At 55.3% G+C, this 105,065-nt stretch carries 90 protein-coding genes, 1 tRNA gene, 1 other RNA gene and 2 pseudogenes; 72 read left to right on the top strand and 22 right to left on the bottom strand.

The features are described from left to right. Nucleotides 1-140: 140 nt before the first annotated feature. Entirely contained in the window at nucleotides 141-1,493 is a 1,353-nt protein-coding gene (locus tag FEAC_RS05375; RefSeq protein ID WP_052565705.1) for a transposase, read from the top strand. 129 nt (nucleotides 1,494-1,622) lie between these two features. Here the strand turns inward: FEAC_RS05375 and FEAC_RS05380 are convergent, their stop codons facing one another. Then, nucleotides 1,623-2,993 carry an ISL3 family transposase gene (locus tag FEAC_RS05380; RefSeq protein WP_082055614.1) on the bottom strand — a complete coding sequence of 457 codons (1,371 nt, stop codon included), beginning with the start codon at nucleotides 2,991-2,993 and terminating at the stop codon, nucleotides 1,623-1,625. Nucleotides 2,994-3,522: 529 nt separating this feature from the next. Between FEAC_RS05380 and FEAC_RS16340 the strand changes: the two are divergent. The 18 genes and pseudogenes from FEAC_RS16340 to FEAC_RS05465 all read left to right on the top strand — a co-directional run. Further along, nucleotides 3,523-3,741, top strand: a pseudogene (locus tag FEAC_RS16340) (transposase); the annotation flags it as partial. 924 nt (nucleotides 3,742-4,665) lie between these two features. Next, nucleotides 4,666-6,129: a purine-cytosine permease family protein gene (locus tag FEAC_RS05385; protein WP_236684608.1), complete on the top strand. Its 1,464-nt coding sequence runs from the start codon at nucleotides 4,666-4,668 to the stop codon at nucleotides 6,127-6,129. Between the two features lie 15 nt (nucleotides 6,130-6,144). After that, on the top strand, nucleotides 6,145-6,744 hold the full coding sequence (locus tag FEAC_RS05390; protein ID WP_052565707.1) for a helix-turn-helix domain-containing protein: 600 nt from the start codon (nucleotides 6,145-6,147) through the stop codon (nucleotides 6,742-6,744). A 379-nt stretch (nucleotides 6,745-7,123) separates the two neighbouring features. After that, nucleotides 7,124-7,360, top strand: coding sequence for a sulfurtransferase TusA family protein (locus FEAC_RS05395; RefSeq protein WP_035388935.1), 237 nt, complete (start codon nucleotides 7,124-7,126; stop codon nucleotides 7,358-7,360). 79 nt (nucleotides 7,361-7,439) lie between these two features. Further along, nucleotides 7,440-7,823 carry a DsrE family protein gene (locus FEAC_RS05400; RefSeq protein ID WP_035388936.1) on the top strand — a complete coding sequence of 128 codons (384 nt, stop codon included), beginning with the start codon at nucleotides 7,440-7,442 and terminating at the stop codon, nucleotides 7,821-7,823. Continuing rightward, nucleotides 7,823-8,542, top strand: coding sequence for a 4Fe-4S dicluster domain-containing protein (locus tag FEAC_RS16345; RefSeq protein ID WP_052565709.1), 720 nt, complete (start codon nucleotides 7,823-7,825; stop codon nucleotides 8,540-8,542). The genes FEAC_RS05400 and FEAC_RS16345 overlap by 1 nt, the downstream gene beginning before the upstream one ends. Continuing rightward, nucleotides 8,539-9,729 (top strand): heterodisulfide reductase-related iron-sulfur binding cluster, encoded by a 1,191-nt coding sequence (locus FEAC_RS05410; protein WP_035388937.1) that lies wholly within the window; start codon nucleotides 8,539-8,541, stop codon nucleotides 9,727-9,729. Before FEAC_RS16345 ends, FEAC_RS05410 begins: the two co-directional genes overlap by 4 nt. Before the next feature lie 17 nt (nucleotides 9,730-9,746). Next, nucleotides 9,747-10,793: an FAD-dependent oxidoreductase gene (locus tag FEAC_RS05415; protein WP_035388938.1), complete on the top strand. Its 1,047-nt coding sequence runs from the start codon at nucleotides 9,747-9,749 to the stop codon at nucleotides 10,791-10,793. A gap of 10 nt (nucleotides 10,794-10,803) precedes the next feature. After that, entirely contained in the window at nucleotides 10,804-11,541 is a 738-nt protein-coding gene (locus FEAC_RS05420) for a hypothetical protein (protein WP_035388939.1), read from the top strand. A 13-nt stretch (nucleotides 11,542-11,554) separates the two neighbouring features. Further along, a complete protein-coding gene (locus FEAC_RS05425) occupies nucleotides 11,555-12,832 on the top strand; it encodes a (Fe-S)-binding protein (RefSeq protein WP_236684609.1) in 1,278 nt (425 codons plus the stop codon). Between the two features lies 1 nt (nucleotide 12,833). Next, nucleotides 12,834-13,607, top strand: coding sequence for an electron transfer flavoprotein subunit beta/FixA family protein (locus FEAC_RS05430; protein ID WP_035388941.1), 774 nt, complete (start codon nucleotides 12,834-12,836; stop codon nucleotides 13,605-13,607). Between the two features lie 24 nt (nucleotides 13,608-13,631). Beyond that, complete coding sequence (locus FEAC_RS05435; RefSeq protein WP_035388942.1) at nucleotides 13,632-14,591, top strand: electron transfer flavoprotein subunit alpha/FixB family protein; 960 nt, start codon at nucleotides 13,632-13,634, stop codon at nucleotides 14,589-14,591. 2 nt (nucleotides 14,592-14,593) lie between these two features. Beyond that, the gene (locus FEAC_RS05440; RefSeq protein ID WP_035388943.1) at nucleotides 14,594-16,759 is read left to right on the top strand and encodes a heterodisulfide reductase-related iron-sulfur binding cluster; all 2,166 of its coding nucleotides are present in this window, start codon (nucleotides 14,594-14,596) and stop codon (nucleotides 16,757-16,759) included. Further along, entirely contained in the window at nucleotides 16,759-17,064 is a 306-nt protein-coding gene (locus tag FEAC_RS05445) for a hypothetical protein (RefSeq protein WP_035388944.1), read from the top strand. Before FEAC_RS05440 ends, FEAC_RS05445 begins: the two co-directional genes overlap by 1 nt. Then, the gene (gene gcvH / locus FEAC_RS05450) at nucleotides 17,057-17,494 is read left to right on the top strand and encodes a glycine cleavage system protein GcvH (RefSeq protein ID WP_035388945.1); all 438 of its coding nucleotides are present in this window, start codon (nucleotides 17,057-17,059) and stop codon (nucleotides 17,492-17,494) included. The genes FEAC_RS05445 and gcvH overlap by 8 nt, the downstream gene beginning before the upstream one ends. Nucleotides 17,495-17,496: 2 nt before the next feature. After that, nucleotides 17,497-17,943, top strand: a complete 447-nt coding sequence (locus FEAC_RS05455; RefSeq protein ID WP_035388946.1) for a biotin/lipoyl attachment domain-containing protein — start codon at nucleotides 17,497-17,499, stop codon at nucleotides 17,941-17,943. 15 nt (nucleotides 17,944-17,958) lie between these two features. Continuing rightward, entirely contained in the window at nucleotides 17,959-18,450 is a 492-nt protein-coding gene (locus FEAC_RS05460) for a DsrE/DsrF/DrsH-like family protein (protein ID WP_052565713.1), read from the top strand. Between the two features lie 19 nt (nucleotides 18,451-18,469). Continuing rightward, nucleotides 18,470-19,117, top strand: coding sequence for a Rieske (2Fe-2S) protein (locus FEAC_RS05465; RefSeq protein ID WP_152623099.1), 648 nt, complete (start codon nucleotides 18,470-18,472; stop codon nucleotides 19,115-19,117). Between the two features lie 43 nt (nucleotides 19,118-19,160). On the opposite strand, the gene FEAC_RS05470 is transcribed toward FEAC_RS05465, so the two are convergent. Together FEAC_RS05470 and FEAC_RS05475 are read right to left on the bottom strand one after the other, a co-directional pair. Further along, nucleotides 19,161-19,526 carry an ArsR/SmtB family transcription factor gene (locus FEAC_RS05470; protein WP_160290336.1) on the bottom strand — a complete coding sequence of 122 codons (366 nt, stop codon included), beginning with the start codon at nucleotides 19,524-19,526 and terminating at the stop codon, nucleotides 19,161-19,163. Between the two features lie 166 nt (nucleotides 19,527-19,692). Then, nucleotides 19,693-20,784 carry a lipoate--protein ligase family protein gene (locus FEAC_RS05475; RefSeq protein ID WP_035388947.1) on the bottom strand — a complete coding sequence of 364 codons (1,092 nt, stop codon included), beginning with the start codon at nucleotides 20,782-20,784 and terminating at the stop codon, nucleotides 19,693-19,695. Nucleotides 20,785-22,501: 1,717 nt separating this feature from the next. Between FEAC_RS05475 and FEAC_RS05480 the strand changes: the two genes are divergently transcribed. Further along, on the top strand, nucleotides 22,502-23,236 hold the full coding sequence (locus FEAC_RS05480; RefSeq protein WP_035388948.1) for a M48 family metallopeptidase: 735 nt from the start codon (nucleotides 22,502-22,504) through the stop codon (nucleotides 23,234-23,236). A gap of 143 nt (nucleotides 23,237-23,379) precedes the next feature. Beyond that, nucleotides 23,380-24,270: a nitrilase-related carbon-nitrogen hydrolase gene (locus FEAC_RS05485; RefSeq protein ID WP_052565719.1), complete on the top strand. Its 891-nt coding sequence runs from the start codon at nucleotides 23,380-23,382 to the stop codon at nucleotides 24,268-24,270. A 33-nt stretch (nucleotides 24,271-24,303) separates the two neighbouring features. Here FEAC_RS05485 and FEAC_RS05490 read toward each other — a convergent pair whose 3' ends face one another. Beyond that, nucleotides 24,304-25,221 (bottom strand): lipocalin/fatty acid-binding family protein, encoded by a 918-nt coding sequence (locus FEAC_RS05490; RefSeq protein ID WP_152623100.1) that lies wholly within the window; start codon nucleotides 25,219-25,221, stop codon nucleotides 24,304-24,306. A 386-nt stretch (nucleotides 25,222-25,607) separates the two neighbouring features. After that, nucleotides 25,608-25,898 carry a cupin domain-containing protein gene (locus FEAC_RS05495; protein WP_035388950.1) on the bottom strand — a complete coding sequence of 97 codons (291 nt, stop codon included), beginning with the start codon at nucleotides 25,896-25,898 and terminating at the stop codon, nucleotides 25,608-25,610. Nucleotides 25,899-26,169: 271 nt separating this feature from the next. Here FEAC_RS05495 and FEAC_RS05500 point away from each other — a divergent pair, with 271 nt between their 5' ends. Both FEAC_RS05500 and FEAC_RS05510 read left to right on the top strand, forming a co-directional pair. Next, nucleotides 26,170-27,459 carry an MFS transporter gene (locus FEAC_RS05500; protein WP_052565721.1) on the top strand — a complete coding sequence of 430 codons (1,290 nt, stop codon included), beginning with the start codon at nucleotides 26,170-26,172 and terminating at the stop codon, nucleotides 27,457-27,459. A gap of 819 nt (nucleotides 27,460-28,278) precedes the next feature. After that, a complete protein-coding gene (locus FEAC_RS05510; RefSeq protein WP_035388952.1) occupies nucleotides 28,279-29,229 on the top strand; it encodes a threonine/serine dehydratase in 951 nt (316 codons plus the stop codon). A gap of 30 nt (nucleotides 29,230-29,259) precedes the next feature. Here the strand turns inward: FEAC_RS05510 and FEAC_RS05515 are convergent, their stop codons facing one another. After that, nucleotides 29,260-30,171 (bottom strand): hydroxymethylglutaryl-CoA lyase, encoded by a 912-nt coding sequence (locus FEAC_RS05515; protein WP_035388953.1) that lies wholly within the window; start codon nucleotides 30,169-30,171, stop codon nucleotides 29,260-29,262. 137 nt (nucleotides 30,172-30,308) lie between these two features. Between FEAC_RS05515 and FEAC_RS05520 the strand changes: the two genes are divergently transcribed. The 5 genes from FEAC_RS05520 to FEAC_RS05540 all read left to right on the top strand — a co-directional run bounded on the left by FEAC_RS05520 (nucleotide 30,309) and on the right by FEAC_RS05540 (nucleotide 36,958). Further along, nucleotides 30,309-30,938 (top strand): GntR family transcriptional regulator, encoded by a 630-nt coding sequence (locus FEAC_RS05520; protein ID WP_035388954.1) that lies wholly within the window; start codon nucleotides 30,309-30,311, stop codon nucleotides 30,936-30,938. A gap of 12 nt (nucleotides 30,939-30,950) precedes the next feature. Next, the gene (locus tag FEAC_RS05525; protein ID WP_035388955.1) at nucleotides 30,951-32,174 is read left to right on the top strand and encodes a CaiB/BaiF CoA transferase family protein; all 1,224 of its coding nucleotides are present in this window, start codon (nucleotides 30,951-30,953) and stop codon (nucleotides 32,172-32,174) included. Between the two features lie 170 nt (nucleotides 32,175-32,344). Then, the gene (locus FEAC_RS05530) at nucleotides 32,345-34,396 is read left to right on the top strand and encodes a hydantoinase/oxoprolinase family protein (protein WP_035388956.1); all 2,052 of its coding nucleotides are present in this window, start codon (nucleotides 32,345-32,347) and stop codon (nucleotides 34,394-34,396) included. A gap of 49 nt (nucleotides 34,397-34,445) precedes the next feature. Continuing rightward, complete coding sequence (locus FEAC_RS05535; protein WP_035388957.1) at nucleotides 34,446-36,305, top strand: hydantoinase B/oxoprolinase family protein; 1,860 nt, start codon at nucleotides 34,446-34,448, stop codon at nucleotides 36,303-36,305. Between the two features lie 5 nt (nucleotides 36,306-36,310). Further along, nucleotides 36,311-36,958: an isochorismatase family protein gene (locus FEAC_RS05540; RefSeq protein WP_035388958.1), complete on the top strand. Its 648-nt coding sequence runs from the start codon at nucleotides 36,311-36,313 to the stop codon at nucleotides 36,956-36,958. A 70-nt stretch (nucleotides 36,959-37,028) separates the two neighbouring features. Here the strand turns inward: FEAC_RS05540 and FEAC_RS05545 are convergent, their stop codons facing one another. Continuing rightward, nucleotides 37,029-37,859 carry a dihydrodipicolinate synthase family protein gene (locus tag FEAC_RS05545; protein WP_081901020.1) on the bottom strand — a complete coding sequence of 277 codons (831 nt, stop codon included), beginning with the start codon at nucleotides 37,857-37,859 and terminating at the stop codon, nucleotides 37,029-37,031. A gap of 244 nt (nucleotides 37,860-38,103) precedes the next feature. Next, nucleotides 38,104-39,024 carry a DUF5666 domain-containing protein gene (locus FEAC_RS05550; protein WP_035388960.1) on the bottom strand — a complete coding sequence of 307 codons (921 nt, stop codon included), beginning with the start codon at nucleotides 39,022-39,024 and terminating at the stop codon, nucleotides 38,104-38,106. A gap of 276 nt (nucleotides 39,025-39,300) precedes the next feature. On the opposite strand from FEAC_RS05550, the gene FEAC_RS05555 reads away from it, so the two are divergent. The 3 genes from FEAC_RS05555 to FEAC_RS05565 all read left to right on the top strand — a co-directional run bounded on the left by FEAC_RS05555 (nucleotide 39,301) and on the right by FEAC_RS05565 (nucleotide 43,831). Next, on the top strand, nucleotides 39,301-39,999 hold the full coding sequence (locus FEAC_RS05555; RefSeq protein WP_035388961.1) for a response regulator transcription factor: 699 nt from the start codon (nucleotides 39,301-39,303) through the stop codon (nucleotides 39,997-39,999). After that, nucleotides 39,996-41,372, top strand: coding sequence for a HAMP domain-containing sensor histidine kinase (locus tag FEAC_RS05560; RefSeq protein ID WP_035388962.1), 1,377 nt, complete (start codon nucleotides 39,996-39,998; stop codon nucleotides 41,370-41,372). Before FEAC_RS05555 ends, FEAC_RS05560 begins: the two co-directional genes overlap by 4 nt. Nucleotides 41,373-42,652: 1,280 nt before the next feature. Continuing rightward, nucleotides 42,653-43,831, top strand: coding sequence for a YncE family protein (locus FEAC_RS05565; RefSeq protein ID WP_052565725.1), 1,179 nt, complete (start codon nucleotides 42,653-42,655; stop codon nucleotides 43,829-43,831). Between the two features lie 260 nt (nucleotides 43,832-44,091). On the opposite strand, the gene FEAC_RS05570 is transcribed toward FEAC_RS05565, so the two are convergent. Next, nucleotides 44,092-46,239: an MMPL family transporter gene (locus tag FEAC_RS05570; RefSeq protein WP_035388963.1), complete on the bottom strand. Its 2,148-nt coding sequence runs from the start codon at nucleotides 46,237-46,239 to the stop codon at nucleotides 44,092-44,094. Between the two features lie 225 nt (nucleotides 46,240-46,464). Between FEAC_RS05570 and FEAC_RS05575 the strand changes: the two genes are divergently transcribed. The 5 genes from FEAC_RS05575 to FEAC_RS05595 all read left to right on the top strand — a co-directional run bounded on the left by FEAC_RS05575 (nucleotide 46,465) and on the right by FEAC_RS05595 (nucleotide 50,346). Continuing rightward, on the top strand, nucleotides 46,465-47,109 hold the full coding sequence (locus tag FEAC_RS05575) for a TetR/AcrR family transcriptional regulator (RefSeq protein WP_052565727.1): 645 nt from the start codon (nucleotides 46,465-46,467) through the stop codon (nucleotides 47,107-47,109). Nucleotides 47,110-47,278: 169 nt separating this feature from the next. Further along, the gene (locus FEAC_RS05580) at nucleotides 47,279-47,620 is read left to right on the top strand and encodes a hypothetical protein (protein WP_052565729.1); all 342 of its coding nucleotides are present in this window, start codon (nucleotides 47,279-47,281) and stop codon (nucleotides 47,618-47,620) included. Between the two features lie 140 nt (nucleotides 47,621-47,760). Then, the gene (locus FEAC_RS05585; RefSeq protein WP_052565730.1) at nucleotides 47,761-49,125 is read left to right on the top strand and encodes a ferredoxin reductase family protein; all 1,365 of its coding nucleotides are present in this window, start codon (nucleotides 47,761-47,763) and stop codon (nucleotides 49,123-49,125) included. 34 nt (nucleotides 49,126-49,159) lie between these two features. Next, nucleotides 49,160-49,615, top strand: coding sequence for an FMN-binding protein (locus FEAC_RS05590; protein ID WP_035388964.1), 456 nt, complete (start codon nucleotides 49,160-49,162; stop codon nucleotides 49,613-49,615). Beyond that, nucleotides 49,615-50,346, top strand: coding sequence for an FAD:protein FMN transferase (locus tag FEAC_RS05595; protein WP_052565732.1), 732 nt, complete (start codon nucleotides 49,615-49,617; stop codon nucleotides 50,344-50,346). The genes FEAC_RS05590 and FEAC_RS05595 overlap by 1 nt, the downstream gene beginning before the upstream one ends. 370 nt (nucleotides 50,347-50,716) lie before the next feature. On the opposite strand, the gene FEAC_RS05600 is transcribed toward FEAC_RS05595, so the two are convergent. Then, the gene (locus FEAC_RS05600; RefSeq protein ID WP_201773855.1) at nucleotides 50,717-51,091 is read right to left on the bottom strand and encodes a DoxX family protein; all 375 of its coding nucleotides are present in this window, start codon (nucleotides 51,089-51,091) and stop codon (nucleotides 50,717-50,719) included. Between the two features lie 312 nt (nucleotides 51,092-51,403). Continuing rightward, nucleotides 51,404-54,283 carry a transketolase gene (tkt, locus tag FEAC_RS05605; RefSeq protein WP_081901024.1) on the bottom strand — a complete coding sequence of 960 codons (2,880 nt, stop codon included), beginning with the start codon at nucleotides 54,281-54,283 and terminating at the stop codon, nucleotides 51,404-51,406. A gap of 954 nt (nucleotides 54,284-55,237) precedes the next feature. Here tkt and FEAC_RS05610 point away from each other — a divergent pair. After that, a complete protein-coding gene (locus FEAC_RS05610) occupies nucleotides 55,238-56,092 on the top strand; it encodes an aldo/keto reductase (protein WP_201773856.1) in 855 nt (284 codons plus the stop codon). 15 nt (nucleotides 56,093-56,107) lie between these two features. On the opposite strand, the gene FEAC_RS05615 is transcribed toward FEAC_RS05610, so the two are convergent. From FEAC_RS05615 to FEAC_RS05625, 3 genes are all read right to left on the bottom strand, one after another. Continuing rightward, entirely contained in the window at nucleotides 56,108-57,322 is a 1,215-nt protein-coding gene (locus FEAC_RS05615) for an MFS transporter (protein ID WP_052565734.1), read from the bottom strand. Continuing rightward, a complete protein-coding gene (locus FEAC_RS05620) occupies nucleotides 57,319-57,636 on the bottom strand; it encodes an Mpo1-like protein (RefSeq protein ID WP_035388966.1) in 318 nt (105 codons plus the stop codon). The genes FEAC_RS05615 and FEAC_RS05620 overlap by 4 nt, the downstream gene beginning before the upstream one ends. A 127-nt stretch (nucleotides 57,637-57,763) precedes the next feature. After that, nucleotides 57,764-59,050 carry a DNA recombination protein RmuC gene (locus FEAC_RS05625; protein WP_052565736.1) on the bottom strand — a complete coding sequence of 429 codons (1,287 nt, stop codon included), beginning with the start codon at nucleotides 59,048-59,050 and terminating at the stop codon, nucleotides 57,764-57,766. 79 nt (nucleotides 59,051-59,129) lie between these two features. Between FEAC_RS05625 and FEAC_RS05630 the strand changes: the two genes are divergently transcribed. The 17 genes from FEAC_RS05630 (at nucleotide 59,130) to FEAC_RS05705 (ending at nucleotide 78,078) form a co-directional block, all read left to right on the top strand. After that, the gene (locus FEAC_RS05630) at nucleotides 59,130-60,923 is read left to right on the top strand and encodes a S53 family peptidase (protein ID WP_052565738.1); all 1,794 of its coding nucleotides are present in this window, start codon (nucleotides 59,130-59,132) and stop codon (nucleotides 60,921-60,923) included. 9 nt (nucleotides 60,924-60,932) lie between these two features. Then, the gene (cobI, locus tag FEAC_RS05635) at nucleotides 60,933-61,664 is read left to right on the top strand and encodes a precorrin-2 C(20)-methyltransferase (RefSeq protein WP_035388968.1); all 732 of its coding nucleotides are present in this window, start codon (nucleotides 60,933-60,935) and stop codon (nucleotides 61,662-61,664) included. Continuing rightward, a complete protein-coding gene (locus FEAC_RS05640; protein WP_035388969.1) occupies nucleotides 61,661-62,185 on the top strand; it encodes a bifunctional adenosylcobinamide kinase/adenosylcobinamide-phosphate guanylyltransferase in 525 nt (174 codons plus the stop codon). Before cobI ends, FEAC_RS05640 begins: the two co-directional genes overlap by 4 nt. A 27-nt stretch (nucleotides 62,186-62,212) precedes the next feature. Further along, nucleotides 62,213-62,962, top strand: coding sequence for an adenosylcobinamide-GDP ribazoletransferase (locus tag FEAC_RS05645; RefSeq protein WP_152623101.1), 750 nt, complete (start codon nucleotides 62,213-62,215; stop codon nucleotides 62,960-62,962). Between the two features lie 25 nt (nucleotides 62,963-62,987). Beyond that, a complete protein-coding gene (locus FEAC_RS05650; RefSeq protein ID WP_052565740.1) occupies nucleotides 62,988-63,875 on the top strand; it encodes a cobalamin biosynthesis protein CobD/CbiB in 888 nt (295 codons plus the stop codon). A gap of 160 nt (nucleotides 63,876-64,035) precedes the next feature. After that, entirely contained in the window at nucleotides 64,036-64,422 is a 387-nt protein-coding gene (locus FEAC_RS05655) for a cupredoxin domain-containing protein (protein ID WP_052565742.1), read from the top strand. A 71-nt stretch (nucleotides 64,423-64,493) separates the two neighbouring features. Continuing rightward, nucleotides 64,494-65,354, top strand: coding sequence for a ferritin-like domain-containing protein (locus tag FEAC_RS05660; protein ID WP_052565744.1), 861 nt, complete (start codon nucleotides 64,494-64,496; stop codon nucleotides 65,352-65,354). A gap of 44 nt (nucleotides 65,355-65,398) precedes the next feature. Next, the gene (locus tag FEAC_RS05665; protein ID WP_052565746.1) at nucleotides 65,399-66,187 is read left to right on the top strand and encodes a ferritin-like domain-containing protein; all 789 of its coding nucleotides are present in this window, start codon (nucleotides 65,399-65,401) and stop codon (nucleotides 66,185-66,187) included. 85 nt (nucleotides 66,188-66,272) lie between these two features. Then, nucleotides 66,273-68,366, top strand: a complete 2,094-nt coding sequence (locus tag FEAC_RS05670) for a S9 family peptidase (RefSeq protein WP_035388971.1) — start codon at nucleotides 66,273-66,275, stop codon at nucleotides 68,364-68,366. A 64-nt stretch (nucleotides 68,367-68,430) separates the two neighbouring features. After that, complete coding sequence (locus FEAC_RS15490) at nucleotides 68,431-68,622, top strand: hypothetical protein (RefSeq protein ID WP_160290337.1); 192 nt, start codon at nucleotides 68,431-68,433, stop codon at nucleotides 68,620-68,622. Continuing rightward, a complete protein-coding gene (locus FEAC_RS05675) occupies nucleotides 68,600-70,183 on the top strand; it encodes a glycoside hydrolase (RefSeq protein ID WP_035388972.1) in 1,584 nt (527 codons plus the stop codon). The genes FEAC_RS15490 and FEAC_RS05675 overlap by 23 nt, the downstream gene beginning before the upstream one ends. Nucleotides 70,184-70,208: 25 nt before the next feature. Beyond that, nucleotides 70,209-71,306 (top strand): NTP transferase domain-containing protein, encoded by a 1,098-nt coding sequence (locus FEAC_RS05680; protein WP_052565748.1) that lies wholly within the window; start codon nucleotides 70,209-70,211, stop codon nucleotides 71,304-71,306. Nucleotides 71,307-71,462: 156 nt separating this feature from the next. Beyond that, complete coding sequence (locus tag FEAC_RS05685; protein WP_035388973.1) at nucleotides 71,463-72,434, top strand: ribose-phosphate diphosphokinase; 972 nt, start codon at nucleotides 71,463-71,465, stop codon at nucleotides 72,432-72,434. A gap of 78 nt (nucleotides 72,435-72,512) precedes the next feature. Continuing rightward, nucleotides 72,513-73,037 (top strand): 50S ribosomal protein L25, encoded by a 525-nt coding sequence (locus FEAC_RS05690; protein WP_035388974.1) that lies wholly within the window; start codon nucleotides 72,513-72,515, stop codon nucleotides 73,035-73,037. A gap of 18 nt (nucleotides 73,038-73,055) precedes the next feature. Further along, nucleotides 73,056-73,634 (top strand): aminoacyl-tRNA hydrolase, encoded by a 579-nt coding sequence (pth, locus tag FEAC_RS05695; RefSeq protein ID WP_035389013.1) that lies wholly within the window; start codon nucleotides 73,056-73,058, stop codon nucleotides 73,632-73,634. A gap of 35 nt (nucleotides 73,635-73,669) precedes the next feature. Next, entirely contained in the window at nucleotides 73,670-77,014 is a 3,345-nt protein-coding gene (mfd, locus tag FEAC_RS05700) for a transcription-repair coupling factor (RefSeq protein WP_160290338.1), read from the top strand. Nucleotides 77,015-77,058: 44 nt separating this feature from the next. Further along, nucleotides 77,059-78,078, top strand: a complete 1,020-nt coding sequence (locus tag FEAC_RS05705; RefSeq protein ID WP_035388975.1) for a peptidylprolyl isomerase — start codon at nucleotides 77,059-77,061, stop codon at nucleotides 78,076-78,078. A gap of 72 nt (nucleotides 78,079-78,150) precedes the next feature. Here the strand turns inward: FEAC_RS05705 and FEAC_RS05710 are convergent, their stop codons facing one another. The 4 genes from FEAC_RS05710 to FEAC_RS05725 all read right to left on the bottom strand — a co-directional run bounded on the left by FEAC_RS05710 (nucleotide 78,151) and on the right by FEAC_RS05725 (nucleotide 83,602). Continuing rightward, entirely contained in the window at nucleotides 78,151-80,400 is a 2,250-nt protein-coding gene (locus FEAC_RS05710; protein ID WP_035388976.1) for a xanthine dehydrogenase family protein molybdopterin-binding subunit, read from the bottom strand. A gap of 190 nt (nucleotides 80,401-80,590) precedes the next feature. Beyond that, on the bottom strand, nucleotides 80,591-80,914 hold the full coding sequence (locus tag FEAC_RS05715; protein ID WP_081901030.1) for an FtsB family cell division protein: 324 nt from the start codon (nucleotides 80,912-80,914) through the stop codon (nucleotides 80,591-80,593). Continuing rightward, nucleotides 80,893-82,179, bottom strand: coding sequence for a phosphopyruvate hydratase (gene eno, locus FEAC_RS05720; RefSeq protein WP_035388978.1), 1,287 nt, complete (start codon nucleotides 82,177-82,179; stop codon nucleotides 80,893-80,895). Before eno ends, FEAC_RS05715 begins: the two co-directional genes overlap by 22 nt. Nucleotides 82,180-82,279: 100 nt before the next feature. Further along, on the bottom strand, nucleotides 82,280-83,602 hold the full coding sequence (locus FEAC_RS05725) for a MazG nucleotide pyrophosphohydrolase domain-containing protein (protein WP_035388979.1): 1,323 nt from the start codon (nucleotides 83,600-83,602) through the stop codon (nucleotides 82,280-82,282). A gap of 1,573 nt (nucleotides 83,603-85,175) precedes the next feature. Here FEAC_RS05725 and FEAC_RS05740 point away from each other — a divergent pair. The 10 genes and pseudogenes from FEAC_RS05740 (at nucleotide 85,176) to FEAC_RS05780 (ending at nucleotide 95,460) form a co-directional block, all read left to right on the top strand. Then, on the top strand, nucleotides 85,176-86,537 hold the full coding sequence (locus FEAC_RS05740; RefSeq protein WP_201773857.1) for a phosphohexomutase domain-containing protein: 1,362 nt from the start codon (nucleotides 85,176-85,178) through the stop codon (nucleotides 86,535-86,537). Then, a complete protein-coding gene (locus FEAC_RS05745; RefSeq protein ID WP_035388983.1) occupies nucleotides 86,534-86,773 on the top strand; it encodes a Trm112 family protein in 240 nt (79 codons plus the stop codon). Before FEAC_RS05740 ends, FEAC_RS05745 begins: the two co-directional genes overlap by 4 nt. Then, nucleotides 86,774-87,811: an SIS domain-containing protein gene (locus FEAC_RS05750; RefSeq protein WP_035388984.1), complete on the top strand. Its 1,038-nt coding sequence runs from the start codon at nucleotides 86,774-86,776 to the stop codon at nucleotides 87,809-87,811. A gap of 138 nt (nucleotides 87,812-87,949) precedes the next feature. Further along, complete coding sequence (ahcY, locus tag FEAC_RS05755; RefSeq protein WP_035388985.1) at nucleotides 87,950-89,227, top strand: adenosylhomocysteinase; 1,278 nt, start codon at nucleotides 87,950-87,952, stop codon at nucleotides 89,225-89,227. Nucleotides 89,228-89,352: 125 nt separating this feature from the next. Further along, nucleotides 89,353-89,904 (top strand): ribosome hibernation-promoting factor, HPF/YfiA family, encoded by a 552-nt coding sequence (gene hpf, locus FEAC_RS05760; RefSeq protein ID WP_052565754.1) that lies wholly within the window; start codon nucleotides 89,353-89,355, stop codon nucleotides 89,902-89,904. Between the two features lie 48 nt (nucleotides 89,905-89,952). Next, nucleotides 89,953-92,377 (top strand): annotated as a pseudogene (gene secA / locus FEAC_RS05765) (preprotein translocase subunit SecA); the annotation flags it as partial. Nucleotides 92,378-92,385: 8 nt separating this feature from the next. After that, nucleotides 92,386-92,691, top strand: coding sequence for an SEC-C metal-binding domain-containing protein (locus FEAC_RS16580; RefSeq protein WP_473234767.1), 306 nt, complete (start codon nucleotides 92,386-92,388; stop codon nucleotides 92,689-92,691). Beyond that, a complete protein-coding gene (gene prfB / locus FEAC_RS05770) occupies nucleotides 92,688-93,791 on the top strand; it encodes a peptide chain release factor 2 (RefSeq protein WP_035388987.1) in 1,104 nt (367 codons plus the stop codon). Before FEAC_RS16580 ends, prfB begins: the two co-directional genes overlap by 4 nt. 94 nt (nucleotides 93,792-93,885) lie before the next feature. Continuing rightward, nucleotides 93,886-94,572, top strand: a complete 687-nt coding sequence (gene ftsE / locus FEAC_RS05775; protein ID WP_035388988.1) for a cell division ATP-binding protein FtsE — start codon at nucleotides 93,886-93,888, stop codon at nucleotides 94,570-94,572. Between the two features lie 6 nt (nucleotides 94,573-94,578). Continuing rightward, nucleotides 94,579-95,460, top strand: a complete 882-nt coding sequence (locus FEAC_RS05780) for a cell division protein FtsX (RefSeq protein ID WP_052565756.1) — start codon at nucleotides 94,579-94,581, stop codon at nucleotides 95,458-95,460. Nucleotides 95,461-95,871: 411 nt separating this feature from the next. Here the strand turns inward: FEAC_RS05780 and ssrA are convergent. Then, nucleotides 95,872-96,220: a transfer-messenger RNA gene (ssrA, locus tag FEAC_RS14610) on the bottom strand. A 55-nt stretch (nucleotides 96,221-96,275) separates the two neighbouring features. Continuing rightward, nucleotides 96,276-96,776, bottom strand: a complete 501-nt coding sequence (gene smpB, locus FEAC_RS05785) for an SsrA-binding protein SmpB (protein ID WP_052565757.1) — start codon at nucleotides 96,774-96,776, stop codon at nucleotides 96,276-96,278. Nucleotides 96,777-96,803: 27 nt separating this feature from the next. Here smpB and FEAC_RS05790 point away from each other — a divergent pair, with 27 nt between their 5' ends. The 5 genes from FEAC_RS05790 to rdgB are packed head-to-tail and all read left to right on the top strand — an operon-like array spanning nucleotide 96,804 to nucleotide 100,659. Then, nucleotides 96,804-97,247, top strand: a complete 444-nt coding sequence (locus FEAC_RS05790; RefSeq protein WP_052565759.1) for a M67 family metallopeptidase — start codon at nucleotides 96,804-96,806, stop codon at nucleotides 97,245-97,247. Beyond that, nucleotides 97,244-98,428: an alpha-hydroxy acid oxidase gene (locus tag FEAC_RS05795; protein WP_035388989.1), complete on the top strand. Its 1,185-nt coding sequence runs from the start codon at nucleotides 97,244-97,246 to the stop codon at nucleotides 98,426-98,428. Before FEAC_RS05790 ends, FEAC_RS05795 begins: the two co-directional genes overlap by 4 nt. Further along, nucleotides 98,421-99,347 (top strand): glutamate racemase, encoded by a 927-nt coding sequence (gene murI / locus FEAC_RS05800; protein WP_052565761.1) that lies wholly within the window; start codon nucleotides 98,421-98,423, stop codon nucleotides 99,345-99,347. The genes FEAC_RS05795 and murI overlap by 8 nt, the downstream gene beginning before the upstream one ends. Next, nucleotides 99,331-100,062 carry a ribonuclease PH gene (gene rph, locus FEAC_RS05805; RefSeq protein ID WP_035388990.1) on the top strand — a complete coding sequence of 244 codons (732 nt, stop codon included), beginning with the start codon at nucleotides 99,331-99,333 and terminating at the stop codon, nucleotides 100,060-100,062. Before murI ends, rph begins: the two co-directional genes overlap by 17 nt. A gap of 12 nt (nucleotides 100,063-100,074) precedes the next feature. Beyond that, on the top strand, nucleotides 100,075-100,659 hold the full coding sequence (gene rdgB / locus FEAC_RS05810; protein ID WP_035388991.1) for an RdgB/HAM1 family non-canonical purine NTP pyrophosphatase: 585 nt from the start codon (nucleotides 100,075-100,077) through the stop codon (nucleotides 100,657-100,659). A gap of 133 nt (nucleotides 100,660-100,792) precedes the next feature. Here rdgB and FEAC_RS05815 read toward each other — a convergent pair. Next, nucleotides 100,793-100,874: transfer RNA gene (locus FEAC_RS05815), tRNA-Leu, on the bottom strand. A gap of 118 nt (nucleotides 100,875-100,992) precedes the next feature. Here FEAC_RS05815 and FEAC_RS05820 point away from each other — a divergent pair. The 3 genes from FEAC_RS05820 to FEAC_RS14615 are packed head-to-tail and all read left to right on the top strand — an operon-like array spanning nucleotide 100,993 to nucleotide 103,795. Next, nucleotides 100,993-101,625, top strand: coding sequence for an ATP-dependent Clp protease proteolytic subunit (locus FEAC_RS05820; protein ID WP_035389020.1), 633 nt, complete (start codon nucleotides 100,993-100,995; stop codon nucleotides 101,623-101,625). Further along, nucleotides 101,625-102,566 (top strand): ABC transporter permease, encoded by a 942-nt coding sequence (locus FEAC_RS05825; RefSeq protein ID WP_052565763.1) that lies wholly within the window; start codon nucleotides 101,625-101,627, stop codon nucleotides 102,564-102,566. Before FEAC_RS05820 ends, FEAC_RS05825 begins: the two co-directional genes overlap by 1 nt. Beyond that, nucleotides 102,566-103,795, top strand: coding sequence for an ABC transporter ATP-binding protein (locus FEAC_RS14615; protein ID WP_081901032.1), 1,230 nt, complete (start codon nucleotides 102,566-102,568; stop codon nucleotides 103,793-103,795). Before FEAC_RS05825 ends, FEAC_RS14615 begins: the two co-directional genes overlap by 1 nt. A gap of 714 nt (nucleotides 103,796-104,509) precedes the next feature. Here FEAC_RS14615 and FEAC_RS05835 read toward each other — a convergent pair. Next, the coding region (locus FEAC_RS05835; RefSeq protein ID WP_152623102.1) for a transposase at nucleotides 104,510-105,065 on the bottom strand (556 nt) is incomplete at its 5' end.

Genomic DNA, 105,065 nt, shown 5'->3' on the forward strand with positions numbered 1-105,065 from the left:
GCCTCCCTCCCTTGATGACTGGCTTCCCAAAGATCACACAGCACGCTTTATCTCCGAGGTGGTAGATGAGCTCTTAGATCTTTCAGTTATCTATGCCTTCTATGTCGAGGCCTCTGGGTGGGCCACCGTATGACCCGACAATGATGTTGAAGCTTCTCCTGTATGCCTACTCAACCGGGGTTACCTCCTCTCGGGAGATGGAGAAGAGATGCCACATCGATATAGCCTTTCGTTGGCTTAGTGCCAACACTACTCCTGACTATCGTTCACTGGCTCGGTTCCATCGCCGTCACGAGAAGGCCCTTGGTGATCTGTTTAACCAGGTACTGGTTCTCTGCTCCGAGGCAGGACTGGTCAAGCTTGGCAGGGTTGCTCTCGATGGAACCAAACTAAGAGCCTCGGCGTCTAGACGTAAGTCCATGAGCTATTCGCGCCTTGGACCACGGATCGCAGAGCTCGAAGCGCAAGTAGCCACAATCTTGGCCGAAGCTGAGGCAACAGATCTGGCAGAAGACGAAGCCTTTGGGGTTGACAAGCGAGGTGATGAGATCCCTGAGGAGCTTCGTCGTCGTGAGACCCGTATAGCCAAGATGCGTCAAGCCAAGGAGGCCATCGAAGCTGAGGCCCGTGCTAAGGCCGAGGCCAAAGCTGATAAGCGTGCCAAGGCCAACACCACAACCAGCAAGAAGGCAGAGGTCAAGGCCAGCACTGATGTCAAGGCCAACACCCAGGCCCCGACCAGCACCGATGCCAAGACCGAGGGTACCGTTGTTGATGATGCAAAGGGTGCCGGCTCCACCGAGACCGTTGCCCCGGCCCCGACCAGCACCGATGCTGATGCTACACAAACCCCAATTCGACCAAACCCCAAAGCCCAACGCAGCTTCACTGATCCCGATTCTCGGATGATGAAGACCAACGAGGGATTCCACTTCGCCTACAACGCCCAGGCAGTGGTGGATGAAGGCTCTCAGGTAATCGTTGCAACCAAGGTAACCCAAGCCGCCGGAGACGTCAACGAACTCATCCCCATGATCGAGGCGACTACGACAAGCCTCAAAGCAGCAAAGATCAAACGTTCGCCACGGGTCTACCTAGCTGATGCTGGCTACTGCTCGGAGGCCAACCTTGGCCACATCACCAAGTTCGACATCAACGCTCTCGTCGCAACCGGACGCATAAAGCACAACGAACGAGTCAGTGAGTCCCCACGCGGGCGGATCCCAAAGAACGCAACGCCAAGAGAACGCATGGCTCGCTCTCTTCGAACCAAGCCTGGACGCATCGACTATGCAAGACGCAAAGCTATCGTCGAACCAGTATTTGGACAGATGAAAGTTAGACAGAAAGCGGGCCACCTACGCCTTCGAGGACTATCGGGAGCCCAAACGGAATGGATGCTGCACTCAATCTGTCATAACTTACGAAAACGGGTCTTCGGAAATAAGCGGCAATCCGGTACCAAGATCGACCAGGAATCGGCAAGTTGTTGAACGCATCTGAGGTGACTGGCCAGATTGGGGCCGTCATTTGGAGAGGCCTAAGCTACACAACCCGTGAACGGGCAAGAGGGGACAAGGGGTTCTCCCTGATGTCTTACTTATTGGGTTGATTGGTTCGGGTTACGAACCAAGTGCGCTAGAGAGCTGCGTTGTCACCGGGGTAACAGTGTCTAGTGGTGACCAGTCGGGCTTACCAGCGCTAAGGAGCGCCCTGATTCTAAAGTTTGCAAAGTTTGTCATCCCAAAGGCGATGCGCTTGATCCGCTTAATGAGATTGTTCATCGACTCTGTCGGTCCATTGGTCACAAAGGAGCTGTGCCAGGCCAGGATCTCATCATGCCAGCTTTTCAAGGTTCTCCCAAGTAGTTGGACCTCTGGGGGTCGTTGGTTATCGGTGAAGTCACTGATGAGGGCATCGAGGTGGTCTCTGGCGAGTTTTGGGTCACGATAGGTATAGAGCTCTCGTAAGGACTCCTTGGCTCGCCAGCTGGTAGCTACCTCGTTATCTGGATCTCCAGCCTCAAGGAAGCGAGTAAGTTTATCGTTGGCACCCTCGGTGAGCTTCTCCTTGGCCATATTAAGGAGTCGCCGGATGCGATAGAGCGGATCCCCACCTCTGCCTCTGTGACCAAGGATGTTCTGTTGTACTCGTCTCCTCGTCTCATCAAGGCGAGTGTTGGCGATCTTTATGAGGTGGAATGGATCGGCCACCAGGACAGCGTTGGGTAACGCCTCTTTAAATACCGCTCTATAGGAACCAGCCAGGTCAAGGGTTCCCCACTTGATATCATCACGCCACTCCCTGGGCTGACTAGCTATCCACTTCTTTGGCTCCGCACCTCCTTTACCAGGAACTACATCAAGAAGGGTTGCGCTCATAACGTCCACGATTGAGGTAGACCACTTCTGGGTCCGATAGCGACCCTCGCGATAGAACAGGGTCTCATCTAATCCGAGTGCACGAACCTTACCAAAGCGATTTGGATCCTCAACGAGAGGAGTCCCATAAGCAATGACAGCATCATTGATCGTGTGCCAGTCACAATCGAGTTCTCTGGCTACCGATGACACCGATCGCCCGTCTCTACCAACCACTCGGGTTGCGAATCTAGCTGCCCTATCGGTGAGCTTTAGCCTTGGGGCTGCGATCCTAGTGTCCACATCACTCCATGACGGGGCGATGCAGGTCTCATCCTTGCACACCCACCTGCGTTTGTGCCAGATGAGCCTTACGGGACGGCCAAAGCTTTGTAGATCAATCAGCTCTACTAGTGAGCCTCCCTTGGAATAACTCATCCCATTACAGACTGGGCATTTTGGCCGCTCACCCAGACACTCGATATGGACCCGAAGGGGTGTCTTTGAATCTTCGTCACCCAGATCCTCGACACCAATCAAATTGACGTCCTTTAGACCGAGCAAGATCTCTGCAATGCGGATAGGATTTTGTTCCACAGGGGTCCTCCAGTGATGAGTTGTTACTAATCCCATTCTGGCAGAGCCCCTGTGACCCTCCCAAACTCACCCCTAGTGCGTGGCTATACCCGACTAATTTCCCCACTTAAATCCGAAGTCCCACGAAAACTCTCCAATGCAAGAGTGAATGCAGGGTTGGTGATGGCCTAGAACACAGCGAATAGGTCCGACTTGGGATCATTGACCCCAATTCGGGACCGAAACCAAGAACCCGAGACTACAACCCCCGATTTTGGGAGATTTTAGGACCCCAGCCCTGGATTTTGGAAATGATTCGGACTCACGCTCCTAGCTGCTCTGATGAATACTCATGACCTTTATTTAAGAGCTCAAGAGCCAACTTTGGATCAGGAGGTTCCAGGTTCGAGCCCTGGCCCGCCAGCCACATTTGCCCATTTCAGAGGCCATATTGCTCCAATGACTCCCAGAGTTGATTGATGGAAATGTCACGAATTAAAGTGTGACGCTCTAAAAGAGACCATAAGGGGATTCATTCCCGACTCAAACTTAAGATCAGAAAACTAGGAAAGAAAGGACCCGTCGACAATTAGAAGACGAATTCAAAGAAGACGCAGTCGGACCTATCGAGAGTGGGAACTCCTCGGTAAGGCGGGTAGCCAAAGATCTTGGCATCCAACAGCCGACGCTGTTTAACTGGGTTGACAAAGCCCACAAGGAGCGGTGGGAAGTGGGGGCAACCCCGGATATCACTGCAGAGAACCGTAGGCTTTGCAAAGAGAACGAGCAACTCGCAATGGTGTAAGGAGATCTTAAAACGATTTGTGCCCTTTCTCAGAAATTACTTCAATAAGGGATTTTTAACCCGTACGCCAGGCTATCCCAGTTGGAATCTACTCTGGGTGGTGGTCGGTTATGGGAAAGCAGGAAGAGCACATCACAAATGAGGAGCCTACGAGGCACGTCGGTGGACGTCCCATCCTCTATCGGGTAACGCTCTCTCAGGAGGAGTGAGAGAACCTAATGGCCCTCGTTCGTCAGACAACAGCCACACAGGCTCAGGCTCGCCGAGCCAAGATCGCTTTGTTGGTAGATGAAGGGATGGAGACCAACGTGATTGCCAAAATACCCTCTCTCAACGTAAACAGTAGATAAGTGGAGAAGACGGTTCTCGTTGTGTGGGGTGGGGCCAGATTGGTCGATTGTTTTCAGGGGTGCACATAAATCAATCGAAAGGAGCCAATTCTCGACCCATCAGATATACACTTCAAGCAGTCCGTCTCGCGCCCTCTAGGGGGTGGCACATTTCAGCGAGAACAGGTGGCACATTTCGCAGGAATACGCATCTACGATGTAGAGCAGTACTTTCGTAAACTCTCAGATGGGTGGGCTTGGTGAGACTAGCTATTTTCCCGCCAATGTTTGCGCATTCAATTGCCCTTAGTGATGACTTTTGCCATTACTTGATCTGGTGTACGCAACCAGGCAGAACATGCCATTTCCTCGGCTATCTATGCTGGTTGGCGCTCTCGCATTTCTGGCTGATCACATAGGGTTCGCCACTCCACCTGGCTGCACGACTCGCCATCCATCCAACGATGCTTCCTCAGTCACAAAATTCGTCAAGGATAAAATTTGCGATCAGATTCAATTATGTTCGTATCTGGCGTACTTGATATCAAAAACGTTCGTATACTGTGGAGCAACGGCTTGCGGGAGGGGGGCGGCAGTGGACACCGAACCACGTCAGGAACAAGAAACGATGCCGGCGATTCGGGGCATCGAGGTGCATTCAATCGACTGGATTCCGGAGAGGGAACGCCACGGCAAACTGTGGCATCAAGCACCCTTGTGGTTTCTAGGCAACTTCCAATACTTCACAATCCCAATCGGGTTCATTGGCCCAGCAATGGGCCTCTCACTATGGTGGACTGCGCTCGCTGGACTTCTCGGTATCGTCGTCGGGACGTTCTTCATGGCATTCCATGGATCCCAAGGCCCAAAGCTCGGCCTGCCACAGATGATCCAGTCACGCGCACAATTCGGTTATCGCGGAGTTGTGATCGTCTTGTTTGTCGCACTCTTTACGTACATGGCGTTCAACGTTACCGATCAGGTACTTCTCGCACAGGGCATCTCCGGTGCTTATGGATGGAACCCGACGGCTATCGCACTGGTGACGGTAATAGCCGCTGCACTACTCGCAATTTTTGGACACGACTGGGTTCACAGGATCTTTCGCATCTTGCTCGTCATCTCCTTCCCCTTGGTAACCATCATCACGATTGCTATCATCACAGGCCATGCCGGCGGCTTTGCGCCTAAGACTCATTATGGCTTCAAGCTCACGGCCTTCATGGCAGAGTTCTCAGCAGCTGCTGCTTACAACATCACCTACGCGCCCTACGTCTCGGATTACTCCCGTTACCTGCCCAGTAGGACTAAGAGTCGTTCCGTGATCTTCTCGGTGTTTTTTGGGGCGTCATCATCGGCAATATGGCTAATTGCCCTTGGCGCCTGGCTAGCAATTCATCTGAGTGCGAACGATGGTCTCTTGGGCCTCAAGACGGCAGGGAATAACGTTTTCGGAGGCCTCGGCTCAGTGGCCGCGCTTACATCGGCACTTGCACTACTTGCTACCATGGGGATGAATGCCTATGGAGCCTCACTGACACTCCTGACCGGTATCGACTGCTTTAAGAAGGTCAACCCAACGCGTGCCGCTCGAATCGTCTCCATCCTTGGCCTTGCCATTGTCTGGTACCTGATTGGTGACATGATCACCACAAGTGCTGTCAACACGGTGTTCACAGCACTGACGCTCATGTTGTACCTGTTAGTGCCTTGGACGGCAACGAACTTGATTGACTTCTTCTATGTGCGTCGGGGACACTATGCAATTACGGACCTATTCTCACTTGATGGTATCTATCATCGTTGGAACTGGAGAGGCATCACAGCCTACGCCATTGGTTTTGCCGCCGAGATCCCATTCATGGTCTTGCCGCAGTTGGGCTCACTAAGTTACATTGGACCGGTTGCGAAGCTGCTCAACGACACTGATATCTCGTGGTTGGTGGGTCTTGTGGTCACAGCAATCGCCTATCTACTCATTACTCGCGGCTTTGACCCAAAGACCGAAGAGCAAGCTATCGCCAAGAGTGAAGCGACTCTCAAGGCTGACTTTGGATAGGCCATCAGGGCAATTGTGTCAAAAGGATACCCAATTGGACCACGTCTATTAAAGGCGCGTGAAGCTTCTGGCCTCTCGCTCTCCGATGTCGCAGGCAAGACGGAGCTATCAAAGGGCTTTCTTTCTCGTGTGGAGCGAGGGCTAGTCTCTCCTTCGGTGGACTCACTGATTGCGATTTGCGAAGTCGTTGGTCTCTCCATGGAGGAACTTTTTGCTAAGCCTGCGTATCAGATAACACGTGCATCTGAGCGTCAACGAGCTGTTCTGCCTGGAGAAATGATCATTGACACCCTTCTCACTTCATCAACAGAGAAACACGTGACAGTGATTGAGACGACTGCGGGTCCAACAGGGACAGGTGGTGATGCACTCTATTCGATGCCGACCGAGTGCGAAGTGTGTTACGTCGTATCGGGAAGCATCGAGTTTATTCTCGACGGTGAAGTGCTTCTTCTTGCTTCGGGGGATGCACTTACCTTCAATGGGACAACGCCCCACACATGGTGCAACGTCTCGGCGACCGAAGATGTTCGTATCCTCTGGGTCCTCGCCCCGGCACTACCAAACCCGTGGATAAAGGGGACAATTGTCGGACCCAGAGAAATACCGATTTAAGTCCATAGAGCAGACGGGAAAGAAGTCATCTGATGTCATCGCACTCCATTAATGCGGACTACCCCCTTATCCCGGTAGGTTACGCAGAGCACAGATCGAACTTGACGATCCTGGGTTCAACGAGGTGGAGGTAAAAACAGCAATTGCTGACGTCTGAGGCTCTAATCTTCATGTACTCGACGACGATTGGGACGTTCGCTTCACGATGGTGGTGGGACGTGAAGGCTCAGGGTTGGCCATACCAGCTAGATGTGCAATTTTCGCAAATTCATCACACGGACGCCCAACATGTGTTACTGTAACATTCGTTAGTGCGCATACACTAATGCAGGCTCCGACCGGTGCCGGGTCGGAGTGCCGTGTTGCAAAGGGGGGATCAGTGGCGTATGAACCGTCTAAAACTCTAGATTGTACTGGGCTCCAGTGCCCGCTACCGGTCATAAAAACTTCACAGGCCATCAAGACACTAGAGATTGGTGACGTGCTTGAACTTCTGGCTACCGATCCTGGTGTTGAGCCCGACATGAACGCGTGGACCACCAGGACGGGCAATCAACTCTTGGAGATCACAAAGGATGGCGACGTCTTTCATGTGTTGATCAAGCGTGCTCGCTGACGGTGCATTCTTCCAGTGCGAGATCTACCGTCGAGACAGAGTGGGCATTGTAGGCCCCTGAGCAGAAAAGGAACACGCGATGTGGAGTGGTGAATTCGAAGGCAAGGTTCTCTATGTGCAAACTCATGGGGAGAATGACCCCGGCCGTTGCGCTACCCCTTTCTTTCTAGCGGCGTCAGCGGCGGCCATGGAGGTCGAAGTGGGAATCTACTTCACGATGTATGGCCCGCAGCTGTTGAAGAGGACTGTGGTGGACAAGATCGGTCCGAAGGGTGATCGTGGCCAGCGACTCTCCTATTTCATAAAACAGGCTACCGACCTCGGTGTGAGACTTTGGGTGTGTCAACCCTCCTTGGATCTCAACGACCTTACGATTGAGGACCTGATCGAAGGTGTGGACATGATTGGTGGTGCTGCATTCAACGATCTCGCGATGAATGCTGATGCGGTGGTCTCGTTCTGATGCCAGCGACTACCAAGGATCCCTATCTGAAGCGTGATCATGTTGCAGGGTACGACGATGTGGATCGTCAGACGAAAGAGCGTTTGATCTCGAAAGTGATGGTCGACTCTCGTTTCGGAGACTATCTCTACGGATGTTACGAGTGTGGGATCTGCGTGGCCGCATGTCCTTCTGCACGTTTTTATGATTTCTCCCCGCGCAGAATAGCGCAGGCAGCTGCGCGAAGAGACGTTGATTTAATGTTCCAGCAGATGCAAGAGGATATTTGGGAGTGTTCGCAGTGCTTCTCATGTCTTCGGTGTCCAAGAGGGAATAATCCAGGGGGGATAATTACTATTATGCGAGAGGTTGCCGTAAAAGAGGGGCTCCATTCGGCTAAGGATGCCCTCGCCGGGTATTCCCGTATCATCTATAAGATCATGTCAACTGGGACCCAGGTGTCACCAGATATGCTTCAGCCAGACGCATTCCCGGATTGGGGTCCCGAAGTTAAGGACGTCTCGGAAAATCTTGATCTATGGCGTAGAATGCTGCCACCTGAGACGATGCACACCACGACAACGGGTTGGAAAGTTGCCGATAGAACCCTGGTCGAGCTTTATGTAATTTGGCTCGATACTGGAGCACTCGACATGATTGCACAGGTAGATCAAGGAATTCATATGATTCTAGAGGAGATTATGGAAGAGAAATTGGAAGAGGAAGGAATTGAGATATGACTGACACTGCAATATCGGTGATTATTGGAAAGAAGGAGAAGTTCGAGCGGATACCAGATCGGCGCTCGGAGGATTTTCATGATCGCCTTTTCGAACTGGAAGCTGATGGTGAGCTAGTAGTTCAGAGGATAACTGGCGATTTTGTTGAGGTTCCAACGAAGTATGGCATCATAAAGAAGATCCAGAAATCCAACCTATGGCACCACAAGTCCTGTGGCCAATGTGGTCATATTCCGGGATACTCAACATCTATTTTCTGGATCATGCGAAAACTAGGATATGAGTACGTAGATCCTGAAGACCAGACATCATGTACAGCCTGGAATTATTACGCGTCCGCGACGTCGAATCAGGCCGCTCAAGCAGCTGTTGCGGTGAGAAATTTCGCAGCGGCGTACGAGACTGGCAACTTCCCTCTCATTCATTGTGGCACGTCGTACGGTCATTACAAGGAAGTGAGGGCCGAGTTGCTTCATGATGCCGCTTTGCGCCAGCAGGTTACCAAGGTTCTTAGTAGGCTTGGTAAGCGCCTGGTGTTGCCCGAGGAGATCGTGCACTACTCGGAGTGGCTCTATGCCGTACGAGATGAAATCAGTGCAAGGGCGGTCCGTGACGTGTCGGGCATTGCCGTCACTGTCCACCCCGCCTGTCACTACTACAAGCTCGTTGAGGGTGACGCGATCTTCGACCCGGATGTCTATCACGGGCAACGCACTGCGGCGGTGAGTGGGCTGGTGTTGGCACTCGGGGCTGATCTCAGAAATTACTCGACCTTCTTCGATTGCTGCGGGTTCGGCTTTCGGCACATCCTTGTCCAGAGGGACTTTACGCGCTCTTTCTCGACGCTGAGGAAGATAGAAGTGATGAAAGAGGAGGCCGACCCAGACGTCGTCCTCACCCATGACACCGGTTGTGTCACTGCCCTTGATAAGAGTCAGTTCGCTGCAGAGGCCCACGATCGTAATGTTGGCGTTCCGGTGATGAGTGAGGCTCAGTTCGCGGCGCTGGCGATGGGAGCCCATCCCTTCAAGGTGGCTCAGCTCCATTGGCATTCCACCAACTATCGTCCGCTGCTTGAGAAGATGGGGATCGACTGGCGGGCGGCTTGGGCTGAGTTCCAAGAGGACGCCGAGCGGTTGAAGAGTGGGGGGCAAGAGTTCCTCACTTGGGCAGATGTCGACGCATAGGGATTGAGGAGCGAGTAATGCAGGAGAGAGTGGTGGTCATTGGCGGCGGACCGGCCGGAATTTCGGCGGCCATTGCGGCCGCGGAATTAGGGGCGCCGGTCACCGTTGTAGAGAAGAATGCCTACTTGGGTGGACGTCCGATCGAGGAGAATTATGCTTCGTTGACGCCATATCTGGAGAGCGCCGAGGAGGTCATGGGGAGGTTGATTGAGCAGCTGATTGCCTTTGACAATGTGGAGGTACTCACAAGTTCGGAGGTGATCGGAAAGTCGGGAGATGCAGGGGCATTCGAGTTAGATGTTCTTACGGGATCCACGGTATCAAAGCTCACGGCGAACTCGATCGTCATAGCGACTGGCTTCACCCATTTCGATCCCGGTCGCGAAACCCAGCTTTATGGATACTACGAGTTTGATGACGTCCTTGCTCTCCAGGATCTTGAGGCAATGCTGAAGGAAGGCAATGTCGTGCGTCCCTCGAACGGGGAGACACCACAGCGCATCTGTTTTGTCCAGTGTGTAGGGTCCCGCGATAGACAGATCGGGAATGAATACTGCTCCAAAGTCTGCTGTGGGGTCGCGTCCAAGGAGGCAATAGAGGTCAAGCTTGCGATCCCCTCGGCCGAGGTATTCATCTTCTACATAGACATGCGGATGTATGGCTATTGGGAGAGTCAAATCTACTGGCCGGCCCAGGAAAAGCACCATGTTCAATACGTCAAGGGCATCATCACTGAGGTGCTCCCGAAGGACGGCAAGTTACTTGTGCGGGGAGAGGACACCACCATGGGTCGACCGATGGAGGTGCTGATGGACATGGTGGTCCTTTCGGTTGGGATGGAGGCCTCACCTGGGACGAGGAGAATGGCCGCTCTTCTCGGTGTTCAACAGAACAAGTATGGATTCGTAGAGGCGGTTCATTCGCCCCTGGACACCGTCTCCACCTCGGTAAACGGCATCTATGCAGTCGGTGCTGCGCTCGGCCCTAGCGACCTTGAGGATTGCGCTTCGACCGGTGGTTTGGCGGCAGCTAAGGCAGTACGTGACCTTCACGCGCTTGTCTAGGTAGTGGAGAATGATACAGGTCCAGCTAGCCGATATCGAGGCGGCACGAGAGTTTTCGACGATGATATCGATGCAGGTTTCGATGGAGAGTCAGTTGGCGTTAGAGCGAAGATTGGCGGTTCGTCGGGAATATGTCCTCGATCTTGCAGACAGGGTAGATCTTGCACCAGCTGCATTGAACGAGTTATTGGGCCTATTCTTTGCGGTGCGTCGACATCGCAGGGAGATCCTGGCTGAGGCTGATCGCGAGATCCTCGTAGCGGGAATCCGGATGGCGTGCTCTGGCGAAGGGGCTCATCAGGTTTATGAGACGATCACGGAATGCGGATTTCATGACCACGGACTTTTGCGCGACCTAGCATCAGAGGTGCTTCATTGCGCTGACCCGCAGTTGCATCCCCTCTGGCGCAGATGGGTACTCGATCCCGTACAGGAGACGGGTGCGTTGGCACTGATTGTTGAGGATCCGACCGACCTCTATGGCTCCAACGACGGTGCGACCTACGATCGAGTTCGATTTGCCACCGAGTTTCTCCTCCAGACGCTTGGCGCTGCGTCGCTTCTCGTTGGGCCGGAGGGTAGTCCTTATGCCTTTGACGTGTTCCTTGCTGGTATTTACGGGGTCTATTCCTCGACGATGATCAAGATGCGCATGACCAAGGAGTTCAATAGCTTGCTACCAGATTTGGGTGAATTTATGGGACGCATTCTCGGAGTGAAGGGGGAGTTGGATGCCGATAGGGGGTAGCAAGCAGCCGCCAGTGATAACCGAGCTGGAGGAGGCCATCGTGGTCTCGCAGCTCTCGGGACGGGAGTGGGATGTCTCTGGGTCAACGTCAAGAATGCTCGGATCAAGAGTGCTGACCGACTACAGCTCAGCTGGCTTTGCCAAGATTGCTGCACTTGAAGGAGGAGAGTCTCTTGAGTTTTGCTATGGGTGTGGAAAGTGCGTTCCGGTTTGCCCAGTGGACCTCGTATCTGAGTACGGACCGAGAAAGATCCACCGTGGAGTGCAGACAGGATTGGACCTCTTCCGGGCTGATGAGCTTTGGATGTGTACGACCTGTGGCAATTGCCTCCGAGTGTGTCCAAAGCAGGTCAACATGATCGAAGTCATGCCGGCGGTTCGAGAGGTTGCCATGGCTGACGGTACTATACCCGAAGAACTGCAGCAGGTTATGGAGAAGACCTTTCGCTATGGTAATGCGTTGGGGGAGAATCCGCGGCGACGGCACGCATGGACGAGGGGCGCTGATGTCGAGGTGCGCGTTCTGGCGAACGATCCACGCCCGGTAGACGTGCTTTTCTACGTGGAGGACTACTGGAGCTATCATCCGAGAGGGCAGCAAGCAGCCCAAGCTTTCGCGCGTATTCTTGCCAGCCTGGATGTGGATTTTGCGATCTTGGGTGCCGAGGAGAAGACGTTGGGGGATTCGCAACGTTTGGCGGGCGAGAAGGGACTGTTCGAGGCGCTGATGGAGGAGGTCGTAGAGGTGCTCTCCAAGTATCAGTTCAAACGGATTGTCACTCCAGACCCCCATGGCTTCAACGCGCTGCGGAAAGTCTATCCCAAGCATGGACACAACTTTGAGGCATTGCACTATTCGCAGTTGTTGGCTTCGATGGTAGATCGTATGGAGTTTCAAGGAAGACTTGATGCCAAGGTCACGTTCCACGATCCGTGTTATCTCGGACGCCACAATGGGGAGTATGAGGCGCCGCGCAAGTTGTTGGAGGCGATCCCGGGTGTTGATCTCTTGGAGATGGGCCGGTGCCGTGAGAACTCCTATTGCTGTGGCGGTGGAGGAGGAGGTATGTGGCTCGATGGATTTAATTCGAATCACGTGTCGGAGCGGCTTTCGGAACGCCGAGTTCGAGAGGCTGCGGATACCGGTGCGGATATTCTCGCCGTCGCTTGCCCGTATGAGGTATCGCGGTTTGAGGACGCAGCCAAGTCGACTGGCAACGAACACTTGCGAGTCATGGATATTGCCGAGATGCTGGATATAGCAATGCGTGCACAGGACTGGAGGAGTTGAGATGCACATCGTCGTGGCCATGCGCCAACTGGCAGATCTCGTCGAAGAGCTAGAAGTCGACGGACAGGGTACCGATATCGATCGCGACTTTGTGAAGTTCGTATCGAACGAGTGGGATGAGGCGGCCTTGGAGGAAGCCCTGACTATTAAGGATGAGAGCGGTGCTGCCATCACCGTTGTTGCCCTAGATGAGCCGGATGTCGATCAGACGTTGTATGCGGCATTGGCTAAGGGTGCTGATCGTGCCGTGAAGTTAACGGGCAATGACCCTTTCAGCTGGATTAGGACACGTGAGCGGGCACAGCGACTCGCATCCTTCATCGCGCAGGAGACCTTCGATCTTGTGCTCACAGGTGTTCAAGCCGCTGATGACCTGGACGGACAGCTCGCTGGCGTTCTTGGATCGCTGCTCGATGTGCCTCACGCCGCGGTGGTGGTGGGGGTCGAATCGACGGGCTCATCGCTTCGGATTGCTCAGGAGCTAGGTGGTGGCTTGGTTGGAGTGAGCGAATTGCAGCTTCCTTCCGTGCTGGGCATCCAGGCTGCCAGACAAGCTCCTCGCTATGCGTCGATCACCAGAATCAGGCAGGCGATGCAGACACAGAAAATCGAGGAGCAAGAGGTGACGCTCGACACTCCAGTGACTCAGGTGAAGGTGCGGAGACTTTATCCACCCGAGAAGCAAGGTAGCGCCACCATGTTCAATGGTTCCGCGAAGGATGTGGCGGCGGAGATTGTAGCCATTTTGCGGTCAAAGGGTCTCGTGCAGGCCTAGCTATATGGAGATGAGGAGCATTAGATGACGGTAGCTGTTTTGGTGATCGCGGAGCGAGTAACTGGGGAACACCCTGATGTGACCTTTGAGCTTTTGGGGAAGGGCCGAGAGCTTGCGGATGAGCTTTCGGGTGAACTCGGTGTAATCGTAGCCAATGACATAGGCCAGGAGGCGACATTCGGTGTTGCCGATGCTCTCTACTTGGTTGAGGGCATGGAGGCCGGATACAGTGCACCACAATGGGAGATGGCGATCGGTGCGGTAATTGAGAGTGTCTCACCGCAGGTGATTTTGGTAAGTACTGGAACAGTAGGTATTGATCTGGGGGGAGCGTTGGCAACGAGATTCAATACTCCAATCGCCTCTTACGTTCTCGATGCTGTGATGCAAGATGGTTGCCTGGTGGTCACTTCGCAACTCTACGGTGGAAAATTGCTATCAGAGGGTGAAATCGATACCTTTCCTGCCTTCGTTTCGGTGCTGCCCGGTTCTCTATCTGCCGATAAGGGTAGGGCGGTGGGGAGTCCAAGAGTAGAGCGTTTTAACATTAGCGACCAGTTGGCAACTGTCAAGGGAAGAGGGGTAGAGCTTCGCGAACCTGATAGCAGTGGCGTCGACATTACTGCGGCGCCGCTGCTCGTATCTGTAGGGCGAGGCATTGGTTCGAAGGAGAACCTGGAGTTGGTGGCTGAACTCGCAGAGGCGATGAAGGCTCCACTTTCGGCCTCACGTCCGGTGATTGATCAGGGTTGGTTGCCTAAGCCACACCAAGTAGGCAAATCCGGAAAGAAGGTAAGGCCCGCGGTGTATCTGGCCTTTGGCATATCTGGCGCGCCTGAACATCTTGAAGGTATGCGCAATGCAGAGACGATCATCGCGTGCAATACAGATCCGAATGCGCCGATCTTTGAGATCGCCCATTATGGGACGACCCTGGACCTGTTCGACCTGGTTCCTGAGTTGACCGATATCGTCGGAGGCTAAGGATGCTGTTCGCCATCGTAGAGACGAGGAAAATCTTCGGTGGAGAGACCGAGGTCGCAAAGATCGTTTTCTATGTCTTGGCCCTGATCACCTTGGCAATCTTCTTTGCAGGGTTCATAAAGCGGTTTCTGACCTATAATCACGGGAGGCGATTGTCCGACTTTGCCTGGCTCAGGAGGCGTGATCCTCATGATATTCAGGATGTATCGGAGCGGCCGACGGTGCCCAGTTCGTTGGTTACGATCGCGACAAATCGGACGATCATGAAGGCGAAGCGGAAGGTGGGAGTGAGTCACCTTCTTCTTTTCTGGGGATTCATCGGACTTTTCATTGCGACATCGATCCTGAGTCTCGACTACGACGTGTTGGGGAACGCGTCGCGGATCATTACCGGGCACACTTACAGTTTCTTTCAAGGCCCCTTCTACCTCGCCTACAATGCAGTTTTCGATCTTGCCGGTCTCTTGGCGCTGGTGGGAATGGTCATGCTCGCGCTTCGGCGTTGGTTCTCGAAAGAGCCTCAGCTCGATTACTCAAGGGCCCAACAGCCAGAGAGTGGTTACTCTAGAGTCAAGATCGTGATTGGAGATCACATCTTCGTGACTGGCCTTCTGTTGATTCTCATTACGGGTCTGCTGATCCAGGGGCTAAGGATCGACGGCGAGAGGTTTCCCAGCTTTGAACAGTGGACCTGGCTGGGTTATTTGATCGCCAAGGGGCTGGCAGTGTTGGGGATTAGTTCTGCCGGTGCAAGAGCGATTCATGCATGGTTGTGGTGGGTACATGTGGGGCTTGCATTGGCGTTTGTCGCCTATATTCCCTGGTCGAAGGCTTGGCATATCCTGGCCTCGCCGACCAACCTCACTGTCAGGGATTTCTCGACTATCAGGCGTATTCCTCCTCCGCCAGAGAACAAGACCGGTTACAGTTCAGTTGATGACCTCACACCAAAGGAACTCCTAGGTCTCGATTCCTGTACGAAATGTGGACGTTGTCATGTTGTGTGCCCAGCTAGAACAGCTGGTGCTCCGCTTTCGCCGAGGGATCTGATTCTCGATTTGCGCCAATGGGCAGATAGCAAGCATCACATTCCGCTCCTGCTCGATACCGAGACCAGGCCGTCCCCCACCGGTCCGATGGCAGATGGTGGCTCCCTTGCTGGAGAGGTGATTGTTGCTCAAACGCTCTGGTCTTGCACGACGTGTATGGCTTGTGTTGAAGTCTGCCCCGTCGGCATCGAGCATGTGCCTACCATCATCCAGCTACGCCGATCCTTGGTCGACCAGGGAGAGATGGATCCGACCCTACAGACAGCTCTCCAGAATATCGCTACGCAGGGGAACTCTTTCGGGAAGAGTGCGCGTATGCGGGCGCGATGGACGAAGGGACTGGATTTCCCTATCGCGGATGCTCGTACGGAGCACGTCGAGTACCTATGGTTTCTTGGAGATTTTGCCTCATTCGATGAGCGGTTAATGGACATATCACGTACGCTTGCCAAAGTGTTGAACGCGAGTGATATCTCCTTTGGCATCCTCTTTGAGGAGGAGCGGAATGCGGGTAACGATGTCCGGCGAGTTGGAGAGGAGGGGCTTTTCGAACTACTGGTGGAGCAGAACATGGCCGCCTTCTCCAAGGCTTCGTTTGAGAAGATTTTTACCACTGACCCTCATAGCTTTAATACTTTGCGTAACGAGTATCCTGCGTTCGGACTCGAGAAGCCCGTCCTGCACTATTCCGAACTCTTGGCTAACCTGCTCTTTACAGGGAGAGTTGCTCCAAGCAACTTAATGCGTACCGTAACCTACCATGACCCGTGTTATCTGGGTAGGTACAATCGGATCTTCGATGCGCCTCGCGCAGTTATCAGTGCGCTTGGGTGTGAACTCGTTGAAATGCCGCGGCATGGAGTTAACTCCTTCTGTTGCGGTGCGGGAGGTGGAAGAATCTGGATGGATGACTCGGCTCTTGAAGAGCGTCCGTCTGTGAACCGTATCAAGGAGGCCTCGAATTTGGACGTCGACTATTTCGTGGTTGCGTGCCCAAAGGATTATGCGATGTTTACCGATGCGGTGAAGACTGTGGGTATCGAGAACAAGCTCAAGGTGATTGATATTGTTGAACTGTTTGCTGAAGCCACACTTTCGAACGAACTGGTAGACGTCTGATGCACTGTCCTGCATGTGAGGCGATGCAAGTCGGTTATGAGGCGATGCACCGCCATCTCATTGAAACACACTCAGCGCTGGTTGAGATCATAGCCACGGGGAGCAGGCCGTCCTATTGTGTGAAATGTCCACTTTGCGATGATGTGTATCGTCAAGCGATCAAGCGAGGTCACCCGGATGCTGGCTTCGTGCAGGAGTTCGAGTTGGACATCAGATTGGTAGGAATGGACATTCTTGTACAGCATCTGATCGGAGAACATCCGATTGAGATCGGATATCCCAGAGGAGAGGGGCCACATGAGTAAGGCAAACGGTTGCGACCTGCCGGAGGATCTGTACTATTTGATCGAGAAGCATGTCTGGGCTCGACCTGATGGTGATGAGGTGATCATTGGGCTTACTGATGTTGCCCAGAATATGGCCAAGACTATCATCTCAGTGTCGCTTAAGGCGGCTGCAAAGCCGATCAAGCGAGGCCGCAGCCTCGCAACCGTCGAAAGCGGAAAATGGGTCGGCCCCGTTCCTTGCCCTGTCGAGGGTGAGGTGATTTCGGTGAATGAACGGCTCATGACCAGCCCTGGCCTGTTGAACTCGGATCCATATGGGGAGGGTTGGGTCGCAAGAGTGCGGCCCAATGATTGGAGCAGCGACGTTACAGAGTTGGTAACCGGAGCCGATGGAGTAGGAGCCTATCGGGAGTTTTTGGATGCCGAGGGGATCGTCTGTAGCGACTAATTATGGAGACTTGGGCTGGGTGCGCACTTCCTACTGATCGTTTTTATGACCTGGTGGCCGATGTGTGGGTGAAGATCGAGGATTCTGTTGCGCGAGTCGGCATGACCGATGTTGCGCAGACTCGGATGGGGCGGCTCGTCCAACTCAGCTGGAAGAGTCCTGGTCGCAGGGTTGAGCGGGGAAGGCCGTTGGCGGTCTTGGAAAGCGCAAAGTGGGTTGGCCCTATGATTTCGCCACTGACCGGGGTGATACGAGAGAATAACAGAGTCTCTTTCGACGCGGACGTGGCTGTGGCGAATAGAGATCCATACGAGCTTGGTTGGTTCTATGTCATAGAGTATTCGGGTGATGCAGAACTATCGGAGCTCGTCAGTGGAGATGCGGCCGTAGAGTACTATCGCGAACTCATTGACCGCGAAGGAATTCAGTGCTTTCGGTGCGCTGAATAGTAGGAGATAGGGGGAATGATGTCGAGTGATCAGACAAAGAAAATGGCCATGATCTGCTGGAGCAGTGATTTAGATCGGGTATGGCCAGTTTTGATTTTGGCTACTACCGCCGCTGCATCAGGTCTTGAGGTTGATGTATTCTTTACTTTCTGGGGCTTGAGAGTGATACAGAAGAATGACGTGCGGGTAACAGGTGATAACTGGATGCAAAAAGCCGAGTCGCTTGTAGATCCAGGGGGCACGAATCGCCTGAAGTTAGGAAAGATTAACTTCGCTGGTATGGGCACCAAGATGATTCGAACGCTGGCGACAGATCACAAAGTGGCCTCGCCTACGGAGCTGTTAGAGATGGCGGTTGATTTAGATGTCAGACTGCATCCGTGCCAGATGACCATGGATCTGTATGGGCTGACTAAGGATGATTTTATCGAAGGGATTCAACCTCCAATAGGTGCGGCTAGTTTCATCAATATGGCTGTAGAAGCCGATATCAGCATGTTGATTTGATGATGGTCGCAGTCGCTTGGTGTTAGTTTTCGCGAGAGATGATGACAAGGCTGGCGCAGCAGGCGTAAGGCGTGCAATTAGTCAGAGGGAACTTCGGTTAGTGGATGACCCCGAGTTGGCCGATGTGATTCTGGTTGAGATGTCGGATGAGTCCGATCTGCTCGAACTCAGGAGGCTGCGGTCTACAAACTCGCGCGCTATTCTCATCGCGCATACTATGTCGCAGGATCGTGAACTATGGCAGGGAGCTGAACGTGCAGGTGCCGACAGAGTAGAGAGTTCGGGCGGATTGGCGGTATTGTTGCGTCGTCTTGACAAAGGCATTCGGTCAGGGTCGAACCGGGAACGCCTGATTCCGCTGTGTGCCACCGCAGATGTTGCCGGACGTCTCGGTATCATTGCAAGCGTTGAGCATGATCTCGGCGAGCTGCTGCTAGTGAAGGGACAGGGGATGCCGGTATGTCTAGTTGGTCCATGCCCACATGCAGGAGCGCCGCTCGGATCGGCTCTGGTCGAAGATGGAGTGCTTACTTGCCCTGCTCACGGTAGTCAGTTCCTCGCCGTAAGTGGCGAACGTGTGAGAGGACCTGCAGACTGCGGATTGACGGAGCTGCGAGTAGTCGAGGAGTCCGGTCGCTATTGGGCTGTCAGCCCAGCCGTCTCTTAATTAAGCAGGACTCACCCGATGGAGGAGTCACGACCGCAGCGAGCTAGGAAGCCTCTGTGTCGGGGGTTGGATCAACGTAGGTGGCGAACAGGCGTTGCTTGTGACCGACTTCGTCGTGCATGACCTCTCTCAGGGTTGCGATCACGGTGAGAATCTGTTGGTGTGAGAGCGAGTAGGTCACGGAGGTTCCCTCACGAGTCGCCTTGACCAGACCCCGATCTCTCAAAATGGCGAGGTGTTGGGAGATATTCGCTTGTGGAGATCCGATCTCCTCGACGAGGTCTGATACGGTGTGCGGCCTTTCCCCTAGCAGCGTCAAGATGAGGAGGCGTTTTGGCTCATTGAGTGCTTTGCACATTACGGATACGAGTAGTTCGTACTCTTTCCTCAGCTCTTCTAGATTCTCCATTGCCCTCAGGCTAGTGGTTGTGCCACCCGGAAAAGTCCGATTGGTTTGGCAACCCGAAAGGGCCCAATTGTGTGGCATCTCGGATCGATATGCGATTTAGCACGGTGCCTAGACGAGAGGAGTGCAAGCCATAGGCCATAATGAAGGACTACGCCTCGTCGGTGTGCTACCGTGAACTGGCGAGTTCTGTAGCTATCATCTCAAGGGGAGCAAACATATCGCTGGCCGAGACACCTGGAGACTGTTGAACTAGGGTACGGAAGATGGTCTCCCATTCTGAACGGAGTTCTGCATCCAAGCGTCGTCCGAGGAGCGCATTCGCTAGTGAGACTGGTGCATCAAGTGGGTAGATGGTGAAGTCACCTTCCAACGTGGCATCGATAATGTTGTCGTCAGCTAGGAAAACAACCCACCTAATCAGGCCACCGCTGGACTTGAACGCCGCATGATGCATTGCTACGCCTTGTTGAATCTTCACGCCCGCAACTCGTCGGCCGCCTCCACCGTACGTCCACTGATCGCTTGCAAGGAGGCTCTCCGTGCTTGCCAACTGCTCTTTCTCTAACGGACTGAGATTATCGAAGTAGATTTCGCGCTGCAGCCGAGCCTCCACCTGCTCGAGGTAGGTATCCACGATCGGTTCCTGTCGTGATGGTGATCCTAATTCACGGGCGATGGACGTGACATACTCCGTCAGGTTTTGGTAAAGTTTGTCGCGCATTTTTAACGTCTCCACCTTCAGAACAGATGCCATGGTAGCCAGATCAATATCGAAGATGAAACTAGAGACCAGGAGCTCAGCTTCACCAATGCGAGCAGCTCCACAGCCACCGATCTTGCGACCCCTCACCTGTATGTCATTCACCGGTCGCATCTCTGCGGGTATGCCAATATTTTGATAGGTCGAGACGATCGGTTCGATGAATAGTCGATATCGTGCTTCTATCGAGACAGGTAGCGAATTGGGTGAAAATATCCACTGCAGGAAGACTTGGTTTGCGTCCAAGTAGACCGCACCGCCACCAACTTGACGCCGGATAAGTTGGAGGCCGAATCGAGAGAGTTCCTCTAGGTCGAGCTCGCGCTGTGGATCTTGATGGTAACCGATACAAATGTAGGGTTCCGTTGGGCGAACGAGACAAATCGTGTCGGGGCTGTCTTCCGTAAAGCACTCTGCGATGGCGTGATATATCGCCTGGGATCGGAGTGGAGAGAGGTCGAAGGCCTGTATTATGCGGATAGGGCTAGCAGAATTCATTCACCTATAGTACCACCGTTAATCGGTAAGAAACAGGACAAAATGGATGTAGCTGTCGAGCATATTGCCTCTGTGGTAGCTGGGGTGATGGGGAAAGAATCCCCGTTTGTGTTTAAAACTCAAGGTATCTAATGTGCCTTGGGGTGTGTTGTAGAAGCGGCGTACGATATTGTTTGAACGCGTGCTGTGGTAGAGAACTGGATGATTTTAGGAGCATCATTTCTAGTATGGCCTACCTCACTCGACGACACCTCAGATCGAAGAATCGCTAGCGTTAATAGGTGTGTCTAACGAGCCTCTCTGCATTAATGAGCGCAATCGGTTGGATGCTGCAATGTGTCCAGCGAGTGAGTATTCTACACCTAGCCAGCATGTTGTCGAGCATTGCGCCAAGTCGAATCCGGTAAAGACTGGCCGGCATCGCTGGGTCGCACTGGTCATCTCACGGGGTTGTATTTAGGTGCAGGTGCGTGAGCAATGATGGCGATACTGGCTGCGGTGACATCTTTCTTCTTGGCTGCTGCGAGGATGTGACATTGCTGCGTTTCCCATCGAAGGACTGGTCTTATACCCACCAAGGCTCTGAGTAGGCGTTCATTGTTTCGGAGGAAAGCTTCGTCATAATCGACCCTGGTAGTCCACCAGAAGGGCATGTGCTGTGAATGCTAAAGGAGGTGACGACGTGCGAACGTCGTCACCAACGAAGCAAGGCCGTACAGAAGATGGAGGAAGGAGCAGATACTATGCTCCCTGGCCCTCTGGTGCCAACTCTGCGAGGGAGGGGTGCCAAACCACTGCAAGGAGCGTCTGTTAAGAGCAGGGGTCTTGGTGTGCTGTGAATGCTAATCACAAGTCGACCTTCTAGGTCGCTGGCCAAGCAATGCGATATGGAAGATGGAGGAAGGAGCTTTAGCTCTCTGGCCCTCCGATATCAACTTACGAGCAAGGGATGTCGAACCGGCACAAGCTGCGTTGGTAACGTGCCAGGGTAGTGAGCGTTGTGTTAAAGGGCGGAGATACCTCCGTCATGTAAGTACTACGCATATGAGCGATAGCGAACCATCCGATGACGCGTCGAAATTCTTAATGAAGACATCAAAACCGAGGGTTGCAGGACTACCCCGGGATAAGTCTGGCGGGTTTTCTCGTTCTGGCCAGGCGGTGTTCGGTGTATAGGTGGCATGAGCGTAGTGCAGGCTTTCATATTGAACTCAGGAACCAGTCGTGTAGTTGTCCCTTTGGAAACAGCGAGCGCGGGAATACGCCGAGGTCAAATGCCGAAGGCGAGAGTACCAGATATTACGCACCAGGGCGTAGTAGCGATGAAGGGGCTGTAATGGCCCCAGAGCAAAGGCCGCAGGCGAACGGGCAGTGATGGACTAGCCAACCTAGCCATGGGAATGAGCCAACACGAAGCAGCTGCGAGCAGGAAGCTGGATGAATCGAGAGGTTCACGTCCGGTTTGACGGGAGTGGGAGGGGGAAGCTCCCTCCCGCCACCCTGCTGCTGAGCATCGGAGGTGGGTGTAACTTTGCAACCGGCTCGATCTCTAAGCGGTTATGAGCTGCAGGAGAAAGTGCTTAGCCACCATTGGCTCCATGGATCAACTCAATCATCGCTCTGATGAAATTGACGACCGCTGTGGTGCCCTCCCAGGCTTTCGAAGAATACCAGGGTTCCATCGAGTAGATTATGGCTCCAAAGGAAGAGATCGTAGGTGGTAGTCGCGGTGCAGACGTACTGGATCAAGGTTGAGGACATCGATGTGAAATTGGTTTTCAAACACATCAAGCACCTCCATATTGGCGTCTATCCACCACGTGGTGAGGTGAGAGTCTCGGTGCCATTCGGTTTCCAAGAGGAGTATGTTCGACAAGCAGTGCGGAGTCGTCTGCCTTGGATCTACAAACATAGCGAACGCTTTCAACGTGCGGCGAGTCAGAATATGCAGAAGATGGTGAGTGGTGAGTTCCACTACGTGTGGGGTCGACGTTGTCAGCTTTCGGTAACTGAACAGCCGGGTCATGCCCTCGTTACGCTTGAGGACGATCGTCTAGATATGCGCGTACCGCCGGGAAGCACATCGGATCGTGTTCGGCATTACCTGGATGCATGGTATCGCACCGAACTCAAGAATGCGATACCTGGCGTACTTCGTGCATGGGAACCGATAGTCGGCGCACGCGCCTCCGACTGGGGAATTCGGCGTATGAAGACTCTTTGGGGTTCATGCAATGCGAGCAGCGGCCGGATCACCATCAATCTAGAGTTGGCTAAAAAGCATCCGGAGAGCCTTGATTGTGTTGTGGTCCATGAGCTTGTCCACCTGCTAGAACGCGGACACGGGCCACGATTCAAGGCACGCATGGATCGGGCTATGCCAGATTGGCGGGCGCGGCAGCATCGGCTCAGTCAGTCGGTGTCATCCCCCGGCCTTTGGACCCCGTCTTAGCGCATCGGTTTGCCAGGATGAATGTTGTCAATGAGGGCCCTCGATTGCTGGGTGCGAGTAGACGTTGGAAGACTCTTTGAGCATTGCCCACTTCGTGTGTGAGATGGGCTGACCGGTTGGCCGACTGGAGTAGAGTGCCTGCTATGAGAGTAGCCGTCTGTCAGCTAGATTTAGCAGTAGGTGACCTGCAAGGGAACCGAGCGAGCGGAGTTCAGGCTATCGTCGCCGCTGCGGAGTCGGGTGCTGATCTTGTTCTACTTCCGGAGCTAAGTGACAGCGGTTATGTGTTCTCCTCGTTGGCTGAAGCCCGGAGTTGTGCGAGTCCGAGCCGCGGAAATCCCACCCTTGGTGAATGGCACGATCTCGCCAGCCAGCATGACCTAGCTATTATCGGCGGCTTCTGTGAACTGGGTGAGGATGGGAAGCTCTATAACTCAGCGGCCTGCGTCGATCCTACCGGCGTCCGGCTCATCTATCGTAAGATGCATCTTTGGGATCACGAGAGCGAGTTCTTCTCGGTGGGTAGTCAGCTCTCGCCGATCTGTGAACTTATGGGTGCGAAGGTTGCAGTTGCCATCTGTTACGATCTTGAGTTTCCGGAGCTAGTTCGGCTTCTCGCGTTGCAAGGCGTTGAGCTGCTCGCGGTCCCGACTAATTGGCCAGCGACGGTGGCGCCGACCGATGAGCGTCCTATTGAGCTTATCAAGGCGCAGGCGAGTGCAGCCACGAACGGGATTTGGATAGCGATCGCGGATCGAGGAATGACGGAACGTGGCGTAGACTGGACAGGTTGCTCCACTGTTATTGCACCTGATGGATATCCAGTGATTACACCATTGTCGGCTGAGCAGACTGGAATTGCTGTGACCGATATCGAGCCGTCGAGAGCAAGCGACAAGTCGGTGACGGCGCGTAATGATCTCATTCGCGATCGCCGAGAGGACGTGTACCGGGTGGTTGTTCAAGTCGACCCACCTCAACCAAACGGATTCAACTGCGAGACTACGTTGGAGAGTTTCTTAGACCAACGATGAGATCGTTGTATGACCACTCATTCAGCGTGTTGGTCAGGAGGCGGTAGTGGGATGTGCCGCTGCGAGATCGGCTTGAAAGGTCGAGAGTGGAATGACGCCACTGGTTGGTGCGGTGATGGTCGGGAAGTGTGCGCCATAATGGGTGTAGTCAGCGCTGACCGTGATGGTGAGAGGCAGGTTAGGCGTACTCCCGGTTTTGGTGATCGAGGCAAAGATCGTAAGCGAGAGTTGGCGGACCCTCCCACTGTTGTCTAACCACACCTTCGCCTGCGCTGGTCCGTCAAAATTTAGGCCAGCTAGCGACTTGGAAAGCATGCTGCTATTGCTGCTCTGCTTCAGCTGTGCCAGCTCTTTGACGAAGTTGATCTGAGCTTCATACTCGGTTGTGGTGTGTCCGTCAATGGCGTCTTTGCCCAGTGTTTTTATTTGACTCGCGCCTTTGCCTAAAAGAAGTTGGAGAGTGGCAGTGGGATTGACTGCGTAGGTCTGGGTGGATGACGCAGCTTCGCTCGTGGATTTCGGCGTGTACGGATACTGAACCCATGTGGCTCCACTCAAGGTAGTTAGACCGCGTTCGGATGCAGGGATCTGCTCAAAGATCTCGCCATTGGCAATCCGTTGGTGTATGGTCAGGTTGCGAGCGGCCCCTGGTATCGAAATTGTTTCAGTTAGCATCGCGTTGATTGACTTGGCTCCGCTGCCAGCAGCAACGGCGTAGCCGTTAATGCTGGTGGAGATCGATCCACCGTTGGTGGTAACCGAAATAGTGCCCGTAAAGGAGACGGACTTCTCGTGTCGGACGTAGTGGTAGGCGGTCAAGACGGCCGCTCGGGCTTTGTTTGGATTCGTTGGCGTGCTGGCAGTCGAACTAGATCCGCAGGCAGCGAGCAACATCCCCGAGGCTGCTAGTACGAGCATGCCTCCTAATGGTCCCACCGTTGTAGTTCTCATGACTACCTCCCATAGTTCACATATATAGTCTAGAAGATAATGGCAAAAAGTCAAGTCGAACTGTCGTTATCGTAGTGGAATCTGTTACGAGTTCTTGGACGCCTTCGACTCGACCATGGCTATCGATCGCGATAACGCCTATAGGACGTGATTGGCGACCACGGCCCCTGATGCCCTATTTTGCGAATGAAGCTGGCTGTGTCGGTTCGGGCTACGAGCCTGGTAAGTCTGTCGATGCTGCAAAAGTGTTCAGGCGGATTGTTCCTAATCTTTACCGCAGTGGTGATTATCGGATATGTTCCCAGGTTGATATGAAGGCAAGCGCGTTCAAACTCAGGAGACATTGGACGGCCCCTTACGGTGCTCTGAAATTTAGAAGGCAAGCGCTAGAGGGATTCCTTCAGCTCTACCTCGACGAAGATGGCCGTCGTGCTGCCTTTGTTGATCACGTTGTGGGCTGTCCCCTTCGTGCCAACGTAGGGCACTCCGGCCTCTTGGTGCATGTCGTGGGTCTCACCCGTTGCGTCGACTACGTGGAAGCTGCCGCCGGTAACCGGGATGACGATATAGTCGAACTCGTGGATGTGTTGGCCGGTCGCAGCTCCTTCGGCGAAAACCCATGTTGTGGTTCTACAGCGACTATCGTTTGCGTGTTGGGTAGCTTGCGCGAAAGTCATGTTACTCCCTTTCGTCTTGGTGGTAGCCGGTAGTCGATCGTTAAACCTTTACTCGGAGGCTAGCGCGGCTAGATGCCGTGGTCGGACAGACGTCGCAGTCGAAGGGAGTGCATCTGGGTTGGAAGAGCAGACTATCACCTCGACCGGTCTTCGAGATCGCTAGAATTGCCAGCAAGCGGTGATGGTCTTTCGCTCGCCATCGGATGGGACGTCAAAGAGGTATGAGTGAAGATATGGACATCGTGGTTGAAGATGTTAGGCCTCCGTATTCGTGGTAGTTGACGAGGGTGGCGAGGTTCTAGAGGATCGTCATGGCTGGCGACTCGTTCTAGTGGGAACATTAGTGTCAGCCATCGGAAGTGGCCTAACTCTGCCTTTTCTGGTGGTCTACCTACACAGTATTCGCCATATGAGTTTGCCAGTAGCGGGACTTGTCGTCGCCGTTTCCGGGGTCACCGGACTAGCTACCGGCACTATCGGAGGGAGCGTTGGAGATCGAATCGGTGTAGGCCGCCTGCTCTTTGGTGGCTTGCTGGTCTCAGGTATGGCTACCATCGCTCTTGCGAGGGTTCGCACCCCACTCTCCGCGGTGATCGTAGTCGCCTTGATTGGGATCGGTGAATCTGTCATCTGGCCAGCGCTCAATGCACTGGTGGCTAGTCAGCTCGCAGGGCCGAATCGACCACGCGCATATGCATTGCGATTTGGAGTTTTGAATGGTGGGTTGGGAGTCGGAGCGTTGATCGCCGGCTCGGTCGTCTCGCTCCATCGACCGGCAAGCTTTGAGCTGATCTACTTAGTCGATGGACTTACAACTGTTCTCTTTGGACTCATAGTTGGCATCGGACTCCGTCATAGGTCGGGTTTCCGAAACCATCCCGAGCTTGACGGAGATGGGAGTCAAGCCAAGGCTGGGTACCGAACCGTGCTCTCCGACCGGCGCTTTCTGGCTTGGTTGATCGCCTCGGCACTGTTTGTATTCTTTGGCTATGCAATGATCGATGGAGGATGGGCGGCTTATGCTACTGTAATTGTCCATGCCAGTCCGAGGATTGTCGGCATAGGTTTCGCAGTCAACACTGGCGTGATTGTGGTATCGCAACTCGGGGTTGCCCACCTCACTCGCCGGTGGCGCCGCAGCAGAATGCTCGCCGGCGTTGGTGTTCTCTGGTCGCTCGCCTGGTTGATGGCAGGTATTGCAGATGTCTCCGGATTGTCACATCTAGATGTTGATATTGCGCTGGCACTATCTCTTGGGATCTTTGGATTAGGGGAGGCGTTGCTGAGTCCGGTTGCCGGTGCGCTGCCGAATGATCTTGCGCCTGATCGCCTACGCGCTAGGTATAACGCGCTTGGTTCCACAGTTTGGTCATTTGGCACCATCATCGGACCACCGATAGCCGGGGTGCTGCTTGCCAGCTCTACTCCACTTTCGTGGGTCGGACTTGTGTTCGTCGGATCTATCCTCGCCGGACTGGTCGGTCTCAACCTCGGACGCCTCTTGCCTGCCGAGATCGATCGGCCAGTGGGAGTCGATGGAGACACAGCGACAGCTGGATGAGACGTGAGACTACCTAGGCGCTGCCATCGGTCTCCGGCGTTGTGGATACCCATGCCGGTTGCGTTGCTACAGAGGCGACGACGTTATGGTCGTGAATATGAGTCGACTTAAGTAGTCCATGGAAATATACAGAGCCATAGAAATACTTTAGGCAATAATAAGAGCGACGCGGTGTTCTCTCGTGGCTTTTCGAGTTCTCATAGAATTCTATACCAGATGGTAAAAAGTGGAGAATCGACAACATGAACAGGGATTATTGCCGAGTGTTGACTTGGAGTATTTGCCATTTTGATGGGTGTTGATAGTACAGCAGTGCTGCTACCTCACCTCAGTGCAAGTCCGCTCCCGACGGCACGGCTGTGATGATCTGTTGGGGCAACAATGCTGGTAGCACATACTGTTGACGGCGATTGATCTCTCCGGTTGCCGGTGGCGCAAGATGGTGATTTTGTCTTCGACCGCTACCAGATCATCTTTTTTGGGTGTGTTTCCACGACGGTTGTGTCGTTGTATGACGAGGTGCTTAAGCCAGAGTCTGGTCTCGTTGTTCCTGATAATGTTAATGTAGTACCAATTGGTTTATATATAAATTGTGCAATAGTCATTACGACTGAGTTGCTCATCCCCTTCTCTTCTGAACCGACGATGCAGAGGTGAATGCAGTTGGAGATAAAACCTCCACCGCCCTAAGTGATACCGCCGACGTGCCTGGAAGAAAGTCTTGCCCTAGGACTCAGACCCAAGACGGGTTAAGAAGTAGTGTCCGTACGGGCAGGTAGGATGTCTGGCCGCAGCGTGGTGTGTCGGTAGCCTGGAGTAATGATTACTCCAGCGGATGTGCTTGTGGCTCAACGTAGAATCGCTCCTTGGGTGCGTGAAACTCCGGTGATAAGGTGGGACGAGCACCCGTCTCGGCCAATAGTCAAGCTTGAAGCGCTGCAGGTGACTGGTTCGTTTAAGGCGAGGGGAGCCTTCAACCGGGTGCTCGCGGCCCAAGAGGTCGGAGCGATTGGTGAAGCAGGGGTAATCGGTGCGTCTGGCGGTAACGCCGGCCTTGCGCTCGCCTACGCAGCTCACAGGCTTGGGATCCATGCAGAGATCGTTGTGCCTGAGACTTCGAGCCCTGTCAAGTTAGAGCGGCTGCGCACCTTGGGTGCCACCGTGGTCGTCCATGGTCAGCGCTATGGCGACGCTTACGACTTTGCTCTCGCCCGTCAACAGGTGAGCGGGGCGCTATTCGTCCATGCATATGATCAGGAGGAGGTTGTGGCCGGACAGGGAACGGCGGGACTAGAGTTCTTGGATCAGGCAGGCGGTCTCGATGTTGTGGTTGTCGCGGCTGGAGGCGGTGGCCTCGTCGCTGGTATACGTCTTGCGATGCCCGAACATACGCGTGTGATTGCGGTAGAACCGACGCTAGCACCCACGATTCGCAGGGCAATTGAAGCTGGTGGTCCGGTGGACGTCGAGGTGGCAGGAGTGGCGGCGGATTCCTTAGGCGCCCGTCGCTGCGGCGATCTTGCCTATCATCTGCTCTCGTCTATGGGAGTCGAGTCCGTCCTTGTTGATGAGGAGGAGATGATCGTGGCTAGGCAGCGACTTTGGGATGAGTTTCGTCTTGTGGGCGAGTACGGAGGAGTGGCAGCACTCGCGGCGTTGCTAGCTGGCAAGATCGAAACCAACGAAAACGATCGTCTCGGAATTATATTCTGTGGTGCGAATTCAGACCCTTCAGACCTGGTCAAACAGGTTTCCAACGACCAAGGCTAGTGTGTGAGCGGCCTATTGGCACAGCAGATCTTAGGCTAATGGAGGGAAGATTCCAGCTCGGGTAAGCAGGCCAGGCACCGGGTTAGGTAGTTTGCGGCTCAGGAGCTCAACCACCGGAAAGAGGCTTGGGAGATCTATCCCGAGTTCATATCCGGAGCGCTCCAACATGTAGGCGAGGTCCTCGGTGGGGATGTTGCCGGTGGCGTTAGGGGCAAACGGACATCCACCAATTCCTCCAAGCGATGCATCGAGGATCGTTACTCCCTCCTCAACGGCAGCCATAGCGTTGGCAAGACCAGTATTGCGCGTGTTGTGAAAGTGGCAGCGAAGCTGAATTGGGCGCGACCCGATGATCTTGCGCACCCCCTGCATCCGCTCGTGCACGTCTTTTGGAACGGCAACCCCAATGGTGTCAGCGATCGCGATTTCAAAGGGCTCGAGGTCTGCAACTCTCTTCACGATAGCGTAAAGCTGTTCGGCGGTCACCTCTCCTTCGTAAGGACAACCAAAAGCAGCTGAGATGGTGATTGAAGTGCGAAGGCCCGCCTCTTTGGCGCGTTGCGTGACAGTGGAGGCCATCGAGAGGTTGGCTTCGACGGACTTCCCCTGGTTTCTCTGCGAGAAGGTCTCGGTAACAACTACCACGTAGTTGATCTCTCGGAGTGGTGTAGCAAGTGCGCGGTCGAGTCCGCGATCGTTAAGAACTAGGCCTATAGCGCCGTCGAAGGCTTTAGGACTGAGCCTTCCAAGTACAGCCTCTGCGTCAGCCATCTGGGGCACCCTGGCTGGATTCACAAAGCTAGCAACCTCGATTCTTTCCAGCCCGGCCGACAGACAACCCTCAATGAGGGCGACCTTCTCGTCTGTCGAAAAAGGAGTGGCTTCGTTTTGAAGTCCATCTCGTGGCGACACTTCAACAATCTCGATCCGTGGTTGGCCCATCGTCTTTCCTCTCTCGGGGTAGCCATCTCTGTTTACTCTAGGCGCTTTGCTCTTTCTCTCCAAGTTTTCGTGCGAGGCAGGTTTCGGTGTGATATTGTATGCAAAATCAGTTTTGCCGAGGGGAAAGTGGAGCAATATTGGGGGATATAGGTACTGATGTATACAATCAGCTTCGCGAGCAGCTCGTTGCGGGAGAGATCATGGCCGGACAATTATTGCGAGAGGAGTCCTTGGCCGAACGTTTTGGGGTCTCAAGAACACCCATTCGTGAAGCACTACGCAGGCTTCAGGTTGAGGGGTTTATTGAGATAGCTCCTCATCGTGGGGCTCGTGTACTCGGCTGGAGGGCGGAGGATATAGGCGAGGTGTTTGCGCTTCGTGGAGTTCTTGAACCGCACGCGGCTAGGCAGGCGGCGCTCAGGCTATCTGATGATGACCTTGTTGTCGCACGAAAGCTTGCTGATGGGATGGAGCGTTTTGCTGCCGATCGACCCGATGGCTTCGAGGATCAGATCGCGAGTTTGAACAATCAGTTTCACGCCCTAATTGTTAGTGGATCAGGTAACTACCGACTGTCGGAGCAGGTCCAATCGATTATGGAGCTCGCACGCGTTCGTGCGACGTTCCAGCGTTACAGTACGCATGAACTCGATCGATCGATGTCGCACCATCGTGAACTTCTAGATGCACTCGCAGCTCGAGACCCCGATTGGGCAGAGTCCGTCATGAAGTGCCACATCTTTGCTGCGCGATCGGTCTATCGATGAGGAAGGAGCAGTATGGATACCGTTGATGCTGCAGATGACCCAGAACGGCTCCCACTCGAAGATCTCCGAGTGATCGAGATGGGACAGCTATTAGCAGGCCCATTTTGCGGTCAGCTGCTAGCTGATTTTGGTGCTGATGTGATCAAGCTGGAGGATCCAGGTCGAGGTGATCCGATGCGCGAGTGGGGACGTGAGAAGCCTCATGGTCTGTCACTGTGGTGGCCAGTGGTGGCGCGTGGAAAACGTTCTGTCACCATCAACCTACGAACAGAGGAGGGACAGGAACTCGTACGATCGTTGGTTGCCCAGTCCGATATCCTGCTTGAGAACTTTCGCCCTGGCACCCTTGAACGCTGGGGTCTTGATTACCCCACGCTCAAGAAGATCAACCCAGGTATAGTCCTGGTTCGGGTCACAGGTTATGGTCAGACTGGTCCTTATGCGAATCGAGCTGGCTTTGGATCGATTGGCGAAGCGATGGGTGGCATCCGCTACGTCACCGGTGACCCAGACTCACCCCCGTCGAGAGCCGGTATCTCTATTGGTGACTCACTAGCGGCCACATTCGCTGCTCTTGGCGCGTTGGTGGCGGTGCATAATCGGACGATCACGGGCGAGGGGCAGGTGGTCGATACCGCTATCTACGAGGCGGTACTCGCGATGATGGAGTCGCTTATCCCCGAGTACACGCTTGGAAACTATATCCGCGAACGCACGGGGGCTGTTTTGCCTAACATTGCTCCGTCGAACATCTATCCGACCAAAGATGGCCTTCTTCTGCTAATCGCAGCCAATCAGGACTCGGTCTTCGCGCGACTCACGCTCGCCATGGGGCAGCCGGAACTAGCTGAGGATCCTCGATTCGTCAGCCACAGCGCACGCGGAGCTAATCAGGCGATGCTTGATGAGATTATCGCTCGCTGGACGAGCAGTCTTGAGACCGGGCAGCTTGAGGAGTTGCTTCAAGCGCACGGTGTTCCCGAGGGCAAGATCTACCGGGCTCCGGAGATGTTGACCGATCCCCATTTTTTGGCTCGAGAGGACATCATCACCCTGGCGCACCCGCACTTTGGCGACATGCAGATGCACAACGTGGCGCCACGGTTGATGGGCACCCCAGGAAGAGTCCGTTGGGTCGGTCCTGAACTGGGTGAACATAATTTCGAGGTGCTCGGAGGTCTACTCGGTCTGTCGGTGGACGAGATCGCCGCACTAAGAGAGCGAGATGTGGTGTAAGCAGGCGACTCTACGTGACAGGGGCGGCCGTGGAGAGGTGATTCCTTTTCACAAGTCGTAGGCAAACGTAACCAGAGCTGGTTTGGTGACGGAGATGTGAATAGATGGAAGGTTGTTTATGAGCTGATGCGGTCGGTGTCGGCCGCTGAGGAGAGAAGAGGAGAACAGGAATGGGGTATCGATTAGGTGTTGATGTGGGAGGAACCTTCACTGACCTCTTGCTGATAGACGAGGAATCAGGGGCGACTCATCGGGCGAAGGTGCCATCAACGCCGGGAGACCCGTCGATCGCAGTCTTGCAGGGAATAGATTTGATTACTCAGCGGGCATCGGTGGATCCTGGTGAGTTGAGCCAAGTGATGCATGGCACTACGGTGGCGACGAACGCTGTGCTTGAGGGGAAGGGGGCCAAGGTCGGCCTAGTGGTGACTGAGGGGTATCGGCAGATCCTGCAGGTAGCTCGCTCTTTTGTCCCCGGCGGACTCGCTGGCTGGATCGTCTGGCCTAAACCAGAGCCGTTGGCCTCTCTCGAGAACACGATCGAGGTCAAGGAGAGAATTGATGCACGCGGTCAAGTAATCAGGCACATAGATCAGGCGGCCCTCCGGCAGGAGCTGGAACGCCTCCGCACCCACGCCATCGAGGCACTCACGATTTCGTTGATGAATTCGTTTACAAACGACGAACACGAGCTTGAGGTGGCGCGGTTAGCTGAGGAGATCTTTCCAGATATTCCGATCTCATTGTCGTCGAAGATCTTACCTGAGATCAAGGAGTATGAACGGACGCTAACTACCGTGGCTAACTCCTATGTTCGACCACGCGCGTCGCAGTACTTGAACAATCTGTCCAGCGAGCTTGGACGTCGTGCACCTGGTGCTCGTCTCCACATTCTTCGCTCTGATGGAGGTTTGATGGGATTGGAGGTCGCCTCGGCTGCTCCTGTAAACATGCTGATGAGTGGTCCTGCCGGGGGCGTCTCTGGGGCGGTATGGATCGCTAGTCAAGCTGGCTACAGCGATCTCTTGACCTTTGACATGGGTGGCACTAGCACCGACGTGGCGCTTGTGCAGCAGGCGATCCCTAAGGTCGGGCGGGAGACCTCGGTTGGGGATCTGACCATTCGCGCCTCCTCGATTGACGTGCGGACGGTCGGTGCTGGCGGTGGCTCGATAGCACACGTGCCGGCGCTAACCAAGGCACTCCGTGTCGGCCCTCAATCCGCTGGTGCCGATCCTGGCCCAGCGGCATATGGGCGAGGAGGAACTGAGCCCACGGTGACGGATGCAAACATGGTGCTTGGCTACTTGCCGTCTGGTCTGTTAGACGGAGAGATGGGGCTCGACGGGGAAGCCGCCCGCGGTGCGCTCGAACCGTTAGCCGAGGCCCTAGGGATCGAGGTTGAGCGAGCCGCTTCTGGGGTGATTGACATTGTGAATGAGAATATGTTTGGTGCGCTTCGGTTGGTATCGGTGCAGCAAGGCTACGATCCCCGTGACTTTGCGCTGGTCGCCTTCGGCGGAGCAGGTCCGTTGCATGCCAACGCATTGGGGCGGCTCATGGGTTCATGGCCGGTTATCGTTCCACCGTCGCCAGGAGTACTCTGCGCGTTCGGAGATGCGACGACACGGCTACGTTCGGAGTCCTCGCACACCTATATTCGTCGATTCTCCGAGGTCTCGAGTCAGCAGGTGTTGGAGGAGCTAGAACGACTGCGCATCGATGCAGCCGCCGAGCTGGTGAGTCAAGGAGTCGCTGAGTCGGATCAAGAGATTGGTTACTCCATAGACATGCGTTACCATGGCCAAGGTTTCGAGGTGACGATTGATGTTGACCCAGCCATGCTAACCGACGAGCTCTTGGATCAGACGTGTGCCAAGTTTGAAGCCGAGCATGAGCGTCTCTTCACGTTTGCACTCGACCAGGAGTGCGAGCTCGTACATCTACGCGCAATTGCTCAAGGCGCACGTCCAAAGGTGGAGGCATTGCAGATAGAGGTTGGTGACGAAGACGCCTCATCTGCAGTCATAGCAACCAAGGAGATCTATGTCGAAGGAGAGAGAGCTCCGGCCAAGATCTACGCTCGTTCGCGCCTACGGGCTAACAACCGGATCCCAGGTCCAGCCATTGTGTCGGAGATGGACTCTACCACGCTGGTTTTGCCGGGGCACGAGGCTCGCGTGGATGCCTATGGCAATCTCATCATCAATCCAGTTGTCTGAATCGAGTGTTGTCATCTAACCAATCTGTGAATCAAAAGGAGGAGTTGCAGTGGCCCAAATTATAGAGACTTCAAGTCAGTCATTCGCGTCGGTTGATGTCGACCTTGTAACGGTGGATATTATTGAGAACGCTCTACGTAATGCTCGTTATGAGATGGATGCGGTTCTCTTTCGCACCGCCATGAGCCCGGGAATCCGAGAACAGCACGACGAGTTCCCGCTGATCGCCGATCATAAAGGTCGAATGGTGGTTGGGCAGTTCGGATCCTTCATCGGAGGATTTCTGGACAACTATCAAGGCACCGTTGAGGAGGGGGATATCTTTCTCACCTCTGACCCATACAGCTGTGATGGTGCCATCAGCCACGCCAACGACTGGTTGGTTTTGATGCCGATCTACCTGGAGGGGCGTATCGTAGGCTGGGCGGCGATGTTTGGACATATGACCGATGTAGGCGGAAAGGTGCCTGGATCTCTGCCGACCGATGCCGAGAGTATCTTCGAGGAGGGGGTGGTGATTCCACCTACCAAGATCTATCGACGCGGTGTTCTCAACCACGAGATGCTCGAACTTATTTTGAATCAGGTCCGTATGAAGCAGTGGAACCGGAGTGACCTTAACGCTATCGTCGCCGCCTGCAGGACCGCTGGCCGTCGGGTGGTTGAGCTCTGTGGCCGATTCGGAACTGATGTCTACATCTCAACTTTGGAGCAGCTGCTTGAACGTAACTATCGAGCGATGGAGCAGCTAATCCTGCAGACGGTCTCAGAAGAACGTATCTCTTTCACCGACTACCTCGACGATGATGGTCTTGGCAACGGCCCATATCGGATCCACTGCACCATGTGGAGAGAGGGCAATAAGGTCCATTTGGATTTTGAGGGAACAGACCCACAATCGGAGGGCCCGATCAACTTCTTTTTGAACGTAAACATGTTCAAAATGTTCTTTGGGATCTACATGATCATGGTGTTTGACCCACAGATCCTCTGGAACGATGGCTTCTATCCACTGGTTGAGGTACATATTCCAGAGAGGTCGCTCCTCCGCCCCGCTTACCCAGCTGCCCTCTCGTGTCGAACACACGGCCTTGGGAGAATCTTCGATATCCTCGGTGGTCTTCTCGGTCAGCGGCAACCGGAGTTCCTTTGCGCAGCCGGATTCTCCTCGTCTCCACACCTTATGTACTCTGGCACCGACCAGGCCGGCGAGTGGTTCCAGCTCTATCAGATCGGCTTTGGAGGTATCCCTGGTCGACCGTTTGGCGATGGTCCGGACGGTCATTCACTGTGGCCATCGTTTACGAATGTGCCTAATGAATTCCTTGAGGCCTACTTCCCGCTGGTAATCGAGAGGTATGAGACGGTGGCTGACTCTGGCGGTCCGGGCTTTTTCCGTGGGGGCAACGGGATCGATATCGCCTATCGCTTTCTCGAGCCAGGCACCATCTCAATTCATGACGATCGCTGGTTGACCTATCCATGGGGAGTGAATGGCGGATTGCCTGGTGCGAGGAGCACAAAGTATGTGATCCGTACTAACGGAGACACAGAGGTGCTGCCGTCGAAGTGTGATCATGTGAAGGTTGAGGTAGGTGATATTCTCCACTACGTGACCTGGGGAGGTGGCGGATGGGGCGATCCGCTCGATCGGGCGGCAGAGCTGGTAGCCCTCGAGGTTAAGCGTGGTTTGGTTACCCATGAAGGCGCCAAGCGTTACGGGGTTGTCTTAGATGACCATGGAGCAGTTGTGGAGCCGGCAACCGAGTCCCTGAGGGACGAGATCCGCCAGCAGCGTGGCGACCTTGCTGTCTTTGACTACGGTGCGCCTCTTGATGAACTCAAGCGCAGGTCGATGGAGGAGACTGGGCTGATGGCGCCGAGAGATCCTGTCTTTGGTGCTCGGTAAGAACATTGGAACGACGTCCGGTTAGTGAAGATTATCGTCAAGCAGGCTTCTCTGGTTCGGTCGGTTTTGGCGTGCGCCCTGCGGTGGTTGTAGTTGATCTTGTTCGTGCCTATCTAGATCCCGAATCGCCTTTGTTCTCACCTCGCTACGAGTCGGTACTTCGGGCGGTGAGTACACTTGTCGCTGCCGCCCACGCCTCCAGTCATCCGGTGGTCTTCACCGGTGTGGCCTACGCCAAGGGTGGATTCGACGGAGGATATTTTTGGCGCAAGGTTCCTTCGCTGCATGTCTTCGAGGATGGGTCGACTCTACGTGAATTCGATGCCCGTCTGCAACCTGAGCAGGGCGACCTGACGATTATGAAGCAGTACGCCTCGGCGTTCTTTGGTACCTCGCTGGCGTCCACGTTGCATGCCGTAGGGGTCGACACGCTTCTAATAGCCGGAGTCTCCACATCTGGATGTGTCCGTGCGACCGCTGTTGACGCGCTGCAGTTTGGCTTTCGACCCACCATCGTGCGTGAGGCGGTGGGTGATCGGACAGAATCGATCCAGCAGGCGAACCTGTTTGATCTTGAGGCAAAGTATGCAGATGTCTGTTCGCTCGATGATGCGTGTGCCTATTTGGGCCGTGCCGACATCGACCTACGGTGAACTTGGTTGGCGACCAATCCTGTAGATGGTCTCGCCCCTCAGTCTTTGGTGGTGAGAGTCCGGTAGTCGGCTAACCGAGTCGCGCTCCAGTGGCGGTGCCGAACCTTTTATGAAGCTCTTGTTTGATCACTCGAGGGAATCCAGCTGCGGTGAGCTGTTGTAGACCTGCTACCGCGATTTGTGCCTCAGCGTCGCCTTTGATAGCTCGATGACAAAGCGCCGGATCGAGATTGGCTACCGCGAGAATGGCGCCTTGGATGGCGAGGATGCCGGCGAGGGCGAGCAGCACTGGGTTGCCGACGTAGAGGGCGCCGTGAAAGCGTTGCACCTCGTCGAGGAGACGGGCTGCATCGCCGCTAGAGTCCTTACAGCCGGCTACAGGAAGAGAGCATAGGGTGTCGACTTCGATTCCGGGCGACGAGACGGCGGGAAAATGATAGGCCAGTATCGGAGTAGAAGGACAAGCGGCAGCTATCGCTTCATAGTAAGGGCGCGAATCCGACGATCGGGGGGGTGAGAGAACTAGCAGGGCGTCGGCTCCGTTGTCGACCGCTCGCATTGAGGTGATTACTGCTGCTCGAGCTGATGGTTGGCCGGTGCCCACGAAGACGGGAATGTGAGCTGGAAGGGCGGCTCGCACCTGACGGACCAGCTCTACCCTTTCGTCATCGGTTAGAGCACTCGCCTCTCCGGTGCTGCCTGCTACTAGCACCCCGTTGACACCGAGATCGACGAGCCTAGCGGCATGTTCCGCCGTGGCCTCGGCCAGGAGATCACCGTGCTCATCGAAGAGGGTGACGAGTGCAACGCCAATACCTTCAAAGAGAGAAGACGGTGTGGTCGGTCTTGTCTGTTCATGAGAGTCCATCACCCCTAGCGTAGCGGGTGGTGTCGACTCCATCCTTATGCGAATCGTAGTTCCAGTTGACTCGGTGCGGCTGGTGTAACTTATGAACGAGGTCGGAGTCGCTCCGTTTAGGCCAATATTGTAGGGGCGGCGCGAGCTACACCACGAAAGGTGCGTTTATAAGCCTGTCTTGTCCAGAGCTGGTATGGCGATCAACCATTCGAGCCGCCTCTGCTGGCGGCTCGAATGGTTGAGACGTAAGCGTTTTTGCCCGACTCGTTTAACTTGGCCCCACCGATTATGCCGGTGTTATTTTGCCAGGACCAGCTGCTGGAGCTGTCTTTCCAGGCGGTACGGGCGTGGAGGGCCTGCCAAGCTGTAGCTTGGTTGCGGTCATGGTATTGGTGGCCGTAACTACCCCTTTTGCAACCACGAAGGAACCGTCCTTGATAGCGGACAGGCTGCTCGTAGCTGTTCCGTCGCGGTAGGTCGTTGTTCCTGTGACATTGACGGTGGCTGTCACTCCACCACGAAGCTTCAGCGTAAGCACATCTCCGGATATAGCCGTGACCTTTCCTGCGTAGTGAGGTAGATGGATCGCGATGTTGTCGGCGTTGAGTGTGCTCTGGTTAGAGGCCAACGTGCCGCGAGCAGAGATCAGCTCTCCTACCTTCAACGCGCTCTGAGATACCGTCGACCGTCCCTCATGATAGATCGTGGAGCCAGAGGTGTAGATCGCTTGCTCGAGCCCGGAGCGATTGGTGATGGTTATCGTGTTTCCCGAGATGCCAACGACCATACCGAGAGCTCTTGGCTCTAGGATGCGAACCGTTTTGGCCGTCGAAGAGCCTCGGCTAGTGACAACGCGCACGCGTTCACCGGTCTTCAGTGCCTGGGAGTCCGTGGTCGAGGTGCCCTCCAGGTAGCGAGTAGAGCTGTTCAAACTATAGCTGCGTGTCACATCGTTCATTGAGCGAACGCTGAGGGTGGTCGTACTCGCCGTGACGACGAGACCGCCGACCATCGGGCGGCGCCCCTTCCTAGGTTTCAAGGCTGGGTTGGGACGATGCTTAGGTCCGGCGACAGCGGTCGGCAATTTTGCTGAGGTGGATGCAAATGTGGCGCTGGTGGCCAATCCAAGTGATGTGAGCCCCACTGCTGCGCCAGCGGTGATGCCGAGGATAACTCCTCTGTTCCTCTTTAGGAAGTGACGTTGCATGAACTTCTCCTATCTATGTTCTTTTGTCGTAGTCGTCGCCTGCATGTTGCCATGCCGACCATTTCTAGCGTGTTGTTCTCAATCTCTATTACCCTACGGTCGACTGGCGATTGTTCAGTTTCAGCGACATTGAACAGTCTTGACTGCTTCCACAAGAGCTAGTTATCATTTTGGTAAAAGGAAGGTAAGAATAGTAGGTAGGCGGCCACCGAACTATAGGAAGGGCTCCACCATTCCCGTTACTGCGGTAGCGCTGTGGGCTAGTATGACGAATCAGTGACGCATTTACGTGAACCTTTACCATCGGTCTTGTTGGCAGAAGATGATAGGGCGGCTCGAGACGCTATTCGTCGGGGACTTGAACTGGATGGCTACTCAGTAACCGCAGTGGCCAACGGCGAGGAGGCGTTGATCGTCATAGACAGGACTCCGCCTTCTCTTATCATCCTGGATCTGATGATGCCCTATGTCGATGGGCTGACTGTCTGTCGCAAGCTCCGGAGCAGTGGTGATCGAACCCCTATCCTGCTACTTACGGCACGAGCTGAAATCTCTGACCGAGTCTCTGGTCTTGACGCTGGCGCAGACGACTACCTGACCAAACCATTTGCACTCGAGGAGCTACAGGCGCGCGTGCGAGCGTTGTTAAGACGGTCTTCCTACGCTGAGCGGGATCCTTGGATCGTCGTTGGCGATCTTAGAATTGACGAACGAGCACGTCGTGCCTTTCGTGGAGATCGTGAGCTCGAGCTCTCTAAGACCGAGTTTGACCTGCTGCAGCTACTCGCCTTCAATGCAGGTTCAGTACTGCCGCATAGCCTGATCTACGACCGTATTTGGGGTTATGACTTTGGGCCAGAATCAAAAAACCTTGCAGTCTACATAGGGTATCTGCGTCGTAAGCTCGAGGCTAACGGCGAGCCCAAGATACTCAGAACTGTTCGAGGTGTCGGTTATGGCCTGGTTGCTCCATGAGTCTTCGGGTTCGTTTGGCGCTCGTTCTGGCACTCTTTGCCGCCCTGACGGGTGCAGTGGTGGCCACGGTCGCCTATGCCACCACTGCACGCCAACTGATGTCATCGGTGGATGCGTCGTTGCGATCTAGCGCTGTGGCCTTGCGGGCACCCACACAACCACTTCGACCTATAGCTACCACGACACCCACCAAGCAACACCCCCGGAGATTTGCCCGACCTTTCCGTCCGGGTGGCCTCTTCCAGCTTGCTATCGCGCAGACGATCTCTGCTTCAGGTACTCTCACTCAGCTGGTGGGCACTACTGCTCTCCCAGTTGAGAAGCGAGATCGTGAGATCGCGAATGGGTTGGCCACTCGATGGTTACGGACGCAACGTTTCGACGGTAGCTCCTATCGCATCCTAACCATCCGAGATCGGGGCTATGGTGCGATCGAGATCGGTCGAAACATCAATGATGTGATGAGATCGCTCGCTGTGTTGCGGCGACGTTTCATCTTACTTGTGCTCGCCGCCGCTATTGCTGCCGCCGCCATCGGTTACGCAGCAGCGATGGTTCTTGGCAGGCCGATCCTTCGATTAGCGCGTGCAGTGGCCAAGGCGGGTGCGAATAACGTTCTTGACGTCTTGCCTGATGACCAGCGAGGCGATGAGATTGGAGTGCTGGCACGCTCCTTCCGCAAAACTTTTGAGGCATTGCGACGCTCTCAGGCGCAACAGCGACAACTCATACAAGACGCTTCGCATGAACTTCGAACCCCATTGACCTCGCTTCGTACCAATATCGATCTATTGCAGCGCTATGAAGCACTTGCAGAACCGGATCGAAGCCACATACTTGCTGATCTCCAGACGGAGGCGCGAGAGCTTACCGACTTACTTGATGAGCTAGTAGTTCTGGCTATTGAGGGGCAAACCGACGAAGTGGAGTCCAGCTTCGATCTACGCGTCGTAGCGCAAGATCTCGTCACGCGCTTCAAAGGGAGGGCTAGCCAAACGTTGGAGATCTCTGTCTCTTCCGAGCCTACTATGGTGGTCGCACCGCAACGATCGGTTGAGCGAGCGATCAATAACCTGTTGGATAATGCGGTCAAGTTTGCGCCGTCTGGATCTATTATCGCCATCACAGTTACAGGCAAATCGTTCGAGGTAACCAATGAGGCCGAGTTTATCGAGGACTCGGATCTTGAACACCTCTTTGAACGCTTCTACCGAACTGCGTCGGCTCGGTCATTTCGTGGTTCCGGACTTGGCTTAGCGATTGTCAAAGACACGATTACCGCTATTGGTGGTGTGACTTATGCTCATAACTCGCCAACCGCGTCGGGCAATAGCATAACCATCGGATTTAGACTTCCCGAAACAAACCTCTAGAGTCAGCTGCTATTCGGTAATCTAGACTTCGTGAGGTAACAGCCGACCCGCAGAAGTATTAGGAGTAAATATTCGCGGTTCGACATGACAAGGGGCCAACGGTTGAACATAGTTGCACCTTATTCGACCTATGCTGACCACGGTTATCGCGGTCAGGACTATCTTGAATGCCGCTGGTGATCAATTTATTTTGGGCGCAGACTCTTGTTCTTGATTCTAAGTAGATGTTCGCATATCGGTTGTACGCGTTCATCTAGGTCGGTTTGCTTACACGAGGTGCAAGTAACATCCTCATCTTAAACCGACATCGTGGGCCAAAGATTATTGTTAATCCAGCTGTCACTCGAGTGATGAATCGAGATTATTAGCCAAATCTATTAGAGCGCTACAGGATCGAAATTGGCCTTCCATATTGCCGGGTCTCTAAAATTGTTCGTGGTTAATATTGGCGGATAGTTATTGCCTCACGCTCTTGAGACACTCGCTATTGGCCCATATCTGTCCGGTGGAGATAGAAAGTCTATGATCCTGCGCTTCTTGGGGTCTAGTCGATGTCTTTCGAATTGGACAGCTCCAAGCACGGGTAGATTCTGTCCTTTGAACAGCGGCACGCTAGTCGTCTAATCTGGGTCCAACGACGGCGATGCTGAGATCTAAGACTCACTACTGCGGGAGGGTGGTCTGCTAAAGCGACGCCTCGCGATCGCTTGTCATCCATATGGAGTACACAGAAGCTGTATTTCACGAAAACTATTTGCAGACTTTATCCAAACGAGCTATCGTATGCTTTGAGATGGCGAGGATCACGGCAGGAAGTCATTAACAAAATCTGGAGGGTGTGATACTGGAGGGCTTGGTCTCCATAGTGATGCTGTAGCACATAGCCGTGGATGGGCTAGCTAGCAGGCCTGGTTGTCAACTGGACTGAGATCACTTAAACGTGGTCGGCCAAGTTGATCGGATGTGCAGGCGTATGTTATGACATAGTATCATCAAGTGTATTGAGTCTATCCACCCGAATGAATTGGAGGAATGTATTGCCTATTGGAATAGCTCAGCTCAATCGTGTGATGCCCTGCCACAGAACTGTGGAGCCTTTGGGTGAGGGTAGTGTCGGTTCCGGTGTTCTAACTGTGGTAGGAGATCGCCATGTGCTTGGGGCTGTGCTGAGTTCTTGTTCGGATATCGTATGAGAAGGCGAACAGGGTGTCTTTTGTGACCTTTGCTAAGTCACTCTCTGAGGCATCGTTCAGTTCGTACGACGACAGCCTTTCTTGCTGATGGCGCTCAAGGGTTCTCCGACTGCGAGGTCGGCAGCGCTGGTCCGACTCGTTCGCATCGTGGGCATTGTCGTTGCGATCTGTATGTTCTTTGGCATCGCTGATTCCGGCGTTTCGTGGGCTGCTACTCCTGCAATACGGAGCATACGGGCTATCAAGAAAGGCGCTTCTTCATTCTTCGCCCTTGAGGGGCTCGCTGTGAACCCGGAAACCAACACGGTTTACACGACTGATGGCCTTGAGTTATTCGTGATCAACGGAGCTAACGACAAGGTGACCCACACCCTCCATGTCGATTCCTTCGGATTGGGAGTTGATCCAGTGACAGGCATGCTCTATGTGACCAACGGCAAGACCGTGTCGGTGATCAATGGAGCCACCGACAGGGTTGTAGATACGATCGACGTAAAATATGGTGCAGTTTTTATAGCAGTTAATCCATCAACGAATACCGTGTACGTGACCAGCGGAAAGACGGTGTCGGTGATCAACGGAGCCACCGACAGGGTGACACATGCGATCCATCTAGGCGCTCATGTTTTTGCCATCGCTATGAACCCCACGACCAACACGTTGTACGTAGGCTTGTCTGAAAATTCCTACGCTACCTATTTTGGCCAGGCTGCTGCCAATAGACTGGCGGTGATCAACGGAGCTACCGACAAGGTTACCCGCACCATCGATTTAAGTTCCCAGGCGGCGCAGCAACTCGCAGTGAACCCCACGACCAACACGGTGTACGTGGGTGGTAACTCTATATTCGTGATCAACGGAGCTAACGACAAGGTGACCCATCAACTCTTTGTCTCTGGTCTCATGACTGTCAATCCCGCAACCAACACGGTGTATGTAAATAATGGCAAGGCCGTATCGGTGATCAATGGAGCCACCGACAAGGTGACGAGCACGCTCCATGTGAAATCTGCCGGGATTGGGTTCGCAGTGAACCAGACAACCAACACGGTTTACTCGAGTGACGGTGACTTTGTATCCGCGATTTCTTTTGGCAACCCAAGCCACAGCGTTGTGTCGGGAGACAGCATCTGGCTGGCTGTCGTCGGCCTTGTCGTCGTGGGTGGCGGGTCAGCGCTTATAAATGTGTCGAAGCGCCGTCGGCTGGATGCCCAACAAGCGGATGAAGATGGGACACCACCTCAACGTTATCAGCGCCGTCGTTAGTGCAAGGATGACGCATGTCTGAGCCGATTAGCCTTCTATTGGCTCCATCGGGATGTTCAAGCCCGCCAGCGACCTAGCGATTTGGTGCGGCTTCGGAGATAAGCGGTAATTATCTCGTTGTGACCGATTCGCAAAGTAGTCCGCGCTCTGGCCAACCACCTTGGTGGGCACAACCGCTCGCCCTGGCCGATCTGGTTTGCGATTTTACGACCTGCTTGCTGGTAGTGCGGCTTGGACTTCTTTATCGCCGTTGCCGTTCACTACTGCTCTCCTTCTGCATCGATGTGAGGTAGGAGGGTGTCGAGCCACCTGGGCATCCACCAGCTGTTATCGCCAAGGAGGGTCATTATCGAGGGCACTAGCAGTAATCTGACCACGGTAGCGTCGATAAGGACGCTGACGCCGAAGCCGACGGCGAACATCTTGATGACGACGTCAGATGAGCCGACAAAGGCAAAGAATACACTCGCCATGATTAGCGCGGCTGCTGAGATTACCCTGCCGGTCGAAGAGAGACCCTCTGAGACTGCCTCAGCATTGCTGGCAGTGAGAGTCCACACCTCTCGAACGCGTGAGAGCAGAAAGACCTCGTAGTCCATAGAGAGTCCGAAGACGACGGCAAAAACGATCAGCGGAACATAGGCTTCGATGGAGACATTCTGTGGAACGCCGAGGAGACTCCGTCCCCAACCCCACTGGAAGGTTGCCACGAGAACTCCGTAGGCTGCTCCAATGCTAAGCAGGTTCATGATGACGGCCTTCACCGCGAGCACCAGACTGCGGAACACAGACATGATCACGAGAAAGGCGACGACCAGAACCAAGATGATGGTGACGACAAGGTGAGAGCTGATGGTCTGGTCGAATTGAATCTGTAGCGCGGTAGCACCTGTGATATATCCCTTTACTCCACTGGCATGGGTGACGCTCGGTAGTGTGGTGTTCACCAACGTCGAGAACAGTGCGTTGGTCTGCTGACTATCTGGTCCTGACTTGGGCACGATGGTGGATGTAAGGATGGCGCCGTTCGGGGTCAACTTTGGTGGAGAGACTGAGGCTACATCGCCAAGTCGAATCAACTGATGGTAGAGGTTGTGGCCGAGAGTGCTCGCCGATCCTTGGTAGTGGCCAATGTCGATGACGGCGACGAGTGGGCCGTTGGCGCCGGGCCCGAATGCTCTCGCGATCTCGTCGTAGGCCCGGCGGGAGGTAAATGTGGTTGGATAGGAGGAGTCGCCGACGTTACCGAGTTGGATTGAGAAGAATGGCACGATCAGGATTGCGAGCACGATCAGTCCACCCAATAGGTAGAGAAACGGACGCCGCTGAAGGTGGTAGGCGTAGCGGTGCCATAGGTCGTTCGAATCGCCAGCCTCTGCGACCGGCCGTCCAATGTGCCACCTGTCTATCCTGGACCCTGCCAGACTGAGACCGGCAGGGACAAGGGTTATTGCACCTGCCGCGGCGGTGAGGACCCCAAAGAAGGCGGCGAAGCCGAGTTGGCCGAAGAAGGTTATACCCGACGCATATAGTCCAAAGAGGGCTATCGACACACTCGCTGCCGCCACCAAGACTGCGTGCCCACTTGTGGCTACGGTTCTGCTTGCCGCGGTGACTGGATCGAGTCCGTCCATGATCCGTTGACGAAAGCGAGTGCTTAAGAATACTGCGTAGTCGATACCTACCCCTAACCCGATCATGAGCGCCAAAGTCGGCGAGGCTGTGCCGAAGGTGATGACGCTAGCGACGATCCCAAGTATCGAAACACCGATGCCGACACTAAAGATGGCGGTTACAAGAGGTAACCCAGTGGCGATCAAGCTGCCAAAACTCACTACCAGAACGATTATCGCAACGCCAAAGCCAATCGCCTCTGACGAGATGTCCTTGGTTGGAGGATTCACGACGGCGTCGAATCCACCACCATAGTTGACGTGAAGTCCAGCCCGAGTCGCTGGCTCCATGGCTCGATACAGCGGGTTGGCGTAGGTTTTCCCAAGCGAGGCGGGCAATACTTTTAGATGAACTGTGATCAGTGCGGTCGTCCCCGGCCTCGATAGAGCGGAAGCGTTGGATGAGAGAGGATTCGATACCGCCACCACGTCGGCGAGTTTGGCTAAGTTAACCTCGCTTTGGTCGATGGCCTTGGACTTCGAGAGCAGGTCGACACCGCTAACCACCACGAGACCTGTGTAACCTGAGCTCGCTGGATCGTTGCGTTTCAGGAGCGTGAACCCGATAGATGCCTGTGTTCCGTGGAGGTTGATGCTGTTTTGATAGACCCCCGAGATCGCTCGATGTCCTGCGACCGCCGCGATCAGGACAACGAACCAGATCCCTATTGTACGTAGCGGTTTGCCCGCACAGGCACGACCTAGCCGCTCTAGGAGTCCAAGTTGTGTTGTCATAGCTGGGCCTTCGCCTCCTTCTTCGGCGCTGTAGCGGTTGATCTCGCTTCGACCTCGGCAGGCTTGGCGAGCAGCTACTCCTCAGTTCAGGTCGTGTAATGACATTAGCCATCTGGTGTTACTCCCTGCAGTGTAATATATGGCAGAAATGACACATGTCAGTACTGCCATCAATTCTGAGGTTAGCTCACTCTGAAGATGGCTTTAGTGCTAGGATCGTGATTTGTGGGTTCGATTGAGCAGGGAGGACGGCGAGAGCGCAAAAAGGCATTGACTCGAGAGCGTCTGATCAAGGTTGCGCGCGAGCTCTTTGCTGAGCAGGGATTCCCGGAGACGACGGTTCAGCAGATTACAGAGGCCGCCGATGTATCCGAGCGAACGTTCTTTCGATATTTTGAATCCAAGGATGATCTGCTCCTTCTTGATCTTGTTGCATTTTTCGATCGAGTGGAGTTTGAGCTCCGTGTACGCCCTATAGAGGAGGAGCCACTGGTCGCCCTCTACCAGTCGATGCTCACTAGCGTCCGCTCTGGATTGGATGAGTCGTTTGAGATTCCAATGGTTCGGCCCCATGGACTTGGGTTGGAGTTGACCAATCAACTTGCTCGAACCTACATCAGTTGGGAACTGCGAATCGCAGAGATTCTTGCCCAACGTCTTGGCGGCTCTTCCGATTGTCGGTTGCGTGCGGATGTAACCGCAAAGCTCGGGATTAGCGTGCTTCGAGCAGCGTTTCGAGAGCTATTTCAGAACACTCCGGAACACCTGCGCCCGGAGCCAGCTGCATTTCCACAACAGCTGGAGTGTGCCTTTGTTTCTGCACTAGATGAGTGTGATCTGTTGCGAAGACTGCTCGCCACCCGGGATTAAGTCGGTTGATGCTAATCTAGACGGCTCTCGCAACAGCACTACTAACCCTCTGTTGATGTCGGCGGCACACTGCCCACCCTTCTTATGTCTCATTGACGAGTAACTAGCATGGAGGTGGCATCCCATCGTAGCTTTAGCAGCTGCGTCAAGTTCCTACAAAGGAGATTCCATGGATACGGTTGATCAAATGACCCAAAGTGACGGCCACCAGTCGAGGCTTGTCCGAATTCTCGCTTTTGTCCCACGGATCCTGTCATCCAAGCCGCATATTATCTTGCTCACGGTGCTAGGTGTATATTTAGTGGCGCTTCCATTGCTTTCGGTCCATGTATCTGCGTTCGCTGAGCTAGTCGGTGGCAACTACACCAATGTGACCAGTGATCTCGGTGCGTGCATTGCGGCTGGAGGTACGATTCACCTAATCAAATCACATCGCGAGCACCGAAGTGAGTTGGCTAAGCTACAGACCTTGGTCACCGACCTCCATCGCCGACTTGATGAGAAGCTCTAGGGCGCGAATCTCAGCTTCGCTTCAGTCGGTCCCAAGCTTTCGCTGGCAGGCTAGAACGAGCGCGTTGGGGCTGGATTCCGATGGAGTTCCACTCCCAATGCGTTGTCAATTTCGGCGCGATGAGGATTAGAAGGAGTTACATGAAAACAACAGCCCGAGGTGGCGGTCTGGAGACCGACCCGAGCCCGACGCGCCGAGCAAGTTCAGGTGAGACTGGCCTGCTGTTCGCACTCGCACTCGCTGGTATTGGCCTTGGGGTTGCGCTTGGATTGCCGCTGGTCGATGGCACCATTCATGAGATCCACGCTCCAGGTGGATGGACTCTTTTTCTGGGATCAGTGACCGGACTCGTCGGCACCTATTTCGCGATGGTGATGGTGTTGATGGCATCGCGTCTACCGCTGCTAGAGCGTGCGCTCGGCCGTGGTGGAGTCATGGGTTGGCATAAGAACCTGTCCGTTCTAGCTATCTCCTTCATACTTGCTCATGCGGTGCTGACCACGGTGGCCTATGCGCAGATTTCCAAGACGGGGTTCTCCCACGAGATCGGCGTGTTGATCAACACATATCCGGACATGCTCACCGCATTCATCGCTCTGGGATTGATGTTGCTGATCGGATTAGTATCGCTTCCTTGGCTGAGGCGACGACTATCGAGAGAGAATTGGTGGCTGTTGCATCTGCTGATCTATGTGTCGTTGGTGCTATCGTTCGCCCATGAGCTGGTACTCGGCCCTAGCTTTGTGAATCACCCTGTCGCTCAGTGGGTATGGGGTCTGGCGTGGGTCCTCGTTGGAGTGGCCATCCTCGTCTATCGTGTCTGTATCCCCTTGCTTAGATCATTGCGTCATGGGCTGCGAGTGGTGGCGGTCGAACCGCAATCCAATGGGATCACCAAGGTGTTGCTGGAGGGTCAGTACCTTGATGACCTGCGTCTGCAAGGCGGCCAGTTTTTCGAATGGCGTTTTCTGACTCGTGGTCGATGGTGGCAGGCACATCCGTTCTCTGTCGTTGATCTCCAGGGTGACGTCATTAGGTTAATGGTTAAACCAGTCGGTGACTTTTCCTCGAACATCGCACAACTCAAAGTGGGTACCCGCGTCTGGTTCGAGGGCCCTTACGGGAACTTTACCGTCGCTCGGCGGGCCAGAGATCGCGCGCTTTTGATCGCAGGTGGAATCGGAGTTACGGCCATACGAGGGCTGCTCGAGGATCTACCCGCCGGTAGTCGACCAGCTCTTATTCTTAGGGTCACCTCTAAAACCGATCTCATGCTGGTCGATGAGCTTGAACGTCTCGCCAACGAGCGCAACGGTCGGGTCTATATTCTGAGCGGAGACCGTACCTCGGTGGATTTGCGTACCATCGCTGGCAACATCAAGGACTATCGGAGTCGTGACATCTTCATTAGCGGCTCGCCAGGTTTTGTCGAGGCGGTGCGCGATGTTTTCTTGCAGCTTGGAGTGCACAGGCGCCAACTCCATGTCGAACCGTATTCGATTTAGTCAGCATCAGCTGTTATCGCTAGAGGAGAGTTACATGCGCAGAATTTTGACCGTTCTTGGTGCGACGGTAGTTGGCCTTATTGGCATCCTTACTCTGTATCCACGGTCTAAGACCCAGTTGGGTTCCACCGCATCCAACAAGACCCATTCGAGCTCGAAGGTGTCTAAATCCAAGAGTTCGACTCCAGCGGCCGTGCCATTGCCGGTCGGGCCGACCTCGGTTACGGGGCCGGTTACGAACTATGGTTACGGGGACATCGCGGTGACCGTCGACGTGAAGGCCCACAAGATCGTCCAGGTATCGATTGCGAAGTTCCAGGCGCTTGACCAGTACTCGGTCCAGATCGAGCAAGCTGCAGTTCCGTTGCTCCAGACCGAGGTGCTCAAAGCTCAGGGGCTTCCGATCTCGATAATCACGGGGGCCACCTATACGAGCCAGGGTTTTGCCTACTCGCTTCAGGGTGCGCTTAATAAGCTAAAAGGGAAATGATGCTCGCTGAGATCGCTACCATGGGCACGGTTTTTACGCTGTCGATTGGAGAGGGAGATCAGATCGATGGCGGGTGGGATCGTATGGTTGATAGGGCGACAGACGAGCTTGGGCGTCTCGATAGGGTCTTTAGCACCTATCGGGATGACAGCGAGGTGAGCCGCCTGCGGCGTGGAGAGCGAGGCGTGGAGAGCTCCGAGGTTGAAGAGGTGGTTGCCCTGTGCGAGCTTGCCAGAGAGCTGTCAGACGGATATTTCGACCCATGGGCGGTGCCGGGAGGTTTCGACCCATCAGGCCTAGTCAAGGGTTGGGCAACCGAGCGCATCCTTCAGATGTTGATTGATGCGGGTGCGGCCGAAGCCGTGGTGAATGGAGGTGGAGATATTGCGATTCACAGCAGCGAGCCGATTAACGTCGGGATTCGGCATCCGTTCGTTGCGGATCGACTTTGTGCGGTGGTGAAGTGCAATACTGCAGTCGCGACATCGGGCCTCTATGAGCGCGGGTGTCATGTGATTAATCCAGCTGGAGGAGAGCTGGGCGCCTTCGCTGCCACCATCGTTGGAGCACCTCTCTACCTTGCTGATGCGCTTGCTACCGCTGTGATAGCTGGAGGTGATCGAGTTCTAGAACAGATAGGCTATGCGGGGGAGTTCCACGGCCTGCTGATCACCTTTGATGGGATGTTGCACGCGCTACCAGGCACAGTGTTCTCGCCGGAGGAGATCTAAGGTCACTGGTGGCATCTCTTATCTTTGAATACCCGGTTGGGTCGGTTGTCGAACCCATGGCGAGTTTTTGTCTCTTGGCGCGTTACTCTGAGAATGTTTATTACTCAAGTCAAGCAACACAGAGGATGCAACAGCTTTGAACGCCTCAGCCTTCGTCATATCCAGACTGATATCATGACCTAGATACGTCGCTCAACGGTCTTGCAACACTGAGAATTCGGCGTCACCAGGGCGCAAGAGAACAACTTCAGGTCCTAAGCAGTGTTGGTGCTGGCCAGACCGAATCAGCAAGGCCACACGCGCAAGCTGGAGCAGACCCTCCACTTCTAGATCTCCTGCAACAGGTAGCACTGCAATGAGTGAACTGTGGTTAACTCACAATCTCAAGAAGCAACCCACCGAGGATTGCCGCGTTTTTGTAGAACTGAATACTCTGGTTCTTGCGCGCCGCCTCATCCTCCTCACGCCAGAAGGCGTGACCAACCAGAGTTGTTGCGGTGATAGAAGTCGCGAGTCCGAACGCCGCGAGCTTTGGCTTGATGCCGAGGGCGAGCGCAACTCCGCCGACGACCATAGCCCCACCGTTGAAGCGAACGAGTCCTGGGCTGGCCGGTAAACCCGATCGCTCGAGTGCCTTGTGACGCATGCCGGGCTCACGGGCAGCCCCTAATCCACCGTAGATGAGTGGGGATGCGACCATCGCCCGCCCTAGTTGACGACAGAATTTTTTTGTTCCTTGACCCACGTGAGGTAGTCCCTTCTTTATGAACTTGTCTTTGTTATCCCCCAGTTTAGCAAGATGAGATGTCCAATAGCGAACGCGCTCTTGGCGTGCGGCGTTCGGTCGTTGCTGTCTTCATGCTTCAAGCTCATAAACCGCGGTGTTTAGGGCCTGGCCAGTTCGGTCAAGCGCAGTGGGTCCTGGCTCAGGCAAGCATTCACATCCGGTTGTCGGTCGATGCTATGTTGGAGTCAGGGTACATTAAACAACGCCCAGTCTCTGAGGCGGTGTGCCTAGGCTGTATGGCTCGCCGAAATAGGCCTAGAACAGCAGTTCCTATGGAACGAGTCGACGTATGATCCCAAGACGTCCCTCTTGAATCCAAAGACTTTCGAGTTCTGTGAGATCGCCAACCGCCCTTGGTGGTGCCAGGGGATTCGCCCCTGTCACTGACGTCGCCACGACTACTGAACCTGCATGAGCAAGGTCGCTTGCGTCGAACTCTAGGCTTTCGTACTCTGGATATCGAGCCTTCACGGTCTTTGCCTCTTCAGGACTCTGAGGCGCGAAACGGGCCTGCATCTGCCCTGAGAGGGCAAGGGTTGCAGCAGCAGAGATGATCCCCTCTGGAGTGCCGCCGATGCCCCACAACATAACAGCGTTGGGATCTCCACGCAACACCCTCAGACTCGCCATCACGTCGCCGTCTGAGATCTCGATGACCGGCACGCCATGGTGTCGTAGATCAGCGATTGCCTCTGCATGTCGAGGCTTGTCCAGTATGATTACGGTCGTCTCACCTATCCCGAGTCCGAGTCGGCGCGACACCCTCTTGACATTCTCGAGTAGTGGCCGGCTGATATCAATGACACCGGCCGCCCTTTCACCGACGATCAGTTTCTCCAGATAAAAACCGGGCAGTTGTTTAAATCCTCCGGCCGGGGCTGCTGCGATTACCGAGATCGCCCCCTCTCGTCCGGTTGCTGCGAAGTTGGTGCCTTCAAGTGGATCAACGGCCAAGTCGATGTCGATCGAGCCGGTACCCAGTCGCTCCCCAACGTAGAGCATGGGTGCATGATCCTTCTCGCCCTCGCCGGCTATGACGGTAGCCGAGACTGGTAGCCTTCCTAGCTCCTCACGCATGGCGGCTACTGCCGCCGCGTCGGCGCGGTTCTTGTCCCCAAGACCGATCTCCTCGAGCGTTGCACAGGCGGCTGCCTCAGTAGCACGGAGTAGATCCGAGACGAGATGAGTGGGGTGCCCCAGTCGATAGGAGTCGACGACCAGATCGAGGGCAGCGTCCGCGACCTCGGTAGAGGTAAAGCCGAAGTGGGCAGCCACATCAGCCATCGGGGCAGAGGTGCCAAAATCGTTCACGTTGTACAACCGATCGCCAGGACTCAAGAACTGGTACCACCCGGTGCCTACGGTGGCCTCTAGTACGAGTCGGGGAGTTCCGGTTGGAGCGAGCACATCTCGTTCACGAGGATCGATCGCCAGAAAGCGCTCGCGCCATGGAACCGAGATGACACGCGCATCGATGTCGTCCTCGTTCTTCAGGATTTTGGCGGCATCGATTGCAAGCGATACCTCAGAACCGGAGGCTATGAGCACCACCTCGGGCGAGGTATTTGGGTCGTCGTAGACGATTCGAGCCCCTGTGGTCGCGAGCCAATCGATGGACTCGGTGGTCGGGTGCTGTGGAAGAGGTTGTCGGGTGAGGGCGATGACCGTAGGCTTAGTCCGTTCGGCCAACGCTTGCTTCCAACATGCAAACGTCTCGAATGTGTCGGCGGGGCGAAGCACGTTGGTCCGCGGGATGATGCGCAGTCCCTCGAGTTGTTCGATTGGTTGATGAGTTGGGCCGTCCTCTCCGACCGCAAATGAATCGTGTGAGAAGATGTAGATCACACCAAGGCCCATGAGCGCGCTGAGCCTCAACGATGGACGGAGATAGTCAGAAAAGACCAGAAAGGTAGAGACATACGGGGTGAACCCGTATAGCGCGAGCCCATTGGCAACAGCTGCCATTGCGTGTTCGCGGATGCCAAAACGAATCACTGAACCTGAGAAGTCAGTTGCTGTAATCGCATCGAGGCCTACATTGAGGCCGGTCGACTCTGCGAGGTCGGCGGATCCACCGATGAGCATGGGAAGTTCTGGAGCTACCGACTGCAGAAACGCCGCTGATGCTGCCCTCGTGGCCAGGGGAGTCGTCGTTACTTCAGGGATCGTTAGCGGGTCTTTCCCGGGTTGGATTTTCGTGGAACCAGGCTGCGATAGGTAAGTCTCGCGCCATACCCTGCTGATCGCCTGCTTATCGGCGATCAGCTTCGCCAGGTATGTCTTTACCTCGTCAGGGACGAGGAATGTCGGCTCAGTTGGCCAGCCATAGGCGGCTTTAGTTGCTGCCAGCTCGTCGGCGCCCAGTGGTGCACCATGAGCCTTGGAGGTTCCCTGTTTGGTGGGAGAACCACGTCCAATGACGGTCGGTGCGATGATTAGGCTCGGGTGCTCCATGTCAGCCATCGCCTCGCGATAGATACGTTCAATTTCGTCAATGTCTTCGGTGTCGCTGATGCTGAGAACCTGCCAGCCGTAGCTTTGAAAACGCGCGACTGGATCGTCGGTGCAGGAATCGTGTCGTGGACCGTCAATGGTGATGTCATTGGAGTCGTAGCCAACGATGAGGTGACCCAAGTGAAGCGAGCCAGCGAGCGAGGCGGCCTCATGACTGATCCCCTCCATTAGGTCTCCATCGGAGGCGAGTACGAAGGTGTAGTGGTTGATCGAGGAGTCACCGGCCGCGTTGCGGAGTTTTGCCTCGCCGATTGCCATGCCAACGGCGGTCGCAAACCCCTGCCCAAGGGGACCTGTGGTCGTCTCCACCCCTGGGGTGAGGCCATGTTCTGGATGACCGGGGGTTCTAGATCCGAGCTGGCGAAAGCGACGCAGTTCTTCTATCGGAAGTTCGTAGCCAAAGAGATGGAGAAGTGAATAGAGCAAGGCTGATCCGTGGCCAGCCGAGAGGATGAAGCGATCTCGATTCGGCCAAGTTGGATCATCGGGATCGAAGTTCATCAGTCGAGCGAAGAGGGTATAGGCGACCGGTGCGAGTCCAAGCGGTAGCCCTGGGTGGCCAGACTGTGCAGTCTCAACTTGGTCGATTGAGAGCATTCGAACGGTGGTTATACAACGTTCATCTAGTGGATTCATGGTCGAGCTCCTTTGTGATCGGGGTGGCTAGTCAGAAGGTAACGGCTGTCACCCGTCAACCTGAAATCTAGATTGACATGGCTGCTGTTCTAGGGAGCCTTCGTTTCACTATGTTAGGGCAGCACTGCTAGCGGTTGATGCCGATGCAGCGTTGATAGCGATTCTAGCCACTGGCAGATCAGGAGTGCGCGAACTGAGATTTAATAGCTGTCGTGGGGATTCCGTAGCCAGCTGCGCATATCAATGACGCCGTCCGAGAGCGGAGCTGGTATTTGTTGTTGTGTACTGCTGATGGCCAGGCGCGCGACCGCGGGTAATAGACATCTTGAACTGCACCTCTTCTGGCGAAGCTGTATCTAAAACGTTAGTGTGGTTGTGTCCATTATCCTTTCCCTGTGCCAGTGGGTAGGCGCGAGATCACGGTGCGCACGGTGTACATGTTGTGCCTTCTTGTCCGAGTGCTTGAGGTGGCTACCTGTAGACGGTATGGCTGCTCAGCAAAAATATGTGACCTAGAACTGCTGACGCTAGCTCTCTACGGCCCGGGAGAGATCAACGGACGCTGATGGAGGAGAGAACCCTACTCGACTAGGTGAGATCGACGGCAACTAGTCGAATGATGGTCGACCCGCCTGCAGGTGACCGTTACATTTCAGGGGCGTTGCGTCTCGTTCGTCTCCTCGACGTGGTAGCTACACGGACTATCTGCTGAGGTTATTGAGTCTTAGAACTCGTGATCTCAGAGTGTAGAGTGTCCTGGATCTAAGCCCAGCCGCTCTAGATTACCCAAATCCTGGTCGAACCATTCCGCTGGTGGCGAGGAGGTATCTCAGCTCGACGAGCCATCCCGACTAGGATGATGGTTGTAAATGCAAATAATCTCCGGTAACTGCAATGCTGATCACACTGAGATCTCATGCAGGTGGAGATGTCGATAACAATAGCGAGGCAATGATGACAAAATATATTGGTGGAGAGTTTGCGATTGGCGGATCGTTGCGTGTTGGCAGGCTCGGTTACGGCGCCATGCAGATCACGGGTCCTGGTGTCTGGGGACCGCCTAAGGATCGCGATGAGGTGAAACGAGTGTTACGTCGCGCAGTTGAGCTAGGAGTAACATTGATCGATACCGCTGACTCCTACGGTCCCTACGTTAGCGAGGAGCTGATACACGAAGCGCTGCACCCTTACTCGGCAGAGCTAGCGATCGCTACCAAAGCTGGGTTGGTACGCACCGGTCCCGGTGAATGGGTTCCGGTTGGACGGCCCGCGTATCTACGCCAGGAGGCCGAGATGAGTCTTCGCAGACTCGGGGTCGAACGGCTTGACCTCTTTCAGCTGCATCGCATCGATCCGGAGGTTCCATTGGCAGAGCAGATCGGCCTCCTGGCCGAACTCCAGGCCGAGGGCAAGGTCGATCGGATCGGTCTCTCGGAGGTCTCCGTCCTCGAGATCAAGGAGGCACAAAGCTATGCGAGTATCGACTCGGTGCAGAATCTCTACAACTTGGCAAATCGTCAGTCAGAAGAGGTGCTTGACTACTGCGAAGCAGCAGGTATCGCCTTCATCCCGTGGTTTCCGATCCAGACTGGGGCACTCGCTGAAGGCGATGGCGCCCTTGGAGATGTGGCACGTGAACTAGGTGCCAAGCCTGCACAGATCGCACTTGCTTGGCTCCTGGCTAAGTCACCAGTCATGCTTCCGATTCCCGGAACCTCGAGCGTGGCTCATGTCGAGGAGAATATAGCTGCTGCTGACATTACGCTATCTGACGATCAGTTTGCTCGTTTGGCTGCGATTGCCTCTTAATCGAGGATGAGCAGATTAGGTCGTTTTGCGTTCGAGCAGGCGACTGCCTAGTACTACAGCAACGGCGGCCATCGCACAGGTGGCCGCCGCCGCCATCCAACCGGTGCTATAACTGAAACGGTCAATCAATACGCCGATCACGGTCGGGCCTAGCATGCCACCAAGACGTCCACCGAGCTGAGTCATTCCGGTCGCTCGCGCTGGCGTAGCACGGTGCTTATCGATCACGGCAAAGTTGAACAGGCCGTTCCATCCCCATCCAATGCCGAGTGCGACGACGGCGCCCGGCACCAGGAGTGCCGCGATCCCAAGGTGTTGAGCAAGGGCAAGAGTGGCGTAGCCGATGGCCCCGATCACCATCATGATGGCGATCACCGAGAAGTGCGAAGAGCCTCGACGGTCAGCGAGAAAGCCAGTGGTGATCCGTACAATCACGGTCGCAGCGCCCGCCAGCGCAGCAACCAGACCAGCCGCACTCTTGGAGATGCCCGCATGGACCGAACCAGAGACTAGGAAGGCTGCCATCCCGGAGGCGCTGAATACCCCGAGTCCTATGCCAATGGCTAATAGCGTGATAGCGAGTTTGTCAATGACTGGTGGAGCTCCAACATGCTGTCGACTGAGCTTGGATCGCGGCTGATTTGGCCGAGGTACCAGTATGGCGGTGGCGATCGAGAGGAGGGCGGCGAGAGCAAAGGCCCATCGCCATCCGACGGTCAGCCCAAGAGCTGGTACGGCGAGTCCGCCAAGCAAGGAGGCAAAAGGAACCGCAGCCTGCTTGATGCCGAAGGTAGCCCCCTGCCTGCCAGGCTTACCTCTCCTAGCCAAAAAGAGATTAGAGGCGGTTGCGGTTGCTGCGCTAACCATACCACAAGGGAATAGTAGGAGGGCGAGCAGCCACCACGAGGATGAGAATAGAGCGATGGTTGCAAGCAGGATGCTCCCGACCACGGGGGTGAACTTCAGGACGCGTACCCCACCTAGCCGCTCTGCAACACGCCCGGAGGGGACCGCCCATGAGGCGGCGCCAAGGTAATAGCTTGTGACCGCCAGCCCGAGTTCAGACGTTGTTATGGGGAAGGATTGACGTATCTCAACGGCGAGCGCGCCGACTAGGAAGGCAGGAATGGAGGCCATGCTGGTGGCCAGGACGGAGACGGCCAGGTCCTTGGTGAGCAGATCGCCAATGAGGAGTGTACGCCCAGTCCCTGCGGCCTGCGAGTCGCTCATTCGCCTAGGGCAGGCGAGGTGCGAGCGCGCTCTAACTGAGGGCCGAGACGTCCAGTCGCCACCAACATGAGCATTCGATAGTCAGCGAACAGTGACGCAAACGGATGCGAAAACGTCTCTGGTCGATTGCGTTCGATGCATAGGTGGGCGAACCAGGCAGGCAGGTAGCCTGCCAAGGGGACAACAAGAAGATCTCGTGGACGTCGTGCTCGCACTAGCGCCAACACCGCCAGTGTCGATCCAACGTAGTGGAGAACGCGCGTCGGACGACGCGAATGGGCTCGTAGATACCGAAGCCAGAATTCGTCGTCCATGTTTTTATTCTAGCGAGGATGAAAGCCCATATCAACGTGAAGGCTGAGCCCTGAGAGAGCGCTCTGTGCTGGTTTGGCTTCCGTTGTTACGGCGATTGTTTCGGCCACGTCGACTGGTCAAGAGGTGCTACTGATCGGATGGTGTTGGATCCACTAGGCGCAGCGACTCGCTAACGGTATCGAGCTCCTCGAGTCCCCCCTCTTTGCCTTCGATGCCATGGTCTAGAAAGCGGCGAGCGGACGGTAGAACGCGGCGATCAAGCGAGCCAACGCCGTCATTGTAAGCCTTGACGGCAGAGGCGAGTCCGCCACCCATTTTGGCAAGATGGTCGCGGAAGGTACTGAGGCGCTGGTAGAGGTCACGGCCAATTGCGGCGATTTGTGCAGCATTCTGTTCGAGTGCCTCTGACCTCCATCCGAAGGCAACAGCTTTTAAAAGTGGAAGGAGCGTTGCTGGCGACGCGATTATCACCGATTGCGAGAATGCATCTTCGAACAGCGAAGGTTGGGCTGCAAGCGCCTCACTCAAAAAGGCCTCGCCAGGAAGGAAGAGCACCACGAAGTCAAGACTGTTGTGGAGACGCTCGGCATAACGACGCGAGGCGAGGTCATGGACCATCGAATCGAGTTGACGGGCATGCGCTAGCCGGAACTCGAGTCGTTTCTCGTCGCTGTCGGCCTCGGTCATGCGGAGAAAGGCATCTAAAGGCGCCTTGGCATCGACTGCGATACATCGATCACCTGGCAAATGGATGACGACGTCGGGGCGACTACGGCCCGCATCACCACTGAAGGTCGGTTGTTCCTCAAAGTCACAGTAGCGAGTCATGCCAGCAAGCTCGATGACGCGACGGAGTTGGATCTCCCCCCAACCACCTCGTACTGCCGGTTGTCGAAGCGCCTTGACCAGACTGTCTGTCTGTTGTCGCAACTGTGGGAGGTGGATCGTCATTAGATCTTCAAGTGACTTGCCGAGCGCCCCGAACTGTTGTCTTCTGTTATCTTGCAGGTCTCTCAGTTCGGTATTGAGACGCTTGAGTTCCTCGTCGACGGGTTGTACTAGCTGTTCAAAGGAGGTCTTTGCAGTCGACGAAAAGGTCTTCTCCGCACGTGCGGCAAGCTCTTCGGTGTAGCCTTGCATAGCCGTACTGACCTTCGTCTCGAGGAGGCTGTGAACGTATTCGATCGATCGATCAAGCTCCTCCCGGATGATGGCGGCGGCGCTTAGTCGCTCCTCAAGACGAGCTTTGTCCTGCATCGATTCGGCTAGCGATTGCGACTTGGTCTCAAGCTCCTGCCGGAGTTGGCTACACTCACTCAACAGACCAGCGTCATCACGTCGGTGACGGTGGCCGATGAGGTAGCCGACGAGAACTCCTACTATGAGTGCGAGGAGCACCGCGATATAGACCATATGACCTCCTTACTTTGTAGTGTATGACGGGAGAGTGACAGTGTCGCAATCATGACAAAGGTGTGCTGGTTGGATACGGGTGAAGGTGTGGATGGTGGTAAAGGGTTACCTCGGCGTCTTTCTTGCTAGTGTGCTTGTGGCCTCTGGTATGCTCGCTGTTCAACAACGCACCTTGTTGGCATCGATGCGTCAGCCCGTTGCACCCGCGACGATGACTGTGGAGTTCGATGTCGTGCTGAAACCAAGAAATGAAGCCTCGCTGCTCGCCAACGCATGGGCTCGTTCGCAGCAGCCTCCTGGTCATTATCTCACTCCAGCCCAGTTTGGCCGTGACTACGCTCCGTCTCCTGTGATCCAGGATATGGTAAGTGACTATTTTCACGAGTATGGCATGAAGACTGGAGCGGTATGGCCTGGCGGTTTGGTGATGCCTGTTACCGGGACGGTGGCCCAAGCCACGGCCGCCTTGGGTGTAGCCTTTGATCGAGCACGACTCTCGGGAGGCAGGAGTGTTGCAGTAGCCGACACCTACCCGGCCAAGCTGTCGAGCTCGATCGACGGACATATCGCTGGAATCACCGGCCTGTTTGCGAATGGCTACTTCCCGGTAGCGTCCCGGAAGGCTAAGGGAGTACCTAGGATCCGGAGTGCTGCTGGAGCATCGACAATATCGTGCTCTGGCCTTCGCCGAGATAACTCACCAAGGCTGGGCTACGCGCCAGCGGTAGTTGCACGCTACTACCACCTCCCACGTTCAATAACACGGCATTCGGTTACGGTTGGCATCGCCGAGTTTGCTGATGTAACGAGCGCTGCATCGACTGCGCTCGGCGCGAGCCTGCTCCGCTATGCCCGGTGTGTTGGTGAACCACTTCATCTTGCGACCGTCGCCGTCGATGGAGGTTCTGGCAACGCTGGCCGCTCCCACCTTGAGGAGGCAGCGCTCGACATAGAGACTCTCCTTAGCTACGCACCAGGTGTACATCTTCTCGTGTATACGGCCAGCTCCGGCAATGCCAACGCACTCTATCTCCGAATGGTGAGTCAAGACAAGGCAAGTATTCTCCTTACGACCTGGGGGACGTGTGAGGCGAACACCCCTCCTCAACAGCTCAGTATCGAACAGCTGGCCTTCGCCCAGGCGGCATTGCAGGGGCAGACGGTCGTGGCTGCGAGCGGTGACGACGGGTCATCAGACTGTCTTGCTACCGGGCACAACGCTGGACTTGCCGTGGATAACCCAGCGTCGCAGCCTATGGTGACCGGAGTAGGCGGCGAGGAGTTCACCTCCGCACTTGATGCCAAGACCACTCCGTCTGTCTGGAATGATGCCACCTACTCCGGGGCCAGTGGAGGAGGGCTATCTCAGGTTTTTAGTGAACCGTCGTATCAGCGTGGTGTCTATTCAGAGGTTGGACGGGCTGCTCTTCACTGTCGACTCCAGTCCGGATGTCGTCTCGTCCCGGACGTGGCGATGATCGCGGTAGGTGCCAAGATCGATGTCCCTGGGCGTGGATGGACCTTGCTTGGAGGGACAAGCCTAGCCGCCTCCGTCTTTGCCGCCGGGTTGGCTGATCTAGAGTCGCATGCCAACGTGCGGCTTGGCCTCGTTAATCCATGGCTCTACAGTCTTGACGCTCGCACCGGCGTTTTTACCTCTGTGCAACGCGGAGGTAACGACTTCCGTCGCCTTCATCCTGGTCAGTTTCGCGTGACTGGGCGCTACAGCTTAGCGACTGGACTCGGGAGCCCAAATTTTGCGCTACTCATGGATGCCCTCAAACGTCGAATCCAGCCGCAGGTACCACAACCGTATGCATGGGTTCGTAGTCGAATGACGTTTCACCTGCGCGAGTTACTGGAACGGTTCTAGACTGCTGGCGTGGATTCACAACGAACTGCCGAGCTCTATGGTGTTGGTTTGGGCCCTGGTGACCCTGGGCTCGTCACCCTCGCCGCCATGAGTGTTTTGGAGACTGCTGAGATCATCATTGCTCCATCGAGCCACCCCGAGAGCATGGGCCGAGCGGAGTACATTGTCCACACCCTGCTACCCGATCGAGAGGTGATCCGGATCCCAATGCAGATGGCCAGTGGCTCTGAAGGAATTGACCGCCGCCTCCACGCTGTGCGAGAGACGATACGTGAACTTCGTCCAAGACTCACGAGTGCTGCGATGAGCGCCTTTGTGACACTTGGAGATCCGCTCCTCTACTCAACGTTTTCACTTGTTGTTGAGGCTGTCGTGTGCGAACAGCTCCCAATTGCGGTTCGAGTGATCCCCGGTGTCCCGGCATTTTTAGCACTGGCGAGCCTGGTAACGACTAACTTGCTCGACAACGACGAACGTCTCCACCTCGTTCCGGCTACCGGCGACCCTGGCCATCTTGAACACCTGCTCGAAGATAGAGAGTCGGTGCTGGTGATCTACAAGCTTTCGTCGAACTTTGCGATGCTTCGCGCGATGATTGCACAGGCTGGCAGACAGAAGGGAGCCATGGTAGGTCTGGAGCTAGGAACGGATCGGATGCAGGTGCTTACTCTCTCCGAGGCCCCTGACAAGGTTCCATATTTCGCGACCATCATCGTGCCAGTTCAAAGGAGGTCAGCGTGAGTACGACCTTGGTCTTGGGCGGAACACGCTCTGGAAAGTCGGCCTTTGCCGAGTCGCTCCTTGACAACCAGCCTGCGGTGCACTACATCGCCACTCTGGAGTCCTCTTCTGACCCTGAATTTATACGCCGCGTCGCTCGCCATCAGGAGCGTCGTGGACCCCGCTATTCAGTGCTCGAACTCGAAGAACCGCGTGATCTAGTGCGACTGTTGGCCTTTGATGACCACCCGGTACTGTTGGATTCAGTCGGAACCTGGTTGGCACGACTCGATGTCTGCGACGAGGAGAGCTTGAGTATGCTGACCCAGCAACTAATCGCGACGTTACGCGTTCGACGTAATCCCTTGGTGATCGTCTCTGAAGAGGTAGGGCTGGCTGTTCATCCAACGACGGCGGTCGGTCGCTGTTTTGTGGATGCCCTTGGATCGATCAACCAGGCATTGACTCTGGTATCAACCCACGTCTTTCTGGTGGTGGCTGGCATTCCGCTCCCGTTGCACGGCTTTCGTGAGCACTCCTAGAGGTCTCGGTATGGGTGGTCGCTCTGGGTGGATGAGTTGATGCGACGAGTGCTCGAAGGCGCACGAGGAGCCGTCGCCTTCATGACGCTTATCCCGCTTGGAGGGACTCTCAACGCTGTGAGTCTTGTCGTGATCCCACTGACCGGGCTGATCGTAGGTGGTGCATCCCTGGTGGGATTCTGGATTGGGGACCGATCGGGTTCCACGCTCGTTGGAGCCGTCGTCGCGCTCATCGTGGATGCGGCGATGACCCGAGGACTCCACTATGACGCGGTCGCAGATACTGCAGATGGCCTAGCAGGCTTTGTTGAGCGCGAACGTCGCCTTGCAATCATGGATGAGCCAACGGTTGGGGCATTCGCAGTCTTGGCCCTGATCGTCGTCGTCTTGGTTCGGATATCGGCCTGGTCAACCATTGGGTTTCCAGCCTTTCTGATCGGGATTTTCGTGCTCAGTAGGTGCATGATGGCGCTCTCTATGATGTGGTTTCCGCTTGCTAAGGAGAGTTCACTCGCCCGAGTTTTCGCCTCTCAACGCCGACATTGGATAGTCTGGTTCCTACTCTTGGAGGGGTTGCTGGCAGTTGGTGCCATGATAGTGCTTGGTACACCTATGATGCTGCTCGCGTTGGTGTTCGGTGCCTTGTGTGGACTTGGAGTACTCGCGTTCGCGATACATCACCTTCGGGGAATAACCGGTGACGTGGTTGGTGCAGTGGGCTTGGTTGCCGAGACCGGGATGCTTCTAGCCGTGGCAGTGATGAGGATTCATGGTTAGATTTCGACGCAGGCGATGTTCCCCAATGGTTGTGCTCGGAGCTATGGTGCTCGATGAGCTAGTCGGCGATCCCACGAACCGTTGGCACCCCGTTCGATGGCTAGGGGTGGGTTTGAGCTGGTTAGAGGGTAGTGTCTATTCCGATTCGCGGAGTCGTGGTGCCGTGTTCTTTGCACTGGCGCTAACTCCGTCGTTACTACTTCCCACCGTGTTTAGTCCAGGCGGTCGCCTACTCGAAACCGTTGGACTCTGGTTCACCATCGGTGGCCGATCGCTGACTCGCGAAGCCGAGGAGGTTGCTCGTTTGCTTGAGCTCGATGATCTGGCTGCGGCGAGATGCCGACTCCGGCATCTGGTTGGCAGAGATGTTGAGGATCTCGGGCCCGAAGAGATTGCTCGTGCGACGATAGAATCTGTCGCCGAGAATACCACTGATGCTGTAGTCGGTCCGTTGTTGTGGTATGCGGTGGGCGGTCTAAGTGGGGCGATGACATTCAGGAGCATCAATACCCTCGATGCCATGGTAGGACATAAGACGAGTCGGTATCAGAGGTTTGGGTTTGTCTCTGCTAAGGCTGATGACCTAGCGGCTTGCCCAGCATCTCTGCTGGGGCTTGCCCTGTGTTGGACACTTTCTAATAGGGAGGGCCGCCAGCGGATGGTATCTGCCATGGCACGTTCGCAGCTACACCCGTCGCTGAATGCTGGGCTGATCGAGGCGGCGTTTGCCGGTGTGCTTGGCGCTGAACTCGGAGGTGTGAACTGCTACCACGGTATATCGGTGCAGACGCCTCGGTTCGAGGTAGGTCCACAACCGGGGGTCGGAACTATCCGGCACGCGAGCCGACTATCGCGGCGAGTCGCTTGGGGTAGTGCACTTGTGGCCATGCTTGCTATCGCCGCTGCTGATTGACGTCTAACTACTTCTTCTTCGGGCCCCTGACGCCTTTTTAGACCTCGCAGTTTTGCGATGGAACGAGTTGTAGGTAGTGGCATAGTGCTGCGATAACTCGCCAATAACTTGTTGCGCTGGATTAGCAATCCATATCTTACCATGGCGTCGAAGATATGGCATGAGGCAGCTTAGAGTGATCATCTTTACGGGAGTCATGCTTGTATTAGGTGGCCTGGTACTTGCAGCATGCGGATCCAATGCATCTAGTGTTGGTGCTTCCAATCTCCATCCTGGCCCATCTAGTTCGGGAAGGTCGGCGACCATTGTTATTAGTAACTTCCAATTCATCCCTGATCAAGTGGTCGTCCATCAGGGCGAAGAGATAATCGTTCACAACGAGGATTCTGTTGGCCATACCCTCACCGCTAATAATGGAAGCTTTGGCACCGGAGTGATTTCACCAGGGCACACGGTTCATTTCATCATCCATGACAAGCCAGGAACCTATCCATTCCTATGTCGTATTCATCAATTTATGACAGGAACCATTGTTGTTGTGAAGTAGGGAGGTGCCTTAGATACACAACATCTTCTCGTTGGATTGTAAATGTTGTAACTTCAGAAAAGGAGCATATAGTGACCAAAGATACATTTGACCCACGTCCATTGAATGAACTCATTGAGCAGTCGTCAGATATTCAGTCGGACGCCATGAGGGATGCCCGTGAGGGTCTTGCGGAGGCGGTTGAGCTCGGTAAAGAGTTGCGTAGTCACGGTGAGCTCGACCCTTATGAGGCCGAAGCGGTGGCAGAGCAGAGGCGGAGTATGCTCCGTACCGGACTATTCGGCGCTGGAGCCTTGGCTGCAGCTGGTTTTGGGGCAGCACTCCTTAGCCTTGAGTCGACTCCTGCGTTCGCATCTACCCCGACGGATGTGCAGATTCTCCAGAGCAACGCCTCGATTGAGGTGCTGGCGGTAAACACCTATAAGACGGCGTTAACGTTACCCTATATCGGTGGTACAAGCGCAAATGGAGTGGTCAAGGCGTTCGCAGAGACCACTATGCACCAGCATGAACAGCATCTGAGTGCCTTCAATGCGGCGGTGAAGTCACTGGGGGGTACCCCGCAAAATAGCGCTGATCCAGCGCTTGTTCCGGTAGTAAAGGCGGCAGTTGCAAAGATCACCGGTGCCGAGGGGGTCGTGGCGCTTGCACTCGAGCTAGAGCAGGCAGCTGCTGAGACCTATGTAAAGGCTACCGGCGTTATCACCTCCAAGAGCGCGAGAACTCTTACCGCCTCGGTCATGGGGGTAGAGGCGCAGCATGCATCGATTTTGCTTGCCGTGCAAGCGTTGTTGAAAGCCAATGCTCCTCAACTTATAGCTCTCCCTCCGAACGCTGCCGCGCTGCCAGCGGCTGCTGGATCGATCGGATTTCCAAACGCCTTCTACCCGACGGCCGGCGCACGCCCGCTTGCAGAGGGAGCAGTTAAATGAGATACCTAAATCGACAGAGTCAAACAAGTAGAAAGGAAGCCACCATGGAGATTAGCGAGGCTGAACTCAAGGCCAAGATTGTGGAACTTGATGAGATTCATCACGACGTCAGCTTGCCGGCCATGCAGGAGGGGGCGAGCGAATGGGCGGAGCGAGTCGCAGCAGAGCGTGCTCAGGTTGAGGCGGGATCGCGGCTTAATCGGCGCACCTTTCTACTCGGGGTCGGTGCTACCGTTGGAGCTGGTGCGCTGTTGGCGGCGTGTGGTTCTAACTCGTCAGTTGCCAAGTCTTCTTCGTCCTCGGCTGCGCCAACGCTATCGCCATCTACCTTGACTGACCTCCATGTAGCTGCGTTGGCGGCGAGCCTCGAGAGCCTCGGGATCTATGCCTACACCGCTGGTATAAATGCTGCAAAGGCCGGAAAACTTGGCAGCGTGCCTCCGGCCGTTGTCGTATTCGCAGAGACAGCTCGCGCACAACACAAGGAACATGGAGCGGCCTGGAATGCTATTTTGCGTTCTGCGGGTAAACCAGCGGTTACGACGACCGACCCAGTGCTGACGCCGGTTGTCAACAAGGACTTCGCTTCGGTTACCAACACCGTCGATCTCGCGAAGTTAGCGCTCGAGATCGAGAATATTGCAGGTGAGACCTATCTGTCGGCAATTGGTGTCCTGACGGAGCCTGTCGCGATAAGGACGGCGGCAAGCATAGAGCCTGTTGAGATGCAGCACTCTGCGATTCTCAACTTTGTACTTGGGACATATCCGGTGCCAAACGCGTTTGAGCCCACCTCCTTGGCTCGGCCGACATCGGACTACGGCAAACTATAACCAACTCGTTCTTAACCTTACTGAACTCGAGGGATTGGCTCGATGCGAGTCAGTCCCTCGATGTGCCTCCAGCTAATGTCTCTCTATGAGCACGCAACGCAAACTTAACCTATCGGATCTTGCCCTTCGCCCGATTCCGGGCATGACCTTGCCGAGTCAGGTATCCTTTAGCCCAAGTGGCGATCACCTCTACTACCTAGCACCGCAAGCGGGCGATAGCCTCGCCCTCTTTGCTTTCGATATAGCCCGACGTGAGGAGCGACTGGTGCTCGCTGTACCGAGTGCGGATGAGACGCTCGAAGAGGAGCTTCGCAAACAACGATTACGACAGACGATGGGCGGAATCGGGAGTTTTCAGATCGTTGACGAAGTTAGTGCACTGGTAAATGTCGGTGGGGCGTTTCAGCTTGTAGACCTGGGCACAGGTGACGTCATTGATGGGTTCGATTTTTCCGGCGCCCGACAACTCATTAAGGTTGGAGTCGACCGCTTTGTAGCCACCACCGGAGATGAGATTGTCTTGGTAGGTCGCGATTGCAGTCGAGAGATCCTCGTTGCGGCGGCTGGTGATGGAATGTCGGTCGGAGTCGCCGAATATGTTGCCCAGGAGGAGCTAGGCCGCATGACCGGAATGTGGTTGGATCCCTCCGGCCGTTGGCTCGCCTATACAGAGGTCGACGAGTCGAAGGTGGATCAACATCACATCGTTCGTACCGATCTCCACCCCAACGTTGTTGAGCGTTATCGCTATCCAATGGTTGGTGCCACCAACGCCTCCGTAGTTCTTTGTCTCCTTGATCTAGAGACACATACGAGAACGGTTGTCGAGAGCGTTGACGCTGATCGCTATCTAGCCAACGTCGTCTGGCTCGACACCGATCGGCTGGCTGTATCTTCGCTCAACCGCCAGCAGGATCGGCTGAACCGATGGGTCTATCGTGTTAGCGATGGAGTACGGTTGCCACTCGGTCAGGAGTACGGTCAACCGTGGGTGAACCTCGCTGAGAGGGAGTTTGCAATAGATGGCGATCTCCTGACAACCTCTGAGGCCGATCGTCGCCAGCGGCATCTTGTACGCATCCACGCCGATGGTACAAGGACGCAGCTTGGTGAGCTCGTTATTCGCGAACTTCTTGGAGTCCAAGGGATGACGGCGCTGGTTGTGGCGACCGGTGACTCTCCTACCGAGGAGTGGCTCTACCGAGTCGACTTGATTGGAGGTCATTGCGAGCGCATTGGGACTGAATACGGTGTGGCGACCGGTGTTCTCGCTCCCAGGGGTGATAACGTCTATATCAGCGCGTCTAGCAGGTCACTCGAGCCAAGGGCGATGGTTTCTACCCCGGATGGGAGGAGCGTCTCCATAGCGCAGACGTCTGCGCCTTTTCTAGTCGCTGAACCCGAGATGATTGAGCTTGAGTCAGCTAGCGGTGAGACCCTTTATGGCGCTGTCTATCTCCCGAGTCCTGAGCGCATCGAGGGGGCGCCGTTGATCGTCTCAGTCTATGGTGGTCCGCACGCCCAGCTGGTGGTGAACCACTATGGGTTGACCCTAGATCTCCAAGCTCAATACCTAGCCTCACGCGGTGCGGTGGTGGTCAAGCTCGATAATCGCGGAAGCTACGGCCGTAGCCTCGACTTCGAGGCTTACCTCCATCGTCGCTTCGGGGAGATCGAGTTGAGTGATCAGCTGCGTGGTGTGGCCTACTGCCAGCGGCGTTGGAGACTCGACTCCGACCGCGTTGGCATCTATGGTTGGAGCTATGGGGGCTACATGACCCTGATGGCAATGACGCGGGCTTCAGAGGTGTTCAAGGTCGGTGTAGCGGGTGCCCCTGTAGTGGACTTTCGTTGGTACGACACCGCCTATACGGAGCGCTATCTCGGTGACCCGGTGGATAATCAAGAAGGATACGAACGATCGTCGGTGCTCGACAAGCTAGAGCGGCTGTCAGGTAAGCTCATGGTCATTCATGGGTTGATGGATGAGAATGTCCACTTTGGCCATACCTCTTCGCTGATTGCCCGGGCCAATGAACTCGGTAAAGATATTGAGCTGGTGGTCCTACCTTCGAGCCGTCATGCCCCAACTGACCAGGCGAGTCTTCTTCGAGTCGCTACCAGTCGCACCAGATTTCTTCTTTCGAATCTCGGATTACCTGACGATTCACTGAACTGAGTACTGGATGAGAGCGGGGCTAGTACACCCAGTTCTGGATACCTACTACCGGTAGGTTATGGTAGTGAGGTATGAAGACAGGGGAGCAGATGGATTCTCAGCGTTCGGCGCTCGCCTCGCTGGTGCCGTGAGGGTGGAGATGCCCTCTGCGTTGTCGGCGGCTAGCTCCAAAAAGGACGTGGCCAAAGACGGATATAGCTGGCGAGTCCGGCATTCTCCTCAGGCGGTCGGTCGTGTCTCAACGCCAGCAGGCTAATCCTTCGACTGGGGTCCATGTTACTGTGAGAAGGCTCGGCGTCATCGGCGCCTTTCTTACCTCAATAGTGGCAGCAGTTGTGCTTGTACTCGATGTTGGTGTGACCTTGGCACCGGTTGTACCAGTATCGCTATCACAGCCTCGCCAGGCGTCTGTTGTCGCTGCGGTTGGTGCTAGGCCCTCTCACCGACTGGTCGGCATTGGTGCCTCAGGAGCCTGGTGGTCGGTGCCCGCATATGCACTAGGCGTGAAGGATAGGAGGAGAATAGGTCGGTTGCTGTATGGGAATCATGGCCTCCGGCTCTCTCAATTTCGCTTCAACATCGGCGGTGGTGGAGTGGGCGTCTCCACCTGGTGGAAGGCGCCACCGACCTGGTATACCCCCAATGGTTCGTTCAACTTCGCCACCGACAGCCAGGCGGTCTACTTTCTTCGTCAAGCCGCAACAGCGCACGTTCACGATCTCGTTGGTTTCGTCAATTCGGCTCCGCCGGCGTTTACTTCGAATCATCAAAGCTGTGGGGGGACACTCCTGACTTCCGCGATACCAAGTTATGCTCTTGAACTTGCCATGACGGTCCAAGGAATTCAATCGCACTTTGGTGTCAAACTCTCCTATATCTCTCCGATGAATGAGCCGGTTGGTTCACAGGCGTCCTGTCATCAAGAAGGGATGGCGGTTCCGATCGGTGAGAGAGGTCCGCTCGTGGTTGCGCTCGCCCACGATCTTGCTCGACTCGCCCCGTGGTGCCATGTAATCGCCGACGAGTCCGCCTTTGTGGCCAATGGGTTTTTGGTAGATACTCCTAAGTGGCTTAGTTATCCAGGGGCATCGGGCGCTGTCGCCGCCCTTGCCTACCACGGATACGACTATCCAGATGCGCAGACTTTGCGGAGTGTCCACCGACTCGCCAACCAGCTCCATCACCAGGTCTGGGCGACCGAGATCTGTTGTCATACCCCGAACGGTTTTGCCTATCAGTATGACCCAACCATGATCTCAGGTATCTGGCTTGCTGACACCATATATAACGATCTGATGGTTGCTGGCGCCTCTGTATTCGACTGGTGGCTTGCTCTCTCTCCAGATCTGGGTTGTAACCCAGCAGCAGACCCCACCTGCTTTGCGGACATCAATGCGCTCGGTCGCAATGATGGACTGATCTACTTTGACCTCCACGGCGGTGCGAATGGAGACCATCGTCTTTATCTAACCAAACGCTATTGGGTATTGGCCAACTTCTCACGTTACCTGCGTCCAGGAGCCGAACTCTACCCGGTTGCGACCTCCGACCCGCGCGTCAAGGCGCTTGCTGCACGCGAGGGCAACCGAGAGATGATCATAGCCATCAATCGCAGCCCCGAGGGATCTCCACCAATCCCGCTAGTGATCGAGTTTCCTCCAAGATCAGGTCGATTGACCCCCAGCTACTCGGTGCAGACATCCTTCACTGATAGTTTGAAACCGGTGGCCAACCCCACGGTAACTGGTTCGATTATCGCGACGCTCAGTCAGCCATTTAGCGTGACCACCTACGTCTTTGACCGCAGCAACAAGTAGCCTGGAGTCGTAGAAGGAGGTACCTTTGGCACTTCGTTATGCGATGGTTCTTGCGGCAGGTAAGGGGACTCGGATGGCTTCAGAGCGGCCAAAGCCGCTCATGAAGCTCTGTGGGGTCTCGATGTTGAGGCACGTCATGCGAGCAGTGTTAGAGCTCGATGAGCTAGAACGTGTTGTCGTGGTGGTTGGACACCAGGCAGAGCTAGTGGAGCGAGAGCTGCGAGGGTATGGTTCTCATGCCCCGGAGATCGTCGCTGCCAGGCAACCAGAACAACGAGGGACTGGCGATGCGGTTTCGGCTGGTCTCTCTAGATTGCCGGATCTGTTACCTGGGGTCGGCGGCTCCGGGTCGGAGGTGCTAGTGCTTCCATCAGATACTCCACTGCTGACCGCAGAGACCTTAAAAGCGCTGGCCAAGGCTCATATGGAGAGTGGAAATGCGGCAACCATTCTTACCATGGAGGCGTCTAACCCAGCGGGTTATGGCAGGGTAGTGCGTAATGCAAAGGGGGCCGTGACTGAGATTGTAGAGGACCGCGATCTCGTTGGTGACCAGGCTATGATTCGGGAGGTAAACACCGGAGTCTATATTTTTGACCTTGCACTTTTGCCGGTAGCGATCAGACGTCTGGCTCCGTCGAACTCACAACGCGAGTACTACCTCACCGATGCCATTGAGCTTCTGACGCAGTCGGGTTATCAGGTTGGAGTGATGTCGGTTGCTGATGTGCAAGAGACTCAGGGTGTTAACGATCTTCCGCAGTTGGTAGCGGCTGAGGAGCTTATGCGATCGCGCATCCTCGCCCGCCATATCGGTGCTGGTGTGATGATGGTTCGGCCAGAGACGATCACGATTGATGCTGAGGTTCAGATAGGTCCCGGGACCACCATCTGGCCGAATACACTCCTGCTGGGTCATACAAGGATCGGTTCACATGCTGAGATCGGCCCTGAATCCAGCCTCATAGACACGGATGTTGGTGATGGGAGCAGGTTGGTAAGAGTAGATGCAACGGCGGCAACTATTGGCAGGTCGGTCATGGCTGGCCCATATGTCTCAATTCGAGAAGGAGCAACAGTATCTGACCGTGCGATCGTAGAGCCCTTCTCTTTGTTAAAGTGAACGGGTGTCCAATTTGACGATTCAGCCAAGTTGGCGAACACTTCTGCATGTTTTTGGTGAGGCTAAGGACGCTCAGGGCTGACTCAGGGTGGAGTCGAGCGAGTACTATGGGGTAGCACCATAACGGTTGCTTCAAGAGAGAAGAAGGAGCTTTTCATGGAGTTGGTCCCGAGGAAGCGGCTCGAGCTCTTTTCGGGTCGAGCTCATCCTGAGCTGGCTCGTGAGGTCGCTGACCACTTGCAGGTCAAGCTTGGCGAGCTCACCTTGCGAGAGTTTTCGGATGGTGAAATCTACTCGCGCTTCGATCAGTCCGTTCGAGGAAAGGACATTTTCCTGCTTCAGTCGCATGCTGGGCCAGTCAATGATTCGATCTTTGAGCAGCTGATCATGGTGGATGCCGCAAAGCGGGCCTCGGCAAAACGGATCACGGCGGTCTGTCCCTACTATGGCTATTCTCGCCAGGATCGCAAGGCCTCGGGCCGAGAGCCGATCACTGCAAAGCTGGTGGCAGATCTGTTTAAGGCGGCTGGCGCTGATCGCATCATCTCGGTTGATCTGCATTCGGGGCAGATTCAAGGTTTCTTTGATGGCCCCGTCGATCACCTTACGGCTACTCAGGTTTTGACCGACTATTTGCGGGCCCAAGACGCCAGTGATCTGGTGATTGTCGCTCCTGATGCAGGACGAGTGAAGGTTGCCGAGCGTTATGCACAGAAGCTTCAGGCTGGACTCGCCGTGGTTCATAAGAGTCGGCCAAAGGGCATGGCCAATGTGGTGAATGCTCTCAACGTTGTTGGAGACGTAGCCGCTAAACGTTGTGTCATCGTCGACGACATGATTGACACCGCCGGCACTGTGACCGCCGCGGCTGACCTGTTGCTCAGCAGAGGTGCCTCCGACGTTTGGGTGATGGCGACCCACCCCATTCTTTCTGGACCAGCTATTAAGCGACTTACCGACTCGAGTATCTCCCGAGTGATCGTCACCAATACGCTTCCATTAAGTGGGGATCGCCTCACAGACAAGATTGAGGTTGTGTCGATTGCGAAGGTGATAGCCGACGCGATTGCAGCCGTCTTTGAGGACGGCTCGGTGTCCGAGCTTTTCCATGGAGATAATCTCTCCTGAAAATTAACGAGCGAGAGCAGCTATGCTCTCTATGTTGTTTCTCAAAAAATATGTAGTCTCTGAAAAAGTGAGGTTTGTGTGGCGAAGGTTATTGCCTATGAAGGTAGAGAGCCAGGGAGTCCCGAGAGTCGGCGTCTTCGTGCATTAGGGAAGGTGCCAGCTGTTGTCTATGGCGGCACCTCGAAGGCTCGACACCTATTCGTCGACGCCCACGATTTTGAAACCGCACTTGGTCATAGGGTGAATGTCGGTGCTCTGATGGAGCTTGAGGTGGCCGGTAAGGTGACCACCGTGCAGCTCCAAGAGCTCCAACGGCATCCAGTGCGTCGCAGTCTAAGTCACCTCGACTTTTTGGCGATCAACGTCCGTGAGGAGATGGAGGCCACCATCGAACTGCGATCGGTGAGTGAGGAACTCGAGATGGAGGAGCCGAGCCTGCGAGTCCGAGGACATGTCAAGGATATTCCGGACTTCTTAGAGATCTCGCTCGAGATGCTCGGCGAGGCTGAGGTCTTCACCGCTGGCCAGATTCCACTCGCAAAAGGGTTGGTGTTGATAGGCGACCCCGAGATCGTCGTTGCCCGCCTGGCTGACAAGCTTTAGTTGCCCACACCGTGGGAGGTGACTAACTCGGTACTGGTGGTAGGTCTTGGAAATCCAGGCTCTCGCTATCGTGGCACTCGACACAACATGGGATTTGAGGTTGCTGACGCCCTAGCCAGTGATCTCGGGATAGTTTTTTCGCGTAAATATCACGGGTTGCTCGGAAGCGGACGACTTGGGACCTGCATGATAGATGTGCTGCTACCACAGACATTTATGAATGAGTCTGGTCTCGCGGTAGCTGAGTTTGTCCGATACCACCCAATTGACTATCCGGCGGGTCTAATCGTGATCCATGACGAGCTTGACCTCGAACCAGGAGTGGTGCGTGTCAAGTCAGGTGGTGGCCTAGCCGGACACAATGGCCTTAAGTCGATCGCCCACCTGCTTGGAACCCAGAATTTTCTACGGATCAGGGTCGGAATCGGGCGGCCCTCTGGGCGATCGTCTGTAGTTGATTTTGTGCTGTCTAGACCGGGGTCTGAGGACCGAATCGAACTTGATCTTGCAGTTCGGCGTGGTGTCGATGCGATCCGTGACATCATCGAGGTCGGACCCGATCGAGCGATGACTGAGTATAACCAACGGATACGGTGATGTCGTTCAAGGTGTTAACAAGGCTTGTTGCTGGGGTGAGCCAGACTCTGGAGCTTAGGACTCTGGGTGTCGCTCCAGCTGTGTCGGCTGCCCTGGTGGCCCAGAGTACGGCAGGGCGACGCATCCTCGTGATTGTGGCCAGTGAGGTCGAGGCTGAGACGATCGCCTACGACATCGCCAGCTTGCAAGACGGGTGCAACAGTTATTGGTTGCCAGCCTGGGATACGGTCCCGTTCGAGCGAGTAGCACCATCTATGCGCACCGTTGGGCTGCGTCTTCGTGCGCTGTCCGCGCTGCAAGAGAAGTCGGAGAGCGGTGTGGTGGTGACCGCATCGGTGAGATCAGCACTCCAACGCCTAGCTCCAAGTGCTCTTGACCTCGAGCGCTTCAGTCTTCATGTCGGCTCCTCGCTCCCTCAGGTCGAGTTGGTCGAGTTCTTGTTACGCAATGGATACCTGCGCGAAGCTCAGGTATCGAGTCCTGGCGAGTTTGCCGTGCGTGGCTCGATCGTCGACCTCTTTCCTCCTGACGCCGACAGCCCGATCCGAGCTGACTTCTTTGGCGACGAACTTGATCGCCTCGGCATCTTTGATCCTGGGTCGCAGGTAACCATTGATGCGATAGGTGAGTACGAGATTTTGCCGGCTAGAGAGGTGCTTGTTGACGGCCGTTTACGGGCAGGGCTCGAGGAGTTGGCCGAGCGAGCTCCAGTGCTTGGCGACCGGATTCGGGAGCTGCTCGATGGCACGAGCGCAGATCCAGCCGAGAGCCTTCTCCCTCTAGTACTCAATCATCAGGCTACCATCCCTTCTGACCTGCTAGATGAGGATGATGTGGTTATCTTGGCTGGTGGTGCCTTGCTTGAGGCGGAGTCGATACGCCTTGTCGCGGACGAGTTATCTATGACCCAGGCGCTAGCTCCTACTTGGGGGATCGAGGCTACCGAGTCAACAGCAGGCCTGCTCGCCTCCTTTGACCATATCTCAGAGAGTCCGGCGCAATCTGTCCTCCTCACCGATGATGGTGCGGATCCTCACCCACTGCGAATCGACCATAGAGACATGACCGGGTTCGTTGAGCGCGTTGGGTCCTTTATTCGCCGCGGATTCCGAGTGATCGTCACCGCAGAGTCTCAGGCTAGGGTGCGCGCGTTAACCGCAACGTTTGCGAGCTTTGAACGCTACCCGATTGCAATTGGAGCAGATGCTGATCCTCCAGAGACCGCCGGACTCTACTTGCTCGAGGGCGTGCGGCTCTATCACTCGTTCATCGTAGAGACCGCCAAGCTCGTCGTTGTCGCCGATACAGAGCTGGTACGACCGATAGCCAACCCGAGGACGCCACGTCGAAGCCCAAGGACGCTTAGCTCTACCCTCGATGACTTGGCTCCAGGGACTCTGGTCGTCCATGAGACCTACGGTATCGCTCGTTACCAGGGTATCGTATCGCGTTCCTTGGCCGAGGTTGAGCGCGACTATCTGCTACTGGAGTTCGGCGGTAAGGATAAGATCTATCTTCCTTCCGATCAGACCGACCGCATCACGCTCTACGTCGGTGGAGAGGATCCGGCGCTTTCACGTTTGGGATCCAGAGAGTGGAGTCAACAGGTACGTAAGGCGCGCAGGGCGGCCAACGAGGTTGCGCAGGAGCTCGTAGTGCTGTATCAGAAGCGACTGGTCACCGTCGGTCATGCCAAGGAGGCTGATACACCATGGCAGGATGAGATGGAGTCAGCGTTCCCGTATGAACTCACTCCGGACCAGGTGATCGCTATCGAGGAGATGAAGCGCGATCTTGAACAACCGATCCCTATGGATCGAATGATCTGCGGTGATGTCGGATTCGGGAAGACAGAGATCGCTATTAGAGCCGCATTCAAGACAATTCAGAGCGGGAACCAAGTGGCGATCCTCGTCCCTACCACGATTTTGGCACAGCAACACTATGACACCTTTAGGGAGCGCTTTGAACCCTATGGAGTCAAGGTTGGATTGCTGTCACGCTTTGTGAGCGGACGTGAGGTCAAACGGCTTAAGGAAGAGTTGCGCCTAGGTACGCTCGATTGTCTGGTAGCTACCCATGCCTTGGTCTCCAAAGAGATCGACTTCAAACGTCTAGGGCTCCTCGTAATCGACGAGGAGCAGCGATTCGGGGTTCAACACAAGGAGTTTTGGAAGACACGCCATCCGGACCTCGATGTGCTGACGCTGTCGGCTACTCCGATTCCGCGCACGCTTGAGCTTTCGCTGGTTGGGGTGCGTGACATGTCGCTACTTAGGACGCCACCGCTCGATCGGCAGCCGATCTTAACACATGTTGGTCCAGATGACGATGCTGCAATCTCCGAGGCGATCCGGCGCGAACTTATCCGTGGTGGGCAGGTGTTCTATGTACATAACCGTGTGCGCGATATCCAGTCGGTAGCGCGAAAGGTCGCCGACCTAGTCCCTACAGCACGTATTCTGATCGCTCACGGTCAGCTTCCCGAGCATGAACTCGAACGGGTGGTTGATGATTTCTGGCACCGGAGGGCAGACGTCTTGGTCTGCACCACCATCATCGAGAGCGGTATTGACCTTCCATCGGTGAACACGCTCATAGTCGATCACGCCGAAGATCTTGGACTTGGTCAGCTTCACCAGCTACGTGGGCGAGTAGGGCGTTCGGGGCAGCGAGCATACGCTTACCTGTTCTATCCTCGCACCAAGCCTCTTTCGGTGATTGCGCTTGAACGACTTCGCACTATTGTTGAGAACACAGACCTCGGTTCAGGTTACCGTATCGCCATGCGCGATCTCGAGTTGCGCGGTGCCGGTACCTTTCTGGGGCAACGACAGTCCGGCCACATGAGTGCGGTTGGCTACGAACTCTACGTCCGCCTGGTTGCCGAGGCGGTCGCCCAGATGAAGGGGGACGAGCGTATCGAGGTCGCGGAGATCAACATCGACCTTCCCATCTCTTACTCGATTCCTGTCTCCTATGTTGAGGAAGAGACGGTGCGAATGGACCTGTATCGCCGGCTTGCGCTTGCTTGTACCGATGCAGAGGTCACAGAACTCGCCGAGGAGTTGATCGATCGTTTTGGGCCACATCCGGATGTGGTTGCCAATCTAATTGCGATGACGCGTTTGAAGTTAACGCTGATCGAACGCGGAGTGCATGAGGTTGGGTCGCGCCGTTCCGCACGTACTGGAGGCATGGAGGTCTTCCTGAGACCACTTGAGCTGCGTCCCTCCGAGGAGGTACGGTTGCGACGACTACCATCGCGACCGAGTTACCGTGCGATCGACCACGAGGTAGTAGTTCCCTTTCGACCTCGGGACGACCTTCTTGCTCTGGTTGGTGAAATCGTCATGGGATCGCCGAATTCACGCTCCTAGGTTTCGCATAGTAGGCTAGGAAAGCTGTGGAACCAAGGAGGAGTATGTCTCGAAGGTTGTTGAAGTTCCTTCCGCTTGGGTTAGGTGCTTTGCTTGCGAGCTGTTCGACGATAGGTTATGCTGCCAAAGTAGGGCCGCAGACGATATCCAATAGTCAGCTACATACCGAGCTGCGTGAGGTCTCCTCAAACGCCGCTTTCGATGCTTTGCTAGCTAAGAACAAGTCGCCGGTCTTTGGGCCAAATAAGAAGAGTTACAGCACATTATTTGTCGATAATATTTTGAATCGACGGATTACCATCTACCGCATCTTACAGGTGGAGCACAGACTGAATATCACGCCAACGCCACTTGAGTCTCAACTTGCAAAGGCGTTAACCGTCCAGTCGGTCGGCTCCCAGGCCACGTTCAACGCGTTTTCGAAGGCATATCAGAATCAGCTAGTGAGCGATACTCGGGCGATTGTAGCCATGGAGGCCCATCTCGCGAAGGTCAATCTCACTACTTCGGGTGTGCAGTCATATTACAGCAGCCACCACGCGAGTTTCATTGACGTCTGTTCGTCACAGATACTTGAGACGTCTGCACTCGAGGCTGACGCCGTGCTCGCTAAGATCAAGGCGGGGCTTTCATTTGCCGCAGCCGCCAGTAAGTACTCGGTGGACAAAGCTTCGCAGGCCACAGGTGGAGCAGTGGGATGTGGGACGATCTCGCAATATCAACAGGTTCTAGGGCCGAACTATACGCACGCAGTTGAGACGTTACCAGTGAAGACGCCTTCGCAGCCGGTGCAGATCTCCCAAGGCTGGTCGATCGTTGAGGTAACCTCTCGGACGCTGATCCCGTTCCACAATGCCGAACTCAGTGCAGCCAACGATGAGTTGTCCCATGGATCAGCTCTTCTCAACTCCTTCCTAGCTCGCCAGTCCAGGGCGGAATCCCTCAAGGTTAACCCTCTGTATGGGCGTGTGCGAGATGTCGGAGGCGTTATCCAGGTGGCACCGAGCAAAGGGCCGGGTCAAAAGGTCCTGAGTCAGTACTTCACACCCGGACTTGCCAATTAGCTGCGCTAGCAACCACTATACCTCAACAAAGCTGGCCTGAAGCATCATTGGTTACGAGTGCGTAGCCGCCGTCTATTGGCGGCCAGCTATCGATTGATAGATTTGCTGTGGGCTAAGCGGCAGGTTGATATGTCGAATACCTAGATGGCTAAGCCCATCGATGACTGCATTCCATACGGCAGGAGTTGAGCCGATCGTGCCAGACTCACCGATACCCTTGGCCCCTAGTGGGTTCATAAAGGTCGGAGTCTCCTGGTGGATGACTCCAAATGAGGGTAGTTCGGAGGCCGAGATGACGGTGTAGTCGGCGAAGTTGGGGGTCAGTGGAGTACCATCAGCGCTGTAGCGGAACTCCTCGAAAAGGGCTTGAGCTATCCCTTGGGAGATCCCTCCGTGAACTTGGCCTTCTGCGAGCAACGGATTGAGTAGCCTTCCGGCATCGTCGACGGCAGTGAAGCTGATCAACCTTACCTGACCGGTCTCGACGTCGACCTCGACTGCTGCTAGGTGTGCTCCAAAAGGATAGGTTGCATCGTCTGGGTCGAAGTCAAGTGTAACGTCCAGGGGTTGCCCCATCTCCCTGGCTCGTTTGGCGAGGTTGGACCAGTCGATCGTGAGTGATGGGCTACCCTTCACGAAGGCGCCACTAGTAGTTAGCTCTACATCAGCCTCACTCGCCTCAAACATGGCGGCCGCCATGCGTTTGGCCCGTATGTTGAGCTCATGGGCGGCTCCAGAGATGGCAGCTCCTCCAGTTTGCAACGATCGAGAGCCGAAGGTCCCAACCCCTCTGGGGACCAGGTCGGTGTCGCCAGTGATGACCTGAATCTGGTCGAGGTCAACACCAAGTTCGTCGGCGATGAGCATCGACCAAGCAGTTGCGTGCCCCTGTCCATGTGGGGAGGTGCCGGAGTATGCGACGATGCTGCCGTCGTCCTTCACCTCGACGCGACCATACTCGCTCGATCCTCCTCCATTGGTGACCTCGACGTAGACGGCGATGCCAATACCTAATTGGAGCGGTGCTCGTTCAACGCGACGACGACGTTGTTCATCGCGAAGCTGCTCGTAACCGGCATGTTCACAGACGGAGTCGAGGGCTCTGGCATAGTCACCAACATCGTAGTTAGCTCCGGTCGGGGTTGTGAGCGGGAACGCCTCCTTTGGGATCAAGTTACGTCGTCGGAGTTCAACAGCGTCGATCTCGAGTTCGGCTGCCAGTCTGTCCATCATACGCTCGATAGCCGCGGCGGCCTCAGGGCGACCAGCACCGCGGTAGGCGGATATGGGTGTTGTATTGGTGGCTACTGATACGTACGAGGTCTCGACATTGGGTATGAGGTAGGTCCCAGGTGCCATCAGGCAGGTGAGGGTTGGTAGGAGTGCGCCAAAGGCGGGATAGGCGCCACTATCTTGAACGATACGCATTCGGTAACCGACGAGCTTTCCGTCTTTTGTCGCGCCAAGCTCGAGGTACTGGACCTGCGCCCGACCGTGAACGAGGCCCAGCATGGAGCGACTACGGTCCTCGTGCCATTTAATCGCCCGTCTGAGCTTCAGGGTTGCGGCTGCGATGGCGACGTCCTCTGGGTAGACCGTTACTTTGGCCCCAAATCCACCACCGACATCTTGAGCTCTAACGACAATACTAGCTTCATCGATGTCAAGGCATCTGACTAGCGTGCGCTTCAATCCATGAGCTGATTGAGTCGATGAGTAGACGATAAGACGACCATCTTGTGTCGGCACAGCGGCCATCGCCCGGGTCTCCAGCGAGCATGGTGCGAGTCGCTGATTGATCAAGCGCTCGCCCACGATGACGTCGGCACCATCAAAGAGTGTTGGATTCTGCGCTTGGTCGCTCTCGGAGAAGATGTTGCTGGTGCCTGGAAAGAGGGGTACCGTATCTTTGAGCGCCTCCTCTGGGTCTATGACTACCCCAAGAGGATCAAAGTCGGCATAGACCAACTCGGCGCCGTCGAAGGCGGCCTGTGGGGTTTCGGCAAGAACGAGAGCGTAGGGTTCACCGACGTAGCGCACTCGGTCGCGTGCGAGTATTGGCCGAGCACACTCTGGACGACCCTTCACTGCCGCTGGGATCGGGTTGGCCTCGAGATCTGCAGCGCTCAAAACATGGGTCACACCGGGCGCGGCAAGAGCTTCGTCGGTAGAGATGCTGGTAAAACTGGCGTGGGCGAAGGGCGATGTGACGAAACAGGCATAGAGCGGGTGGTCGAGCTCTAGATTTGCGACGTAGTTGCCATCTCCTTGTAGAAGACCAGGATCCTCTTTTCTAATCACACGGCTGCCGAGAATACTCATGTCGGGTCCTTTCCTCCTATCTTTCTAGCACCTTTTCAGGGCTAGGTTGTGATCGATGAATCCTCGCGATGATCCGAATTGGCTGGGGGTGGGGTGTTGCGGTAGCCGCTATCGGCGCGAACGCTGCAGCTGTGATTCTCTTGCGCGAGCGACGCACGAGTTCGATGGAAGGGAGCGCGCGGCTCACTGCTCAAGATTGGTGTGTCCGCGGGTGATAGAGGGGTGAACTGGGGAGAATTTGATACGGAGTCGAACCAGTGGGATACATTCCAAAATCGTTGCGCGCGATGGTCTCGATCCATTGTGGCGAGTTGAGCTGCGCAATCCTCCGTTTGAGGTTGGTATTCTCGGACTGTAATGCCCGCAAAGTCGCCGCGTCGTTGTGCTTGGTGGTAACCGCGCCGAGGAGTTGTCCAGCAGGAAGGACGGCCGTGACATAGATCACAGCGCCCACGAGCAGGGCTGCGATGATGATGACCCGCCGCCGAACCTTCACTTGCCTCTCTTGACCCAATCGATGAACCTCGCCCCTTCGCCTAGCATAGCTTCAATTCGGAGCAGCTGGTTGTATTTTGCAACTCTATCAGAGCGCGCCGGCGCTCCCGTCTTGATCTGCCCAGCCCCAGTCGCGACGGCGAGGTCTGCTATGAAGGTGTCTTCGGTCTCGCCAGAACGATGCGATATGACGGTGGAGTAGCCGTGGGAACGTGCGAGCTCCATAGTCTCCAGCGTCTCAGTAAGCGTGCCGATCTGATTCAGCTTGATCAAAATGGAGTCGGCAACTGACTCCTTGAAGCCACGCTCGAGCCTCCGCGGATTGGTGACGAAGATGTCGTCGCCAACAATTTGAATCTTGCCGCGTAGTCGTTGGGTGAAGATCTTCCATCCCTCCCAATCCTCCTCTGCCATCGGATCTTCGATCGAGACGATGGGAAATGCATCGACTAGCTGTGCATAGTAATCGACCATCTCATCTGGCGTCAACGACTTGTCCTCGCCCTTCAAGACGTAGTGGCCCTCGCGGAAGAACTCGGTGCTGGCGGGATCTAACGCTAGTGAGACGTCGATGCCTGGCCTTAGGCCAGCCTTTTCAATCGCCTTGACCAAGAGTTCAAGCGCCTCTTGGTGCGAGTGTAGGTTGGGCGCAAAACCGCCCTCATCGCCGACGGTAGTCGAGAGTGATTGTGCGGCGAGTTCTGCCTTCAAAGCCGCATAGGTTTGTACTCCCCACTGCAGTGCCTCTCTAAACGTTACCGCTCCATGAGGAACGAGCATGAACTCTTGCATGTCGAGGTTGTTCGAGGCGTGTACTCCTCCGTTGATCACGTTCATCATCGGCACTGGGAGTAGGGTTGCATTCACGCCACCGAGGTAAGAGGTGAGTGGGAGGCGGGAGGCGTTGGCCGCGGCCCTGGCGGCTGCGAGCGAGACCGAGAGCATCGCGTTGGCACCCAGTCGCGACTTGTCCTGTGTGTCGTCAAGGGAGATCATTGCTCTATCCAAGAGTCGTTGTTGACGGGCGTCATAACCGATCACGGCTCCGGCGATCGGGCCGTTGACGTTGGCTATAGCCTTGCTGACGCCTTTACCTCCATAGGTTGGTCCGCCGTCTCTCAGCTCTACCGCCTCGAACTTACCTGTTGAGGCTCCTGACGGCACGATGGCCCGCCCGCGGGCGCCGCCAACGAGAGCGACCTCCGCCTCAACTGTCGGATTTCCCCGGGAGTCGAGCACCATTCGCGCTGCTACCTGGGTGATCTCAGTATCATTGCGTGCCATAAGGTTGCCTTTCGTCTTGTCTTGCCGTCTCATTTAACTTAGCATCTAAGCAGGTCTAGTGGCACATCGTCGCCATAGTTGGAGACGACCTGCGAGCCGATCAACCTGGTATGAGTTCCTCGAGCAGACGGGCCGCACGGCGAAGTGTCTCCTCAAGATCGATCTCCTGGGTGAGCGCGGTCAATGCTGCCAGCGCAAAATTGGTGGCACTTTGATCTGTCGTTGAGGATGCATCGATTCTCGCGATTAGTTCCTCTGGAGTGAGACCGAGACCGGTGAGCTTGCGGTAACTCTTTTGGAGTCTGAGCGCCGCTGGGAGGGCTTCAGGCACTTGGGATCGAGTGGAGTTCCTCCGCTCCTCGGCCTTTATGGTCTCCCAATTGGCCACGACTTGCTCTGCCGAGTCGACGTCGACGTCGGCAAAGACGTGTGGGTGACGTCGAACAAGTTTGGTCTGGAGCGTGCGTGCGATGGAAGCAAGATCGAAGTCCTCGACCTCGCTAGCTATCTCGGCGTGCATCAGAACCTGAAGGAGCAGATCGCCGAGCTCCTCCTCAAGATGAGCAACGAGGGTTGGTTCTTCTGTTGCGGTAACAACATCGGTTAACTCGAGATCATCGATCGCCTGGACCACCTCGTGAGCCTCTTCTAGTAGGTGGCGCGCGAGCGAGCGATGCGTCTGCTCTGCATCCCAGGGACACTCGACGCGCAATCTATGTACAACATCGATTAGCGAACTCAAATCGCCGTAGAGCGGGGTGAGATTGGTGATAAAGAGGCTGGTAAGGTGGTCGCAGAGGTCAAGTTCAGCGCTTGTCTCGACGACGTCAACTACCTTCTCATCGGCCTGGCCGAGGTGGTGAAGCATCTGGACGTGACCATGACGCTCCTCTACTTTGGCTGTGATCTCTCGCGCGATCATAGGATCAAAGCACTGCAGTACGAGCAGCGTTTCGCTGTCGGTGGGGAGCTGGTCGAGAAGATCTATGGCGTCTACTATCTTTAGCCCATCGATCGGATCCCAGTGGAGCTTGAGTGCGGCGTAGTCGATGAGACCGAGTCCCGCCCCGATCTCTATAGTGATGCCGGGCTCTTTAAGTAGGAGTTGCACGCTTCGTTCTCCGATGGCTGGAGATCCTGGAACGACGTAGGCAAGGCGAGTGTCATCCGTCATTTTCGCGAGACTCACGATTCGATCTGCGATCTTTGGATAGAGCTCATCGAAGTCAGTAGCTCCGTCGTAGAGGTCATCGCAGCTGAGTATGGGTACCCCTGGCTCAACTATCTCAGCGATCGCTTCAGATAGGCCAGGATGGCGAAGTGTCCTGCACACCACGGTGGTGCACCCCTCCAAGGCAGCAGAGAGACTTTGTGGTGAAGCATTGGCTATGCCGGCTCCGACGAGGACGATAGTAGGTTGCATGGAGCCAGGCTACCGCCTCTCCCAGCGTTGTTGTAAGCCTCACTTGTGCTGATTCACTAGCTGAGTGCCTGGGTGGAGCGCTATCGTTGGTTCCCAGGAATCCACGGCCTGCCTCTTGCTTGCGGGTACCTTGTGACCGCAGTCGTTACGCCGTGGTCCATCTTCGCGCCAGATGTCAACAGGTTCGCGCGATGCTAGTGGCTTGATTAGCTCCTGATGAGAGTTTTCAAGAAAGTGCCGCCCTACCAGGAGAATGACGCTTCATCAAATGTTTAAGTTTTCCGCAAAGTTTTCCGAGAACTTAATTCTGAGGTTCCCCACGAACCTCAGAGCATGGGTGGAGGAGGAATTGGGTGGATGCGTTATGCCCTGTCTGTCGTGAAAAGGAGCTCGTAATTATCGAGCTAGGGGTCGGCGATCATGAGGTGGTTCTTGTGAGTTGTGCCGCCTGTGGTAGCCGTTGGTGGCGTCGCGATGGATTTGAAACACAGGTTGCTGAGGTGGTTGAGTTGGCTATGACTACCGCGCGGTCGGGAGGCCGCCGTAAGAGCGGTAGGCCAACGAAAACTGCATCCTGATCTGATGATAACCTAGCCCACAAAGTCGACTGGCTTAGTACCAGTGAGATGCTGTGGGTTAGGTGAGATCTTCGATATCGGCTTGCGTATCGTCGGACTGTGGCAGATTGTGTTGAGTCGCGTGTGCGACCGACGGGTGATAGTCGGCCCTTGGCCGCGCGACCGAGAGTCTCTTGGTGACTCCAGCTCGCTTTTGAGAGAATGGGGTTGGAGCGGCGTGGGTAAAGCGTTACTCGTCAGGGGTAGGGATATCCGTGTGGTTGCGGTGGATGGCCGCTTGAGCACGGTCCACTTTGGTTGGTGGCGATTCAGTCGAAGGGCTGACAAGGTCTCCAACGATCACAAAGACCTTACGGATCTGGGTGTACAGCCATGACGTGGTCATCTTCGAAGATCTGAAGATCGAAGACACGACCAAGTTAGTCAGACAAACTAGAGCCAAGGCTGGAAGGAACGTTCGAGCCAAATCCGGGCTCAACGCATCGATCCTTGGACAAGGTTGGACTGCTTGTCACCAACACCTTACAGATAGCGCCACGAACGCTGCACTGGGAGTCGAAATACGCCGTTTCCCGTTAACGTGTCTACAAACACGGGCGTAGGTTGGTCGGAGCGTGATCTCGCGACGACAAAGATTTACAGAGACCAACCAGCCAACCTCTCCTGCGGGTCGTGTGGCTATGCCGTCAACGCAGGTGTGAATGCAGCCAATTACACACCTGCCACAGACCTAGCGGCACAAGAACGTAACCGAAGATCGCAAGCTAGCTTTGATAAGACACGACCTAGTGAAAGGTCAATCAACTAGGGCGGCATGAACGCCCCCGGAAGCTCCGCCTTCCAGAGCGAGGAGGATCTCACTTCTGCTAGGCTCGCCAGTGTTCGGTGGGCCGCCGAGTTGGCTAGAATACGCTAGTTTGGTCCCGCTGCATGACCGTCATGACGGGTTCGTGCATTTGAGCAGTCGTCGTAGCGAAAGAGGGTGAATCCGGCTCATGAGCGATATTTTCAAGGCCTACGATGTGCGTGGTATCGTACCAGACGAACTAAATGAGGACTGGGCGCGGGCTATTGGAGCGGCTTTTGCAGAGGTTGCCGATGCCGACCAGGTGATCGTGGGATCGGACATGAGGCTCTCGTCAGGCGCGCTCAGAGCCGCACTGACAGAGGGGCTTACTGGAGCAGGAATCGACGTCATCGACCTCGGACTGGCCTCGACTGACCTTCTTTATTTTGCTAGTGGGAAACTCAATTGCCCGGGTGTGATGATTACCGCTTCACACAACCCTGGAAACTACAACGGCATCAAGTTCTGCAGGGCAGGAGCGAGCCCGGTGGGTGCAGAGAGCGGATTGATGGAGGTGCAGGAGCTGGCGACCAATTATCTCGCCACCTCGGTGCCATCGCGCGCGGTTCACGGAACGCGCCAAGAGCGTCCAATGTTGGATGAGTACGTCTCTCACGTGCACTCGTTCGTTGATGTGGCCAAGCTACGTGGTTTGCGGGTCGTCGCTGATACCGCCAACGGTATGGGTGGTTTGATTGTGCCGCCGGTTTTTGACGGCCTTGGCATCAGCCTTGAGGTGCTCTATGGAGACCTTGACGGCTCCTTCCCCAACCATCCGGCAGATCCCATCCAGCCCGAGAATTTAGTCGACTTGAGAGCTAAGGTCCTCTCCGTGGGCGCTGATGTTGGGCTCGCGTTCGATGGTGATGCCGATCGAGTATTCCTCGTCGACGACAAGGCGGCACCCGTCTCAGGATCGACGACGACCGCGCTGATCGCCCGTCGGATCCTGAGCCGGTACCCAGGACAGACGATTTTGTACAACCTGATCTGTTCAAAGGCTGTCCCGGAGGTGATTACAGAGGCGGGCGGAGTGGCGATCCGTACTCGGGTTGGCCATTCGTTCATCAAGGCGGATATGGCTCGTACTGGCGCTATTTTCGGTGGTGAACACTCTGGCCACTATTACTTTCGCGATAACTATCGTGCAGACTCTGGCATGATTGCAGCGCTCACCGTTCTCGAAGAGATGGCCACCCAAGGCTCCTCGTTGTCAGAGATGAGAGGATCACTCGAGCGATACTCGGACTCAGGTGAGGTAAATAGCAAAGTTCAGAATACTGCCGCGGTTCTTAAATTCGTCGAGAACGCATATCAAGGGCGAGCCGAGGTGGACCATCTCGACGGGTTGACGCTCGATTTTGGAGATTGGTGGTTTAACCTTCGCCCATCTAACACCGAACCATTGTTGCGCCTCAACCTAGAGGCTGCGACTGACGATGAGGTATCGCGTCGCTCTCACGAGGTTCTGGCGGTGGTGGCAAAGGCTGACTCAGAGGAGGTACGATGACCCTTTCGCCGGAGCTGGTGGCCATCTTGGCATGCCCAGTAGATCACGAGCCGCTGCTGTATCTTGATGCTGAGAGCCTGTTGTATAATCCGCGGCTCAAGCGCAAATATCGCATCGAGGGTGACATTCCAATCCTGTTGATCGAGGAGGCTGAAATCGTCGATGACGCCGAGCATGTCCGCTTGCTGGGGCTTGCATCGGAAAGGCCCTCTGCTGACCAAGGGGAGGATGCCTAAGTGCAAGCTGATTCCCAAGGTATGTGGGAGGCCACGCGGGCGCTTCCGGAACAGATGGAGACGGCTCTATCTCAGATCTCTACAGTATGCGACCTGCCGAACAAAGATCACATCGAACATGTCGTTGTGGTTGGCATGGGAGGGAGTGGCATCGCGGGAGATGTGGCAATAGCAGCGGCCGCACCGTATATGCCGATCCCAATCACCATCGTCAAGGGCTATGAGCTACCGAGCTATGTCGGAGAGCATTCGCTAGTCATAGCGGTGTCCTTCTCCGGTAACACCGAGGAGACACTCGAAGTAGTCTCTAGGGCGATCGATCATGGAGCCAAATGTGTCGCCGTTACCGCTGGAGGCGAGCTCGATCGGGTCATGCGGGAGCGGGGTGGTTGTGTCGTTCACGTCGATGGTACTATCCCACAGCCGCGAGCGGCGTTTGGTGCACTATCGGTCTCCGTCCTTGGCGTCTTGGATCAGGTCGGGTTGTTTCCAGGTGCAACCGGTTGGATCAACCTCGCTATCGCGCGCCTCAAGGAGAGGCGGATTGAACTCGACTCGGCGGATTCGATCGCCGATGTAGTCGCGTCACAGCTCTCCGGCACGATTCCTATCATCGTCTCCTCTGGCTCACTTGGCAAAGTAGCTGCGATGCGGTGGAAGGCGCAGATCAATGAGAACGCAAAGGCGCCCGCCTTTTACTCCGTGTATCCAGAGGCGTGCCATAACGAGCTTGCTGGCTTTGATGCGTACCCGGAGTTGCTAGCCAGTGATTTTTCACTTGTGATTCTTCGTCACGATCATGAACATCCTCAGATTGCTCGTCGTTACCAATTCGCGGCCGAGACGATTGGCCCGCGGTTCGCTCACTGTATCGAGGTTGGAGCTCATGGTGTTGGAGAGTTAGCCAATCTTTTTGACCTCACCTTTGTCGGGGATTACGTTGCCCTTTCACTTGCCGGACGACTTGGATTCGATCCTGGACCTATAACGCTGCTTGACAAGGTCAAACGTTTCTTAGCGGGTTCTGTCGTCGAGTAGACCTACTGAGGGCGGGTTGGCTAGCTGCTATCGGTTGTCGACTAATAGGTGTACCCGTCTCATCAGGTAGAGTAGATGACACGACCAAAAACCATTGCGTGACCAAGACGATGGCATAAGTTTAGAGAGAGGTAGACAGTGGAGTACGACATCAGCGACATAAGCGAGGCGGATGCAGGGCGGCAGCGAATCCTATGGGCCGACAGACAGATGCCCGTTCTTGGTTCAATTCGTGATCGTTTTGCAAAGACGAAGCCTCTACAGGGGGTGACCATCGCGGCTTGCCTGCACATCACTACTGAGACCGCCAATCTTCTTCGAACCCTACAGGCGGGAGGGGCGCAGGTCGTTGCCGCAGCATCTAACCCACTGTCGACTCAGGATGACGTGGCGGCTTCGCTCGTCAAACACGACGGTATCGCCGTGTTTGCACGCCGCGGCGAGGATACGCCGACCTACTACTCGCATATCGACGCGGTTCTCGACGCCAAGCCCCATGTAACTATGGATGACGGCTGTGACCTCGTGTCGAGAGTGCATCGGGAGCGTCCCGAACAGGTCGAGAGTATATTTGCTGGCACAGAGGAGACGACGACTGGCGTCATTCGCCTACGCGCCATGGAGCAGGCTGGCTCTCTTGGGTATCCGATTGTTGCAGTTAATGACGCCAACACGAAGCATATGTTCGACAACAGGTATGGAACTGGGCAGTCGACTCTCGATGGTGTGATTCGAGCGACGAATATGCTTTTGGCCGGCAAGACCATCGTGATAGCTGGTTATGGCTACTGTGGTAAAGGGGTCGCCTCTAGAGCACGTGGGCTCGGAGCGCAGGTGGTGGTCACCGAAATCCAACCCTTGCCCGCGCTTGAGGCGGTTATGGACGGTTTCCAGGTGCTTCCGATGGCCAAGGCGGCTCAGATTGGTGATATTTTCATCACCGTAACCGGGAATCGAGACGTGTTGCGGCCCGAGCATTTTCGGGTGATGAAGGACGGAGCAGTACTCGCCAACTCCGGCCATTTTGATGTCGAGATCGATCTAGCAGGACTAGCAGCTATGACCACCGGCGAGCGTCGTCGAATGGTTCGCCCTATGGTGGAGGAGTTCCTTGTCCGCGGCGAAGATGGCAAGGACAGAAGGGTTCAAGTGATTGCAGAGGGTCGTCTCGTCAATCTGAGCGCAGCAGAGGGTCATCCGGCTTCGGTGATGGACATGAGTTTTGCTAACCAGGCATTGAGTGTGGAGTGGCTTGTTGCTCACCGAGGTGAACTATCGGCGCGAGTCTACGATGTGCCTAGCGACATCGATGCATCGGTCGCTGAACTCAAGCTCTCCTCGATGCAGGTAGAGATAGACGAGTTGACCAATGCCCAACGCGAGTATCTCGCCTCGTGGACGGACGGAACGAAGTAGGCCAGAGGATGTGCTCTGTGTGTTGAGGACGACGTCGGCCCCTCGCTCGCGACCCTTTAGATGGCGGTCGGTTTTTGAGTGGATAGGGTCGGCGCAGGAGCTGGAAGGCAGAAGGAGAAGACGAGATGCAGATTGAGTACCGTTGCAAGGGCTGTGTGATTAGCGATGAGTCCAAGTCTCTGATCGAGGATCGGGTTCATAGACTCAGTAAATACCTCGGAGAGGTAGATCGTGCAGAGGTATTCTTCGAACGCTCACAAAATCCAGCGCAGGCCGACAAGGCACATGCAGAGATCACGCTTCGGTTGTCAAGCACGGTGGCGCGCGCCAAGGGATCGGCCGACGATGAGTTGGCAGCCTTTGACCGTGCTGAGCATAAGTTGGCTCATCAGCTTGAGAAGCTCAAGGGTCGCCTCCTTGCCAGGAGCCACCCACATCACCGCCCTGACAAGACAGTCGATCCCTCGCACCTTGATGAGGTTCCCCAGATCGTTCGTTCGAAGGCTTTTGAGCTCGAGGTCTTGGATCCGGAGACAGCTGCTGTGCGTATGGAGCTACTGTCGCACTCGTTCTACCTTTTTATCAATTCGCTAACGGATCGTTCCGCTGTCGTCTATCGGCGTGGAGATGGTTCGGTTGGATTAATAGATCAGGCTGAGGCTGTCGAACCCTCGTAGCAGGCGGAGGCTAGACTGCTGTAGTGCTTGGAGCCACCGGGAGTTGATATGGGTGTAATCGATCGAGTTTTAAAGACTGGTGAGGGCAAGAAGGTCAAGCGACTCGCTGAGGTCGTTCCTCTCATCAACGAGCTCGAACCTGAGTTCGAGTCACTGAGTGACGACGAACTCAGGGCTAAGACTGATGAGTTTCGTGATCGATTGGATGCAGGAGAGACGCTCGAGGATCTCTTGGTTGAGGCGTTCGCTACCGTCCGTGAGGCGGCTAAGCGTGCAATTGGTCAGCGTCATTATGACGTACAGCTGATGGGTGGCATGGCGCTGCATTTCGGCTGGATTGCCGAGATGAAGACTGGTGAGGGCAAGACGTTGGTCTCGACCCTGCCGGTGTATCTCAATGCGCTCACCGGCAAAGGCGTTCACGTGGTAACGGTGAACGAGTATCTTGCTGCTAGAGACTCAGTGTGGATGACCCAGATCTACGATCGATTGGGAATTAGCGTAGGTAGAGTTACTGCCGACATCAGCGATGCCAAGCTCAAGCGTGAGGCCTATGCCAGAGACGTGACCTACGGCACGAATACCGAGCTCGGCTTCGATTATCTGCGTGACAATATGGCGACGACACTCGATGATATGGTCCAGCGTGGACACGCCTACGCCATCGTCGACGAGGTCGACTCCATTCTGATCGACGAGGCTCGTACGCCGCTGATCATCTCAGGTCCATCGCAGCAGTCTCCTGAACTCTATTACAAGTTCGCCGGGGTGGCGCGGACCCTCAAGGAGGGGGTCGACTACGAGGTTGACGAAGAGAAGAAGATCGTCATGACCACCGAGGATGGGATAGCTAAGGTTGAGAAGGCACTCGGGATCGAGAACCTCTATGACATCTCAGCGATGACTTATCTGCACCAATTGAACCAAGCGCTGCGAGCGAAGGATCTCTACAAACGAGATAAAGACTACATCGTCGATAAAGGTGAGGTGAAGATCGTCGATGAGTTCACCGGGAGAATTCTTGAGGGCCGACGTTGGTCTGACGGTCTCCATCAAGCAGTTGAAGCCAAGGAACGGGTTCGCATCCAAGAGGAGAATCACACCTGGGCCACGGTGACGTTGCAGAACTATTTCCGACTCTATGACAAGCTAGCCGGTATGACAGGCACCGCAGAGACCGAGGCCGCCGAGTTTGCCTCGACCTACAAGTTGACCGTCGTTCCTATTCCGACTAATAAGCCTGTCGTGCGCGTCGATCAGGGTGATCTGATCTTCAAGACAGAGGAGGCTAAGTTCAACGCCATTGTCGACGATATCGAGGCGCGCTTCGAACGGGGACAGCCGGTCCTTGTGGGGACGATCTCGGTTGCAAAATCGGAGCTGCTCTCTAAGCTGCTAGGAGCACGATCGATTCCTCATGCCGTATTGAATGCCAAACAACACGCCCTTGAGGCGGAGGTGGTATCTCAAGCCGGTCGTCTGCACGGGGTTACAGTGGCTACCAACATGGCTGGGCGTGGTGTCGACATTCTTTTAGGAGGGAACCCGGATCGGTTGGCACTGTCAGAGTTGATCAACAATGGAGTCGATCCCGAGAGCGATGAGGGCCAACAGCATTATCGGGAGGCGCGTGAGAAGTATGCGCTGATTTGTGCACAGGAGGCAGAGCAGGTTAGGGCGCTTGGTGGCCTCTACGTGATAGCCTCGGAGAGGCATGAGTCGCGTCGCATAGACAATCAGCTACGTGGCCGCTCTGGTCGTCAGGGTGACCCTGGTGAGACCCGGTTCTATCTCTCACTAGAGGACGAGCTGATGCGACTCTTCGCCGGAGGCGGGGTCGTGAACTGGGTGATGGGCAAGGCCTTCCCGGAGGATCAACCTATCGAGGCCAAGACGGTCTCTCGTGCGATCGAGCGTGCCCAAGGCGCGGTAGAGGCGAAGAACGCGGATATTCGTAAGGATGTACTCAAGTACGATAAGGTTCTTGATGAGCAGCGCAAGGTGATCTACGAACGTCGGCGTGAGATTCTAGCTGGGGAGGATTTGGCGGAGTTTACAGTCTCCTCCCTGTCTCGGGTGATCGACCAATTGGTAGATACCTATCTGCCTACCGACTACGAGGATAACTGGAATCTCGACGAACTCTTGGAGCAGGTTGCCCTCTATTGGCCAACCGCCTTTGTCGCGGAGGATCTACATCAGGCGACGACGAAATCACAGGTATCGGCTTCACTCCATGCTGAGGCGCTTGAATTCTATGAGAGTAAATGCGCGAGCCTTGCGGTCGATGGGGACGAGGATCCACTCGCCCCTGCACGCGAGATCGAGCGACAGGTGCTCTTATCGGTTGTCGATCAGCACTGGCGTGAGCACCTTATCGATATGGACTATCTGAGGGATGGTATTAACCTTCGTGCGATGGGTCAGCAGGATCCGTTGGTCGCCTGGCAACAGGAGGGTTACGACATGTTCCAGGATTTGATGAAACGGATCGAAAACGATTACATCCGTTATGTACTCCAAGTTCAGGTTGTGGGTCCAGAGACCCAAGGAGTAGACCTCGGGCAGGCGTCGTATTATGGAGCAACCGATCCTGGCGATGTGAATCTTCTTGAGTCATTCCAGGTAGCTCAGGAGACCCAGCGCGCTGTCGCTCTCGCTGAGCGCCCCATCGAGGATGTGGAGGTGAACTCTCCACTCATCAAGTCTGATGAGGAGCGAATCGGCCGTAACGACCCGTGTTATTGTGGCAGCGGGCTCAAGTACAAGCACTGCCACGGGAAGTGAGTGACGCTAGCGATCGCCTTGAGTTGCTCGAGGCGAGACTTGAGGCTGCCAAGCGCTATCTAAAGGTCGATGACGCCTCCGTGCAACTACAGGAGTTAGAGGCTGAGTTAGCAGCGCCCGAATTTTGGTCGTCGCCGGAGCGCGCACAGTCGATGTCGAGGCGTTACACCCAGCTCAAGGAGGATGTGGCACTGCTTGAGTCGCTACACAGCCGTCTCGACGATGCTCGCGTCTTGGCCGAGTTCCTGGATCAAGGAGATCTAGAGTTCGCTGCCGAGCTCGAGGAGAGTCTCGGCTGGATCTCCGCCAGACTCGATAGCCTCGACACCAGAGCCTTACTCTCGGGCGAGTTTGACGAGGGTGATGCGATCGCCGAGATTCATGCCGGAGCGGGAGGCACCGATTCGCAAGACTGGGCGGAGATGATGTTGCGGATGTACGAGCGCTACGCTGGCGAGGCAGGGTTCAGCTTTGAACTTGATGAGGTCACCGCTGGGGGTGAGGCGGGTATTCTTTCGGCTACCTTCATCGTTAAAGGGAGATATGCCTATGGATTACTGCAAGCCGAACGTGGTGTCCACCGACTGGTGCGTATGTCACCATTTGATTCACAGCACCGACGCCATACCAGTTTCGCCTCGTTTGAGGTAACGCCGTTGATGGACGAGTCGTTTGAGGTGGCGATCGATGACAAGGAGCTGCGGATCGATACCTATCGTTCCTCTGGAGCTGGTGGACAGCACGTGAACGTCACCGATTCCGCCGTCCGGATTACCCATCTACCCACAGGAATTGTCGTATCTTGTCAGAACGAGCGTTCGCAGCTACAGAACAAGGCTAGAGCTATGCAGATACTAATCTCGAAGCTCGAGCAGCGCCATCGGGAGGAGTTTCGGGCCCAGATGAGCGCTATCGGTGGTCCGCAAGCCGAGGTGAGTTGGGCGAATCAGATCCGTTCGTACGTGTTGGCTCCATATCAATTGGTAAAGGATCATCGATCAGGGTACGAAGACCATAATGTAGCCGAGGTGCTCGATGGCAGGTTGGGCCCGTTTATTCAGGCTTTTCTCGAGTGGCGGCGGTCAAATGATGAGGATTGAGCTACTGATCAATCATTCGGGTGGTAGGATATGTCGAGACGATCGAGATCGCTCCGTTTGTGCGTGGATCTGGTCGGCATAAAGGAGTTCTTGAGTGATCAAGTTTGAAAATGTCTCCAAATCGTATTCTAAAGGGAGCCCCGCCGTAAGGGACATATCCTTTGAGATAGATCGCGGGGAGTTCGTCTTCTTGATCGGGTCGTCTGGGTCCGGCAAGACGACCCTGATTCGGCTGATGATCCGCGAGGAGAAGCCCGATGATGGTACGATTTGGGTAGCTGGTAAGAACCTGGTGACCATGCCCAACTGGAAGGTGCCTCATTTTCGCCGTAACGTTGGCGTCATTTTTCAGGATTTTCGGCTATTGCCGAACAAGACGGTCGCACAGAACGTCGCCTTTGCTCTCGAGGTTATTGGTAAGCCGAGCAGATTTATCGCCACGCAGGTTCCGCAGATCCTTCGGTTGGTAGGTTTAGAGGATAAGATGGAGCGCTTCCCGCACCAGCTCTCTGGTGGTGAGCAGCAGCGAGTGGCGATTGCTAGAGCCTTTGTCAATCGCCCACTTATTTTGCTCGCTGACGAGCCGACGGGTAATTTGGACCCGGAGACCAGTTGGGGAGTGATGAATCTTCTCGAGCGCATCAATCGAACCGGCACCGCAGTAGTGATGGCTACCCATGACGTCGGGATTGTGGACTCGATGAGGCGTCGTGTCATCGAGATCGACGAGGGGCATTTGAGCCGCGACCAGGTTCGTGGCGTATACGGGTTGGGTGTCTAGCTAGCGATGTCAGTAAAGTATTTTGCCTCAGAGACCGGTACCAACCTGTGGCGTAACCGTTTGATGTCACTCGCCGCTATTTTTACGGTCGCAATATCGCTCTCGCTCGTAGGGTCGGCGTTGCTGATCAAACAGGGTGTGTCAACGGCGACGGCCGAATGGAAGGGTAACGTTCAGCTCTTGATCTTCTTGCAGCCCAAGATCTCGCCGACTGAGTTTAAGGCAGTGGAGGACCAGTTGCGTCAGCTACCAGCCGTCAAGAGCTTCAGCTACGTTCCAAGGGCACAGGCGTACTCTGACTTTAGACACCTACTCGCCAATCAACCCGATCTGGTGAATGCAGTTCCTAAGTCCGCCGTTCCCACGTTCTTGCGGGTGTCGTTAGTGAACCCTGCGGAGACCAAGGCGGTTGCGGCGATCTTTCAGGGGCAGCCGGGAGTCGATACAGTGAACGATAACTTCTCTGCGATCAACACCATCACCACCGTCTCTAACGTCGCCCAGACGGTAATCCTCGCCGTAGCCATCATCTTGTTGGTCTCTGCGGCGGTTTTGATCTTGAACGTGATTCGTGTTGCGATATTCTCTAGACGACGTGAGGTCGCGGTGATGCGATTGGTTGGAGCAACGAACTCGTTTATACAGATCCCGTTCATGCTCGAGGGGCTCATCCAGGGCCTGATAGGTGCCTTGGTGGCGACAGGGGTTGTGATCCTCGTCAAGTCGCTTATTGGCTATGCAATCTCTCACTTTAAAATGCATCTGCTTGGTGGGTTCGTACTTACCAACCAAAACTTGATCGACACCATAGCTGTTATCATCTTCGCGGGTGTTGTGGTCGGTACTCTAGGATCTACGATTGCGGTGCGTCGCTTCCTTTCCACGTGATAGCCAACTAAACGCTTTAAGTCAGAACAGTTGGCACGCAGGCGCTCTAGAGCAGAGATTCTAAGACAGAGATTCTAGAGCAGAGATCTCGGGTTTAGTTTTCTCTGGATCGTCGATGCGCTGGTCGGTAATCGCGAGCTTCGCGACTCGGTAGGCTCCTAACCCAGGAGCACGAGTTCGCTCCCAGTTTCAGCGTTGAGATAGGTCTGTTCGCCGGCGAGCTAGTCGAGGCATTGGCATAAGCCGGACCAAGCAGGTCAGCGCCGTCCATCTGAGCTGTTGGATTCGGCTATGCGAACGAACTTTATCGCTCTTGGGTTGTGTGTCGATGGTACTAGATAGTGTCTACCATCCGTGGATGTGGTTCTATACAGGGAAAGACCGCCCTGGTGAGGCGGTCTTTCCCTAGTACCGTGGAGGTGGCGGGAGTCGAACCCGCGTCCCTTGGCGCTTTCATGATTCTTCTCCGAGCGCAGTCGGGTTTTTGATCAGTAGTGGTGCCACCCGACGGACTTCACTACCGTTTTCTTGATTGATGTCCTCCAAGAGCCTCAAGAAGAGCCGAAAGGAGTGAGCGTCTGTTTATAACGCCCCGTTTAGATGTCGACGCGACCATCTAAGGGGACGTCACCGGTTTTTAAGCGGCGAGTGCGAACGAAGGTTCGGCATTTATTTTGTTTTCCGGCTTTTTAAAGTGCCTCCGGAGAGCACTGCTCGCTTCATTCACAAAGTCGTCCAAAGTCGAATCCGGTACACCCCCTTTCGGGGTTCATCTTAGTCGACTTAGCTAGCGGGCCCGATGGCCAGCGACAGGCTCAGCGATATTCCGCATGCAGCCTTCTCATCTCCATGGCAGCATCGCGCTCTTGGAGCACGTGACGCTTGTCGTACATGGTACGTCCACGCCCGAGGCCGAGCTCGACCTTTGCCAGCCCGTTTTTGAAGTATACGGATAGCGGAATCAGGGCAAGACGATCTTGCTCGAGCTTGCCGGCGAGGCGATCGATCTCAAAGCGATGCAAGAGCAGGCGTCGGGTGCGTTCAGGACTAAAGGCGCCAAACCCAGTTGCTTGGGCATAGGCGGCTATGTTCATTTTGAGAAGCAACGCCTGGCCGCCTTCGATACGGGCATAGGAGTCGCGGAGTTGGACGCGACCTGCGCGCAACGACTTCACCTCGCCACCTACTAGCTCTAGGCCGGCTTCAACCGTCTCCAGGATCTCGTAATCGTGGCGGGCACGACGGTTTTGGGCTACGATCCTGTTCCCGAAGTGGGCGGGATCTTGGGGCTTCTTTTTTTTTGAACTTCGAGGCAATATAGGTCGCAATCTAAGGATGTGTAGGTGTCGGTTGGTACGCTGGTCACGATGGTGGAGATGCAGACGCTAACCCGCGACATTATTCTAGCGCATTGTACCCAGGAGTATCCTCTTGAGGCGTGTGGGATGTTGCTTGGTGATGAGCGTGGTGTGTCGCAGGCGTACCCGACACGGAACGAGGCACGCTCTGCGAGGATATTTGTGGCCGATCCAGCCGATGTCGCGAGCGCCCGTGAGTCGGCAGTCTCCCAGGGATTGAATGTAGTTGGCGTGTATCACTCGCACACCAACTCTGAAGCCTTCCCCTCCCCGACCGATGTTGCGCAGGCGCCCGACCCAAGTTGGTTTTATGTGGTGGTCTCGCTTGCCCGGCCGTTAGCCGAGCTTCGTTGCTTTGCTATTCGTGATGGGATGGTAACTGAGTTGATGATCGGCGAGCCAGAGCCGTCTGGGGGGCTTGTTTCGTGACGGTGCCCTGGTTGGCTCGCGATCTGATCGCTGAGGCAGCCGGCCATCTCGATGAGCCGGTCGCTGACTATTTCTTCGGTGCAGCCGACCGCGGAAGGTTGATGCACAGGAACTATCAGAGCTGGCAGCGATTCTCGATAGCACCCTCCTATCTCAGCCGTCCACCACGGGCCACGAGTAGAACTAGCTTTCTTGGCCGTCACCTCGACACCCCACTGGTGGTGGCCCCAATCGCCTTTCAGTCGATACTCGATCCCGCTGGCGAGCCTGGTCTAGCCTTCGCTGCCGGGGTCGCTGGTTTCGGGTACACGATCTCGACGCGCTCTAGTCGCAGGTTGTCGGCGATCTCAGACGCTTTTGAGCTCGGCCAGCGTATTGATGCTGCCGAGATCGATGGACTAGATGAGGATCATCGGATACTTCTTGAGAGCTTTGCCGGTCAACGCCATGGAGAGCTCTGGTTGCAGGTATATCAGACCAAGGATCATGACTTTGTCGGCCAACTTCTCGATACCGGAGCCGAGGTGGGGGTAAAAGCGGCTGCCTTGACTATCGACACCCCGTATTTGGGAGCTCGTTACCGTGATAGTGTACATGGTTTCTCGCCGGTGGATCGACTCAAAGAGGTACTCGCCGTCGAGGACCAAGATGGTCCTGCCTTTGGGGATGGCTTCTCGAGCGCGGCGATCGCGCAAGCCATCGAGCTCGATGTCGATGGGTTTATTCGCGATTGTGAGCAACGTGGAATTGACCCGATGTTCAAAGGAGTCCTTTCGACCCCAGATTGGGGCGCGATGCACAAGTTAGTGACTTTGTCGTCGGTCACTCCTTGGATATCGAACCATGGTGGCAGGCAGAGCGATCTTCTTCCAACGACTGCTGAGGCACTGTCCCTGCTTCGAGGTTCCCTTGCTGGGGGCGAATGCATCGTAGATGGTGGCATTGGGGATCCGACAGATGCAATCTGTGCACTTGCTCTCGGAGCTAGAGTGGTGGCTATCGGGCGCCCGCTCATGGCTGCCTATGCGCTCGGAGGTGTGCGGGCCGCTACTGAGTACTTGATTGAGTTTCGTCATCAACTAGTTCGTCAGTTGGCTATTCTCGGCTATGAAAGCCCACGACAGATTGACCCGAGAGCGGTTCAGCTTCGGTTGGAGCAGGGGCGCAGCTCAGATGTTTGAGCAGGCGAGTTCTGACGTTACTGGTGGAGACTCAGCCACAGAGGTGATCGCTGTCTTTGACTCTGGTTTCGGAGGACTGAACATTCTTGAGGCGCTTCGTGATCTCTTGCCATTCGAGCACTTTATATATCTTGGTGATTCGAAGCGCTCTCCTTATGGAGATCGCGATCCAAGTGATGTTACTCAATTCTCGCTCGAGATCCTCAGGTATCTACAGGCTAACTACCGACTTAAGCTGGTGGTTGTCGCGTGCAATACGGCGTCTGCCATCGCACTTGAAAGACTCAAAGCCGAGAGTGAGGTGCCTATCGTCGGTGTTATTGACGCAGCCGTTCGAGCTATTTCGCGAGCTACTCAGAACTCTCGCGTGGGGGTGGTTGGCACGGTTGCTACCATCGGCTCCGGTGTCTATCAACGACGGCTTGCAGGACAAGCAGTTACAGCCGTCGCCTGCCCTGGCGTCGTTGAGTATGTAGAGGCTGGTGCACTAGACGATCCGAGATTGATGGAACTTCTGCAGTCGCTCATGGGGCCGATCAAGGAGGCTGAGGTGGATACCTTGCTTCTTGCCTGCACCCACTATCCCTATCTTGGCGCTCAGTTCCGTGAGGTGCTTGGAGAGGGAGTAGTGTTGATCTCCAGTGGCGAGGAGACCGCTTTCGAGGTTCGAGAACTCTTGGTTGACACCGAACCTACCGAGAACAATCCGGAGATCAGAGGGAAGGTCGAGTTTTTGTGCACTGGATCTGTCGTTGACTTTCTCGAGGTGGGAAGGCGACTCTTCCATGGTGACTTGGAGTCGGTGCACCATATCGAGGTTGGGGCACAAGAGACCACTATGGTCGAACAGGGTGCTAGCAGTTGGAGCCAGGTTGGCCCCAGAGAAGAAAAGGAGCGTGTAAGTGGCCAAGCGTCATGACCAACGAGATCCGTCACAGCTACGTGAGGTGGCCGTTACCCTTGACTACACCGAGATGGCACTTGCTTCGTGCCTCATCGAGGTTGGGAAGACCAGAGTGCTCTGTAGCGTCTCGGCTGAGGATCGTGTCCCCCCTTGGCTTCGCGGCAAGGGATCAGGATGGGTGACTGCAGAGTATGCCATGCTGCCAGCGGCGACCCGCGAACGAACTCCACGTGAGGCGGTACGCGGTAAACAGGGAGGAAGAACGGTGGAGATTCAGCGTCTGATCGGACGCTCTCTTCGATCCTCTGTTGACCTGAAGCGGATGGGTGAGATAGAACTAGTTGTCGATTGTGATGTTATTCAGGCGGATGGTGGTACTCGCACCGCCTCTATCACCGGTGCGTCTTTGGCGCTTCGATTAGCGCTAGCACGACTGGAGAAGGCAGGTAGGGTGCGAGCAGGGGTCATCACCAGCGCGCTCGCCGCGGTATCGGTGGGTATCGTTGATGGTCAGCCGGTCCTTGACCTTGACTACCCTGAGGACTCTTCTGCAGAGGTAGACATGAATGTTGTCATGAATCAAAAGGGTGAGTACGTTGAGATTCAGGGGACAGCCGAGGGTGCACCCTTCTCCAAGGTCCAGCTAGTAGACCTTCTCAAGCTCGCCGAGTCTGGGATTGGACAGCTGCTCAGCCTTGGTGATCAGATACTCGCCGAGCATGCTCAGTAGACGGATAGATCGATGCCGGTGGTTGTACTAGGCCTGGTCACCAGCAACCAGGACAAGTTGGCCGAGATTGCGGCGATGCTCCCGAAGGGGTTTCGAGTCCAGCGCCTTGATCTAGGGGAGGTTGATGAGACCGGAGCCAGCTTCGAGGAGAACGCGGAGTTAAAGGCGATCGCAGGTCTTATGCAATCTAGTGTCGCCTTGGGGGAGGATTCTGGACTCGAGGTTGAGGCGCTACACGGCGCTCCAGGCGTATACTCCAAACGGTACGCAGAGACAGATGTTGCTCGGGTTCGGCGGCTTCTCACAGAGTTGCGTGATGTCGAGGATAGGCGGGCACGGTTTGTGACGGTCATCGCCATGGCACAACGAAGAGGGGTGACCCAATTTTTCCGTGGAGAGGTGGAGGGGCGTATAGCGCGAGAGCCACGCGGTACCCATGGTTTTGGCTATGACCCAGTCTTTGTTCCCAACGAGGGTGATGGGCGTACCTTCGCTCAGATGACTCAGGAAGAGAAGGGAAGCATTTCGCACCGTGGTCGCGCGCTTGCATCGCTTGTAGCCAACGTTGATGCTCTTGTTGATCTCCGCGAGGAGTAGCCGGTTGTGCTCGGACCCCCTCGCGAACGAGCATATGAATCCTGATTGACTGGCCAGTGGTGTGTCTAGTAATCGCTGCAAGTAGCAGTCGAGCAGGCCAAACGGCGCGCTGATGAGGCTGCACTACTCGTTGTGCGGGCGGGGAGACTCGAACTCCCACGTCTCTCGACACGAGGACCTAAACCTCGCGCGTCTGCCAATTTCGCCACGCCCGCTTTGTTGGTGATCCTAGCGGATAAAAAGGGGTATTGGTTCCTTGGAGGCATAAGGATAAGTCGGCTTACCTTGTCTGAGTGAACTTTGGCGGTAGCTCGTCCGATTAGCCTAGATCCCATGGATCACACTGACCTTACTGCCGGTTCTGTTGCTGACTTGAAGGATGCCGCTAACGCCGATCGGGGTGGCGACGTCTACCAGCAGCTGTTGAAGGAGCGCATCGTTTTCTTGGGGTCGGAGGTCAACCAGCTCACGGCGAACGCGATCTGTGCGCAGCTGTTGCTCCTCGCTGCCGAAGATGCAGATCGAGATGTCTCTTTTATCATCAATTCTCCTGGTGGGTCGATCTATGACGGTCTCGCCATCTATGACACCATGCAGTATGTGAGCTGCGATGTCTCAACGATCACTATCGGTATGGCGGCGTCAATGGGGCAGTTCCTGCTTTGCGCTGGTGCGCATGGCAAGCGATTTGCGTTGCCACATGCCCGCATTCTCATGCATCAGCCGTTAGCCCAAATGCAGGGCCAGGCAGCCGATATTGCTATACAGGCGGAGCAGATCATGTACCTAAAGCGGCAGCTAGCGGAGCGGATCTCCTTCCATACCGGTCAGCCGGTTGAGAAGATTCAAGCTGATTCCGAACGAGATCGTTGGTTCACCGCTGATGAGGCACAGGAGTATGGCTTTATCGACCAGGTAATCCGTACGAATTCGTATGGTGCGAGCACAAGTGGGTCCGACTCCTAGTGAAGACCGACCACGCCGGAGCGACGCCTGAGCCTTCTGGGTATCGGCGCGATCGGGAGTTGCCGATCCACCTAGTCCGTCCCTCGATGACGGTGCCTCAGCGGATCGCTAACATCTGGAGGTACCGTGACCTCCTAAAGGATCTTGTTGCCAAGGAGATCAAGGTCAAGTACAAGGATTCGGCTCTTGGGTTCATTTGGAGCCTTTTGAATCCGGCGATGTTTATCTTGATCTACTACATTGTCTTCCAGAAGATACTGAAGAATGGTATCCCGTTATTCGCTATCTACTTAGCGACCGGACTCTTAGCTTGGAACCTTTTCCAATCCGGCGTTCTCGGTGCGACTGGTTCAGTAGTTGGAAACAGTGGACTAGTCAAGAAGGTCGCCTTTCCTAGGGAGATTCTGGCACTCGCCTCAGTGGGCTCAGCCTTCATCTTCTTCCTCTTTCAAACGGTCGTATTGGCCATCTTTTTGGTCGTCTTTCGGGTTGCGCCGAGCCCGCGTTTCGTGTGGTTGGTTCCACTCGCTCTTCTTGGATTATTGATGTTCGCCTGCGCGTTAGCTGTGCTACTTTCAGGTGTCAACGTCTATCTGCGCGATATGCAGCACCTGATGGAGATCCTCCTCCAGGCATGGTTCTGGGCTACCCCGATCGTCTACCCGTTCATGGAACTCTCTAAGCAGTTGCGCGCACACGGGTTAACCTGGCTTTATCTTGCCAATCCAACGACCCCGGTCGCACTTACTTTCCAGAGGGCTTTTTATGTGAAGGCGAATCCGCTCGGGACGAATGGGACGATAGTGCACATTCTTCCTAACTATGGACCTATGTGGTATCTCGCTGTCCTTGGTACAATAATCGTTCTCAGTTTCATCTTCTTCCTGGTATCTGTCTATATTTTCGGTCGCCTGGAAGGGAACTTTGCGGAGGAGTTGTAGTGTCGACTGCAGTCGAGGTGGTGTCGGTCTCGAAGACGTTTCGGCTTTTTCAAGAGAAATACACCTCCTTAAAGGAAAAGGCAATTCACTTTGGGAAAGTACCTCACGAGGTATTTCCAGCCCTTACTGATATCAGCTTTGAGGTGCAACAAGGGGTTACTTTAGGATTGCTTGGGCACAATGGCTCTGGAAAGTCAACGCTGCTCAAGTGCCTTGCTGGCATCCTGACACCCTCAACAGGTGAGATTCGTATTCGTGGTCGCATAGCTGCAATGCTCGAACTTGGAGCTGGCTTTCACCCTGATCTATCTGGGCGTGCGAACATCTACTTGAACGCTGCCTTAATGGGTCTGTCGCGTAAGGAGGTCGACCAGCGCTTTGATGCAATTGTCGAGTTCTCTGAGCTAGGGCCGTTCATCGAGAACCAAGTGAAGTTTTACTCCTCAGGTATGTACGCACGTCTCGGTTTCGCGGTGGCGGTCAACATGGATCCAGACATCCTTCTGGTCGACGAGGTCCTCGCTGTCGGCGATGCTAACTTCCAGCTTAAGTGTCTGGCCAAGATTCGTGAGTTTCAGGAGGAGGGACGGACGATTATCTTCGTCTCCCACTCTCCCGATCTCGTTCGAGCGGTCTGTTCAACTGCTTTCGTCCTCGACCACGGACGTCTGGTCGGTCAAGGCCCAACGGCGGAGGCCGTTGCGCTGTTGCAAAAGTTCCAGCTTTCGGGGTCTGGTTTGAACCATGATCCGAGTACCGAGGATCATCGCCTAGAGGCGGCTATTAGCCGGGATATCCATTTGAACTCGTTGATGGTCAACGGCATGGATGCCGACCGTGGAGTGGAGTTAGCCGCCATGAGCCAGGTGGAGTTGGCGATCGCGATTGAGGATGTCGCATCGCTAGCGGGATCCTGTCATCTAGAGGTGCTTATCTACAACGCCTCTGGGATTGCTCTCATCCGCGCCCATACCCGGGAGATGGATATGGAGCCGGTGTTGATTCGTGGCAGCGTTGAGGCGGTCGTACAGTTTGGGTCGCTTGCGTTGGCGGTTGGCTCCTATTCGATGCAGGTGAATCTCTACCACCCTCAGAGTGGGATGATGATTGAGAGTCGACGCTGGGACAATGCGATCATGATAGTCGGCGGGCAAAAGGGCGTTGGTGGGGTTATCGCAGCTGAGGCGAACGTCTTTGTCAAAGAGGTTTCGAGTCGTAACTTTCTCTGAGTCGACTGCATGAGCGCACTGTATCGCTCCATTGCTGAGGACCTCGGAGATAGCCGGTGATTGGTTACCAGAATCGATCTAGACTCGGTCGATCTGGACTCGGGCGATTTGGTACTGTTCGCTCTCTGTTGAGACAGAGAGAATTATCAATCTGCTTGCTGTAAGATTCAAAAACCGATGCAAGGACCCCCGGCTGTGGATTCACTTGCGTATGTAACGGCGAGGGTCGCTCAATGTTCTTCAGAAGGCGACATAGCTAGCGTAGGACTGGATATACTCGAGTCACGTATCTGTGGACTGTCGAACGTCGGTCAACTAATAGAGGCGATGGAAACCTTGTGATGCAGTGCCAAGAGAGCAGTGCCAAGAGAGCAGTGCCAAGAGAGCAGTGCCAAGAGAGCAGTGCCAAGAGAGCAGTGCCAAGAGAGCAGAGCCAAGAGAGCAGAGCCAAGAGAGCAGAGCCCTGAGTAGTGCGGATGGCCGGGCCTTGTCTGGGCTAACTCAGGCTAACAAGCAATACCGTTAACTTAGGGACCGGCTCCTATGACATAGATAAGATCTTTGGCTGGTCTTGAGGGTTGGGGCCAGTTGCTATGGTTGGGATACTTGGTGGGATAGGGACTCATCCGTTTGCGAATCACACGGGGGTTGGAGCGCAACCTTCGTTTTGGGAGCACTTGGTCAAGGATTTGACAGCTTGCGCGGCTGAATGCTTCAGCGAGAACTTGAGGGGGAAAAACCCGGACTGGTTATAGCACTGGTGCGTACCGTCCGGAGAGAGCCAACAAATGAGAGCGCCACTGGGTCCCCTCGTGTGGATGCCGATACGTCATACATGAGTTCCCTGATGCCAAAGTGAAGGGTTAACATCCCCCAGATCTCCTGGTAGACGAGCTCGGGAGACTGAGACCGTAACACTCTTCGTGCCTCCGACTGATGGGTCTTTAGTTCATCAAAGGCCGATTCGATCTCCCAACGTTTGGAGTAGAGTGCCGCTAGTTCATGAGCCGGTGCCACCTCGGGATCGGTGATGGTGCAAAAGAGCCTGTAGAAGAGATCCGGGTCCTCCCCTTCGGTGATCTGGTACTCAATCACCCTGAGCAGAAGCGGACTCTTTCTGCCCCTGTCCTTATGGTGATAGACGTTGCCAAGGTAAGAACCATCCTCGAGTTCGGCGACCGTCTCAATTCGGTAGTTGCTCTTTGCCCGCCAGAGGAGTTGGGCACCGGTGTTGGCAGCTCGCTGCCAGAGGTCGTAGCCAAAGAACCCT

The sequence above is a fragment of the Ferrimicrobium acidiphilum DSM 19497 genome (assembly GCF_000949255.1).
GTDB classification, from domain to species: Bacteria; Actinomycetota; Acidimicrobiia; order Acidimicrobiales; family Acidimicrobiaceae; genus Ferrimicrobium; species Ferrimicrobium acidiphilum.

Bases quoted from the DNA above. Each gene is read 5' to 3' on its own strand.
- FEAC_RS05430 (WP_035388941.1), top strand. From the start codon at position 12,834: ATGCACATCGTCGTGGCCATGCGCCAACTGGCAGATCTCGTCGAAGAG.
- FEAC_RS05440 (WP_035388943.1), top strand. From the start codon at position 14,594: ATGCTGTTCGCCATCGTAGAGACGAGGAAAATCTTCGGTGGAGAGACC.
- FEAC_RS05780 (WP_052565756.1), top strand. From the start codon at position 94,579: ATGTCAGTAAAGTATTTTGCCTCAGAGACCGGTACCAACCTGTGGCGT.
- FEAC_RS05400 (WP_035388936.1), top strand. From the start codon at position 7,440: ATGTGGAGTGGTGAATTCGAAGGCAAGGTTCTCTATGTGCAAACTCAT.
- FEAC_RS05585 (WP_052565730.1), top strand. From the start codon at position 47,761: ATGAAAACAACAGCCCGAGGTGGCGGTCTGGAGACCGACCCGAGCCCG.
- FEAC_RS05650 (WP_052565740.1), top strand. From the start codon at position 62,988: ATGGTTGTGCTCGGAGCTATGGTGCTCGATGAGCTAGTCGGCGATCCC.
- FEAC_RS05510 (WP_035388952.1), top strand. From the start codon at position 28,279: ATGATTACTCCAGCGGATGTGCTTGTGGCTCAACGTAGAATCGCTCCT.
- FEAC_RS05595 (WP_052565732.1), top strand. From the start codon at position 49,615: ATGCTCGCTGAGATCGCTACCATGGGCACGGTTTTTACGCTGTCGATT.
- FEAC_RS16580 (WP_473234767.1), top strand. From the start codon at position 92,386: ATGAAACGGATCGAAAACGATTACATCCGTTATGTACTCCAAGTTCAG.
- FEAC_RS05420 (WP_035388939.1), top strand. From the start codon at position 10,804: ATGATACAGGTCCAGCTAGCCGATATCGAGGCGGCACGAGAGTTTTCG.
- FEAC_RS05550 (WP_035388960.1), bottom strand. From the start codon at position 39,024: ATGCAACGTCACTTCCTAAAGAGGAACAGAGGAGTTATCCTCGGCATC.
- FEAC_RS05580 (WP_052565729.1), top strand. From the start codon at position 47,279: ATGGATACGGTTGATCAAATGACCCAAAGTGACGGCCACCAGTCGAGG.
- FEAC_RS05415 (WP_035388938.1), top strand. From the start codon at position 9,747: ATGCAGGAGAGAGTGGTGGTCATTGGCGGCGGACCGGCCGGAATTTCG.
- FEAC_RS05740 (WP_201773857.1), top strand. From the start codon at position 85,176: ATGAGCGATATTTTCAAGGCCTACGATGTGCGTGGTATCGTACCAGAC.
- FEAC_RS05560 (WP_035388962.1), top strand. From the start codon at position 39,996: ATGAGTCTTCGGGTTCGTTTGGCGCTCGTTCTGGCACTCTTTGCCGCC.
- FEAC_RS05470 (WP_160290336.1), bottom strand. From the start codon at position 19,526: ATGGAGAATCTAGAAGAGCTGAGGAAAGAGTACGAACTACTCGTATCC.
- FEAC_RS05725 (WP_035388979.1), bottom strand. From the start codon at position 83,602: ATGCAACCTACTATCGTCCTCGTCGGAGCCGGCATAGCCAATGCTTCA.
- FEAC_RS05685 (WP_035388973.1), top strand. From the start codon at position 71,463: ATGGAGTTGGTCCCGAGGAAGCGGCTCGAGCTCTTTTCGGGTCGAGCT.
- FEAC_RS05655 (WP_052565742.1), top strand. From the start codon at position 64,036: ATGAGGCAGCTTAGAGTGATCATCTTTACGGGAGTCATGCTTGTATTA.
- FEAC_RS05525 (WP_035388955.1), top strand. From the start codon at position 30,951: ATGGATACCGTTGATGCTGCAGATGACCCAGAACGGCTCCCACTCGAA.
- FEAC_RS05530 (WP_035388956.1), top strand. From the start codon at position 32,345: ATGGGGTATCGATTAGGTGTTGATGTGGGAGGAACCTTCACTGACCTC.
- murI (WP_052565761.1), top strand. From the start codon at position 98,421: ATGTTTGAGCAGGCGAGTTCTGACGTTACTGGTGGAGACTCAGCCACA.
- FEAC_RS05515 (WP_035388953.1), bottom strand. From the start codon at position 30,171: ATGGGCCAACCACGGATCGAGATTGTTGAAGTGTCGCCACGAGATGGA.
- FEAC_RS05615 (WP_052565734.1), bottom strand. From the start codon at position 57,322: ATGAGCGACTCGCAGGCCGCAGGGACTGGGCGTACACTCCTCATTGGC.
- FEAC_RS05545 (WP_081901020.1), bottom strand. From the start codon at position 37,859: ATGGAGTCGACACCACCCGCTACGCTAGGGGTGATGGACTCTCATGAA.
- eno (WP_035388978.1), bottom strand. From the start codon at position 82,179: ATGGCACGCAATGATACTGAGATCACCCAGGTAGCAGCGCGAATGGTG.
- FEAC_RS05485 (WP_052565719.1), top strand. From the start codon at position 23,380: ATGAGAGTAGCCGTCTGTCAGCTAGATTTAGCAGTAGGTGACCTGCAA.
- hpf (WP_052565754.1), top strand. From the start codon at position 89,353: ATGCAGATTGAGTACCGTTGCAAGGGCTGTGTGATTAGCGATGAGTCC.
- FEAC_RS05380 (WP_082055614.1), bottom strand. From the start codon at position 2,993: ATGGGATTAGTAACAACTCATCACTGGAGGACCCCTGTGGAACAAAAT.
- FEAC_RS05495 (WP_035388950.1), bottom strand. From the start codon at position 25,898: ATGACTTTCGCGCAAGCTACCCAACACGCAAACGATAGTCGCTGTAGA.
- FEAC_RS05490 (WP_152623100.1), bottom strand. From the start codon at position 25,221: ATGAGAACTACAACGGTGGGACCATTAGGAGGCATGCTCGTACTAGCA.
- tkt (WP_081901024.1), bottom strand. From the start codon at position 54,283: ATGAATCCACTAGATGAACGTTGTATAACCACCGTTCGAATGCTCTCA.
- FEAC_RS05590 (WP_035388964.1), top strand. From the start codon at position 49,160: ATGCGCAGAATTTTGACCGTTCTTGGTGCGACGGTAGTTGGCCTTATT.
- FEAC_RS05375 (WP_052565705.1), top strand. From the start codon at position 141: ATGATGTTGAAGCTTCTCCTGTATGCCTACTCAACCGGGGTTACCTCC.
- FEAC_RS05570 (WP_035388963.1), bottom strand. From the start codon at position 46,239: ATGACAACACAACTTGGACTCCTAGAGCGGCTAGGTCGTGCCTGTGCG.
- FEAC_RS05705 (WP_035388975.1), top strand. From the start codon at position 77,059: ATGTCTCGAAGGTTGTTGAAGTTCCTTCCGCTTGGGTTAGGTGCTTTG.
- FEAC_RS05745 (WP_035388983.1), top strand. From the start codon at position 86,534: ATGACCCTTTCGCCGGAGCTGGTGGCCATCTTGGCATGCCCAGTAGAT.
- FEAC_RS05410 (WP_035388937.1), top strand. From the start codon at position 8,539: ATGACTGACACTGCAATATCGGTGATTATTGGAAAGAAGGAGAAGTTC.
- FEAC_RS05625 (WP_052565736.1), bottom strand. From the start codon at position 59,050: ATGGTCTATATCGCGGTGCTCCTCGCACTCATAGTAGGAGTTCTCGTC.
- FEAC_RS05435 (WP_035388942.1), top strand. From the start codon at position 13,632: ATGACGGTAGCTGTTTTGGTGATCGCGGAGCGAGTAACTGGGGAACAC.
- FEAC_RS05610 (WP_201773856.1), top strand. From the start codon at position 55,238: ATGACAAAATATATTGGTGGAGAGTTTGCGATTGGCGGATCGTTGCGT.
- FEAC_RS05710 (WP_035388976.1), bottom strand. From the start codon at position 80,400: ATGAGTATTCTCGGCAGCCGTGTGATTAGAAAAGAGGATCCTGGTCTT.
- FEAC_RS05475 (WP_035388947.1), bottom strand. From the start codon at position 20,784: ATGAATTCTGCTAGCCCTATCCGCATAATACAGGCCTTCGACCTCTCT.
- FEAC_RS05460 (WP_052565713.1), top strand. From the start codon at position 17,959: ATGATGTCGAGTGATCAGACAAAGAAAATGGCCATGATCTGCTGGAGC.
- FEAC_RS05620 (WP_035388966.1), bottom strand. From the start codon at position 57,636: ATGGACGACGAATTCTGGCTTCGGTATCTACGAGCCCATTCGCGTCGT.
- FEAC_RS05445 (WP_035388944.1), top strand. From the start codon at position 16,759: ATGCACTGTCCTGCATGTGAGGCGATGCAAGTCGGTTATGAGGCGATG.
- FEAC_RS05455 (WP_035388946.1), top strand. From the start codon at position 17,497: ATGGAGACTTGGGCTGGGTGCGCACTTCCTACTGATCGTTTTTATGAC.
- FEAC_RS05665 (WP_052565746.1), top strand. From the start codon at position 65,399: ATGGAGATTAGCGAGGCTGAACTCAAGGCCAAGATTGTGGAACTTGAT.
- FEAC_RS05820 (WP_035389020.1), top strand. From the start codon at position 100,993: ATGGATCACACTGACCTTACTGCCGGTTCTGTTGCTGACTTGAAGGAT.
- FEAC_RS16345 (WP_052565709.1), top strand. From the start codon at position 7,823: ATGCCAGCGACTACCAAGGATCCCTATCTGAAGCGTGATCATGTTGCA.
- FEAC_RS05670 (WP_035388971.1), top strand. From the start codon at position 66,273: ATGAGCACGCAACGCAAACTTAACCTATCGGATCTTGCCCTTCGCCCG.
- gcvH (WP_035388945.1), top strand. From the start codon at position 17,057: ATGAGTAAGGCAAACGGTTGCGACCTGCCGGAGGATCTGTACTATTTG.
- FEAC_RS05565 (WP_052565725.1), top strand. From the start codon at position 42,653: ATGGCGCTCAAGGGTTCTCCGACTGCGAGGTCGGCAGCGCTGGTCCGA.
- rdgB (WP_035388991.1), top strand. From the start codon at position 100,075: ATGCCGGTGGTTGTACTAGGCCTGGTCACCAGCAACCAGGACAAGTTG.